Here is a 115,343-nt window from a genome sequence, read left to right as displayed (position 1 = left end):
GAAAAAAGTAGTTTTTGGGAATTTCATCTTTCTTTGCTTGAGTCGATACAAACCGTACTTTCCCAAAGCCTTCGAAAGTAGTTTGAAAAGACTGCGACTCTTCAATTTCATATTGGTCGGTATTCAACTTTTCACCGCCAACTGTGGAAACAGACTGATCCTCAACGGAACTTAACTCACTCCATAGTTCCTCATTTTGCTTAATATTATCTGGAATCTGTGCAAGACGAATTTCATATTCCGCATGGTCCCCTACTGCATGAGCCAAAGGGATACTAATACCTAATGAATCACTTGTGAGGTAACTAAACGATTCCATTTCTGCTTCCGCAGGCGAACCTTTGGTTAAATCCGCGTTTGCTAACAGTTGAATCAAATCATCTTTTGTGAAATCACTGATTAATCCTTGTTGCTCCGGCTGAACAGCTGTAATCTTCCCGCTTTTTATAAGCTCAATAAAAGATTTCTCGACCTTTACCAGATCCCTCAATTTTATTCTTGAAGCCTGCTTCATATCCAGGTTCGTCGTATAAAACATATGACTAGGATAGGCTGCGTCCTTCACATAACGAACACCCGTATATTGAACGCTCAAGAATCGTTCACTTTGTCGTTTGATCTCATAATCAATTTCAACATGGACCCCAGAATTGGAATCCGCATAGTTTTGTAATCCTTCTAAAGCATCAGTCTTAAGAATTTGGTTTAAATATTTTTGCTTTGCAATATCCTTGAGTTTTGTAATTTGAGGGTATTTAATCACGATCCCATGTTCTGAATATTTCTCTTGAATGAGTTCATAGCTTTGCTGTTCACTAGTATTCGGGGCGGTGCTATACTCAAAATCAATACGGACTTCTCCACTGGTGGAAAACTCAATGATAATGTTCTGTTCAGAATCATCACTGTTTATTAAGAAACCATTGCCGTGGTCTAATACTTCGATACTCATGCTATCATGTTGTCGATTTTCTAAAATAAGCTCATCCACATCCTTGTTTAATTCCCACGAATCCGGGAGCTTCATCTTACCTACATCTATGCTTTTCTGCGTCCATTTTTGTCTAGATAAATGCCACAAATTAACAAATGACGGGTATGGATGATATATGGAGACATGCCCCCCTAACCACAACTGTATACCGTGCTCTGAATCTCGAACCACAAAATCTGTAGTTAATTCTGGCCCGCCATCCTCAAGCATCTGAGCGTGTACAAGCTGCTTCGTACTCCACCACTGAATAAATGTGTATTTATCTCCGATTGTGCCTGTCAGCGTCGTAGGTGCTCTGTAATTTACAACTCTAACGTTTAGCCGTCCACTTTTTAACTGGAACGATTGTGTTATCACAGTAAGTTTGTTATCAAACTTTTCTGCAAATTCTCCGTCCTTCATCTCTACACTTTCTGGTTCATTTAGCAACAAATTAAGATCCTGTGTGAAGTCCTGTAGCTTGTTTTGTCTGACATCAGAATTCATATTCTCATCGTTAATTATATGAAGTGTCTCTAGCAACGTATCCAACTTTTTAGAATAGGAAATCGTTTTGGCTTCATTTTGGAGAGAACGCGTATGATTTGTTGCTGCTTTTGAAGAATCATTTCCCTTCGTACATCCGTTCATTACTAAATAGGAAATTAGTAATAACAGCACGTAACAAATTCGCCCATGCCTCAAGAGACTCACGCTGGATATCACACTCTCTACAATTTATCGTTCATCTCTATACTCATAATCTTCCACTTGTCTGACTGCTTTTCTAACGTAAATACAAGTCCTTGGTTTGATTCCTCTTCTTCTGAGTTACTCTTTACCAAAAACGCCCGCTGATTAGCCTTATTAGCAATCTCTTTTATATTTAGATCTAATCCCGTATAGTCCATAGCGGAAAAATCTATAATATCTTCAAAATTATTTTTTAGACTTGCTGACAAAGCAGTGAATTCCTCCATTTCGGGCAAGTGTATCAAGAAGCGATTCATAAGATAATGATCTTCCAAATAATTTTGAATAATATCTTTAGGAACCATGGGGTATGCAAATTTTTTAGTTTCATTCTCATATAGTACTTTTGTTTTTTCTGGTCCGGTATTGTCGAATTTTTGATAAGTCATTATCGTATGTTGTTGAGTATCCTGAAAACGGTAGTAACTCACATCCTCAAAAACACCATCTTTATTAATGTCCTCTAGCTTCCTGCTCCCTTGCCCTGTTGCTTCTGGATAACTGTAATTAAGGTTATTAATTTGGTTATGGTCCAAAGCAAATATAGAGAAGCCTTCTGCCTCATTCACTTCGCTAGTTGAATATACTACGATAAATTTTTGTTCTGTTTGATCTAATTCCATAATTTTTATGTCTGTATTAAGATGCGCAACCATAACTGGGTCCTCTAATTTACCAATGATATGATAGCCAGCATCCTCACGGACTACAAATATGTTGTCATTTTCCTCTTTTTCTAATCCAAATGCGAGTACGTATTCCATCTTTCCATCAAGGTCCAAATCTGCTTTCAATATTTTCTGAAGGTGCTCATCCTTGGGTTGAATTTTCTTTATAAACTGATCTAATGTGTCAGAATCTGTAGCGCGAGCACTACTTATTTTATTTATTGGAGCAACAATATTGCTATTTTGATCTAGTTCTTGAGCAGCAGGCTCTGGTTCAGTCACAGCTTTTTGCTCTACCACTTGAGAGCTGGGTTTGATGGGATCAACTGCCTGCTGCTTCTCATTCGTAGATTTTTCCGAACATCCATTCAATAGCAGGCTAAATAACAATATTAAAGATAATATTCTATTTTGTTTTATAAAGTTGATTTCAAAAAACTCCTCTCTCACATTGTTCATTGCACGTTTATACGTTGTTTGCTTACGTATTGAATGATATTTTGAAGTGTTCGATTGTGACCTGTTTGATTGATATTCTTATCCAATTCAGATAGGGTAGTGTACGTATTGTCCTTTTTCTGAAAGAAAATCCCCGCGATAGGGCGCGTTTCTATTCCGTGCGCATTTACCCCTGTGATATAATCTGCAATTATGACAATGTCCGTACGCCCGTCATGATTTAAATCCTTAAAGCTTACTGCTTTAATCCTGTCAATCATCCTACCGTTGTTACCATAAAATTCGGGGAATTCGTATAAAATCTTATTATCCCCATACTTTTGGCTGTTAACTTCCAAAAAAAACTTTGCTTGTATCAGATCATTCGTACCCTCATCTTTCAATGTGGATATAAACTTTACTTCCCCCCATCCATTAAGAGTGGTGGTAAACGATTGTTCTTTTTGGATAGTATATGGTTCCAGATCAGGATCGGGCTGAGCATCTTCTTCTACATAATCAGCACTACGTTGCTGTTTTATGGATTTCTCCATGTTATAATCAATGGTAATATTGTATACTTTCTCTGTTTTAGTATCCCACAGAATCCTCAAATGTAAGCCGTTTTTGGAGTAGAGCAGACTCCCATTTGTTACAATACTCGGTTGGCCGTAGAGCTGTAGTACTTTGCTAAGGTTATCACCGATCTTCAATCCTCTTTTTGTTTTAAACTTGGGACTTTCCAAGCTCACAGCTACTAGATAACTTTCACCATCCACCAATTGCTCACCCTCAAGCTCAATCTTAGATAAGACTACAAATCTTATTTCTGGGTCCATGTAGTTAGGATAAGACAAGTTCCACCTTCTGTAAGCCCCATTTCCACTAATAAATCCTCGATTGGAACTATCATATCCCTCACCATAACCCAACTCATGAATAAGTTCTTTAATGTCTGTTATTTTATCAATCTTGTGTGATCGATATGAAATATCAAAGTCCTCTTCCTGAAGAAACTTTGGATCGGCAGATACAACATTTTTAGCTTTGTCTGTTCTTTTCTCTGGATAGTAGCCAGTGCTTTCTTGCTTAACTTTAGCAGTAGCTGTTTTCTCATTGTTATAAGTACTGCTGTCTGAAAGACTACATGCAGTTACTCCTAAAGCCAAAAAAATCAATATAATAAAATAACCGTAACTTGGCTTGCACAATTCTTTTCCTCTTTTCGAATTTCAGTTTATCGTTCGCCCGTTACCGTCCACTTTCCATTTTCATGACCATTACTATCTTGGGCATTTCGGAGTGCCTTGAAGGTAATAGCAGGAAGTTTTATACCTTCTGCGCTAGCAATATTTTGAGCTGTGCTTTTACTAATACTTGATAGATATAAGTCATAATTATCGGACTCTTTATTACTTAGTTTGTCATAAATGGATTTTACATCTTCACCCCATGTACCATGACCTGCATACGGCCCATAATCTACTCTTTTCGAATTCATTCTTACAATCGGAGTTATCCAATTGCAGTATTGATATATATCACCTTTACCTTTAATCCCCTCCAAATTGTTGTTTTTAACTACAACTTGTCTAAATTCCTCACCATAGTAAATATATCCCAACATTTTACCAAATATTAAATTATGTGCCTTGACCAAATCCTTTGCATAATTAGTCTCGACACCATGCTGACCATCGGCTGCACGATTTGTACTGCTCGTATTAAAGCTTCCCGTCCCTTCCTGAATAATAATAGCTAACAAAAGACGTGGATCAATCTGAATATGATATGTTTCTTGTATGCTTTTTGTAGCTTCCCACAAACTGTGCAGCTTTTCCTGATTCCATTTCTGTTTAATAAATTTTTTCGAACGCTTTTTGAAATATTTTTCAGCTTCAGAACTACCGTTATATTGGAATTCAGCAGGTATCCATTTTCCAGCCGGAGTCTTTACGTTCGTTTTTGTAGGTTCATTCTTCGATTCGGTGGTAACGGGTACTTCTGGTGGTGCTTTAGTACTCGTATCGATCAAACCTAGCTTCTCGCGAATAGCTCGTCCCGCCTCCTCAGCAGCTAACTTTTCCATGATATCTCCACTTGCCTCCGCAGTCATCCAACGAACGGTTTCTTTTTGCATTTGCTCTTGAGCCCATTTGGGGAATGTAGCCATTTCGCGGAGCTTGCTACGAAGTCCTTCTGCCAGCTTTTGCGCTTTACGCATACCAACCTCGTCGCCATTTGCTTGAGCAATATACCAATCTTCTTTGTATTTACGCATCCAGGTCTGGGCCCAGTCGGGGTAATTTAGTTTTTGTTTTTTCTGTTCTGCTGCAAGATCAAATGCCTGTGCTTTCCTGTGTGCATTAGCAGTTGTTAAAGCTTTCAACATAGGTGTTGCACCAAACGTTGGCTCTTTCCATTTCATATGTCTTCTCCTTTTTTACGAATACTAAAAGAATCGTATCTCTGACATACAGGTATCGTGATGTTTGGTTCCTCGCTCTACGGCCTCAATCGTTATTTTCACGAAAGAGGTATGAATGGGGTTATCAAGAAATTCGTTTCTTATAAAATCATTATCTATCACCCTGGTCTGCCCGTTTGAAAACTCCAGTTTCATTCGTTTAACTCTATTATTTGCTTGGAAAGCTTTGGATGACTTGGCTAAACCATTAAAAAGTTCAAACCCCTTCAGTTCTTGCATAGAGCCGAAATCAATTTTGATCCACTCCCCGATCCCGTCTCCTTTAACTCCTTCACACCAGGCTGTACTCGCATCTCCGTCCATGATGTTTTGGGCAGCATAGGAATTTCCTGCTTGGTCTGGAAGTGTAGAAGAAGCAACGATATTCTGTGCAGGGATGCTTTTTTTATATTTCATCAAGTCTGTTGTAGTCTGTATCCATTGCACAGGAGCCACAGAATACCCTATCCTCTGCATTACATCAAAGTATTTTACACTTTGGCCAGTGTTGATATGGTGTTGTTCTATCTCTTTTTGAGAGTTCAAATAGACCATTCGTTTGCCGTCCATAGTTAAAGTAAGGCTTCCAGTCACATCTGCCAGTACTCTTTTATTTCCATTCTTCAAATCCAATAGATATGTTTTATTATTACTGGAAGAAGAGTACAGCAGTAGATCATTATAAAGCCATTGTTCAATCCAAATCCCCTCTGTCCCCATGCTGACTTGTTTAACTTTTTTATTATTCACCAAATCATAAAAGACTAGATAACTATTACTCTGAAGACATAGCTTCATACTATCAGGAGAAAACTTTGGGTTTTTAAGATTAGCAAAGCCTGTTACATGATTGTACAAATCAGCGAGTTTTTTAGTAGACTTCTCCTTTATAATATATTGATATAAAACCCCATTTTCTGCGTAGACACATCTTTTTAAGTCAGGAGAAATCAAAAAATAATCAGTAGTTACTGGTATATTAAATTCGCTTGTCTTCTGGAGTGTCGATAAATTAAAAATTTTAACCATTAAATAATTCGAATCGTGTGATTCTCTGCATAAGATAATATGGCTACCATTATACGAAATACCATATATATATAGCTCATCTTTTGGATAATCTCCTTTTTCACTCACATACAGCTTATCGATAATACTATCTGTGTTAATGATATCATCACCATTTAAATCGTCCATGTTTTCCAAGTATTCTATAGGTTCGTTATCATTTTCACCCCGGAATAGTATCCAGTTTGTTGGCATTACATTTTTATTATCATTTGTTGTCTGAACTACTTCACTTTTATGTGCCGTACTTTGTATTTGACTACTTTCATCAGAGTGATAACACGCGGATAAAATCAACAATGCAACAATGCATATTAATATTCCTTTCAATAGTCAAACTCCTCATTATCTTTTTTTCGTTATGCTTTTTTTCGTTCTATCTTTTCTGTCAATGATAGCAAGTCCGTAAATTTCTTCGTTGATGTACTTGTCTTCTAATGAGTGTTTTACCACTCCTACAGCGATAAGAAATTGAGTGAACTCATATTTATGAATTGTTATACAACCAGTTGAAGACTCGTGCTTAGGCTTAGAACTGTCTTTATTGAAACCCTTATGGATGTTGATACCAGTAGCTGTGTGCTTTTTATTTTGCATAATTGAAGGAACGCCCCCTCCGTTCCTAATGCGTAATGCTGGATATGTTCCACGGTGACGGCCACTTTTAAATTCATATACCCCCTCGTTTACCGTGGCAGCCTCATTTTCATAATCTGGAAGTGTACTTGCATTATTGCTTGTATATTTAATTTCGCCATCTACCACCACAATAACCGTCGCTCCATACCGTCCTTCCTGATGATCGTCCTGTGCATAACTATACGAACCATCTCCTTCAAAGAAAAACACAAGGGGTGCCTTACGGTTCGATGACAGTTTCTTTTGAACAATGCTGTTATTCGTGTAATCGTTTATTCTGTACAGAGCTCGAGCCTGATTACCTTTTATGCCCTTACTGCTTATATATTTCTCAATCTTTTTCACCGCCACCAATCCATCTTTATAATCCTCAGGATCTAATGGCTTCGTTTCCTCCTTCGTCGGCTTTTCAGGAGTAGTCGACGGCTTCTTGCCCGGTTCCGTTTTCGTTGTTGTCGTCGTTGTTGGAACAGTCGGCGTTGTAGCCTTGCTAACCTTAGGCCATGGAAGAATGCCATTGGCTACTTGATGCAGGTACACCGCGAGCACATCACGACCATAGCCCTTATTCTCCAGGCCGTATTTTTTCGCAAAATCATGCAGTGCGGCGTTAAGCTCCTTATCCCAATCGCCTGTAGTTGGTAGCTTGTACGAGAAGCTGTCTGGATACTTCTTGGCAAGCTTGTTCAAATTCTCCCTGGCAAGCTGGCTGTTCACGCCATACTTACTCCGCAGAGCAGCTGCTTCCTTGGCTAGAGCCTTTTGATCAGCAACGGTCAGCTTATGGGCTGCATCTGCATATTGTCCGGACAGCTCCTCCAGCCGATTCGCATCCAGATAGGATTTGGCTGAATGCCCACGAATCAGCTCGTTGATTAGCACATTGTCACGCAGCTGGTTCGCGAGAAGATGCATCTGCTTTTGCTTGGCCTTGTCGTTTGCGCTGTGCGCTTCCCACCACTGGGACGTGTATTCATGCATTTGCGCTCTGGCCCAGGCAGGCATACGATCTATTTCTGCCACCTGCTGACGCAATCGCTTGGCCTTGGCTGCTGCTTCCTTGGCCCCTTTTTTGTCCCCGGCTGCCACGGCCTTGTAGTAGTCCGTTTTATATTGAAGCAGCAAGTCCTGTACCCATTGCGGATATCCCTTCCCTTTCAATTCTTGAACTAGGGATTTATAGGCTTTCAGCTCTGCATCAGGCACCTGATTTTTCATGAGCTTACTAGCCTTGATATGAAGCGTTCCATCGGTTCGGATATAGCTGCTTTTGCACGTCAGAGATATTTCGCGAGTAGCGGTCATTTGTACCTTTTTGCCATGCAGCACCAGGTCTGTATCGGCGTGAAATGTAAGATCGTGATGACTATAGACGTGAATACCGGAAGCTGGATTCAAGCGCACAAGTATCTTTTCTTTTTGGGTGGAAAGTGCCACTTCTTTGTCGTCGAATCTCGCCACTTTTTGAGTTTTGGTATGAAATAGCTTTCTTGACGGCTTGCTGATTTCATCTCCTTTGTAGTCTCTCTTACGCAGAGATTGAACCACACGAGCTTCCTTTTCTTTGTTAGATGGAAAATACAAATGGACATGATCCCCTAGCTCAGGCATGCAATGCCAACCAATTCCATCTCCGGTATACATGGTGGGGTATGAAAACCAGCAACCCTCAACTTTGGACTGCATAGAATCCACGGACAAGTGAAGTTTAACGGATTCGTTTTCACTATTTAAATCAATAACTTTCCCTTCAATAGAGGTACCTTTGATTAACGGGTTATGTATAACCTCCCTCGGAATGCCTGCTCCCGGAACGAGAACGTAGCCATATGTCATAATGCCTTGCTTCATCTCTGCATGAATCTGATCAATAACCCAATGCTTTCGTTGAAACATGACGACATCTCCAAGTTCAAAACGCTTCGTATCCTCCACTTCAGCATATGTATACTGGGGACCTGACTTTGTTTTTTGGAGGGAAAAGTTAATGCTACGCAATTCACCTTTCACCTGTTCTTTTGAGGTACCTAACCATAGTCTCGGGAACACGGATGTAATCTCGGCAATGAGTCCAGTCTGCAGATGAGAGGCCATTCTTTTTAGAAACTCCCAATCACTCTCCTCATACTGAATAGTAAAGCCGCCCAGCTTTTGATCGCTGTCCGCCAGGTCAATAAAATCCCCATGTGGATAGGCATCTATAAGTTCGCGGAACAGTTGATAATACGTCAAGTTGCTGTTTTGAAACGAACGGTTTTTCCGTTGTTGATCCAATAAATATGTAAAAGACGCAGCCTCAAGGTACATGTGATATACGCCATTTTTGAATGCAATTCTAATATTGGTGACCATTCCTTTAAAGATGCTAACTGTCCCTCGGTCTTCATCCGTCTCATATACCTCTAGCACATCTTCATCGTAAGCTAATCCATCATACTTTGCATGATCCTCATCCGGTATGAGAGCAGTGATGTACACCTTGCCGTGATCATTTATCTTCTGTGTCAATTCAAAATCAAGTAGCCGGATAATTTCATACGGTGCATTCACTCTAATATTTCCATAAGTCAGCATAGTTCCTGCCAGTCCCATCTTACTCCCCCCGTTTGCTTTTCATATGATGCAAATCCTACAATCTGTTAGCTATTCCTGCCCATCTGTCGTGAATGAAATTTTGCCGCACCACATGCATAAGTTCGTGGAGCAGCTCATAAGAGCCGGAGATTGATCTACGTATACATCCTTTTTTCCATTCAACCAAGGCATAGAAATGCTCGGTTTGCAGGGCTGCGGAATGATTCCCCCGGAATTTCCTTTGTTAGCAGAAGAGACTGCAGGATTATGCATACTACGGCACTTTCCGAAAGAAGGGATATGCGTCTGCGGGTGAAAATCCTGAATATTCCCTTGCAGTTTGTCGCCAATACTAATCCCCCTGTTAGCTGAAACACTAAATCTTCCCGTATGACTTCCATAGCTACAATGTATCTGTGCCCCATCCACTACATAGCTCTCACTCATTCTTGGACTCTCCTTTGTATAGATGGCCCCTCTGTATCGACCTTTTGTAATTTCAAGCCTGCCAGATTGAACTTCAAAATACATTCAGCCACATCAAGATCTACAATGATATGATGATTGGCATCCTGAACCCTGAATATTTTATGATTCTCCACTGCATATTCATCTAGAATGATTTTCTTCAGTGTACCGTCCCTATGATATTCACTACGTGGTGATAAACATATCAGGCTAGGCGGATTTGCCAGCCAATACCTTGTTTGCTGCATTCGCTGCATATCGGCAAAAACAACCAACTTCCAGCTTAATCCGGATTGATATATATCAAAGATTTCCTTTAGTTGTTCCGAAACGATGGATACCGGATGCTCTATAAAATCAATATAGTCCGCATCACCTGATACATAAAATTGTAAAATAGATTCTTCATCGGCACATGATGAGCCTTCTGCCCATTCCAACAACTGCCTGCGATTTGTCTCTACTGGATACATATACTCTGTAATACGATTATCCTGTTGAATCATGTAGTACTCCATAAGCTGTTGAATACACCACCTCACTGATTCCTTTATACTCCCCTATTCTTACTTCCAAATCGTCCTCACATTTCAAGGCCTTGAATTCAGGTAAATGTACAGCTTGCTGAATAGCATCCTTCGCTAATTTCAGAATATATTGATGGAATTCCCCTGTAGCCTGAAGTACAAATCGCTCCACATCAGGCTGAAAAATCTTGTTCATATAGGGTTTTCGAAGCTGATTCAATTCATCCTCCAATTCTGCTAAAAAGCTGAATGCCCAGCCTGCATCATAGGTTCCATAACAAGGTTGAGGATCAAAGAACCAATTTTTATCATAGGCTTCGACGACATAGTTATAGTTACGATCCATCAGATACGTGCGCCTCATAGAATAAGTAATGTATCCGATCCTCGTCTTGGCCACTTCTGCAGAATGGGCTTCCAGGCAGATCGATTGAAAGGATTGAATAAAAGAAGAGATGAGCTCATCTTTTCTTTGTTCATATAAAGACGCTGCTTGATGTAATTTCTGATGCAATACAACTTCTGCATAGGTCTTATGGAAGTGCTCTAGGGCTTCCTGTCTATTCATAATTCCACCTCTGAACCTATTATATAGAATATTTACATGATATTACTGGTTCTATCCTCCTATTTTATTACACAATTTTCATATCATGAGATTACATATGAATTTATGAAAACAGAATGAAAATAATCATATTTTTTCGTGAATGTGTAATAATATATGCAAAAATTCTCCAAGAAAGGCCAGCATTAGACCTAAGAAATGAAGGTTTGTGCAAGCGAATAGGTAAATCGAAGTAGAAGACTCAGGTTTATAACGAAATAATCATGTATAATTAATAATACGCTCCAGCAATACTTTCAGAGGACTAGGAATGGGATACACAAACCATTAGAGTTTTGTTAACCACCACTTTGCATCAAGATTGGAGACATATGACTACTTCACCTACAGGTTTTTATAATAGTATTCAAGAGGCTACCGCGCATGTCATTGATGTGTTGAGTGATATTTTACATGTTAATACCATTTTTATTGCCGCTAATGATGGGATTACGAATGTAATCGTTGATTCATTTAACCGGGAAGAGATACTCGTTAAGAAAGGGGATGTGCTCCCTTTTGAGCTTAGCTATTGCAGTCTGGTGTTGGACCATCCTGCGGATCACCTCACGATTTCAGAAACGACTATTCACCCGCACACATGCGATTTAGATGTGACTAAAACCATGGGAAACCACTCATTTACAGGAGTCCCTATTCGCATGAAAAATGGTCAGGCTTACGGAACCATTTGTATCTTGGACGCGCCATCTGTACATTTGACAGAATCAGAACTGAAGGCACTACAGGCTATGGCCGTATTTCTGGGGTATGTAGTTGAACTGGAGAAAGGCAAGATCGATGCTGAAATCTCTTCCATGAGCAAGCTGGATTTGATCTCTTCCCTGAGTAATAAAATTCGGTTTTCGCTAACCGAAATATGGGGAGCCACCGACCTCATGCTGACGACGGAGTTAACAGAGGAACAACAGCAATATATGAGCATCATGGAGTCGAGCAGTCGCTCGCTTATGACGTTGTTGAGTAATATTTTGGATTACAGCAATATAGAGTCCAGACAGATCGATGATATTGAAGATCCGTTTGATCTGAGAACGATGATGGAAAATGTATTGAGTCTGTATACAGAGGTAGCAGCGCGACGGAATCTAGAGTTGAAGCTCGACTGGAATCTCACCAGCTCGCCTATTTTTATCGGGGATGAAGCTAAAATTCGCCGTATGCTGATTAATTTGGTAGATAATGCAGTAAAGTTTACAAGCACAGGAGCTGTCATCTTATCTGCAACCGCCCAATCCGTGACCGATGCACCTGAGGTTGAACTGGAATTAAAGGTGAAGGATACTGGGATCGGTATATCTCCTAACAAACTGAAATTGTGGCTTGAGCATGACCGTGGAAACTCCCCCTCATATGGCAATCCAGGATTGGGTTGGCAGATTACCAAACATCTATTAAAACGAATGAATGGTAAAATGACTGGGATCAGTGAACCTGGTAGCGGGACAGAAATAACGCTCCAGTTCACTCTGAAAACATACCAGGAGTCAGCATGAAATAGAAACTAGCTTGTGATAATTATAGGACACATCATGTAATAGAAGCCCGTGACGCATAACGTCACGGGCTTTATGTTATGGATACGTGTCATTAGGCAGTATTATCACCCTATGCCGCACGTTTGTGCATAGTCAGACTTAGTAACGTTTGGGAGCAGCCAGCTTGGCCAAATCCGCCATATACGTAAAAAAGGCTTCTGGATCTGTATCGTATACCAGGTTCACAGGACGTCCCTCTGCCTGTTCCACCGTTCTGCCCTGACTTGGGCCTTCTGCGATAACGCTGCAATGCACCGTCTTTTTCTTGACAATGTCCGGGCGTCCTACGGATGCAGTGGTCAGTACATCCCACAAGTAGTAGGTTGAGTTCGTTTCGCTATAGACGAGCGGCGGACATCCTGCATAGCAATTACCCAAGAAATCCACGCCTTCATATCGGCGCTCAGCTGCCCAACGATTGCGTACTGCTGGAGTTAATGGCACTTTGCTTGTGCTTTCCAGCGCTACCAGATCAATCGTGATGCCGCTTTGCCACACCCGATATGCCGCTTCTGGGTCCCAGAACACATTCCACTCTGCTGTGCCGTCATGCTCTGGCTCCTCCACATTCCCTTTTTCAAAGGTGCCGCCCATCCATACCAGCTTTTCAATCTTTGCTTCAATATCCGGTGCTTCATCCAGCGCTCGCGCCAGATCGGTTAGCGGTCCAGTGAATAGCAACAGCGTCTTACCTTCAGCTCCGCGTACCTTTTCGATCAGATGCTGATGAGCTGGCAGGGATGAAAGCGGCGCTTCCATTCGTCCCGATTCATTCAGCACAGGTAATGCATCTACATAGAAGGAATGTAAACGCCAAGCGGCAGGAAACGGATTTTTACCGCGTGAATTAGACTTGGCGACTTCAACAGGCCCTTTATTTTTTCCAAAACGATCAATAATTTTACGGCTGGCATCCGTCGCCGGCTCCAGGTAACCATCTGCTGGAATCACCGATACTCCGGTCAAATGAACCTGCTCCATCTGAAGCAACATAAACAGGGATACTAAATCATCCACTCCACCATCATGATTAAAATAAACGTTTGTCTGACTCATCTGTCTCTTCCTTCCTTTATCCCCGTAAAACAGGCTTGTTCTTATCGGCAACCACCCTTCATTATGCCTGATCGCTTCACAGGAGTAAATGTGCGATAGTGTGTGGATCAGGGATTTTTTGCTTACTCCATGCTTAAGATAGGTAGAAATGTGTGTAATAACAGGGTAGAAGCACGGGTCCTAATCGGAAGCGTAGGAAGGAGAGTTTCATATGACAGTCCATACAATAGAAGAGTTGGAGCAGATCCGTAGAGAGTGTAAATCCATGGTGACGAAAAGGGCTGCGGCTTCTGGTGGAGCGGTATTAGTTCCAGTTCCAGGGGCTGACGTTCTTGCTGATGTCGGCATTTTGATGCAGCTACTGCCAGCCATTAATGGAAAATTCGGATTATCTGAGAAGCAGCTGGAAGGTCTGGACGCAGAAACAAAATCCATGGTGTATGGTTTTATCACCTCAATTGGCAGCAAGCTGATCGGGCGGCTCATCACCCGTGAAGCCATCGTGCAGATTTTGCAAAAAATGGGCATTCGTATCGCTACCAAGCAGGTTAGCAAGTTTGTCCCCCTTCTGGGGCAAGGGCTAGCCGCGGCAATTGGCTTTACTGCCATGCGAACCATTGGTAATCGGCATGTCGATCAATGTTATGAAGTAGCCAAACGCTTGCTGGAGCAGCGAACTGCCGCAGATACCGCGCGCAACTGGACGGTTCCACAGCAGCCTCTAGAGCCTGTGGGAGTGGATCATTTGCCAAACCGGGACCCGGGAGCAGCGATTCCACTACTGCCGGCACCCCCTAAAGATTAAGTTCTTCACATTCGAGTCAACCATCCATTTCACCCGCACGGGGTACTGCAGATCGAGACGGGTCCTGTATCCCGTGCTTTTTAGCCTTCCACCTTGGCTCCATAGGAGCGGGCCACCGCTACTGCCTGCTCGATATCCAACTTGGCTCCGGTGATGTCCAGATCTTTAAAATTCACGCCATCCATCTTCGCACCGCGCAGGTCTGTTCCTTGAAGATGGGCTTTGTGCAGTCTTACCCGGGTAAGATCCGCCTCCCGCAAATCTGCTTTTTCCAAATTGCATTCGGATAAGTCGGCTTCCTTGAATCGTATTTTTCGCAAATCTTGTTTTCTTAAATCTGCATGACGCAAATTCGTATAAGACCAGTCTCCGCCCGTAATTGTGATACCATCCATATTCGCCCCCGCAAAATCTGAACCTACCAGCTTGCAGTTTTCAAACCGGACTACAAACAAATTGGCGCTGGTGAACAAACAATTGGTAAAAGCCGACTCCTTGTAGTGAGATGCATTCAGGATGGCTCCGGTAAAATCACAGTCCACAAAAGTACAGCCTTCCACGAGGGACTCATTCATCTCCACACCCCGAAAGCGACATCGGGTAAACTCGCAATTTCTCCACTCGCCTTCTCTGGCATCCATTGAGCCAAAATCACGGGCTTCATAGACCTCATCTGTATAAAAGAACATGTTCTCTCTCCTATTCCTTATTCCCTATGTTAGGAACTCAGCATTTCGGCAAGGACCGCTCAAAACCGCCCTTCATTTTTCCCAGTAAACCCTTCATCATCTTATGGTCCTGCGGCGTAAACTCAGACATACACGACCGAATCAACTTCGTATAATAAGGGACTATCTTACTTAACAGCTCTCGTCCTGCCTCTTTTAATCCGACAGTCACCATCCGTCCATCACTCTCATGAGCCACACGTTCAATCATGCCATCTCGCTCTAATCCGTCGATCAGCCCCGTCATGGTTCCACGCGTCACATCAGCTTTTTCCGCCAACTCTGATGGTGTCATGCGATGCGGCGAGTGGCAATGCAACAGGCTTAGAACAATAATCCGACCCTGAGAAGCCCCCAACTTGCTAAGATCCGTATCCATTTCTCTGAAAATACCATTAGCCAAGCGCGCAAATGTCACAAAAGTCTCTATATTATCCACTTCGGCATCTTCATGTCCAAAGCTACGCAGCACCCCGCGTATGGAGTCATTATGAAAATTAAAGTTCATAGTCTATCCATTCCTTCCTTAATCCCGCTTGTTCCGTCAGACGGTAGCTTTTCCATTCGTCAGGCAGCAAAGAAGCATATGGTTCCTTGGCAAAACGATCATCTACCAGAACCAGCAATCCTTCGTCGTGCTCTGTGCGAATCAGTCTGCCACCTGCCTGAAGAACCTTGTTCATTCCCGGATATACATACGCATAGTTGAAACCATTCCGTCCCTGTTCCGAAAAATAATCCCGCAGCACATCCCGCTCTGCTCCAATTTGCGGCAAGCCGACGCCGACGACCACTACCCCATTTAAGCGATCCCCAGGTAAATCGACACCTTCAGCAAACACACCACCCAATACGGCAAAGCCAAGCAAGGTGTGCTCTTGCCCAGGCTGGAAGGCCTCTAGGAATTGATCCCGCTCCGGTTCGGTCATCCCCGGACTTTGTACCAACGTATTTGCGGACACGTCACGAAGCATGAATTCCTCATACACCTCACGCAGATATGGATAGGACGGGAAAAACACAAGGATATTTCCTTTCCGTTCCACAACCAATGCAGCCAGCATATCCGCAATCGCCCCTTTGGAACGCTCACGATCCCGATAACGGATGGAGAGCGGCAGCAGACGTACATCCCACTGCTCCTGATGGAAGGGCGAAGGAACCTGTAACGTATAATCTTCCTCGTTTGCTCCGAGCATGTCCCGGTAATAAGCAAGCGGTGTCAACGTCGCGGAAAAATAAATGGCTGAGCGGTAGCCCTTAATAGCTTGTCCCAACAAGTGAGAAGGATCGAGGCAGAACAGCTTGACCCTCACTTCACTGCGCCCTGCTTCCACATAAGTAACGTACCGTTCATCATATAAAGCTGCAATTCGCAGCATATTCTGAGCGGTAAAATACGTATCTAGAAGCAATGCATAAGCCGTACCCTCACCACTTGCGTGGCTTGTACTGCCCCCCGTCACCAGTTCACGTTCAGCTGCTTCCACAAAAGGCACCAACAGCTCCAGCACCTCTTGTGGTGCTGCTGTCTCCACTGCTTTTCCTGTATCTGCATATTGCTTACGTAGCGTAATCATATGTGCGTTCACTGCACTCGCAGCCGCAGCAATCTCCGGGCTTAGCAACTTAAATTCCCGTTTCAGTTCCAAAAAAGAAGATTTCAAAATTTCCGCCGAAAACATGTCCCGGCCGCGTTCTACCAGATTATGCGCCTCATCTACCAGTACAACACCTTTTCGCTTGTGCTCCTCCAGCAATCTTTTCAAAGAAATCCGTGGATCGAAAACATAATTATAATCACTGATTATACCATCCGAGGCATACGCCACATCCAGCGAAAATTCAAAGGGACATACCTTATGCTTGCGCGCATAATGCTCAATCACTGCCCGGGTCATTAACGTCTCATTCGCCAAAATATCGGAAACCGCACCGTTGATCCGGTCGTAATAGCCCTCGCACATGCTGCATGATCCAGCATCACAATCATTTTCATCCTTGAAGCAAATTTTATCCTTCGCAGTCAAAGTCACCACATGCATGTGCAGCCCTTGAGCCTGCATCTTGGCGTAAGCTTCTTCGGCTGCTGCCCGAGTGGTGGTACGAGCCGTTACATAATATACTCGTCTCACCAATCCTTCGCCGATCGCCTTGATCGCAGGAAACAAGGTGGATACCGTTTTACCAATACCTGTAGGTGCTTTGGCAAACAGGTTAACCCCTTCGGCAATCGTCTTGAACACCGAACCCGCGAGCGTTCGCTGACCCGAACGATACGTGTCAAAGGGAAAGTTCAACATAGCAATGCTGGCATCCCGCTTTTCCGCATGTGCTCTCAGCAGGAATGCATACGGTGCATAACCAGCAATCATCTCCTGTGCGAAAGCTTCTAGCTCAGTAAAGGATAGTTCCCGTCTGAATCGGCGAATGTCTTCACTGTGTGCCTGTACATAAGTAAGCTGGACCTGCATGGAATGATGTTGTTCCTCACAAGCAATCATATAGGCATACAGAAATGCTTGTGCCCAGTGTACAGGTTGGCCGTCACCCTGAATATCTTCGAGTGGCAAAGAGATCGATTTAATTTCATCGACCGTCCATACGCCATCCAGCTCAATCAGTCCGTCACAGCGGCCTTCAATGATAAACAATTCGTCCTTATACGGAATTTCTGTACGTAAATGTACCTCTTTGCGGTCATGCTCCTTGTAACCTTTCTGGATAACCTGATGCACGCGAGTTCCTTCGAGCATACTGCTATTCGATCGAAAGCCGCTATGAATGCTGCCGCTCCGATGCACATATTCCACAAGTGGACGCACCGATATGTGAATTGGTTCCTTCATACGATCACCCGTTCCGGTCATAGTCCTTTCACTGTACCACGTAGATAAACGAAACGTAAGGGACATAAGAATCGTTTGTATTCAATTGGTATTCACTCATGCCTACTTTTTACCGAAATATAGAAACGGGGCCTTTTGCTTTATTCCCCACGATACTACAACTCTCATTACAGCATAAAGGATAGGGATATGTTAAAAGAATTAATTAACAATTTTGCGTTATTAACAAGCTTCTTATTCTTTGGAAATTTATTTTTCCGGAAATATGAACGTTACCTAAAAAAACATATATTCATTTATCGGGTAATGAACGGTTTAATGCTGGGTCTGTTTGGCATTCTGTTAATGATGACCGGTTTATGGGTCCGTGGGCACTTTGTGGTCGATCTGCGCCAATTGGCGATTATCATATCTGTTTATATGGGAGGATCGGTATCCGGTCTGCTGACCACCTTGATCATAAGCCTGTACCGTATTTACATCACAGGTGGTTGGACAGATGTTTCTCTGACTGCTGCCGTCAATTGTTTCATGACACTGGGCATTTCACTTATCTTTATTCGAGAAAAAAGCCTAACACTCCGCAAGTGGATGTCGGCCGTACTTGGAGCTGCTGTAGTGTCGCTGTTATCTACTTTCTTTGTAGTTAACCCTCCTGATAATGAATCTATTATAATAATCACAACTGTTAAGTTGCTTGGCGGCCTGTTCACTTATTTTATGATGTCCTATATCAAAAAAACAGAACGGGCTGTTCATCTACTGGAAGAAGCTGCAAATCGGGATCATTTAACCGGACTCTACAGTCCACGTGCTTTCGATGCGCTATTTGAAGAGGTCTTTCATACTTCCAAGACTACAAAACAACCCTTTGGACTCGTGATGCTGGATATTGACCACTTTAAAAATATTAATGATACGTATGGTCATTTGAACGGAGATACCGTCTTAAGCCAATTGGGAATGCTGTTAACCCGGGAATCTACAACGAGGGCGTACCCCTCCCGTAAGGGTGGAGAGGAATTTGCCATTCTGATTGGAAATTGTGATAGTCAGAAAGCAGCAAGCTTTGCCGAAAAAATTCGGAAAGCTGTGGAAAATGAACGTTTCCTTTTGAATGACGGAACCTCGATCTCTCTAACCGTATCCATCGGAGCAGGCAGTTCACCTGTCATTGCATCGAGGTACTTACTAGAAAAGTCAGATGAGGCATTATATGAAGCTAAGCGTTCAGGACGCAATCAGGTGAAACTGGCAAAACCATAGATATTAGTCGCTAAATGTCAGGAAAGCTGGATTATTGTTAATAAAAAGTGGTAAAATGGAAATAACATCGTTATCAAAAAAAACTTCTGCCGCTAGTGGAGACATGCCTTACAATCGACATGGGGGGTGGGCTTTGTGAACCTCGAACAATTGGAAAAACTCATGGAAAAAGAACGCCGTGAACTGAATCGCATGGCTGACTTACACGGATTAAAAGATGAACGTGTATTGGACAAATCCTCCAGACTTGACCGTATTATGGACAAGTACCTTCACACCAAGCGTGCAATAAACCAAACACACTCATAGAAGCAAGCTACATCGCTGCCCCTCAGGGCAGCTTTTTTATGATGTAAACAGTATTCGTCCTCCTTCGGTACACATCTGCATCGTACTCACCTTCTCGCGGACTGACTACTTCCCGCCATATTCCGTCCGCAACAATTGCTGTGTGAACGATATCCATTCTCTGGCGGCAAAGGACAGATAACGATCGTTCCGCCAGATCATCCCCAAATGCCAAGGAATGACAGGGTCCACCAATGGAAGAACACGCAAGCGCTCAGAATCCAGATCTCGGCATATAGCCTCCGGCAACAGAGCTACCCCCAGATTTGCAGCAACCATTTCGCTAATCAGATCCCATTGTGAGCTTTCGTAGACTACACGCGGCTGAAAGCCAGCACGGACACATTCGGCAATGATACGGTCATGCAGCGTAAAATCCTCACGGAACAGTACAAACGCCTCCTCCGCCAGCGCAGATAACGGTACCTCCTTGCACTCTGCCAATGCATGCGTAGGATGAACGAGCAAATTCAGCTTTTCCTCCACAAACAGAAATGTCTCAAACATATCTCCAACCGCAGGCAGCACAATCACCCCGATATCCAATGCCCCGGCTTCTACGTCCTGTTCCACTTTCTTCGCCCCGTCCTCAAATAATTGAATGGTCACATCAGGATATGCCTTATGAAATTCTCCAATGACACGCGGAAAAAAGCTCGATCCGACCATAGGGGGCAGGCCAATACGGATATGTCCTTTTTTCAGGTTCATCAAATCACTCAGCTCCGAGGACAGGCTCTGAAAGGACTTTACAATCGCTTGTGCTTGAAGCTCAATTACCTTTCCCGCGTCCGTCAGTTCGATTCTTTTGCCAATTCGGTCGAACAAAGCGACCCCCAGTTCATCTTCCAGACTTTTAATCGTCTTACTGATCGTCGGCTGGGTAATAAACATGCTCTGGGCTGCCTTTGTAAAGCTACGCAACCGCGCGACTTCCAAAAAATATTGTAAATGTCGGATATCCAAAGCTACACCTTCTCCCATAGACAAACGGAATAGATTACATTCTTTATATGCATTTTACTCATGAAAGCTTGTGATGTAAAATTTCATTACAGTTTGAAAATAACCGATCTCAAAGATAGGAGCCATTATATATGAAAAGCTTCATACGCGGTGTCCTCCAGATCGCCGTCCTGATGGCCTTTTCGCTCATCCTGAACGCGGTAGTCTCCTGGCTCCACCTGCCTGTACCCGGTAGTATCATTGGTATGCTGATCCTTTTTATTCTGCTGCAAACCGGCTTGGTCCGGCTAAGCTGGATTGAAGTTGGCGCAAACTGGTTGCTGGCCGAGCTGCTATTATTCTTTATTCCCTCCGCTGTCGGCGTTATGAATTATTGGCCGATGCTGGAACACGATGGTATGAGCATTATGCTGGTCGTGTTGCTCGGCACCTTTCTGGTGATGGCCTGCACAGGTATGGTCGCCAGTCTGCTTGGTAAACGAAAGGAGCATAAATCATCATGACCGGTCTTCTATGTATTGTATTGACACTCGCTATTTACTGGATGGCCAAACGCATGTACCGCACACTGCCCAAGGTGTATTTGTCTCCATTGCTCATTACACCTATTGTTATCATTTTGATTTTGACGCTGACGGGTGTGAACTACCGTTCTTATAATTCGGGCGCCCACTTGCTGTCCATGCTGCTACAGCCAGCTACGATTGCATTTGCTGTCCCTTTGTACCGATATTTCCCTGTGTTAAAAAAACATGCGACCCAAATCGTGCTTAGCGTGCTGTCTGGGTCCGTTGTAGCCGTGTTGTCCTCCATGGCGCTTGCCAAGTGGATGCATCTGAATTCTTCGCTGCTGAGCAGCCTGATTCCTCGCTCCATTACGACACCCATTGCGATGAATGTATCGCAAACGATTGGCGGCAATCCGACGGTCACGGCTGTATTCGTTATTCTGACCGGATTGAGCGGTCTTATTATCGGTCCGATGATTGTAAAACTGTTCCGTATTGAAAATGAAGTCTCACGTGGGGTGCTGCTCGGTACCGGTGCTCATGGTACTGGCACTTCCAAAGCCTTCGAGTTCAGTTCGCTGACGGGGACGATATCCAGCATCTCGATGGTGCTCGCCGCTCTCTTTACCTTGGCAGCCGCCCCGTTCCTGTTCCACTTGATGCTGTAAGCAATATGTATACAAAGAAGCAGCGATTCTCCTGTTATTGAAGAATCGCTGCTTCTTTGCTTTCAGTCCAAGCAGGCTTGCTTGAGCAACGCCCTCTTGTTACGCGGATTTCTACCACTAAGGGGACGCTCAAGGATATACATCCCTCGCTGCCTCAAATAGCTTTAACGTCGCCGGGTTTCACCTCTGCCTCTACAGGCGTTACAGCTTCATACAGGTAAGCATCCAGCTCAGCCGTATATTGTCGTTCTTGCGCGGCGCTCCAGCCTGCATGTTCGGACATTAATGCAATGGCGGGCTGTTTCCAGCGCTTCACCTCGTCAATTTGGAAGAACAGCGCCCCGGTTCGGCGTATGAAAAAATCAGACGGTGTCACCGTCATTTCCTGTTCCATCGCATACAGGAGCGGGACACGCACTTCCACAGGCAGCGCTGCTTCCTTCTCGGTAGCCTCCTTCATGCTCCGTGCCGCTATGGCAAACAGCCGCTCTGTGTTGGAGCCATAGCGAGTAGCCCATGCTCTAGCTATATCCGACGACAAACCGAGCGCAACACCCGCTACGGCTTGCTTGCTCACGAAGGCGTCCCAGCCCGCCGAGCCGCCTACGCTGCCGCCCGAAATCGGGATATGTCTGGTGCGGCATGCCCGGAAGCTTTGCCCGTGCAAGCGTCCCAGCTCCCGTACCGCACGATCCACGACGAGTTCGGACATTTTCCGGTAGCCCGTCAGCTTGCCGCCTGCAATCGTGATCAGACCTGAACGGGATTCCCAAATTTCGTCCTTGCGTGAAATTTCCGAAGGGCTTTTACCGTCTTCATAAATGAGCGGCCGTACCCCTGCCCAACTGGATTCTACATCCGTAACAGTCAGTTTCACATCCGGGAACATTCCGTTGATCGCTTGAAGCACATAGGCCCGATCTTCGGCGGTCATCCGGGGATGCGCCGTATCCCCTTCATACACCGTGTCGGTCGTACCTGCATAGGTTTTTCCATCACGTGGGATGGCAAATACCATGCGCCCATCCGGTGTATCGAAGTACACTGCCTGTTGGAGTGGAAAGCGCTCAGCATCGAACACCAGGTGAATACCTTTCGTCAGGCGTAGCACCTTGCCCTCTTTGGAGCGATCCATTTCCCGCAACGTATCTACCCATGGTCCGGCCGCATTAATAACCAGTGAAGCTCGAATTTCGTATGGCTTTCCCGTTACCCGATCCGTTACGCTTGCACCGCTTATTCGTCCTTCGTCATACAGCAGCTTGTCAGCCTTGGCATAGTTCACCGCCAGCGCTCCTCGTGTAACAGCTTCCTTCATGACCTCAATCGTCAGGCGAGCATCATCTGTGCGGTACTCCACGTAGCTGCCGCTCCCCTTCAGTCCATCACGCTTCAGCAAAGGCTCGCGCTCTAGCGTAGCCTGGATGTCCAGCATACGACGGCGCTCACTACGCTTAACACCAGCAAGGAAATCATATACTAGCAACCCGACAGAGGTGGTGAATGCGTTAAACGTGCCGCCCTTGTGAAAAGGAAGCAGCATACGCTCCGGTATGGTCACATGTGGGCCATTTTCGAATACGATGGCCCGCTCCTTCCCGACCTCGGCTACCATCTTAACTTCAAACTGCTTCAAATAACGAAGACCACCATGCACTAGCTTAGTCGAGCGGCTGGACGTACCTGCTGCAAAATCCTGCATCTCCACCAGTGCTGTCTTCAAACCACGATCCGCCGCATCCAGCGCAATCCCCGCCCCTGTAATGCCGCCGCCAATAATTAAAATATCAAAATGCTCATCTCCCATACGTTCCAAAACAGCGGTTCTCTCCTGCGCAGCAAATCCCTGTTCTCCCATCATGTATCCCTCCAGCTTTGTATATATTCACGATGCAATCTGCCAACCGAATCATCATAAGGTACAAAAAAAGACCACGAACATCGCTACGGCGGATGCCGAGCGGTTCATGGTCTCTCCAAGTCTCCTGACGAGTATTAACTTATCTATATCGTAGCACACACGATACGCTATGAAAAGGGAAATCTGCCTGTTGCCAGATGGTTGCCTTCTATCGTAAAACCATCCCTACTTGAACGCCATTGCGGCATGAACTGCCTTTTTCCAGCCACCATAAAGGTCAGCTCGCACGTCCTCACTCATGGACGGAGTAAAGGTATGATCACTTTGCGCATATCCCCGGACTTCATCCAGACTGCTCCAAAACCCGACTGCCAGTCCCGCTAAATACGCCGCACCGAGTGCAGTTGTCTCGTTCACAGCAGGTCGTTCTACAGGCAGATCGAGAATATCGCTCTGGAACTGCATCAGGAACTCGTTCATCACTGCACCCCCATCTACACGCAATGAACGCACAGGTACACCCGAGTCGCTCGCCATGGCAGTTAGTACATCTTTAGTCTGATAGGCCAGCGATTCCAGTACCGCTCGGATAAAATGCTCCTTGGTCGTTCCCCGCGTCAAACCAAATGTCGCGCCGCGCACGTCACTGTCCCAATACGGGCTGCCCAGACCCACAAAGGCTGGGACAAAATATACCCCTTCCGTCGAGGTCACACGCGCCGCATACGCTTCACTATCTTTGGCTTCGCGGAACATACGCAACCCATCACGCAGCCACTGGATAGCAGATCCGGCTACAAAAATGCTGCCCTCCAGCGCATACTTTACCTGACCATTCAGCCCCCATGCAATGGTTGTAATCAGTCCATGCTCCGAGTCACAGGGTTCATCTCCGGTGTTCATCAGCATAAAGCATCCCGTACCGTATGTATTTTTAATCATGCCCTTGTCAAAGCACCCCTGACCGAACAGAGCTGCTTGCTGATCACCCGCCGCTCCGGCAATAGGAATTTCCTGCCCAAAAAAGTGATAATCCACCGTATGCGCATATATCTCAGAAGATGATTTCACCTCTGGTAGCATAGACGCAGGAACGCCGAGAATATCCAGCAGCTCCTCATCCCATTTTAGCTCATAAATGTTGTACATGAGTGTGCGGGCCGCATTGGAGTAGTCTGTTACATGTGCTTTACCACCGGACAATCTCCAGATTAGCCAGGTATCAATCGTACCCAACAGCAAATCCCCGCGCTCTGCTTGAGCTCGTGCCCCTTCGACGTTGTCGAGTATCCATTTGACCTTGGTGCCAGAAAAGTAGGGATCAATGAGTAGTCCCGTTTTGCTATGAAAAATATGATCAAATCCACGGCTTTTCAATTCCTCGCAGATCCCAGCTGTTTGCCGTGACTGCCATACCAGCGCATGATATACAGGCAGACCCGTATGTTTATCCCACACCACTACGGTTTCCCGTTGATTCGTAATACCAATCCCGGCAATTTGGCTGGCTTTTACACCTGATTCCGACAAGCAGGAGGCGATGACGGCCAAAATAGAGCTCCATATCTCATTTGCGTTTTGCTCTACCCACCCCGGCTGGGGAAAATACTGTGGGAACTCCCGTTGTGCCTTGTATACCACTTTTCCCTGCCGATCAAACAAGATGGCCCGCGAACTGGTTGTGCCCTGATCCAAGGCAAGAATGTATTGCTCCATCGTTTCCCAGCCTCCTTGCATATTTATGTATTGTTGCCCACTTGATTCAAATAAAAGCTATTGCCTATAATGCTCGAACAGCCGCTTATTGGAGGTTGTAACTGCTGTAGCTCCCGCAGCCAACGCCGCTTCCACATCCTCTGGGGTGCGAATAAGCCCGCCCGCCAAAATGGGAATGCCCGTGCGTTCGCTGACCTCCTTAATCATCGGTGGAACAACACCGGGCAGCACCTCAATATAATCGGGGCGTGTTTTTTCCACCAGCGCGTAGCTTTTTTCCAGCGCAATCGTATCGAGCAGGAACACCCGCTGTACAGCAAGAATCCCCTTCTTTTTAGCGGTTGCGATCACCCCGGACCGGGTCGAAATGATCCCAAATGGCTTAATTTCCTGACACAAATATTCAGCCGCATACTCGTCATTCTTCAAGCCTTGCACCAGGTCGGCATGCAGGAGCATTTGCTTGCTGCGACTCCTAGCCATCTGGTACAGGTTGCGCAGCTGCGCTACATGCGTATCCAGAAAAACAGCATACTCATAAGAACTGTCCAAAATACCCTCCAGCTGCTTCATATGCTTAGCTGCAGGTAAAATGCGTTGTCCCTGAAATGGCATGGATATCCCCCTTAGGCTGAATGTCGGTCAAACTCGTTCAAATTTTATATTATCACTCTGTTCGACGAACGTGAAGCGGTTTCATTGCAGATATGTATAAAGGCTGCCTTCCCTGCAATAGATGTCAGCAGGAAGAAGACAGCCTAATCGTTCAAAGGAACTGGATCAAATCACACGACGGCACCCTTAAAACTCTCTATAGTGTACTAGCCCTCAAACCCTTGGCACAGCCATGAGGTAGCAAGCGTGATCGCACCGCGCTTGGCCGCGGTTTCCGACAATGGGTTCAACATCACAAAGTCGTGGATGATGCCCTGAAAGCGTGCAGCGGTCACATCTACCCCCGCTTCACGCAGCTTGTTCGCATAGGCCTCACCTTCATCGCGCAGCACATCGGCCTCGCCTGTAATGACCAGCGCACGCGGTAGCCCGTTGAGCTGTTCTGTGGTGGCACGTAACGGGGACGCCGTAATCTGCGCTCGTTCATTGGGATCTGTCGTATATTGATCCCAAAACCATTGCATTCCTTCGCGGCTCAGGAAATATCCTGTGGCGAACTCCTGGTAGGATTCCGTGTCAAAGGAAGCGTCCGTCACCGGATAAAATAACAACTGCTGCCGGATGGAAGGACCACTGCGTTCTTTGGCCAGCAGCGTTACGGCCGCGGTCATGTTACCGCCGACACTGTCTCCGGCTATCGTCAGCGTATCGGGCTTCAGTCCATGCTCTCGCCCATGCTGTGCCACCCATTGAACGACCGCGTAAATTTCCTCAATCGCCGTCGGATATTTAGCTTCAGGTGCCAAGCTGTATTCCGGGAATACAACGGCTGCCTGGGAGCCGACTGCCAATTCACGAATCAGACGATCATGCGTGTGGGCATTACCGAATACCCAGCCTGCTCCGTGAATATATACAATGACCGGCAGATCGCTTGTCACTTGTTGTGGACGAACAATTCTGACCTTTACCTCACCGCCAGGCCCACCTGGAATAGTTAGATCTTCTACATCTGCGGCAGGTTTGTCTGCTGGACCGGATTGAACCTCATTGACCGTTTCACGTCCTTTTTCAGGACCCAAATCATATAGAAACGGAGGTTTGGCATTATCGTCTGCAAATTTCTGTGCTGCGGGTTCAAGCTGTACTTTTTTACTCATATCGATTCACTCTTCCCTTCTTATCTGTGGTCTACATATATCCAATATGGCTTAAGTTTGCTCATTCAGTTTCACCTTATATATTTAAACGAGTTCCTCTCTTTCCAATCGGAGGACTTTAGTTTGCCCAACAGAAGAGCTTGACTTTTATTTTGTATTGTAACTATAATAGTTACATATTAAAGTTCGTAAATGCACTGGGTACACTTACGATCAAACGAATGAATCATCCATCATTCACATCATATTTATAGGAGGCTATCTATTATGAAAATTGCAGTTATTGGTGCAACCGGTAAAGCAGGAAGTAATATCGTAAAAGAAGCATTAGACAGAGGGCATGAAGTAACCGCCATCGTCCGTGACTCGGCTAAAGTAACAGAAAGTCGTGCTACTGTAGTACAAAAAGACGTTTTTGATCTGAAAACAGATGATCTGAAAGGCTTTGACGTAGTCGTTAATGCATTTGCCGCTCCACTCGGACAAGAGCATCTGCATGTCGATGCAGGTAACGTACTAATTGAAAGCCTGCGTAATGTATCCGGTACTCGCCTGATTGTCGTAGGTGGTGCAGGCAGCTTGTTCACTGACGAATCCCAAACACTTTTGGTAAAAGATGCTCCCGGCTTCCCTGATTTCGTATATCCAACAGCAAATAACCAAGGAAAAAACCTGGAAATTTTGCGTGGTACCAGCGACCTGAACTGGACTTTCATTAGTCCTTCTGCGGAATTTGCTCTGGGTAAACGCACAGGCTCTTACCAAGTGGGAAAAGACACGCTGTTGGTTAATTCCAAAGGTGCAAGCTATGTCAGCTACGAAGATTATGCGGTTGCCGTAGTGGACGAAATCGAAAAACCACAACATCTAAACCAACGTTTCACTGTTGTATCCGAGTCCTAATTACTGTGTTCTCGCAGCACATTTAGCATAAAAAAGACCCTTCGCCCATTCTCTCATGCTGCACGCTATGAGAAATTGAACCCGAAGGGTCTTTTTGTTATGACCTGTTGATACTCTCGTTATGAATTGTCCGTGCTGACCTTCTTTTCTGTATCGTGAGCGGAAGTCTCCCTCTTATCGCTAAAACACAGCTTGAGAATCGGAGGCGAAGCCAAGGTCGTCAGAATGATGGCAATGATCACCGATGTAAAATATTGCTGTGCCAACAGACCCGACTGTAGACCGGTAGCTGCGATAATAAGTGCAACCTCGCCGCGAGATATCATCCCGGAGCCGATCGCAAGGGCAGAACGGTTATCGAAGCCCGTCAGCCGCGCCCCGAGTCCTCCCCCGATTAGCTTTGTCACCAGCGCAATCAGTGTCAAAACAACAACAAATCCGAGCTGCTGCCCTACTCCCTCAAAGGAAACATTTAATCCGATGCTGACAAAAAATACAGGAACAAAGATGGAATAAGCGATGGGTTCCACCTTTTCTTCTACGACGTGCTTAAAGCTGGTTTGTGCAATGGCAATCCCGGCCGCAAAGGCTCCGATAATCCCTGCCATCCCCAACATATCCGCAAAATACGCAAACCCAAAGCAAATAATCAACGCAGTCGTGATGACTGCTTCAGTCACCTTGAGTGGAGCAAGTATTTTCATAACCCATGGAACAACGAACCAGCCCCCCAGAATAGCTACGACAAAGAAAACTAGCTTTTTGCCAACAAGAAGTCCCAACGAAGTTTCTCCACCCATACCGAATATACTCATTACTACCGCTAGCAGCACCACGACAAGCACATCATCCAGCACTGCCGCACCCAAAATGGTCGAGCCTTCCCGGGTATTCAGCTTATTCATATCCTTGAGTACCTGTACCGTAATGCTTACCGAGGTAGCACTTAGAATAATTCCTAGAAACCAGCCTTCATGCACCGAGAATCCAAAGGCTTCCCCTACACCAAAACCGCAAATTAGCGGTAAAATAATACCTCCAACCGCCACAGCTACCGCAGGCTTCCAGTTACGCCGAAGTTGATCCAGGTCCGTCTCCAGTCCAGCAATGAACATCAGCAGCAGCACGCCGATTTCAGACATATTATGAATCAGCGAATCATTCTGAACCCATCCTAATACGGCTGGGCCCAGGACAATTCCTGCGATCAGCTTTCCCAACACCGCTGGTTGACCGAGCTTGACGGACAAATGACCCGCGACTTTTGTGAACAGTAGAATCAGCAGAAGATATAGTATAAATTGCATAGGCTGATAACCTCCTTTTATTTAATCCTTGAACTCATCTGCGCATAACCCACAATATTGAAGATACTGATAATCATAAAATGCTAAACAAACGTGCAAAATATGTGTCTGACCTGAAACAACCAGCTCGCAAAATAAAAAGGGAAACCTGAAATACAGCACAGGTTCCCTTAAAAAAGACATAAAGGAGCCTTGGTGACAGGCTCCTCCGGTAAATTCATATATTCATTTGATGTTGTCGGTCATACTTGCGCAAACGAGCAATTTTATCTTTTAATTATATCTCTTCTGCAAACCCGTGTAAACGTGTTGAATCAATTTTCTGCTTTTTTCACATAGCGGTCGCGGTATTCGTGGTCCAGCATACTCATCAGAATCGAATCATGGTATTCATAATTGTAGAATAAAGCATCCCGCTGCACACCTTCGCGCTGAAAGCCTACTTTTTCATAGCAACGAATGGCACGTTCATTAAAATCAAATACGTTCAGCTCAATCCGATGCAGATTACAGATACCGAATCCGTAACCCAGCATGAGTACAAGCGCTTCGGTACCGTAGCCTTTCCCCTGATTTCCCTGCTCATTGATCGCAATACGGATGTTGGCACTGCGGTTCAGGCTGTCCATATCCTGCAGGGCTATATCCCCAATGACACGATCATCTTCGCGAAGCGCAATCAACAGCAACAGGCTTGAGGTGTCCTGTCCTTTAGCTTCAATATAACGGGCAATTTGATCCTTGGTAAAGCTGCGTTGTGTGCCTGTCAGCCTCCGCACATCCTGATGGAACAATGTATTATAGTATAGCTCGGTGTCCTCTACGTTAACGGGACGCAAGTACACCCGTGATCCTTCAAGTAACCGTGCCACAGGCTCTGAGGCTGAAGTTTGTTGAGTCATCATGATCTCTCCCATGCTAATAATATAAATGACGAAAATCAAAGCAAATTATTGCGCAAGTTTGACTACGCAAGGTCTGCATTTTGCTCCGTAGTCAGGCTAGAATCAGCGAGGGACTCGCGCCAAATTACGGATTGAAGCAGCAGGCCTGCCAAACCCAAGATTCCAACAGTCATCCCGATCCAGACAAAAGCCGTTCCCGCCCCTGCTATTCGGATTAATACTCCCCCTGCAAGCGGGCAAACGACCATGATTGCTCCAATCACGGTACTTTGGATACCAAAGACGCGCCCCACCATATCAGCAGGGGTTTTGGCTTGTAATATATAATTCTGGGTGATAATGTACAGGCCGTTGCCCACGCCCAGCACGGCCCCGATCATAAGCAGTACGGGCAATCCTGTTCCGGGTTGTGCCCAGCCTAAAGCAGCAATAGCTCCGCCAACCAGCACATATCCACCACCGAGCCCCCAGCCTGCGCTTATGCGATTCAAGCGATTAAGCACAAGCATGCAGCCGACAGCACCAGCACCAATGGCTGAAACCAGCCAGCCAAGCAGTGATTCATTACCCGGAGCGAGCACTCGCAGCAATGTAGGGAACTGGTAGTCGATCATGAGAATGGCGATCAAGCCGAAAAGTCCGAATATAAGCGTATGCAAAAGCATTCGACTGCGCCATAAGAACGCCCAGCCCTCGCGCCATTGGTTGAAAAAACGAGATGCGCGGACATGCTCCTCCCGCATTTTGGCTTCATCGGCCTTAGGCGCTGTATGCGCAGCCGACTTTCCTTGCTGCCCGGCTGCAACAGCTTGTTGGTCTGCGCTGACCAGCGCCGGACCGATTCCCCGCAACGGCCACAGCAGCAGGCCGGAACAGAGACGCAGCAATGCATTGAGAATAATGCATGCCTGAGGGGACAACACAGTCAAGGTCATAGCGCCCAGTAATGGCCCCGCCACTTTGGAAGCCTGATTGACCAGCCCATTCAGCGAGGTCGCCCGAAACAGGTCGTCGCTGGCGACTACCGTGCGGGTTAAGCCTTGCTGTGAAGGCATTTGGAATACGCCAGCCGCCGCACGCAGACCGAGCAAAGGCAGCAGCCACGCCGGGCCCGGGACGGCGAGGATCGCCAGCGTCAATAAGGCAATAGCTGCATCGCAGACGATCATCAGCCGGGCCTTGTGTACCCGGTCGGCTAACGTGCCCGCGATGGAACCCAGCAGCAGACCCGGTAGGGCCATCACTACCGGAATCAGCGCAATCATCATAGGGTCGGCTTCCCAGCGATAGGCAACAAGCACCTGAATGGCGATAGCATCAAACCAATCGCCAAAGGAGGCAGCCGTGTGCGCCGCAAACATCCGCCGAAAACGGCCATTGCGCCAAATGCTAGGCGTGGATTGCAGTTCTTTCTTTTCCTTCATTATCTACTCACCCTGCTCTCATTTTCAGCTTCTTTTAGCTATAAGAACATTCTAGCGGGTCTATATCAGAGGAAAATCAGACAGCTAAAAACATCAGACGACAGAAAGTGTTTGCTCCAACCAGTGCCTTAGCGCCTGACGATGCAGTGTTAAACTGTTATCCCTGTCAAGCCGATCATATTGAGCCGCATATTTCTCTTCCAGCGCGGGATAAGAACCGCAGAGCTTCAAAAAACCGCGGATTTGGCAGACGGCCTTGATTTTTAGCAAATTCTGTTTAGCCATATCAAGGGTATCCAACCCTTCATCCATAAGCCGCTCGGCATTGTTCACATCTCCAGTACGCAAAAGCATAAGTCCGCGCATCATGCGATAACGGCCCAGTTCACGCAAATACGGAGCCTCCGACAGCATGCCTTCCAGACGATCAGACAGTTCCGCAGCCTTTTCCATTTGATTGGAAACCAGATGCATGTACATCTCCATCAGTGCAACAGGCATCACAAATTTATCGAGATCATCCCGCTCCATGACCCTCCAGGTAAGTGGTAGACCTGCCTGTGCGCGTTCAGGTTCTCCATTTTCCACATAAGCCTCCAAAATGTTGAGAATGCGTAATTCCCGTTCCTGTTCACTGGACAGCAGCCTGCTGGAAAGCGCACACTCACATAGAGCAATCTCCTCATTCGTTACCCCTGCTGTGCCCGTAAATAGCAGCAACATCCAATACAATCGGTCTACAAGGGCAAAATCCTCCCGCTTCAAGAACCAGGACACATCCGCCTGTACAAAACGGGTATACATTTGATAAAAGGCGGACATTTGAAAACCCATCTGCTCCTGCTGGGCAGCCAGCGCTACGATGGAATTTCCCTGCCCCAACAGCTGGTATTTCCGGAAAAGTCCATGTACGGCGTCCTGCACCTCCTGATCGAGCAAGGACGGATGATTCTGTGGCTGCACGTCAGTCAAGGTCAAGCTGTAGCCATACCCTCTAACCGTATGAATACGGAGCCCATCCCATGACTTCAGTTTTTTGCGTAATCTGTAGATATGATCATCCACCGTACGCTCCACCGGATACTCCAGCGGCCACACACGATCCAGCAGTTGTTCCCGGGTGAACACCTGATTCCGGTTATCGTACAGAAAGCGCAACAGCGCAAATTCTTTAGCCAACAACATAACACGATCTGCATTACAGACCACGCTGTAGCCATCTGCATCAAATTGTAGCCTGATCATCCACCTCGCCTCCGACATATCGTTTCTTAGCTGCACCTAGCCCTATAAACATAAGCAACACACTCAGACACAAGAGCAGCAGCAGCGGGATTGTCCAGCCTTGCGTCGCATCATGCAAATAACCGAACAGCGTCGGTCCTGTTGCTGCTAGCAAATAACCAAAGGATTGTGCCATACCAGACAGCTCTGCTGCCTGCTGCGGTGTCCGCGTCCGCAAATTAAAGAACATCATCACTAACGGGAAAGCAAAACCACCCGCTATACCGATACAAATGACCCAAATCACACTCCACTGTGTAGCCCCAAGCAGAAATCCACCCAAACCGATAAAATACAGCGCAGCCATAATCAGAACCAATACCCGCTGATCCTTCACCCGCGCTGCCCAAATAGGCACAATAAAAGTAAATGGCATTTGTGAAAACTGCAGCACGGACAGCATCCATCCCGCAGTCTCTGAATCCATCCCCTGTCCGCTCATCATTTCGGGAAACCAAGCGGCAGGAACATAGAACAGGGCAGATTGCAGCCCCATAAACAGCGTCACCTTCCAAGCCAAAGACGATGTATACACATTCACGGTTCGCGCGGACACTGCCGCTTTATTGGCTGTTTTGCGCGCCTTAAGGAGCTGGGGCACCCAGAGTAAAATACCTACGACACCCACAATCGCCCATATTCCCAAAGCACCTCGCCAGCCCATACCTCCGTTCAGAGCCAGCGGTATACTCAGCCCGGATGCTGTTGCAGCAACCACATTCATGGATACTGAGTATACGCCGGTCATCAGTCCGCTGTTGCGAGGAAACTCCTCTTTGATCAGACTGGGCAGCAACACATTACACACGGCAATAGCCAGTCCCAGCATGGCGGTCCCGACAAATAATGCGGTCACCCCCAGCGTTGAGCGCACCACAATACCTGCGGTCAACAGCAGCAAGGCTGCAAAAATAATAAGAGATGACCCGAAGCGGCGCGACAGTTTGGCTACAAAAGGCGACAACAGAGCAAAAGCCAGCAACGGCAATGTCGTTAATAGGCCACTCAGTGTATTCGAAATATGCAAAGAATCCTTAATCAAACCGATAAGAGGTCCTACCGAGGTAATCGAGGCGCGCAGATTGGCACCTACCAGAATGATCCCTATGGCAAGCACCCAAGGACCGGCATGCCACAAAGATTTGTATACCAAAGCTCGTTGGTGTTGCTGTGAACTCATCTCTCCATTCTCCTATCTATCTGTGTTATGCTCAAAGGCTCCAACCAAGTGTACGGCTGGAGCCTAGCAATTTTTATCTCATTAAATTATAAAGGCATTCGTGCCATATGCATAGGACGGATCGAAACAGCGCTCCAAGTCTTCAAGTTCAGCATATAGCTTCATTAAAAAATAAAAGCTGCCTGAAAGGATAGTTTCCTTTTGAGGCAGCTTTCAGTTCATAAACTTCGATGCGACCAGCGCTGCTTAACGTACCAGCCAGCCGCCGTCCACCGCCAAGATATGACCGTTCATATAGTCGGAACCCTGACTAGCGAGGAAAACCACAACTCCCATCAAATCAGACGGATCGCCCCAACGACCCGCAGGAATACGCGACAAGATTTCTTGATTGCGACTTTCATCCGCACGGATTGGAGCTGTATTTGCCGTAGCAATATAACCCGGTGCAATCGCATTAATCTGAACGTTATGAACCGCCAGCTCATTCGCAAATGCCTTGGTCAAACCAGCTACCGCATGCTTGCTCGCTGTATACGGCGGAACGAATTTGCCACCCTGAAAAGCAAGCATAGAAGCGACATTGATAATCTTCCCGCTTTTTTGCTCTACCATCACCTTTGCCACTTCCTGGCTCAGGTGATATACGGCATTCAGGTTAATCTCCATAACAGCGTCCCAATCCTCATCTTTATACTCCAGCAGAGGGGCGCGACGAATCGTACCTGCATTGTTTACAAGGATATCAATTTTACCGAATTCATTGACGCATTCTTCTACAATTTTTTTAATGGATTCTTTCTCTGTCAGATCAGCCTGATAAAAGGCAACCTTCACACCCGTTGGCTCCAGCAAACGTCTTGTTTCTTCATATTCATCATTGTTAGCTACAATGAACAGATTTGCACCTGCTTTGGCCAAAGCTACGGAATATCCTTGACCCAAACCAGTGTTGCCTCCTGTTACAATCGCCGTTTTACCTTTTAGACTGAAAAAATCCAATGAAAAATTGTCCAGACCCATGCCTACGCCTCCATCACAAATTAGTTTAAAACCTATAATTCCTGAAGCCTACAGCGCTGCGCGTACTTCCTTATATTTAGCTACATAACGTGCTGCATTTTCTGTGATCAAGTCGTAGCGACCTTCCTTGGCTGGAGCCGTCAAATTACCCCCAATTCCCACGGCTACACATCCGTTACGCAGCCAGGTTTCCATATTGTCCAGATCAACGCCACCAGTTGGCATAATCTGTACATGAGGCATTGGACCTCTGACAGCCTTCACAAAGTCCGCCCCCATTGCACTGCCTGGGAACAACTTCACGACATCGCTACCCAATTTCATGGCTTCCTTGATCTCATTCAGCGTCATACAGCCGGGCATATAAGGAATCGCGTACAAATTGCATAGCTTCGCTGTTTCTTCTTCAAAAGAAGGACTCACGACAAACTCAGCTCCGGCTAGAATAGCAATTCTTGCCGTCAGTGACTCCAGTACCGTTCCTGCACCAATCACTGCCCGATCCTTAAATTCGTCTCTCAATCTTCGAATGACCTGATCCGCATCCGGCGTCGTAAACGTAAGCTCAATATTATCCAAGCCGCCTTCAATGCAGGCTTTAGACATTAGATATGCTTCCTCCGCCGTGTTTCCCCGAATGACTGCGACGACACCTACTGAAGTGATATGTTCCAAAACTTTCTTTTTCGTCATGTTCCTGATCCTTTCCACGAATGGGATGACCATGTACCCTCAGCCACTTGCAGGTTCACGCTCCAATACACTGATTGGATTAACGCAACTCGCTCATGGCAACCTGATCCATGTCTTTATATGTTTTATTTTCACCGGCCATGCCCCAAATGAAGGTATAGCTGCCCGTAGCCGCACCGCAGTGGATAGACCAAGGTGGAGAAATAACGGCTTCATCATTTTTCATCACCAGATGGCGCGTTTCGTTCGGTTCACCCATCAGGTGGAACATTCTCGCATTCTCATCCAGTTCAAAGTAGAAATACACTTCCATACGACGGTCATGAACATGTGTCGGCATGGAGTTCCACACACTGCCGTTCTCCAACGTCGTCATCCCCATAACCAATTGGCAACTTTGAATGCCTTCATCATGGATAAAGCGACGCAACGTACGGTTGTTAGCTGTTTCCTGTGAACCCAGACTTTCAGACGGTACATCGGCAAAAGACTGCTTCGTCGTCGGATACGTAGTATGAGCCAGGGCCGAAACGATATAAAATTTCGCAGGCTTTTCACTGGAATCGCTTTCAAAGATCAACTCCTTGGCCCCTCTGCCTACATAGAGACAGTCTTTTGTGGCCAGCTCGTAAGTTTCACCGTCCACCTTGACCGTACCGCTGCCGCCGACATTAAAAATGCCCAGTTCGCGGCGCTCCAGGAAAGTTTCTGCTTTGATTTGATCGTTACCTTCCAGTGCAACAGATTTATTCACGGGATAAATGCCCCCGATAATGACACGATCTTCATGCGTATAGACCAGCTTTACCTCCTCAGGTACAAACAGTTCCTGGATCAAATAGTGCTGACGCAACTCTTCAGTCGTAAAATGCTTGGCATGTTCGGGATGAGTTGAATAACGCATTTCCATAAAAACATTCCTCCTGTTTAGATAAACTTTTTTATCAACGGAATTGTTATAAAAGCGGTTTCTAACTCTACTTCTTAGCTAGAATTGTAATAATTATCTAAGAGGGTGTCAACCCAAAACTTCACTATTCCTAGAAAAACCCTTAGTACATACGAAGTTTTACACACTTTTTACCTTTTGATAAACAAAACCACATTTTTTTATCTGTATTACCTAAAAAGTTTTTAGCCAATATATCAACTTCATCATTGTGAAAAACCGATTTATGTGATAATTTCAATTTATTCAGTTGGTGCATGCGCTTACAGATTAAGTTTACTAAACATAAGGAGGAATACAAATGACCGCAACATTGGATGCTGTTACCTTCGGAGAACCGATGGCCATGTTTTATGCCAATGAAGCAGGCTCTCTGGATGAGGTGCGTTCATTCACCAAAGCGTTGGCCGGGGCAGAGACGAATGTTTCAGCCGGTTTGGCGCGTTTGGGTCTACGGGCGGGACTCGTGACCAAACTCGGCGAGGATACGTTCGGCAAGTTCATTGCCAGTGCGCTACGTCAGGAAGGGATCGACACACAGAACGTCATGTTTACCAAAGACCACTCTACCGGCATGCTGATTAAATCCAAAGTTACAAGTGGGGACCCCGAGGTGGAATATTTCCGCAAACATTCCGCCGCTTCTACATTAAGCATCGCAGATTTTAACGAGGCTTACTTTTCCGGAGCTCGCCATCTGCATTTTACAGGTATTTCTGTCGCCCTCTCCCCTGAGTGCCGTGATTTCGCACGTCATGCGCGGCAATTTATGAAAAAGGCTGGCAAAACCGTATCCTTTGATCCGAACCTTAGACCTAAGTTATGGCCTGACACGAAAACGATGGTGGAGGCGATTAATGAGGCATCTGAGGGGTGCGACTGGCTTCTACCCGGCATTCATGAAGGTAAAATATTAACAGGCTACACCTCACCGGAGGATATCGCTTCGTTCTACCTCGATCGCGGCACCTCGCTGGTCATTATCAAGCTGGGAACCGAAGGCGCCTATTACAAATCCGCAGATGCGGAGGGATATGTCAAACGTTTCCGCGTAGATCATGTCGTGGATACCGTCGGTGCCGGTGACGGATTTGCCGCAGGCGTTATCAGCGCGCTGCTGGAGGGCTTGCCCCTGGCAGAAGCAGTCAAACGCGGGAATGCCCTCGGCGCACTGGCCGTCATGTCAGCCGGAGATATGGACGGCTATCCGACACGAGCCGAGCTGGAATCCTTTTTGCTCAGCGCCAGCACAAATTAGTCGGGGTTTATTCCCCGCATAACCTTCACCGCTATAAGCGCAAGCTCAACAAGGCCGAATCCAAAGTCAGCCTTAACTTCCAATAGCCCGTATTCGCGTTTGTACGATCTGAGCAGCATACGCATACTCAGATCGTACAAAGGAATACGGGCTATTTTTATAATATATGACACATTGCTCGTCTACAGTGTTTTGACGGATTCTCCCCGATTGATATCCGGCACAAATCGGTAAATAATCGGGACTGATTCTCCGCCTTCCTCAATGCTGGACAGCAGTGTTTTTGCCGCCTGCTTCCCCATATCCGCAATGGGTTGTGTAATGGTCGTAATCGGCGGATTGTAAATATGGGCAAACTCCGCATCGTCAATCCCGATAATGGACAGCTCTGCCGGAATACGTATACGACGGGCATTCACATACTTCAACACCTCAGCCAACACGATATCATTCCCGGCCAACAGCGCAGTCGGCGGCTCCGGCAGTTGGAACAACTCCTTCAGCGTCTGCTGGATTTCTTCTCTCGGCACACTGTGCATATATTCTTCACGAGATGGCAAGCCATGCTCCTCCAGCGCCTTTTTGTATCCGCTTAGCCGCTCCACTCGTGGAGTAATCCGATTCAGGCCAAGGGGCAAGGTAATCAGCGCAATTCGCTCATGCTTGTGAGCCACAAGTTCCTGAATCGCCAGCTTAATCGCCATTTCGTTATCCAGTAGCAGGCTGCGCGTATTTACCCCATCTACCAAACGGTCCAAAAACACTAACGGATACTTTTCACGAATGAGCTGGTTGTAAATATCTGCATGCTTGCCTGTCGGGAAGATGATCAGGCCATCTACCTGCCGAGCCTTGAGCATCTCAATATACTGACCCTCCTTGTCTGGATTTTCATCGGCGTTGCAAATAATCACCTGAATGCCAAAACGCTGCAATTCCTCCTCAATCGCACGGATAGACTGGATCGAAAGGGTATAGTCAATGTTGGCTACAATGACCCCCACCATAAACGTCCGGTTTTGCTTCAAGCTGCGGGCCAGCCCGTTAGGCTGATAGTTCAGCTCTTGAATAACCTCGGCAATCCGGTCTCTGGTCTGGTCGCTCATATATTTATATCGTTTGTTCAGAAATTGCGAGACAGTGCTTTTAGACACTCCTGCCTTCTGGGCAACATCTTCAATCGTCGGCTTCTTCATCGGTACACTCCTTGTCTTTCATGTACTGCGTTAGTGCAACAAAAGTATATCTTTTTTTTAGTAAATTTACCATACTTCTATTTATGGATGCCATTATGATATAAGTCGAACTTCAAAGTTGCCTATCGTGCCCCCGTGTAGAAGTATGGTTCTCCAGCAGCAAAAAGAGGCAGTTCAAGATGTTCTCTTGAACTGCCTCCGCGTACACAACTTTATCGAAAAGCTAGGTTCCAGCTGGCCCTAAATGCTGCTCGACATCAATGTGCCGGAACGGGCGTTGCAGACTGATCTGGTGTATCGTGCTCGACCAGCGCATGCTTTTCCCATAAACGGCTTTTCCAGCGGGCATACATGATGACAGCACGAGTCCATTCATCAGCAGCAATGGCCAGCCACACACCGGCGAGCCCCATGTCCAGCTTGAACACAAGCAGATAACCAAGCGGCAAGCTCATACAGACCATGGAGATCAGACCCATAAAGACCGGGAACTTCGCATCTCCAGCAGCACGTAACGAGTTAATAATGACGATATTCGTGGTCCGGCCAGTTTCTAGCAGAATGCTAAGTAAAATGACCTGTGCTCCCAAACGAATAATTTCAGGGTTTTCCGTGAACAAACCAAGCAAGGGAACACGGAAAAAGATGACCACCGCATCAATAATCACGGTCACGAGCAACGCCCATTTCACACTGGTCAGTACACGTTTATAGGCAGTATCCTTCTGTCTGGCTCCCACGAGCCTTCCTACCACAATAGCCGTACCCATACCGACTGCCATACTGAACAAGTAAATATAGCTTGAAATATTATTCGCATATTGACGTGTCGCCATTGCTTCTGCGCCCAGATAAGTCACGTACAGTGTGAAGATGAGCTGACACGACTGATACATAATGGACTCCAGCGCGGATGGTACACCAATGCGCAATATTTTAGAGATGAACTTTTTGGACAATTGGACGTAATATTTCCACTCGACACGAACCTCAGTGACCCGGTACATCAGCCAGAAGAAGATCAGGAGACAAATAAAGCGGCTACCTACTGTAGAAATAGCAGCACCTTCTACTCCAAGTGCAGGCATTCCCCAATGCCCAAAAATCAAAACATAGTTGCCGACCACGTGGATCACGTTCATAAAAACCGATACATACATTGTTTCTTTGGTAAAACCATGTGTACGAATAGTCGCCGCCAGCGCATTAATCAATGCTTGAAGAAAAATGGCACCTCCGACGATGCTCATATAAGACTCCGCGTAAGCCAGAATCTCACCCTGGACATTCAGCCATTGCAACATGTGCGTACCAAATACGAGAAAAATTACGCTAAGCAAAAGACCTACCATCAAATTCAACGTAATGGCCGTACCTGTAACCTGGGCCGCTTCGACTAGTTTCTTAGAACCGATATATTGAGCTACGACGATAGCAGCGCCGTTGCCGATAACCTCCAGTACAAGGATAGCAATTGAAATAATTTGATTGGACGCGCCCACACCCGACACCGCATTATCAGATACAGAACTGATCATGAATGTGTCGACGCTCCCCATTAGCATAAACAGAAACAATTCAAGGAAAATAGGCCATGTTAAACGGAACAAATTCAGTTCCTTAGCTTCGGACAATACCGAACCTTTTTTTAGTGCTCTGGTTGTCATTCATTCACCTTTCTTCATAGATTTATTTAACGATCAAAAGGTATGTTAGCACAGTCATTCTGAAAATACATCCCGTTTACGTAAAATGATTTGCAAAATGCGTAAGAATTCATTTATCACCCTCTTTATAATTGATTATCGAACTTTATTGAAACAGGATATTGCAAGAATATATCAGTAGTCTGGTCTTTTCGACGCAATTATGAGCTAAAGAGTATAATAGAATACGAGCCTGTGAGCATTGCCGCTGACAGGTTGTGAAGATTGTTGTATGCTTCCTAAGCATAATTTGTGAATTAAAGATGGAATATATAGGATATCCATAGGGTTAAAAGGTAATAAAGGAGGCTTTTACAGATGACTCAATCATTTCAAGCTCTTGTCGTCGATCAGACACAGGACGGTGAAGTTCAAGCAGAGGTACGTTCTCTGGAAGCTAGCAGTTTACCTGCTGGAGAAGTATTGATTCGTGTCGCTTATTCCAGCATCAATTATAAAGATGGGCTTGCTGCCCTCAAGGATGGCAATATTGTCAAATCCTATCCGTTCGTACCAGGCATAGATTGCTCGGGAACCGTCGTCTCTTCGGAGGATAGCCGCTTTAGCGAAGGACAAGCGGTGCTCGTTACCGGATATGGGCTGGGTGTGTCTCAATTCGGAGGATTCAGCCAATATGCACGCGTGCCTGCGGACTGGGTGGTTCCACTTCCAAACGGACTCACGCCGAGAGAGGCAATGATTTTCGGGACAGCCGGATTCACCGCAGCCCTGTCGTTATATCGACTGGAACAAAACGGCGTTACTCCCGAGCAGGGCAAGGTACTCGTCACCGGAGCGACGGGCGGCGTAGGCGGGGCAGCCATTGCCTTGCTGAACAAGAGAGGCTACCATGTCGTAGCCAGCAGTGGCAAGGCCGATGCGCTCGATTACCTCAAGGCGCTCGGAGCAGCCGAGGTTATTTCCCGCGAGGAGGTCTACGACGGTGCGGAGAGCATCCGCCCGCTGGGCAAGCAGCTTTGGCAAGCAGCTGTTGATCCTGTAGGCGGAAAGCCGCTCGCTTCGCTGCTCAGCCAGATCGCCTACAACGGCTCCGTTGCCGTGAGCGGCCTGACGGCAGGCACCAAGCTGCCTACGACGGTGCTGCCGTTTATTTTGCGCGGCGTAAGTCTGCTGGGCATAGACTCTGTCTTCTGCCCATACGACACTCGCGTAGCAATCTGGAAGCGGCTCGGCAGCGAATGGAAGCCGGAACAGCTGGAGCAGCTCGTTGAGCGCGAAGTCGGATTGGCCGACCTGCCAAGCGCGCTCGAAGACATACTTGCAGCCCGCTCGCAAGGAAGAACGCTAGTACGGCTGGTTGACTAAGCGGAGTAGTCCGCAAGCTATCCATTGACGTGTTTTCGCGTGAAGAAGTGTCATCCCTTAGGGTCTAGCTTAGGAACATGTAAGAAGCCTGTAAATCTGCAATTTTGAGATTTACAGGCTTCTTTTTTCGTGTGGTACATTTGAAGCAGACGGTTTACTTTTCGCAACCAAATGAACCTTTTGAGAACCTCAGTTGTTATATAGATAAACTGCACGAGAAAGGAGAGCACATCATTGGAGAGCAATCGAGAGTTGTTTGATTTGTATCAACGAGATGTATACCGAACCTGCTACTACATGGTACATAATGCATCGGATGCAGAGGATTTAACGCAGGAAGTGTTTATCATCCTGTTTCGCAGCAATCGTGAACAGATCGAACAACTAAAAGCCTGGATTATGAAGATTACGGTCAATCATTGTCTGAATCACCTTAAACGCCAGAAAAGCCTGCATTTGAAGGTATCGGCTAATCCCTATCTATTTAGCGGGGCGGAAGGTAAACCTGTAGACAGGCTGGTGGAAGAACGCGAATCGGCAGAGGAATGGGCCGTTTATATGAATCGCCTTCCGGCCAAAATCCGCGCTGTGCTGACACTCCGCTATATGCATGATTTCACGCTGGCGGAAATATCCAAACTGCTAGAAATTCCGCTGGGAACCGTCAAATCGAGGACTCACAAAGGACTAAAGTTATTGGAGCAAATATTGCGGGATGCAGGGGTACAAATTCCCGAGATGGAAGGAGAGAACTATGAACAACATAGAAAAGGCATTGAAGCGCAAGTTAAATGATGATTCGGAAATGGCCTATCCTGACTTCGGTGAGATGTGGAACCGGATGGAACAGACAGGGCATACTGCCCCTACGCTAACCGACACTTCCGATTCATTCACTCCCCACCGACACAGAAACTGGCGCAAAATAGCTATTGCCGCCTCTCTAAGCGCACTTCTGGTTGCAGTTCCTGTCTATGCCGCCATCCACTACAACTGGGACAATCTGCTACGCGGAAGAAGTGGCATCCAGACAGCATTAAAGCAAAACCTCGGGCAACCGTTGGAGCAGTCCGTGACCAGAGACGGAGTGAAGCTGACGCTGCATACCGCTATTGTTGATGAAAACCGGACCGTGATTCTGTACAGCTTGGAGGTCGGAAAACGAGCAGACAACGAGTTTTGGAATGTCAAAGGCGTATCGCTAAAAAGTGCCGCGGGGGAAAGCAGTGCAGGGGAATATAACTTTCAGCAATGGGACCCGAAAAATCAACGGTACAACGGGTACTTTGAAAGTGACTGGACACCGCAGCAAGAAACAGAGAACGTGCAGCTGACCATAGATCATATAGAGCTCACCAGCGTTCAGGAACTGGATTTGCCGCTCGATATTCGGTCGCCTCAAATACAGACGTTCAAGCTGGATCGTAGCGGCTTACAAGATATGAAGGTACAGGTATTCGAACAAGGTAAGGACAAACTGATGCTGTCCTCAGCGATTACCTTCGATTCGTCCATACCAAAGAGATGGGACAATCCACAAATTATTGCCTACAAAGGCGACGAGCCTGTGATGTCGCAGCCTGGAGGGGCTTTTGGCAAACCCGGTGATAACGGGGAGTATACCGCACAACAATATTTTACTAAAGCAGATATACCGGAAGGACAGACTGCTTTCAAACTGCAATATGCACAAACTGAGAAAAGTATACATGAACCCATAAACTTTGATCTGCAGCTAAGCAAGAAGAAAATGGAAAGCGGGACGATTAAAAGTGCGCTGAATATCCCACTGGAGAAAGGCAATCCAAATGTTTTGCTAGAACAAATGATTGTCACACCTACGCAAATCCGTGTCACGATCAGAAGCAAGGAGAAATTCGCCATGTTACCTTATCAAAAGTACTTTCTTTCTGTGAACGGCACAACATTAGAAGGTAGTCGTTGGTCTTCACCTGATCAGGAACACGATCTGAACACGATCCGTTTTGAACGACCTTCCAATCTTGTGATTACCAAGGACACTCCTATTACTTTTACAGGCAAATACAAGGTTACGACCCATTCGGATGACAAAACGCCACAGCGTTTAACTGATATTTCTGAGCAAAAACAGACACTAACGACGCAAGTCGGTGGCTATCCTGTGAAGTGGACCTACTACAAACAAGGATCAGACTTATTCGTAGAAACCGAAAGCGAGGATGCTCACTTTGGAGGGATTAACCAGACGCATATTGGCCTGGGTAAAGAACGGATTATCGGCAAGCCGATCACAGCCAATTTTGCCGGAGACGGCAATAACAAGGCAGTGGATGTCTACAAGAACTTCAAAAAGAAGGAAGCTTCTATCTATATGTTCTACTATACAACGGACGACCCGGAAGCAGAGACAACCGTACCCTTGCAGCCTCTGACAAGCAACAGCAAAGCATCCAAATAGCAATGCTATAAAAAGAGGGTCCTCTATACCTGTGTGAACCGTGGTATAGGGAACCCCTTTTTATTTTCCTATGAAGGCACAGTCTGCCTGGAACGATTGACTCCCGTCCTACTTTACAGAACCTTGCGTAACGCCATTGATAATCCATTTTTGTGCAATCAGATAGACAATAATCATCGGCAGCAAGGCCATCAGGTACGAGGCAAAGGCCAGATTAAAGTCGGTATTGAACTGCCCCTGAAATACATACTGGACGAGCGGTAGCGTATATTGCTCCGCATCGCTGATAATAATGAGCGGCAGCAGGAAGTCGTTATATGTGGACAGGCAGGTGAGAATCCCCACGGTAGCACTGATCGGTGCCATCAACGGAAAAATAATTCGCCAGAACGTGCCCCATGTCGTCGCCCCGTCTACCGTAGCCGCCTCTTCCAGCGCCACCGGAATGGAACGGATATAGCCGACATAGACGAAAACATTAAACGCCAAACCATACACCGTATGCAGCATAATCAGGCCAAACAGATTGGTCATATGAAGTCCCGAGGCCAATTTAACAATCGGCAACATAATGATCGGGAACGGAATGAACATGGCGCTCACAAAGTAAAAATATAATCCCTTAAACAAGCGTCGCTGCATATTACGGGCAATCGCATAAGCGACCATCGAATTGGTTAGCAAAGTCAATATGACCGTCGATGTCGTGACCATCACACTGTTCTGAAAAGCGCTGAAGAAGTTGGTCATTTCTACTGCACGACTAAAATTTTCCCAATGCAGCTCGGTCGGAAAGGCAAAGGCGGAGTGCGCCATCTGTTCGGGATTTTTAAGTGCTATCGTTACCGTCATATAGAGGGGAAACAGGATAAATATTGTCCCCAACGCTACCAGAAGCAGCACAGGCCAGTTGGTACGTCTGCTTGTTTTCATCAGTTATCCATCTCCCTTCTCTGGAGGAATCGCAGCTGTAAGATGGAAATGATCGCGATCACAATAAAGTAAATAACAGAGTTAGCCGACTGATAAGCAAATTCTCCGCCTTTAAATCCCCCGGTGTATATCAGGTGGGAAATCGACTGGGTGGCTCGTCCCGGCCCGCCATTCGTCAAAGCCACGATCTGATCGAACACCATCAGGGAATTTTTCATCGCCAATACCATATTAATCGTGAAAAACGGAGCAATTAACGGAAAGGTAATGCTCCAGAATTCGCGCCATTTACCCGCACCGTCCAGGTTGGACGCCTCATACAGACTTGTCGGAATGGTTTGCAGCCCGGCCAGATAGAGAATCGTATTAAAGGCAATCCCCTGCCATACAGCTACGATGACAACCCCCACCCAAGCCAGTTGTTCACTGCCCAAAATGTTCGTCGACAATGAGGTAATACCTAAATTTTGCCCCCAAATCGTAAACACGTTCGAGAACAAGTAATTGAATATGTAACCCACGATTAGCACGCTCAAAATATTAGGCAGAAAATAAATACCGCGGAAAAAGTTACGAAACCGTATTTTAGCATTCAGCCCTAGCGCAATCAGCAAACTAAGGATATTAGTCGCAATGGTAACCACAATCGCAAATTTGAAAGTAAACCAGTATGCGTTCCCCACATTGTCGTCCTGAAACAAATTAATATAGTTCTTAAACCCGACAAAGTGATACTGATGACCAAAGCCGTTCCAGTTTGTAAGCGAATAATAAAAGCCCTGCAAGGCAGGCAAGGTCAAAAATACAAAAAACAATAGCACTGCCGGCACCGTCATCCAGTAAAAAGTCGTTAGTCGCTTATTCATGTCTCCTCCTCCTCTCCTATCGGCGGTTAGCTACCTTATTCCATTCACGGTCGAGCTTAGCTAGATAGGCGTCGATGTCTCTGTTTTGCAGGAAGGCCTGCACAATCGAATTCAATTGGACCGCTTTGGGAATATAGTGATCGGCAAAATCAACGACGCGGCCCGATTTAAAATACGGCAACAGCTCTGCCACACTCGGATCATCCTGCGTGACTCCCTTCACCGCCGAAAACAGCGTTTGCTCTGTAATGTATTGCTTGCTGTTCTCCGGCTTCAACAAGAAGGCAATGAACTCCTCGGCTTCCTTTTTATGCGGAGTGCTCTCCGATACGGCTAATAGCGTATCTATACCGGACACCAGCTTGACTGCCTTTTCGTCATTCCCTGTTGGTAATGGGAAAAATCCAAGCTCCACTTTCGGATTGGCTTTGCGAATTTCAGATATGGCCCACGAGCCCTGAATGTACATCAATCCCTGCCCGTTAGCGAAGGCACGATTACCGTCAGCATAGTTTTTGCCAAAATTATCACCATGTCCGTATTTCAATAGCTCCAGCTGCTTTTCCGCAACCTCGCGGTACTTGTCCTGAAAAGTGACCTGATTTTCACGCCGTTGCAGGAAAAAATCAATGCCCACCAGATTCGGGCCCAGCGCATTAAAGGGGAGGTTCGTTTGCCAATCATCTTTATATGTAAAATAGAACGGGATTTTTCCAGCTGCCTTGATCTTTTGCGCCGTTGCAATCAGCTCATCCCACGTTTTGGGTACCCGTAATCCCATTTCCTTGAAAAGCGTTTTGTTATACATCACACCATTCGCATTCGCAGCATAAGGAATTCCATACACGGGATCGACCCCGGTTACATCCTTAAGCATTTTGAGGTAAATCGGGTCAATCGTACGTGGCAATTCTGTATTCGCCAGGTCCGTAAAAATACCACTTTGTGCCAAAATGGAGTAGGTATCGGTGGCCCCAAGCCCTACAATGTCAGGTACATCGTTTTTGACAACCCGGGTCAATAACACAGTCTCTGCCTCTGGCGGGTTGACCTGTGTCACTTCAATACCGGGATGTTCCTGATTGAATTGAGAGATTAGCTTATCGAATGAACCCTTTGCCTCCGGCTTGTTTTGAAAAAACTCAATTTTCACCTTACCCGAAGCATCGTCCTCGTTGCATGCGCTTACAAAAAAAGCCAATAAAAGGATCGCCGCCAGTGTAGACAGCTTTTTGACCCAACACCACATACTCATACCTCCTCTTCCCCTATGTCAATCTATGCGGAACTAGACAATTAATACCCGTCCCTTATGGAAAAGAAACGATACTGCTACAACAATCTGATAACAGGAGGAACCAATGTTAAAAAAGATCCAATTGACCCTCAAACGGTCGGTTGGATCTTTCTTTTACTTTTATGATGTTCAGGTTACAAGTCTTATTTCTAAACAATCTTTTTTTCCCATCGTGTAAAACTAATAATGATACTTACCAGAATCAATCCACCTGCACACATCCAAAAATTAAAAGAACTGTCTACTCTTAAAGCAAGCATTATTTGCTGAAATGGGTCCATTAACATAATGAGGGGCCTAAACAACTCAAAGAGAAATACGGATAAGATAAGAATCACTATATAAGCAAATAGTGGCCGTGACACGAACAAACATACAGTGCTACTCAACATGAGCTTTACCAAGCAAACCAGCGTTAATACCAAATAAAACGAAAGTATGTAGGGTACGGCATCTGATGGGGAAGAGGCGACGGATGAACCATATTTAAAAAAAGTAGAGCTGTGTGGGAAAAACAACCATCCAGCGAATACACCTATAAGCAAGCTTGTCCCCATAAAAATGGCCGTTGAGACTGATAGTGCGAGCAACTTGGCAAACCAAAAATGAAAACGTCGATACGGTCGTAGCATATATAGCCTATATGCTCCAGAATAGAGATCGCCGCTTAACTGATCCACGTACAGAATGGGCAGGATTGCTGTAACTAGAAATAAGGCAACCTCACTCATCATCAGCCACGGCAGGTTCAGATTATTTACGACCACAGTTCCTTCACCAAAACGTAAGACCTTCGTACCCGTTACTTTATGGCTCCATATAATTGCAACCACGATGAATATATAGGCTATATATAATAAAAGAGTGGATTTGCGATTCCAAATTCGTTCCATTTCACTTCGCCAGATTGCCAGCATGAGGAAATCCCCCCCTAATACAGATAATCATCAGTCACAAAACGGCGGTATGCGCCCCAAGTAAACAAGATCAGATATAGACTAACAACAGTGATAATCGCCCCATTCACAGACGAATTGCCCATTAAGGACCTATCTAATCCTGTATGCTGCATATATGGAATAATCATAAATGCGATCACATTGTATAGGTATGGGATATGGGAAACAAAAGAGGCCAATTTTAAATATAATGAATCAAACAATAGAGAACCCAGATTGTATACCATACAAACACCGATGGCATACGTTACACTTTTGCTATACATAGCGACGAAACAATAGAAGGAGCATATTGCTAATAATGAGGCAAGCGCCCAACCATAGTATTTAAGCATCTGCAGTCCTTGAGATTCGGACAACCCCGCATCACTTACATCATATGAAAGAGTCCATACTTCAACGATCACCTGCGATGATACTGCAAATACAATGAGAAGAAACAAAATAGTAGCATTTAAAACCAGCAGTTTACTCCAGAAAATCTGTCCGCGGGTAAATCGGCGCATAAATAACAACCGCAGTTGCCCGCTTCGAAATTCCTCTGTATATACAGCAGCAGCTAAAGCAGCTACAGCTATGTTGCATACTAAAAACAAATTCTCACGCAGACCAGTAACGACAAAGTTTAAAGATAATACCTCAACAGGAACCTTCATCGTGCGCAAAAAATATACTCCTGTCGAACAAGCAAGCAGCGGCGTACATAACACCATGAGCCAGAACCACTTTCGTCTCCATAATCGCTCGAACTCACTGTATATTAATGATTTCATAGTCCCATCAATCCCATGAAAGCATCCTCTAGCCGTTGGCCGTCCTCTACTAGTTGATCAGCAGGTCCCTGCCAAACTAGCCTGCCCTCTTTGATAACAATGAGTTCGTCACACATCTGTTGCAGTTCATCCAACAGATGACTGGAGATAAAAAAGGCATAATTCGCTGAATCACGTAGCTGAAGCACGATATCTCTCAGCTCCCGCATTCCCATAGGATCAAGCCCATTAGACGGTTCATCCAGCAATAAAAGCTCAGGAGCACCCAGCATGGACTGCGCAATACCTAGCCTTTGCTTCATTCCCAGCGAATAGGTCTTCACCTTGTCATCTCCCCGTGTTTCCAGTCTCACCTTTGTAAGCAACTCTTCAATATGTATCTCCCGATCTGAGGGCACAATCTCAGAGTGTAACCGTGACAAATTGCGCAAAACCTGTCTGCCTGTCATATAATCAAAAAAGACCGGAGATTCAATGATAGCCCCCACCTTGGACAGCGCCTTTTCCCGATCCGTCTGTACATCATATGAAGCTATCTTTACAGAGCCGCTGGTTGGCTGCATTAATCCGGTCATGATTCGCATCATTGTAGTTTTACCAGCTCCATTAGGTCCGATGAATCCATATATCTTCCCTTTCTGAAGCTTAAAGGAAACACGGTCTAACAAATGCCTTTTCCCCATTCTTTTCGTTACCTGACTGACCTCCAGCAAGGAGTCTGACATACTATTCCCTCCATCCATAACAAATCACAACATAGCCAACGCGTGCATTTGATATGTAAGATCATGATGGACAACACAGACTTCGCTTAACAATGAAACAAATTATTTATTCAATTTAAAAAATATCACATGTTGCGAAATGCAAACAACTCACTTTATATGTAAAATATAATGATAATGACACATCAATACCATTTATCTTAATTAATGGTCATTAATTTTCGTGATGATCTCTTTGTCTTTACGCTGCAAAAAAGGTAGCCCCTCAGTAAACGCTCTACCTCAGGGCTACCCTCTATATAAAATAAACTGTTTTCTATCCAGTAACTACTAACCTGTCACCTACTCCAGTTCAACCCACTCGCCGAGCAACGTGTCCAGCTCCGCTTGCAGTCGCTCACGCGCGTCCCACAGCTCCGCCATGTGTATCGTGTCGTCGCTTGTGCCGAGCAGCTCCAGCTCGGCATCCGCCGCCACCAATTCTGCTTCTTTGGCGGCGATGGCCTGCTCCAACCGCTCGCTGGATGCAGCGGGCGTGCGTGATGGCTTCGCGGCGGCCTTCGCTTCGCGTGCTCCAGACCCGGTAGCGGGCGAGCCCAAGCGACCTGAGCGTGCACGGCTCGCATCGTCTTCCGTAGTCGCTCCCGTATGCACAGCCGCCCCCATGCCATTGCTCGCTGCACTGGAATGTACAGCTGAGCCCGAGCCCGAGCCGCCACCCGATGCGGCTCTGCTTGCAGATGTCGGGCGTGTCCCGGTATCCCCCTCGCTCTGTAGACGAGCGTTCTCCAGCTCACGCTTCTTCGCTCGGTACTCATCAAAGCTGCCTAGATAAAAGGTCAGCTTTCCAGCCTCCAGCTCCCACACGCGCCCTGCCAGCTTGTTCACAAAGTAGCGGTCATGTGAAATCGCCAGCACCGTTCCCGTGTAGGTGTCCAGCGCTTCCTCCAGTGCCTCGCGTGAGTCAATGTCCAGATGGTTCGTCGGCTCATCCAGCACCAACAAATTTGGCTTTTTCATGACCAGCAACGCCAGCCGCAAGCGGGACCATTCGCCACCGGACAGCATGCTCACGGGCTTAAACACATCGGCACCGTAAAATAAATACTTCGCTAGCAACCCGCGTGCCTCGCCTTCTTCCACCCCTGCTTCCTCCTTGAAGTAGGCAAGCACAGTCGCCCGGCTATTCCGTTCTCTTTCTTGCTGCGCCAAATATCCGTACTCCACGCGCGCACCCCACTGGACCGTGCCTGCATCTGCGCTTTCCTGACCAAGCAGAAGCTTGAGCAACGTCGTTTTACCTGACCCATTATCACCCAGCAAGGCCACCTTTTCGCCAAATTCCAGACTACCCGTTGCCCCGTTTAATATCTGTCGCTCTCCATAGGCTTTAACAATTTCTTCAAACTGCAGTACTCGGCGACCGGAACGATCCTCCAGCTTTAAGTGAAATTCCGCCCCCTGCGGGTCCAATACAGGCCGCTTCACCAGTTCCATGCGCTCCAACGCCTTACGAATGGAGGCTGCTTTTTTGAAAAACTTTTCGTTATCGCCATTGCGACCCCACTCTTCAAAACGCCGAATGGCCTCTTTCATCTTTTTGATCCGCTTTTGCTGTTCCTTATAATCTTCAAATTGTAGTAGCAATCGTTCTTCCTTTTCCTTCACATAGCCGCTGTAGTTCGTATAATACGTAAACGCCTCGCCATCCTCAAGCTCAATCATTTTAACGGCGACCCGATCCAGAAAATAACGATCATGAGATACAACCACACACGCACCTGTATAGCCCTGCAAAAATTGCTCCAGCCACTCCAGCCCTTTCAAATCCAGATGGTTGGTCGGCTCATCCAGCAGCAGCAAATCCGGTCGTCCGATGAGCTGTGATGCCAGCGCTATTTTTGTTTTCTCTCCACCCGACAGCGAGCCGAAGCTGCGCGTATACATGCCTTTGGGAATACGCAGCCCATCCGCTACCTGGTCAATGTTTGCATCCATTTCATAGCCACCATTGCGTTCAAACCGTTCCTGCAAGGCAGCATACGATTGCAGTAGCTTCTCCAGAAGGCTCGCATCCGCTGCCACAACCGGATCTGACATTTCCCGTTCCAGTGTGGTCATCTGATTACGGCAATCCTTCAGCTCACGATAGGCGTAAGCAAGCGTTTCGTACACAGTGAAGCTCTCAAACTCCGCCGGAATTTGCGGTAAATAGCCAATTTTTGTATCCTTGGCGATGACGAGCTGCCCTTCATCCGGGCGGGACAAACGTGCGATTAGGCGTAATAGGGTGGTTTTACCGCTTCCGTTGCGGCCGATGAGCCCCACCTTTTCTCCCGTATGGATATCAAACGATGCACCATCCAAAATCAGATTAGCAGCGTGGTATTTTTTCAATTGTTGACCGTTTACTATATACATGTTCAGGCTCTCCTTTATTTAGGAAGACCCTTACCCGGGTAACACAAAAAGAGCCGCAGGAGCAACCCCGCGACTCTTCGGAAGATACAGCAATCCGTTCGAGTTAAGGTAGGCGTCTTCTCGCGATGTTTACAACCGTATGATTAAAATTGGACAGACTTCTCCCGTTGTATGGAAAAGCATGAACAATGCCAGCCATAGCAATCGGCAGCTGGCTAATACGGTTGTTCAGCATCTCGTGATTCACCTACCTCACCTCCTTCTTCATAATTGTGTGTAGTATAACATGTTTGCTCGTATTATGAAAGAGGACGATGGTCCATCGAACTATGAAACAGAGTGGTGTCCTCTGACAGCCTGCGAAGTCCCGGCTCTGGTAATCGAAAATACGCCGCAGACAAAAGCAACAATCACAAATGCCCCACCTACCCAAGCGTTCGTGGCAACAGATTCACTATTCTCAATCACTACTCCTCCCAAGGCAGAGCCGAGAGCGATCCCGACCTGGAGCGCGGAGAAATTAAAGCTTTGCTGAATACTACCCGATTCGGGTGCATTTTCAATAAGATAACTTTGCATCGGGGGCGACAAGGCCCAACTCAGTATGCCCCAGATAATCAGTAGTGGCGCAAATACATAAATCGAGTGAATTGAGAATGGCAGCAAGAACATCACGGCGATAAACACGCCTACGACGACTAGAATACTTTTCGCTGTGCCGAACCGATCTGCCAAAGAGCCGCCAATAAAACCACCGCTCACTGCCGCCAGCCCAAAGACAAAATAGGCCACACTAACCCACGAAGCGTTCAAGCCCATCATATTTTCTAAAAACGGAGTGAAATACGCATATAACGTGTAATGGCCCGCCAGTGTCAGCGTGGTCACCAAATGAGCACTGATGACTTTAACATTTTTTAAGGATTTCAACTGATCACGCATAGGTACAACATGTTCTGTCGGAATCCGCTCCATAAACAAGTTGATAACGATCATAGCAACGACCGTCAACAAAGCAATGATCAGGAAAAGCACCCGCCAGCCAAATGCATTTCCAATCAGCACCCCGGCTGGAATACCTAGAACGATGGAGGAGCTAACCCCCATGGAGATGACACCGAGGACACGGGCTTGATAAGCCTTGGACACCACTTTGACTGCAATGGTCAGTGACAATGTAACGATCAGCGACCCGCTTGCAGCGGTAATGATACGGGATACAAACAAGACTGCATAATTCGGACTCCAGAAGGCCAGCAGACTTCCCAGAATAAAGATAAACATCGACCACAGGTACAGTCGTTTTCGTTCAATTTTGGCTGTCAACGCCAACAGAGTTGGCCCAGCAATAGCATACACGAGCGCATAGATCATGATAAGCTGTCCTGCCGTGCTTACGGAGACATTCAAATCCTGTGCAATTTGGGGTAGCACGCCACCGATAATCAGCTCCACCAGCCCCACCGTAAAGGTCGCAATCGTTAAAATAACTACTTTGAAGTTCATTACATTAGCTCCTTTGCTGTCATGTAAATTCCCTCGTATTACGCAAAAAAATCCTGACCACAAGAAATGTACAAGACGTACACTTTTTGTAATCAGGATTTATCGGTTCCTGGTAGAGACCCTCAAACCATATTATTGAGGTTATACAAATGGGGCATTCATTTATTACGCATTCACGAAGGTTATAGCTATTACTATAAAGGAGCCTGCGGCTAAGTTCAACCCCCTACAGCCGCAAAAATTCGCTCATAGCACGATCTGACAGATAAGGTAGGTACTCATGACCGTATTCGTGATACAGGAGTATTTCCTTGTCTGATACGATTTTATTGTACACCGCAAACTGCGTGGAAGGCGGACAGATGATGTCCGACAGCCCTGTCACAAACAACACACGACCACAAATACGATCTGCCAAATGTTGAATATCGATGTAGCCTAGTCGGTGAAAGAGCTCCTCCTCGCGCAGATGGTTCGGATCAAACCAACGAAAATAATAAACCAGTTCTTCATATGCAGATGTAGTGGCATCCAGCGCCCAGGCTCTTTTATAGTCCGACAGAAACGGATATACCGGAACTGCCATACGGACACGCGGCTCCAATGCAGCACAGGCAACCGTTAAGGCCCCTCCCTGGGAGCAGCCAAATGCGCCGATCCGTTCAGGGTCGACCTGCTCCATAGACATCAGAATGCGCACTGTCTGCACGGTATCCAAAAATACATTGCGGTAATACAACCGATCCGGGTCCGGGTCGTCAATCCCTCGGATGATATGGCCGCGTACCGTCGTTCCCTGAACCTGCAAATTGTCCTCGGACAGCCCACCTTGCCCCCGGCAATCCATGGCCAGCACGGTGAATCCGTGTGCCGCATAGCTTACCTTGTCGAACCAGTCGCCACTGTCGCAGGAATATCCATGAAACATGGCCAAAGCTGGCCCTTGTTCCGCAAGGTGCTTGGGACGAGCCAGCTTCCCATGAACCTTTGCTCCGCCCACTCCAGTAAAATATAGATGGTAACACTCCACCATCGGAGAGATAAAATCAGCAGGCTCCAGTGTATAATCAAGCGGCTGCCGCTCCAGCTCCTGTAATGCCCGTTCCCAGTATGCGTCAAAATCCGGTGGCTTCGGGTTACTCCCCATATATGACTGCAATTGCTGTAAAGACATATCCTCCGGCATTCAAGTTCCACCTACATCCGGCCTGACTCACGGTCGTCTGCGACCACTTCATCCGTTGCGATGACATACTTCATAATGTCGGACACTGTCGTGTATGCAATACCTACATACGTGTCAGCGGCTCCATAATAAATCGCAATCCGCCCGGTGTCCGCATCATGCAGCGTAGCACACGGGAACACCACATTCGGCACAAACCCCCGTTCTTCGTACCATTCCTCCGGGGTCAACACGAAATTCGAGGAACGATATTTAACTTTAGACGGATCATCCAGGTCAAGAACGGCTACGCCCATACTGTAAACCAGCCCATTGCACGTGCCCGTCACCCCGTGGTAGAACATCAGCCAGCCCTCTGTCGTCTCAATCGGAGCCGGTCCGCCGCCAATCTTTACCGATTGCCACCAGCCCTGTCCGCCCTTGCTCATGACATGACGGTGCTTGCCCCAATAGACCAAGTCAGGACTTTCACTCAGAAAAATGTCGCCAAACGGTGTATGTCCGCTGTCGCTCGGACGAGATAGCAACATAAAGTTTCCATTTAGCTTGCGGGGCAACAGCACACCATTACGATTAAACGGCAGGAACGGATTTTCCAATCGTACAAAGCTTTTAAAATCCTTCGTTTGTGCTATCCCCAATGCTGCACCGTAAAAATCTGTACACCAGATGATATAATACGTGTCCTCCACGCGAACCAGACGCGGATCGTAAGCATAATTTGGCTGATAATCGTTCCCTTCCTCATCAACCAAATGCAAACGTTCTGTCTCAATGTCCCAAGCCAACCCGTCGTCACTCCAGCCTAGGTGCAAATGCGGACGTCCATTAATCGTTTCAGCCCGGAATACTCCTACAAACCGTCCCTCATACGGAGCTACTGCACTGTTGAAAATACGGGCAATGCCCGGTACCGGATTCCGTCCAATGACCGGATTCTCACTATGTCTCCATACCGGAGCCTCACTGCCTTCAGGCTTATCCTGCCACGGCATTTCCGGCAGACTACCTCCCACAATTCGTACGCTATCTACTCCCAAATCCACATTCAATTTATTCATACGTGTATTCCCCTCTCACCGAGATATTTGATTCGCCAGATTTTCGATTTCGCCATTATTCTATTTCACCGAACCCTGCGCGAAACCGTTATAGATATATTTTTGTAATGATAAAAACGCAATCAGCGTCGGAATAATGGCAATGATTATGCCCGCGCTAATGACTTCCCATTGCGAGCCATATGGCCCTTTAAACTTGAACAGCGCCGTCGATATGACCTGAAGGCTTGTTTTGGGCATATACAGGAACGGGGTGTAAAAGTCGTTGTAAATATTAACGCCCTTGATAATGATCACCGTCACAATGGCAGGCTTCAGCAGGGGCAAGATAATGCGCCAGTAGATCGTCAGATAGGAGGCCCCATCCAGCATGGCCGATTCATCCAGCGCCACCGCGATGGAATCCAGAAATTGCAGAAAAATATACACCGCAATAATATCCGTTCCCAAATACAGCAAGATCGCCGCCCAAGGCGTGTTAAACAGTTCCAGCTTGTTGATAATTTGGAATGTCGACACCTGTGTCGTCACCCCCGGAATGAGCGTGGCGAGCAAGAACGCACCCAGCATGAGACTTTTGCCCTTAAATTTAAAACGGTTCAAAATATACGCAATCATGGAACCGGTCAACGTAGCTCCGATGATTGAAATCAACAGGATAAAAGCTGTGTTCACAAATCCGGTTAGCATATTTCCGTTAATAAAGGCTTTGGTATAGTTAGCCCAATTCAGCCAGTTTACGGGGGGAGTCAGAGGACTGGTTGCCGCATATTCAGCCTTCGTCTTCAAAGATGCAAACAAAATTACGACAATCGGCAGCAGTGCAATGAACGCACCTAGTAGTAGCGCGGCATACTTGATGCTGCTACCCAGTATTCTTTTCAGCTTATACATGATTAGTCCTCCTCTCCCCGAATTAGCAACCGTTGAAGCAGCGTAACAGCAATCACGATCAGCAGCAGAACGACCGCCATCGCTGAGGCCAAACCGACCTTGCTGTATTTGAATGCCACATCAAGCGTCTGAATGACGAATGTTTCACTGCCGTTGGAGCCACCGGTCATAATATACGGGATATCGAACGCACTGATCGCCCCGCTAATCGCCAAGATGAGATTCAACTGCAAAATCCGCTTGATACTCGGCAAAATAATAGAGCGGAATTGATGCCAGCGGTTAGCCCCGTCTATATCAGACGCTTCATACAGATCACTGGATATGGAGGAAATCGCACCGAGAAACACGATAAAGTTAAAGCCCATGTATCTCCAGATCGACGTGCCAGCCAGCGAAATATTGATAATCTCCGGGTTGCCCAGCCACAGCTTGACATACGAACCCAGCCCCATCGCCTGAAGCAGTGTATCAAGGGTACCGTCTGGCTTAAAAAAGAATAGAAAAATAAAACCAATAGCTACCCCGTTCATCAGGGAAGGAAAAAACAAAACGCCTTTAAAGAAATTTTTAAACCAGGTTTGAAAGCTGAGAATGGTTGCAAAATAAAGGGCCAGCCCCATCTGTACAAACGTGGCTACAAAGTAATACAGACTGACTTTAAACACCGAGAAATACTCGGGGTCGGTAAAGATTTTGATATAGTTTTCAAAGCCCACATATTCCAGACGCTTACTATAGCCGTTCCAGTCCGAAAAGCTGTACTTAAACATATTGATCACTGGCAAGTACGCAAAAGTGATCAGCAGCGCTAGCGGAATAATTGAAAAGGCAACAATAATCGCCAATCTTTGTTTGGAGTAGCTGAGATTCGAAAATTTTAACATGCCGCACCTCCTGGCTATCCGTCCATCGACTGCTACGTCGATCCTTTCTTTCGTCAGTTCAGATGGCTATTTTGCTTCCTTTGCAGCCACTTCAGCACGCGCCTTCACCCATGCGTCGTTCAGATCCTTCATAATGGTGTCATACGATTCCGGGCGGTTACCGACCGCTGCCTCAATAATGCGTTTTTTGAAGTCAGGCTGCCACAAGCCGATTTCCCCCTTTTTGTCGATTTTATCGACAATCCCTTCCTGTCCTTTTGCAGACGGAGTGAGCGTTTCAAAAACGACTCCCTGATCTTCGTATTGCTTCAAAATGCTAGGCATTGGGGCACCCTTCAGCGGACTAATGCTACCTGCCTGCTCTACGGCATAGTTGGACTTTTCGGTAAACCAATCCACCCAGGCACGGGCCGCTGGTTTATTTTCACTGTTTACGTTAATACCGAGGTTAAAATCACCAGCCAGAGGCACAAGTACCTTGGAGGCATTCGTCGGGAAAGGCATAAAACCGATATCATCCTTGTTAGAAGCTGTGCTTTTGATCTGGTCAATCGCCCAAGAGCCAAGCACCATCGTACCGATTTTGCCTTGAGCGAGATCCGCCTTGGAGGTCTCCCAATCTGTAGTCGTTGGATCTTTTTCAATCAGGCCTTTTTTAGCCGCATCGTACAGGACCTTATACAGTTCATAGTGGGGCTGGCCCTTCGTGAAATTGTCATCTGTATTCGGTTGTGTGACATTCACATATTCCTTCGTACCCGCCAATGTTGCCAGACTAGACTCCCACTGGGTCAGTGCCCAACCAGAGGCATAGTTCGTAAACAGCGGCACTGCCTTGGTTTTGTCCTTAATCTGCTGTAACGCTGTCAGGAATTGGTCCGGTGTTTTGGGAAGCTGCGTGATTCCTGCGTCCTTGAACACCTTTTTGTTATAAATCACACCAGAGTAAACCATCGCAATCGGAATACCGTAGCTGTTATGATCCACCGTACGTTCTTCAAGGCCGGTATACTTGTTTTTCATCTCCTCATAAGTACCCAGCGGCTCGAAAAAGTTGGGCAGCTCTTCAACTGGAATACTGCCAGGAATCAGCAAAACATCTCCATAATCCCTGGTCCCCATACGGATTTTAATTTGACCCTCATAATCGGCCAATGCCTGAAAATTGACCTTCACGTTCGGATAAAGTTTGTTAAATTCCTTGGCGTAATCCTGAAATACGGTATCCACAATATCAGTCCGCTGTGTGATAACCGTAATTTCACCTTCCACACCCTTCGGATCAGAGCTGGCAGCTGGCTCATCCTTCTTTGAGGTACAGCCAGTAAACAGCCCCGCTAACAAAACCACGGATAGTAATGACATCAAAACCTTGGACAACTTCATGAGACGACTCCTCCTGTTGTTTTCGAATAAGGTTATCGTTAAAGTAACAAAATCATTTTATTATGTTAGCGCTTACTATGTCAATTGCAATATTCTTTTTGTAAAGTAGAATGGGTCACATCTTATGAAAAAACACCAATCTAGCATGGTTGACAGTTTACAAACAGCTAGATATGATAATCCTGTAAAGTTAACGATAACCTAATAATTCATTTTCCGAAGGAGGCTTTGTCTCTTGGAAACATTACTGGACGAAATTAGACAGGAATGGAAGGAACACATACTCCCATTCTGGCTCGGACTGAAGGATGAGACACACGGTGGGTTTTACGGCGAGGTGGACATGGATCTGCACATTCATAACCAAGCCAATAAAGGCGGGATTGCCACTGAACGGCTACTCTGGTCATTCTCGGCGGCTGCCCGTGTAACAGGGGAAGATACCTATGCAGAAGCCGCACGACATGCATTCACATTCCTGCGGGATCACCTGCTTGATCCATTACATGGAGGAATGTACTGGATGGTGGACTACACCGGGCAACCCGTGGACACGTGCAAGCATGTATACGCGCAGGCATTCGCGATCTATGCGATAGCAGAGTATGCACGTGCCACAGACGACCCGAATGCATTACCACTAGCTATGGAGCTGTTCCACCTACTGGAGCAAAAAGGATATGATCCCACCCGGCAGGCATACGGCGAACAATATGACCGCTCGTGGAACATGCAGCCTAATGAGTTACTCAGCGAAAATGGCGTCACCGCGCATATCACCATGAATACGCATATTCATGTTTTGGAGGCGTATACCCAATTGCTGCGCGTCTGGCCAAATGAAGAGGTTCGAGATGCACTGACGAACGTATTGGACATTTTATATCATCGTGTTTACGATGCTTCTGCCCGACGACTGGGGGTATTTTTCGACCGTGAATGGCGCTCTCTGCTTGACCTGACCTCATATGGTCACGACATCGAAGCCAGCTGGTTGATTGAGGACGCTATGAATGTGCTGGGTTATTACCCGTCAGAATACGTGGATATGGTGATAGATATTGCCAATGCGGTAGCAGAGCGCGCTGTTCAGCCAGACGGATCGCTCATCAATGAGCGGGAAGGAGAGCGGGTAGACACCTCACGTATCTGGTGGGTACAGGCCGAGGGAATGGTTGGTTTTTATAATGCGTTTCAACGTACAAAAGACGAACGTTTTTTGCAAATTGTGAAAAATCTATGGTCCTATACCCGGCAACATATCATCGATCCGCGCCCCGGAGGCGAATGGTTCTGGTCTGTTCAAGCGGATGGTAAGCCTGATGCGAGAGAGATTGCAGGACCTTGGAAGTGCCCTTATCACAACAGCCGATTTTGCATAGAAATGCTAGAAAGGATGGAAAACCAATGATCCATAGCAAATATAATGAGCTGCGGTTGCAGCAAGAGGAACTGATTACACGCCCCAATGAGGTTAAAACTACCTTTTATAATGGTATCTACGAACGCTACATCTACCCAGTGCTCACACGCCATCATGTTCCACTTCACTGGCGGTTCGATCTGGATGCGCAAACTAATCCGTTTTTCATGGAGCGGCTGGGTGTAAATGCAGCATTGAATCCAGGGGCGATCTATCATGAAGGAAAATACATTCTTGTTTCGCGCACAGAGGGACTGGATCGAAAGTCATTTTTTGCTTTGGCAGAGAGCGATAACGGCATTGATCAATTTCGATTCATTGACGCTCCCCTAGTATGGGAGGATATCGACCCGGAAGAAACAAATATGTACGATATGCGATTGGTAAAGCATGAGGACGGCTGGATTTACGGTATTTATTGCTCGGAAAAAAAGGACCCTGACGCACCACCCCACGATACCTCCAGTGCTGTCGCTCAGGCCGGACTGGTCCGCACTCGTGATCTTCGTACATGGACCCGGCTTCCCAACATCACTACCCAGTCCCCACAGCAGCGCAACGTTGTCCTGCACCCTGAATTTGTGGACGGTCAATATGCCTTCTATACTCGTCCCCAGGACGGGTTTATTTCCACCGGTTCAGGCGGAGGCATCGCCTTCGGCCTGTGCAAAGATATTACACAACCCGTGATTGAACACGAAACCGTCATTGATGAGCGCTGTTATCATACGGTGTACGAAGCCAAGAACGGGCAGGGCCCTGCCCCGATCAAGACCAGTCGCGGCTGGATTCATATCGCTCACGGGGTACGCAATACAGCCGCCGGGCTACGGTATGTGCTATATACCTTTGCCACCAGTCTGGAAGACCCTACGCGCGTCATTGCTAAGCCTGGCGGGCACTTTCTGGCTCCTTATGATGAGGAACGCGTGGGCGACGTCTCGAATGTTATTTTTTGCAATGGAGCAGTCGTTAACGAACAAGATGAAGTCTTTATTTACTACGCGTCCAGCGATACCCGTATTCACGTAGCGACGACCACCATCGCTCGACTGGAAGACTACACCTTCAATACACCATCCGATCCCTTGCGCTCTCTCGGCAGCGCCGCTGTTCGCCGCGAGCTAATTCATCACAATGAAGCGCTATTGCAAGCACACTCCCGTCCTTCCCAGCGGACATAAGCCGCAGGCTTTATCCTGCTTGCGGAACCATGTATACTATCCATAGAACAACTGTTACCCGCAGGCTAATAGTTATTCTATGGGCAGCTACGCTGCTAGGTTTTTTTGGATTTCACAGGCGGCTAAGCTACGGATATATTCCCCAGCATTTTGCATCCATTCTCTGGATTAGGCAAAATGCTTATCTTTTTAAAATTGGAAGGCGGAACAGGAATGAAGAGCAACGTAACGATGCGGGATATTGCAGATAAGCTGGGAGTAAGCAGCGTGACCGTGTCGAAGGCGCTCAATGACAAGGATGGGGTTAGCGAGGAGCTAAAAGAGCGTATTAAGACGCTCGCGGGCGAAATGGGTTATCGTTTCAATACCGTTGCCAAGTCCATGAAGGAGGGCCTCACCTATAACATAGGTGTTGTCATTCCTGAACGATTTACTGGCCCCGGCCAATCGTTTTATCTGCACATCTACAAGCAAATTTCACGGGCACTGGAGCCATACGGCTACTATGGCATCCTTCACATCCTTCATCGCGAAGACGAAGAACAGCTTAATCTGCCACGTATCTATTACGACCGCAAGGTGGACGGCTTCATTCTCCTGGGTCAAGTGAGCAAGCCATATATCGAGCTGGTACAAACCATGGATCTACCCAAAATGTTTCTCGATTTTTATGATGAACATGCCGATATCGACTCCGTGGTGACGGATAATTTCTACGGAGCATATGAGCTGACCAACTATTTGATCGCCCAGGGGCATCGTGATATTGCATATGTAGGCAATATCTATTCCACCAGTAGTATTCAGGATCGTTTCCTCGGCTACTATAAATCCTTGCTGGAGCACAGACTGCCCCTCCGTAACGAGTGGGTGCTCAGTGACCGGGACGACGAAGGTGCTTTTGTTGAAATGGAGCTGCCTCAGCCGCTACCGACTGCCTTTGTATGTAACTGCGATCAGGTCGCTCACAATCTGGTACACAAGCTCATTGGTCTAGGATACCGCGTGCCTGAGGACTGCTCTGTGGTCGGATTTGACAACGATGTATACGCCACTCTTATTGTTCCGCAACTGACCACGGTCGGCGTAGACATCGAGCAGATGGCACGTACCGCGATTGATTCGATGATGAAAAAAATAAGCCATCCCGGCGGCCGCTTTGGTCGAGTCCTCGTGCAGGGTCATATTGTATATCGTGATTCCGTACAGCCCATCCAGAGACCATAATCAACACACACCTTACTTGGGGACAGGTCACCCCTACCCCAATTTCCACAACCAAAAGCCGCTCAGCATGTCGCTGGAGCGGCTTTTGGCGTTCATAAATTCTGCAGTGTGATCATCGTACTCACTTTCAATGGTGGATTTTGCAAAATCCTGGATTAGGAGCGCTGGGCGACAAAGGAATTGCCCGCCCGATTGAGAATCGGCAGCATCCGCATTTCTTGCCCCATTGAGGCTTGGCAAAATGGACAAGCTGGCTCGTTCAAAAAGGTGAAATCCGTTCGCATCCAACCGTTGCAACCCTCGTTTGTACACGACCAAATAGCCGTATTTTCCTCTGGAATGATTTCCGGGGCCTGGCGTCTGTACATCTATATCCCCCCTCGGTTTTTATAGGGTAATATCCCCTGTCGGCTTACTGTTAATTTCTATCCATGCCAGTATTTTGCAAAATTCGATTCCAGTCGCTCCGAAGTGCAAGATATAGACGAACTAAACCATTTCGATCTATATCTTGTTCATTGGAATTCGCTTATTGAATTTTTGCAAAATCCTCACCTGTGCGGGTATTAATATGCTCCAACCTCCAAAAAATATGCGCAATTTACCAAAATGTTTATTTACGGATAGCCTTAGTCCAGAAGCCGCCATGAAATTGCTTCGGCTCTACCGTAATGACAAAAGCCTTAGGGTCCAGCTCCAGAATGGACTGATACAGCTTATTCTGGTTTTTTCGTTTAGCCAAAATTTCCATTACCAGGCGCTCTCCATCACGTCCACTGCCCAGCCAGGCTGTAACGCCATATCCTTTGTCCCGCAGCGCATTGGCAATTCCTCCATTGATCTCATTACTGATCACCTTAACGGTGACATAACCAAGCGCTATTTTTTCCTCAATCCATGCTCCAATAAGAATGCCCAATGCATAGCCAATGGCGTATACTGCAAGACTTGCCACTTGATCCAGGTACTTAAGCACAACATTCAAGCCCAACACATAGACCGTAACTTCCACGGTGCTAATGAGCGCAGCAATGTACTTCTGTCCTTTCAACGTCAGAATCATGCGTAGTGTATACGCCGATACGTAAATAATTTGAATAACAAGAATAAACAATAAAATTTTGAGCATGCGCTCACTCCCCACTTCACGTTCTGATTTAATCCGTATCCAACATTATACCCCCGTCTGTGATATACAGCCTCTGGTTTCGTATTACCCTCGCTCGGGTAATGACTAACTACAGCATGCTGAATGAAAGTTCGATCACATAAGGAGGGCTATAACATGAAGGATAACGGAACTAGCGATAAAATCAAAGGTAATGTGAACAAAGCCAAAGGTGAAATCAAGGACCAAATCGGGAACGCTACCGATAATAAGTCCCTTCAAGCCGAAGGCAAACTGGATAAGGCCAAAGGCCATCTTCAGGAAACAGCAGGCAAACTGAAGGACGGCAAATAATCCTGAATGGATAACCTCGACGCACTGTTTTACCAACAAGTCACGCTGTCTTGTGCAGCGGGCTTGTTTTGTGTTGTTCGGATACTTTTGGAAAAACTTTTGCGCAAACAGGGCAACTTTTACGGTTGCTGTTGCGTCTAACCAATATAAGCACAACCCATAATGACTCTCCAAGCTGTTGGATTTTGTAGGCATTAATGTTACTCTAGTCTATGAACCAGGCTATAATTCTTAAATAAAGGGGTAGACCAACGAATGAAATCACTGAAATCTATCAAAAAACCTGTCATCATCACTGCCGTATCCGCCTTGGCCATATCCGGGGCTCTTTTCAGCCAATCCACATATGCCGCACAAGTGACTAAGCCGATCCAAGCAGTATATAACAATATTAAAATTATCTACAACGGAACCGAGGTTCCTGCTGATGCTAAAACAGAACCATTTCTGCTGGATGGCGTGACGTATATCCCGTTGAAACTGGCAGGTACAGCGCTGGATAAAAAAGTAACATGGGATGGCACCAACAAACGCGTAGTCATTGCTGATAACGGCGTTCCGATTGATCAATCCACAGTTACAGCACTGAACAATCAGATTACCACGCTGACTCAAGAGCTCAACACAGCGAAAGCAGCGAACACGACGAAAGACGCTACCATCGCTCAATTGCAAAAAGACAACCAGACGCTAAAAGATGAAGCAAGCAAAAATAGCTCTAGCTCCTTGAAGGATCTTCAAAAGAAGCTGAACGATGATCACAGCGATGCCTATAGCACCAACTCTGATATCACGTTGGATGGTAACAAAAGCGATATTACGGTGACCATCGAAATGACGAAATCCAGATGGACTGACCTCACCGACAGCAGAAAGGAAAGCTACCTGGAAGACATCGGTGAAGATATTTTGAAAGAGTATAAAGATGCCGATATAGAGGGTACGGTTAAAAACTCCAGTAATAGGGATAAAATGGCAACTTTTACAATCAACAGCAGAGGCAAGGTTTCTTTGAGGGATGTAGCTTCTTCTCTGGATGCAAGTACGATCCAACGTAACTTGTCCGATAGATATGGCACCTATAATGGGGTCGGCTTTGATTTCACAGTAAGAGGCGACAGCAGTGAAGCTATCGTCGAAGTTTATGTAAATTCGGATGACTGGAATAAATTGTCAAACAATCAAAAAAACAACCTGACAGACGGCGTTACTGATTATCTTAAAGATAAACAGTCTGTATCCAAAGTCGTTGGATATGTACGTAATAAAGGAAACAATAGTCAAATCATTACCTTCTAAGATTAATCTTTCAAAAAAAGCGACAAAGGCCCTTAAGCCTTTGTCGCTTTTTTATGATGTACAAGCAACATACATTCCACTACTTAATTAATCTGCCAACAGAAGTAATATATATTATATAGTCTTTATCCGCATCGATTGTATCGATATTTCTCGTATAAACCAGATTACCGGGACTGGTTATTTTAACTTTGTAAAACATACTGGGTTTAGAATAAGGATTTACACTATAGGTCCCTTTGCTATACACAATCAGAGGATTAAAGTCGATTTGCCTGGAAGCAGGTGATAAGCTGCTCTCGTACATAGCATGAATATTCAATACACCTTGCCTTTGATCCCAGCCAAAGGAAATAAGATCAAAGGCATTCGCATCAATGACTTGGGCCAAGTCTTGTCCCTTAAACCTCATAAGAACTGGACTTTCCGTAAAGCTGTCATGCCTTAGCTTCAATAAGCCACGCTTGGTATCCCACTCCATCTTCGCATCTGTATCCTTCAACAAAATGGATACTGGTAAAAACATCGCATTACTTTTCATGATGGGGACTGTATCCATTGTCACTGGCTCACCATTAACCGATATTTCAGGTGATCCGATCGTAGCCGCTACATTACGGCCCAACAGATCAACCGAAGCAATTTTGTTCGCTGCATTATAAGTTACTTTGCCGCCCAGTATATCCTCAGCCGCTTGGAGCGGTATAAGCAGTCTCCCCTTCTTATCCACAAAGGGTGATGCAGGGTAGGTGTATAAAACGTAATGATCATTGACCTTCAGGTGTATGGGGGTTTGAGCTTGAGCTGATGTCGAATTCGAGTGTGCACCAGCAAAACTTAGTAGAATCATAAGGCAGACCAACAGTCTGATTTTCATTTATAATGCTCTCCTTTGTTAGCGTTTAGGCTAAAATAAAAATTTGTTTAAGCAACCTTCTTATAGTTACTTTTTCTTAATTAGATTACCCTCACAAAATCACAACGTCAACCATAATTTATAATTTTTACCTAATAGACAAGTGATTCATAAATACATTAATAATACTTATAAATATAAAGGTATTTAGCGATGAAAGCAGAATATATCACTGTATTCCAATTCAGAAAGGGGCAAATATGTATGATGAGAAGTTTTGTTAAACGTAAGGTCAGGAAAAGTATTGCAATAACACTAACATTATTATTAGCAATCGCAAGCGCACCAGTAGGTGCAATAGACGCGGCGGCAACGGTGCCAGACCAGAACAATAAGCAGGATGCGCCAACCTTCTCTAATGTATCGGTTCATGACCCTTCCATTGTCAAAGACGGTGACACTTATTATGCATTTGGGTCACACATCTCTGCGGCGAAGTCAAAAGATCTTACAAACTGGACTTCTTTTGCAAACGATTACACTACGCCTGGGAACACACTTTACGGGGACTTATCGAAGAATCTGGCTGGATCTTTCGCTTGGGCGGGTGAGAATGATGCGGACAGTAAGGGCGGATTCTCGGTATGGGCGCCCGATGTATTTTGGAATGAGCATTATGTCAATGAGGATGGGACAAAAGGGGCATATATGATTTATTATAGCGCATCTTCCACCTACATTCGTTCCGCGATCGGCATTGCAGTTGCACCCAAAATCGAGGGTCCATATCAATATGTGGATACCATTATCCACACTGGTTTTACGAAGAAGACTGCATTCGATAAAGATAGCAAGGTAGATAAAAAATGGACAAATACGCCGATTCAACAACTCATCAAGGAAGGCAAGCTTGAGGGTCTCAGACCGGGATGGTTTAATACCGATGGTTCTTATGCGAACCGGATGTTCCCAAATGCAATCGATGCAAGCGTTTTTTACGATGCAAACGGGCGCTTGTGGATGACGTATGGATCATGGTCCGGGGGAATATTTTTACTGGAGCTGGATAAGGCAACTGGCAAACCCATGTATCCAGGTCAAGATGGAACTACGGAGGACGGCCGTTTGATTGATCGTTATTTTGGCACCAAGATTGCAGGTGGATACGGTGAGTCCGGGGAAGGTCCGTATATTGAATACAACCCAAAAACGGGTTATTACTATTTGTATGTAACCTACGGCGGTCTTGCAGCCGACGGAGGGTATAACATGAGGTTATTCCGTTCTAAGAAACCGACAGGACCTTATAAAGATGCCAAAGGACAGAATGCTGTTTTGCCGGCAAACACCAAAAATACAACTTATGGCAACAAGTTGATAGGTAATTTCTTGTTCGATAGTAAAATAGGCGATCCCGGTACAGGCACTGGCTACGGCTATGTTTCCCCTGGACACAATTCTGTATACACCAATCCTACTACTGGACAAATGTTTGTCGTCTTTCATACCCGATTCCCTCAGCAGGGGGAGACACATGAGCTGCGTGTACACCAAATGTTTATGAATCAGGATGACTGGCCTGTCGTAGCTCCTTACCGTTACGGTGGCGAGACGCTAACAAAGCTGGATGAGAAACAATTCATTGGCGATTATCAATATATTAATCATGGTAGTGATTCTTCGGCTACGATCAAGAGTACACAATTCATTCAGCTTAGAGCAGATCATACCATCGAAGGCGATGTGCAAGGAACATGGCGCAAGTCGGGGGATGCGAATATCCAATTAACACTGGATGGTGCTGTGTTGGATGGGGTGTTTTTAAGACAATGGGATCAGGTTACGAATCAATACATCCTGGCTTTTACAGTTTTATCGAATAAAGGTGAGATGGCTTGGGGCAGTAAGCTCCCTGATATGACCGATACGACAGTAGTGGATAGTGTGTATCGTGAGTTAGATCTTGGCGATACAAGTCGAGTGACGGCTAGCCTGAATCTTCCGAAGGAAGGCAGTCGGCAAACCCGGATTACCTGGAAAACTTCAGACCAAAGCGTCATTACGGATACAGGTGAAATCAAGCGTGCAGGAATCGGAGAAAAGGCTGCATCTGCCACTTTGACGGCTACCATTACCAAAGGAGAACGTAGTCGGGACAAAGTTTTTAACATCACGGTATCCCCTTATGAGAAAGCAACATTGACTGCGTCATACACATTTGAAAATAATCTGGAGGATCAGCAGGATGCTTTTGCTAATGGCAAAGTTATCGGTGACCGAATCGATCGCCAGGGAGGAAATGTATCCTACTCTCAAGGCGTAAAGGGCCAAGCTATAGTCCTTGATGGAAAGTCAGGCATTGCTCTACCTGAAGGACTCATATCCAGCTCAGCATATTCCGTGTCACTGTGGGTAAAACCAAGCGATTTAACTCTGCATACACCAACTTTCTTTGGAGCTATGGATAGTAACCACTGGATTAGCCTTCTACCCAGAGGACCCGAGAAGGATAATACAATGGTCTGGTCCGGCAGCTCACTTTGGTATACCGGCAGTACTGGCCTAAAGATCAAAACAAATGAATGGACCCATCTCGCCTTCACTGTAGATCGTGGGGTGTTAGCCGTGTATGTGAATGGCGAGCTTCAATTTACCGGCTCAGGATTCCCAGATGTCTTTACCTCCAAATCTGGAACATTCAGCTTAGGTGTCAACTGGTGGGACCCTGCGTTCAAAGGATGTATTGATGAGCTGAGTATATTTGAAGGTGCGCTCCCCCCTGTACAAGTGGCAGAGTTAGCGAAGATGAAGTGAATTAAGACTAATGAATCGTAAGCAACTCTAGTGTCGTAAAGAAAAGCTACAAAAAAAGAGAGCGCTGAATAGCGCTCTCTTCCAAAGAAACATATAAAATATAAAGAATATTAATAGGCCAATGCAAAAAGTCCTTTGATGTGGGACAAGTAACGGATGTTACTGCCTTCCTTCATCAAAGTAGCTACAGCGCCTTTCAGTTGGGTGCCATTCGCGCCTACAGTACCGATCGCGTCTGTTCTGCCCAAGCTGCCCAGTGTACCGGAGAATACTGGTGTAAAGCGTTCCATTTTCGCTCCGTTGAAATAAGCGAAGATGTTGTAACCAACTAATTCGCCCATTTGCCAAGCCAACTGTGCAGTTGGAGGGTATGGACGCTCGCCTTCACCCGGGAACACCACTGCGCTGTCGCCAGCGAGGAAGATGTCTTCGTGAGAAGTCGATTGCAGTGCACCATTCACAGTTGCGCGACCACGGTTTACTTCGATACCAGATGCGCCAACCAGTGCATTACCTTGTACGCCGCCTGTCCAGATCAGTGTGTTCGTTTTGATCGAACGTCCGTCTTTCAAGAGAACTTCGTCAGCTTTCATTTCTGTAATCGGAACACCCGCTACGATTTGAACGCCACGTTTTTCAAGGCTTGTTACTGCACGATCAACCAGTGGTTGAGGGAAGCCTGCCAAAATAGATGGTCCAGCTTCTACGCAATACAAGTTGATATCTTCGTAGTTAATACCTTTTTCGCGACAAATTACAGGCAATTTGTCAGCATATTCACCCACCAGCTCAACGCCTGTCAGACCGCCACCACCGATAACGATTGTAGCGTCTGCTTGGTTACCGGATTGCTTGTAAGCATCCAGACGAGCTTCCACATGTGCGCGAATGCGATTGGCTTCTGCCACTGATTTCAGCGTGAAGCTATGCTCTTGCAGTCCTGGAATACCGAAGTAAGCCGTTTCGCTGCCCAGGGAAATAACGAGAGCGTCATAGCTCAACGTAGCGCCACTGGCCAAGGTTACTTTTTTATCGTCAGGCTTGATTTCGGAAACAGTATCCACTTTCAGGATAATTTCTTTGTTACGCAGCAGCTTTTCCAAAGGAAGCGCAACAGCTTTTTCGGCAATTGTACCTGCCGCCAAACGGTGCAGTTCTGTAATAATTTGGTGCGACGCAAAGCGGTTAACCACTGTAATGGTTGCTTGGCTAGCGTCCATATGCTGGCGTGCTGTAAGAGCGGCTAGTAATCCGCCGTACCCGCCGCCCAAGATCAAAATTTGCTTCGACATGTCCATCCTCCGTTCTCGATCAGGTAATTATTTGCTTTCGCGTTGGCGCTCATTCAGAATATCCAGGAAAGCCTGGCTGAAACGCAGCGTTTTTTGTACATTCGGATCTTTAAGCATTTTGAGCAGGCCAAACAGACCTACACTGCCGTCCGTAGTTTGTACACGGTCATTTGCTTCAATTGCAGCAGAAGCCAATCCTTTAGCCGAATCTGTAACAGGCTTCACAAACTCTCCCATGGAGCTTTTCATATCTCCGATAAAGACAGGGTCAGTCGCCAGACTGCGAGCTACATCATAAGCGTCGGTCATCAAAGTAACCATCTCAGTCAACTTGGGCAGATTTTCTACCAGCACGGTCAGCGATTGCTGAACCTCCGGTTTCATCAATTGGTCCAATACATCCCGAGACTCTTTGGTAGCTTCCTGTGTTACTGCCACCTCTTGTTGGTTTTCAGACATGCGTGAACGTCCTCCTTTACTGTGAAAATAGAAGTCCATTCCTTTCTCGTAACCTGTATCCATAAACTCTAGCAATAAAACGTTCATCGAATTCACGCCCTTAAACATGCAAGAAGCACAGCTAAAACCGGCCTATACCCTACAGGGCAAGACTGATTTATCGCAGATGCCAATTGTATATTGCTCAGACGTTATTCTGTTGTTACTGCTGCGGAATATCCCACGAAGCGCTCCTTCGTGACTACAACAGGCCGAAACGGAACCCTATACCTCTATATTACACCTTTCACGACACAATCGTCGAAGAAATTTTAAATTTGCACAAATTTCTGCAAAATTTTTATTGTTATTTTAGATAAAAATTAGAATAAGCTCGATTTTTGTCCAAGTTTCCCTTAAAAAAAGGGTCATCTTATGCTAGAGGAGGGTAATAAAGAGAGTGCGTTTTAGTTCGATAATATGAAAATAACACAAAATATATTCATACGGAGGTTTTAAATGATGGCTAAAACATTTGGAGATATGGTTCAAGAAGCGAGGCAGCACGTTCAGGGCATTGATTCACAGGAGGCACGTCAGCGAATGGAGGCAAATCCAGATACATTCGTTATCGATGTACAGGACTCCCATGATGCAGGCGCTTGCGGTCTGATTCGCGGAAGCGCCAATATTTCATTGGGCATGCTGCCCATCCGCGCTGACTTGGAGGTTCCACAGGATTTGCGTGACGAACGTCTACGTGACCGTAACCGCCCGATTATCACCACTTGTGGGGCAGGTGGACAAGCTGCATTGGCAGCTTATACACTCCAGCAGATGGGCTTTACCAATGTAGCTTTTATCGAAGGCGGAACAACAGCCTGGAAGGAATCCGGCTTTGAAGTAGAACTGTACTAAGGGATCTACGCTGCAAGAGTCGCCCTACGTATGTAGGGTGCCTTCAGAAGCGTCAGGATTATCAGGTGCCTCGAAATCATCAGGAGACGGCTGCGGTACACCAGACTCAATGAACTCATCTACATCGCGGGCAGCCTTAACTTGATTGCATTCATTGCAAGCACATACACAATTGACCGGCGTCGTGTGCCCCCCTTTTGCCCGAGGCAGTAAATGATCAATCGTGTCACCGTAGCCCCCGCAAAAAAAACAAGTATAACGGTCACGCTTAAGCACATATTGACGAAATTCCTTGTTGCTATACAGTCTACGCACGGTGTATGGATTAACAATCACCGCCATACGCTCTCTGACCAGGGTCATGGCCAGATCAAGCTCAATCTCTTGATGCCAGCGTCTCCCCTGGTCGGTTTTGCCTCTTAGCCGAATCATGCCATTGCGATTGAGCCGCAACGCCCGGGTATCCGCAGGCTTCAGCCTGCTAAGCAGATGCCGAACCCGTTGCCGATGGCGCTCACGCGCTTTGTCCGTGACCGGCTTCCTGCGGGGGCGTTGTGCCTCCATAGGTAGCGACGCCTCTAGGCTGTGCGCAGCCGTATTTGCTTCAAGGCTATGCTGCATCACGGGAGCAGCCGAGGGATTTGTTTCCTCGCCGGAGGGAGCGGACGTAGCCGCACGTTCTTGTGGGGCCAATCCTCGGCAGGAACGGCAAGGACCACGCCGGGAATAAGGACCAGCCCGGCGACCCGTTCTGCGCTGAAAGTCCGTTAAAGGTTTCATCTCCTGACAATACGTACATTTTTTAATCAGCGGTTTGCTCGCTTCATCCTTGTTCTGCTGCGGTTCTGTCACGTCCACTCCTCCTTTCCTCTGTTGCTCGCGCTTCACAGTTTGCCCAAAACCCGAACTATTGTTAAGTTAGATTCATTTTACCGTTTTCACGTTCTCTTTTCTAGCTACCCGAGTCGTTGTGAACACTCAGGTATAACAAATTTTAATGATTCAGCATACGTTATACAGCGATCCTTGTTCTTCATTCAGCATCATATTGACCGTCTGACGTTTAGCCCCCCTCACTTGGTGGGTAACTTGTTATATATGAAGGAGGGACGTACATGAAAAGGAACCATACGATGATGCAATTTTTCGAGTGGAATGTCGAAGCTGACGGTTCTCACTGGAAAAAGCTTACCCGCCTGGCGCCGGAACTGAAGGCCAAAGGAATTGACGCGATATGGATTCCACCTGTCACCAAAGGCCAATCGCCCGAGGATACGGGATACGGCGTCTATGACCTTTATGATCTGGGCGAATTTGACCAAAAAGGTGCGGTGCGCACCAAATACGGAACCAGGGAAGACCTGCTGGAGGCTGTTGCCGCCTGTGTTCGCCACGGCGTGGCCGTCTATGTCGATCTGGTCATGAATCATAAGGCCGGCGCGGATGAAACTGAAGTATTCAAGGTCGTCGAGGTTAACCCGGATAACCGCAATGAAGTCATTTCCGAGCCCTTTGATATCGAAGGCTGGACTAAATTTACGTTCCCCGGCCGTCAAGGTCAGTATTCCACATTTCAATGGAACTTTGAACATTTTAACGGAACCGATTACGATGCAAGCCAGGACCGGACAGGAATCTATCGTATTTTAGGTAAAAACAAAAGCTGGAGCGAAAATGTAGATGATGAATTCGGCAATTATGATTATTTAATGTTCGCCAATATTGACTATAATCATCAGGATGTGCGCAAAGAGATGATCCGTTGGGGGAAATGGCTGATAGATACTCTGCAATGCAACGGATTCCGTCTGGATGCAATCAAGCATATTAATCATGAATTTGTACGAGAGTTTGCTACAGAAATGATTAAAAAACGCGGGCAGGACTTTTATATGGTAGGCGAGTTTTGGAAACCGGATCTGGAATCGTGTCAAAAGTTCCTGGATACCATTGATTATAAAATCGACCTGTTTGACGTATCCCTCCACTACAAACTACATAGCGCTTCCTTGGGTGGCAAGGATTTCGATTTAAGCACCATTTTCGAGGATACGCTTGTTCATACCCATCCCCTGAACTCGGTTACTTTTGTCGATAATCATGATTCCCAGCCGCATGAAGCGCTCGAATCCTGGGTGGAGGACTGGTTTAAGCCTAGCGCCTATGCACTCATCTTGCTGCGCAAGGACGGTTATCCCTGTGTGTTCTACGGCGATTACTACGGTATCCAGGGGCAAACGCCCGTGAAAGGCAAGCAGGCTGAGCTAGACCCGCTTCTATATGCCCGGTACCATAAAGCTTATGGTGAGCAAAAAGATTATTTCGATGATCCCCATACGATTGGATGGGTTCGTCAAGGCGTGCCTGAGCTGGAAGGCTCCGGATGTGCTGTGGTGATCACCAACGCAAATGACGGAGAAAAGCGCATGTTCGTAGGCAAACAACGTGCAGGGGAAGAATGGATGGATTTGACCGGACATCACGATCATACCGTAAAAATTGAGCAGGATGGCTACGGCATATTTCCCGTTCGTGCCGGCAGTGTATCGGTGTGGGCACTTCCCGCAGAGGAAGACAGCCAGGAAACAGAAGAAGAGGAAGCGAACGCTTAATCTATACCCAACACAAAGAGGACAGGATGCGAGGAAGCGCCCTGTCCTCTTCGTGTATGGAAAGTCACTCCGTTACCTTGCTTTGGTTGGCCACGGCCTGCTTCTTAGCCTCTACATGACTCGGATCACCGAGATAAAAACGCCGGATAGGATCTATATGCTCATCCAGCTCGTACACCAGTGGAATGCCTGTCGGAATATTCAAATCCAGCAAGGCGGTTTCGTCCAGATTCTCCATATACTTGATTAAGGCCCGCAAAGTATTACCATGTGCAGAAATGATAACTCGATCCTTTTTGAGAATCAAAGGGACAATCCGCTGCTTCCAAAACTCACCGACCCGATGCACGGTGTCCTCCAGGCTTTCCCCAAGCGGCAGCTCTTCTGGCTTAATATTGCGATAACGCTCTTCCCGATGCGGACTCCGCTCGTCCTGCTCATCCAGCATGGGGGGCCGCACCGTCAGACTACGCCGCCAGATATGAACCTGTTCCTCGCCGTATTGCACGGCGGAATCCAGCTTGCTAAGCCCCTGAAGAGCACCGTAATGGCGTTCATTCAGCTTCCATGATTTCTGCACAGGTATCCAGAGATGATCCAGCTCATCCAAGATGTGATACAGCGTGCGGATAGATCGTTTTAGCACAGAGGCGAATGCCAAATCAAACGTATAACCAGCCTCCTTGAGAATACGTCCCGCCTCAATGGCCTCATGAATCCCTTGTTCAGTCAGGTCCACGTCCGTCCAGCCCGTAAACAGGTTTTGTCGGTTATACACGCTCTGTCCATGCCTAACCAGCACCACTTGATACATGCACTCACTCCTCTCCTGTCTGTCTTTATGTTTTACCCAACTTCTATGTATTTAACGTAAAATGCAATTTTTAAACCGTCTATTTAATACAAAAAAGGACGGCATTCAGCCATCCTTTTCTTCTCACCCTGCACTTAGTCCCTCTTACTGAATTTGGCCAACAGATCCAAAATCCGTACATACAGCCATACTAGAGTCACCAGCAATGCAAAAGCACCATACCATTCCATATATTTGGGTGCGCCTTGATCTGCTTGCTCTTCAATAAAATTGAAATCAACCAGCAGATTCAAAGCCGCAATGATCACGATAAATAAGCTAATGCCAATACCCAGCCAACCTGTTTCATGGATATAGGGAACATTCATACCGAAAAAGTTCAAAATAAAATCAACCAGCGTCACCAGAAAAATCGCCATCGTACACAGGACAACGAATGAGATAAAGCCGCGTGTCACCTTGATGATTCGCTGTGTGTACATAAAGAGCATCAAGAACAAGATACCCACGGTCAGCAAAATGGCATTGGCTACAATTCCAGGGTACTCATACTCCATAAAAGCTGAAACGCCACCCAAAGCAAAACCACTCAGAATCCCATATACAGGAGAGAGTAATGGAGCCGTTTTGGGAAAAAAGGATATCGCAAGTGCTACGCCTGCCATACCAATAAAGCCTGCCGTCAGCAAGGATAGCACCTCTACGGTTCCTTCGTAGGTCATGTACCAGGTAATACTTCCAGAGACGATGAGCAGAACCAGCAGAAGCAACGTTTTGTTCACCGTTCCTCCGATGGTCATGCGTTGTTCACTAGCTTCTCTTTCATCTTCGCGCAAAAAGATGTCATCACGTAAAACCGGATTGCTAAAGCTCATACAGGGTACTCCTTTTCGATGTTGTTGTTTGCTATGCTATATGTATATATCGGCACAATATGAAAAAAGTTTCAGAAAATTTCAAACAAAAAAACTCTAACCTTGCCATACGGCAAAGCTAGAGTTAGAGGATCAGGTCGTTACAGGTTAAAAATCAGCTGTCGCAATCTGGATCGTACCCGTAGCTGCTCCAGCTGCGGTAGTCTGCAGAGCAGCTACCAGCAGTAAAGCAACCTCTAACGTGAGGCTGTTAGTTGGGGGGATAACATAAGTGATCACAGGTGCATTGACACGAGTTACGACAAGATCGATCGGTGCCGGACCGTTATTATTAACGGTAATTGTAGCATTCGTGCCACCGTTCAAGTTTTCAAAGTATGATTTACCAATATTAGCTGCGAGAGAATAGAATTGCTGAGGTAAAAGAATCGCCATAGTTTTCACCTCCCTTGCGCTTGATAGTGTATTCTATGCTTCCAATCTACGAGCGTAACGTTAAGTGACTCAGTAATAAGACACAATTTGAAAGACTTATAGATTAACGTACCCTAACCTATGCTAAAAAGGAGTTGCCCTCTCAGATTCTTTGCAGAATCTGCGGACAACTCCTTATTAAATAATAGAAGTATCAGACAGTATAAAAGCAGTTAGCAGGATTGTATGTTGCCTTTGCTTCCTTATTGCACGTCAATGCTCAATTCCTGCAAACCGAAACGAGAAGGCGCTGAAACCTTCACGCGGATATTGCCAGCCTCACCCTTTGTACGAATCCAGAATGCAATACGTCCACCAATTAGGGATAAGCTTGAAGGACCGATCAATTCACCCACTCCCTCGACCTCCACCGAAACAGGATCTGCATAGAACGGCAGGGCATTGCCGTATTCATCCAGAGCATCCACTACTACTCGGGTTACGTCCCAATCGCCAGCTTCCAGTACCATATCATCTGCAGCTACCCGTAGCTCTGTCAGCACCGGATTACGTGAATAGTATTTGCGGATCACTTCTTGCCCGTCTACGTACCCAATGAATACAGCGTCTTCCCACTTCATGCCCCAGTGGCCTGTCAGCTCGTCGATCACGACAGGGGGGTTAGGAAGCGCCGGGTACTTCTCTCGATTCGGACGATAAATACCTTTGCGCTCATGACCGTAGATGAACTCCACCTCATCGCAATTGGTGAACACGACCAGCGGCACGATACCCCCGATATTCCGCTCGCCACGAGACCAGTAAGTGACCGGCTCCATAACGATTTCCTGTTCGACGTTCTTCTGGCTTCGATACACACTGGCTGCAAATTTAGGCAGGCGGAACATATCCATGACACCGTGGTAGCAGATTTTATCACCGGAACCAAAATCAGCATGCGTGTTATAGTCAAAAGCACACCAGCCAATCGCTCCGGCAATGCCCTCATCGGCATAGGAAGCGTTTTGAACCCGCGTATGGCGCAGTGCATGCTCCATTACCCGTTCCTCCTGGTCAAAACGTTTCGTCGGGTACATATGCCCGTTATATTCCGTTACCAGATAAGGGACCGGATGATCCAGCTTTGTAACGAGAGACGGCTGGCGCAAGCCTGTCGTTTCGCCATCTACGCCTTCTGTATCGTCATACGTATCAAAATTGCGGATTTCCTTCGCCAAATATTTTTTGTGCCCACCATCATGAACAAAATCATTTATCGTATATACATCTTCCAGCAGCTCACTGCCTACAATATAACGCACACCACCCGTAGCACGGGTCGGATCTAGCTTTCGTGCCAGCTCATTGGTACGCGTGTACAGATCATGGTCATCCTGCGACTCATTAATTCGTACGCCCCAGATTACAATGGAGGGATGATTTCTATCACGGATAATCATGTCCTCTACGTCCCTCACCGCCTGCTCCTTCCACGCTTCACCGCCAATATGCTGCCAACCCGGAATCTCTTCGAAAACGAGCAATCCGATTTCATCACAGCGGTCTAGAAAATGACGGGACTGAGGGTAGTGGGATGTCCGTACCATATTCAGCCCCAGCTCCTCCTTGAGCACATCTGCATCACGACGCTGCGCTCTTTTGGGCATAGCATAGCCAACGTACGGATAGGACTGGTGACGGTTCAAGCCGAGCAGCTTGATCTTCCGCCCGTTCAAGTAAAAGCCGTCCGTCTGAAATTCAGCCTCGCGGAAGCCAAAGCGCACGGTCACCTGATCCAACTCCTCTCCGCCTCGTAGCAGCGTCAACTTCGCTTCATACAGCTTGGGATCATCTATATCCCAAAGCCGCAGGCCGCCCAGCTCTTTCAGCTCCAGCGTTACTTCCGTCGCCGTCACCGCTGCCAGCTCGGTCTCCGCCTTTACGCTCGCTCCGTCCAGCAATTGCAGCACGACCGTCAAGTCGTCCTGCTGATCGCCGATGCCCTCCAGCTCCACGACCACACGCACCGCCTTATTTGCCGCAAGCGGCTCCGGTGTCTGAATGAATATCGTTCCAAGGTGTACAGGCTCCACTATTCGCAGCTGCACTTCGCGGTAAATACCGCCATAGGTCAGATAGTCAATGACTGCCCCAAAGGGAGGGATGTCGTCCCGTTCCGTGGAATCGACAATGACTGTGAGCACATTGGAGCCGCCATACTCGGCAAGTTCGGTCAATTCAACGCTGAACGGTGTATATCCACCTTTATGCTCCCCCGCTTTTACCCCGTTTAGATATACCTGGGCATAGGTCATGACTCCTTCAAAATCAACATACACTCGCTTACCTTTGGCATCTGCCGGAATGTTCAGCTCTCTTTTATACGTAGAAATAAACTGAAATGCCTTGTCGTCAAAATAATTATACGGAAGCTCTACATTGGTGTGCGGCAGCTGAATTGGCTCATACCGACCTGCATCAATGCCTGCGCTTATTTCGCTCTCGACATATTCAGGAAGGTAAAACCATTGGTCATTCAACGGCAAAATAGTACGCATGGGCAGTCACCTCAACCTTTTATTTTCCATTCTTATACCATAGTAAAACATTTGAGTAAAAATAACGAGTAAAACTTAGTAAAATAAATATAGGTTCAATGTAAGCATTTACAAGACAATTGTCAATCCATTTTTGTATCTTTTCATACCAAAAACAGCCCCAGAAGGCGGGGCTGTCCAAATCCATAGCGTCAATTTTATTTGGCATCGGTATGCAGCGGCGCACTGCTGTTGCGAATCATTAGCTCGGTCGGAATGATGACCTTGCGCCCCACCTCGTTTGCACCGTTGCGTACCGTATGCAGCAAGAGCTGAACGCCCGTTTCTCCCATCAGTTCGGTATGCGTTTTGACTGTTGACAGAGATGGGGTCAAATATTCCGCTGTCGGAATATCATTGAAGCCAACAATGGAGATACGTTCCGGCACCGCAAGGTGATGCTGCTCCAGCGCCTTCAACACCCCAATAGCCACCGAATCGCTCGCGACAAAGAAGGCTGTAGGCAGGTTTTCTGGTCCTGCCAGAATAGCCGCTTCCATCGCACGGAAGCCGTCTGCCGCTGTTCCTCCGCACACATGAATATCATCCGACGTGCATAGCCTATGCTGTTCCTGATACCGCAAAAACGTCTCATAGCGGGCATCTAGCTCGACTTGTTCGGAATCATGGGACTGCTCATCCTTACCCATACCTACATATCCGATGTGACGATGGCCCGCGCCCATCAAATAATCCAGTGCATCAGCCGCAGCGTGAGCAAGGTCAATGACCACATAGTCTGCCCCTGTACGCTCTACCGGATGATCCAGAAAGACGCAAGGAATGGGCAGTTCCAGCATACGTTTTACCTCTTCACTGCTAAAATGCCCCAGCACGATCAGTCCATGTAGCCCTTCGGATAATGCCCTCAGTGTAGTTAGGTCCTCTCTTCTGAAAATACGCTCCAGCTGCGCCCCACTTTGGCGGCACTCTTTTTCCACGCCAAACCGAATAGATAGATAATAAGGGTCTTCCAGTTCCTCGTACGCACTAAACCAGTGCACCATACCTAACTGGATGGGTCCCTCTGCCTTCTTGCGGGGCTGACGACCAATACCGCCATTTTTACGTTTAACCGTCGTATATTTCATGCGCTCGGCAACCTCAAAAATTTTACGCCGCGTTTCCTCTGATACAGACAATGTTTCATCATAATTCAGCACTCGGGAGACCGTGGATATCGAAACCTCTGCCTCCTGGGCGATATCTTTTAACGTAGGCATTGCAGACTCCTTTAATCGTTTTACTCTATTTTTACTTTTATTTTACTATTATCTTACTCGTCTCCCCTGTGCAACACAACCCGTCATTCCTAAAAGGGTCAACCATTTTTTTCATATTATAAGCCTAATCATGATAAAATACGTACCATAATAGAAATGACACTAAGGAGGATACACACATGAAACAGGAACTGATTGACCGCCTGACTACATATGTTCAGGTAGATACCCAATCTGATGAAAGCAGCCACACTTGCCCCACTACACCCGGACAGCTCACATTGGGCAACCTCTTGGTGGGCGAATTGAAAGCCATTGGTATGACAGACGTAACTATTGATGATAATGGTTATGTGATGGCGACCCTTCCTTCCAATACGGATAAAGAGGTTCCCATCATCGGTTTTCTCGCTCACCTCGATACGGCTACCGAACTGACTGGCGCAGGGGTAAAGCCGCAATTGACGGAGAACTATGATGGGGGCGATATCACGCTGAATGCTTCGCTTGGTGTGGTTCTTTCTCCACGTGAGTTTCCCGAACTAACTCAATATAAAGGCCACACCCTGATCACAACAGATGGTACCACCCTGCTCGGTGCAGACAACAAAGCCGGGATCGCAGAAATCATGACAGCTATCCACTACCTGATTGACCATCCAGAAATTCAACATGGCAAAATTCGCGTTGCCTTTACACCGGACGAAGAGATTGGAAGAGGACCGGAACGCTTTGATGTATCCGCTTTTGGCGCTGAATATGCCTATACGGTAGACGGCGGACCGCTCGGAGAACTGGAGTATGAGAGCTTTAACGCCGCAGCTGCCCATATTACCATTCACGGTGTGAATGTGCATCCCGGTACGGCTAAAAACAAAATGATCCACGCTGCCAAAATCGCTATGGAGCTGCACAGTCGGTTACCTGCAAACGAAGCCCCAGAATATACAGACGGATATGATGGCTTCTATCATCTCTTGGAGTCTACAGGCACGGCAGAACAAGCTAAGCTATACTATATTATCCGTGATTTTGACCGCGAGAGCTTTGAAAACCGGAAAGCTTATTTAACAAATGTAGTCAAAGAGCTGCAGGCCGCATATGGAGAAAACCGTATTGCGCTGGAATTGAGAGATCAGTATTACAACATGAAAGAGAAAATAGAGCCAGTCAAGCATATCGTCGATGTCGCTTATGAAGCAATGACAAAGCTGAATATCGAACCTATTATCAAGCCGATTCGTGGCGGTACAGACGGTTCACAGCTATCCTACATGGGACTGCCAACCCCGAATATTTTTACAGGTGGGGAGAACTACCACGGTAAGTTTGAATATGTGTCGGTGGACAACATGGTACTTGCTACCAAGGTCATTGTGGAAATCGCACAACTGTTCGAGCAACGCGGCAAGTGAACTACCTATACACAGCACTGACACGTTAAGATTAAATAGAAGGCATATCGTTCCGTAATGGAAACGGTATGCCTTTTTTTCTGAAGCTTTCATTTCCCTTTAAATTTTCATCTTTATAACTTTTATCCGTCTTTAGACCGACAACTATATACGAGACTATAAAAAATATATCTAGTAAAGAAAGGTAGGTTATCTATTTGAATACAATAGATGCATTAATTGCAGCCATTCCCTACATACAACAGATTATGCGTGAGAAAGTGACTCTTGCTCTCTTCGACCGCACTCATGTCCTTATGTATACCCAATCGGAGGGTATGGACCTCGGCTTTGAAACGGGCTCGGAGCTGCTCGAAGACTATAAAGATTTTGCCATGCTTAAAAATGGACGTGAGCCCAGCCTGACCCACATCCCTGCTGAAATTCTAGGGCTTCCTCTTGATATGATCAGTATTCCTGTATTTGACGAGAAAGGTGAAGTCATCGCAGCATTTGCGGCCTCTTATAATTTGACTAACAAAAATCAACTGGATCAAATCGTATCCGAGAACCTTTCCATCACTGAGCAGCTCATTGATATGGTACAGCATGTGGCGGCTCATTCCGAGGAGCTTCAGGCAACCAGTGAACAGATTTTGAAAAACACCCAAATCGCCGTACAAAACTCGGGTAAAATCAATCAGGTAGCTGTGTTCATCAAGGAAATTTCCGATCAAACCAACCTGCTTGGATTGAATGCAGCGATCGAGGCCGCGCGTGTCGGAGAAGCAGGGGCAGGCTTTGGTATCGTCGCTCAAGAGGTGCGCAAGCTATCCGTAGAATCCAAAAAGGCGACGGTCGATATTGAAGGAGCCCTTAAGGATGTACAGAACTCCATGCGTCAAATGGAGCAGGAAATTGAGCAAATTGTTTCTTCTTCTCAGGAGCAGGCGACTCTGGTAGGCTCTTTCACTGAAGTGATGGAGCGTATGCAAAAGGCGAGTGAAACGATGCAACATCTGGCCAGTCACCTGACTTCGTATGTCGTAAAATAAATCTTGGCATAAAAGAGGGGAGCACACTGATCGCAAATGCGTAAAAGTGTGCTCCTTTTATGTACAAAAGCCCTATCGGGCTTGAAGGTCTAATTCTGACTCAAGCAGTATAAGAAAAAACACCATGATTTGAAGGAATTACAGGGTCTAACCCTCCCAAAATATTTCCCACCGGAAGAGCAATACTAAGAAACGCCAAGACCATAGTTACCGAGATTAATGCCTTTTTCATTATGAAGCCCCCTTAATAAAATGGTTTGGTATTGCTCTCGCTGTGATGGTGTTGCCAAATCTCGATAAGTCTCAAACAGAGCAACCAGTGTCCTGAAATCGGCATCCGCTTCTACACTGGCAGAGAATTGCAGAGAATCAAGGACATAATTTAAGGCAACAGAGTACTGCTTCTTCTTGAAATGGTAAATGGCCAATTGGTTGACCAGTTTTAAATAATATACGCGGTTTGCTCTATCTTCATAACCTTCAAATATCTTAATATCATCGGCAAAATCGTTCAGCAGGTCGTCTATATTCCAATTATTCAGGTTAGCTGCTTCGGCAATACCAACCAATCCTGGAAGTAGCTCCTCGTCATTGTCGTGAAGAAATTGAACGTACTCAGGCAAAAGTTCCCTTCTCCCCGAAAGTAATTCAATCGTAAATAAATTGGCCTTGGCGAGGAAACGGAATCTCTCTACTTCTTCGTGACCGCTCTGATCCAGCCCTATAAACCAACCCATTTCGCTATACTTCATAATATAGTTTCTGGCTTCCTCATACTTGCCCATATTCTGATAGTAAATAGATTTCGCCAAATAACTGTAAGCATAATAAAACACTAGCGGGTGTTTGGTGTCCAATGTCTCATACTTGCCGTCTGCAGCATTTCTCAGTTGGGTGTGATACAGGTTTTCAGCCAACGTATGCAGATAGTCTGCTACTTTGTTCGCTTCATCCCAATCATTATGTGTGTAGCTGATTCTAAACAACTCACAAGCTTTATCGAGTTCGTGGCTGTCCGACAACAAATAAATGGCTTCCCTTTGGTTCAGGACCTCTTCCACTAAAACCCGCCTCCCTATCCTGAAAATTGCGATTACCCCTTAGCACAGCGGCTACTCTTCAGGGTAGTTATACTCTTAGCCTCCATTTTTTGTATACCATTATATTACAAATATAGTCAAAACCTAACTTGAAGTCAATTCAATCATCACTACCTTCTTTTTTTGCAACCTTACATTGCTGTGTACGGTTATCGGTTATGAATAGTCGACTCCCCTTATAGAAATAATGCTAAAAGAAAACAAAATGTAGGCTCTCTCATGGATGGTTTTTATGATGCTATAGTATCGTGGGGGTAACTACGTTACGAATTAGTGCGTACTTTTCAACCGGGTAGCTGGGCCTTACAATCAAACCTGTGCATGAAACTAAAGTATAGATTGATACTCAACAGAGCATGTACCTGTTCATCAAAATATAAATTCACTTAAGGAGTGAAGTTAATAACATGGAACTTCAATTGGCTTTAGACTTAGTAGATATCCCGCAAGGGATTGCATTGGTAAAAGAAGTAGAGTCGTATATTGATATCGTAGAAATCGGTACGCCGATTGTCATCAATGAAGGACTTCATGCGGTAAAAGCAATGAAAGAAGCATTCCCGAATCTGAAAGTGCTGGCTGACCTGAAGGTTATGGATGCAGGGGGCTATGAAGTGCTAAAAGCTTCCGAGGCTGGGGCAGATATCGTTACGATTTTGGCTGTAGCTGAAGATGCAACAATCAAAGGCGCAGTAGAAGAAGCGAAAAAACAAGGTGGCAAAAAAATCTTGGTGGATATGATCGGTGTTAAAAACCTGGAGCAACGTGCGAAAGAAATCGACGCTCTGGGCGTTGACTACATCTGTGTGCATACAGGCTACGATCTGCAAGCTGAAGGACAAAGCCCGTTCGAAGCACTGCAAACCGTCAAAAAAGTCGTGAAAAACTCCAAAACTGCTGTGGCTGGCGGTATTAAGCTGAGTACATTGGCTGAAGTCGTAAAGGCTCAACCGGATCTGGTTATCGTCGGCGGTGGTATCACTGGCGAGGACGACAAAAAGGCTGTAGCTTCCCAAATGCAACAGCTCATCAAACAAGGTTAACCCCAATGGAAACCTCTCAATATTTATCTGAGGTACTCAAGGAGCTACAATTGGTTCCACAATTGATCAGTGATACGGAATCGGAACAGCTGATCCATTCCATCGCCGTTGCCAATAAGGTATTCGTGGCAGGTGCGGGCCGCTCAGGGTTCATGATTCGCTCGCTGGCAATGCGGCTGATGCATATGGGAATTCAAGCTTACGTAGTCGGGGAAACCGTAACTCCCGGTTTGGGCGAGGGCGACCTGCTCATTATCGGTTCAGGCTCTGGTGAAACCAAAAGCCTGATCTCCATGGCAGAAAAAGCAAAGAAACTCGGAGCCTCTCTGGCGCTACTAACCACTTCTCCCGGTTCCACCATTGGCAAACTGGCCGATATCATCGTCAAGCTGCCTGGTGCGGCCAAGGACCGGTCCAACAAGGACTACCAGACGATCCAGCCCATGGGCTCATTGTTTGAGCAAACCCTGCTGTTGTACGGTGACGCATTGGTACTCAGAACGATGGATCTGCGCAAGCTGACCTCCAAATCTATGTTTGGTCAACACGCCAATTTGGAATAAAAGTGCACTCCTTTACGATAGCAAAGCAGGCTGTTCTTTACATGTCACATGTGAAGAACAGCCTGCTTTTATGCTTGTATAAGGCGACGTTCGATACAGCATAGAATAAGGCAAAACAAGCCCGGCATGTATTCAAACCATTTATTCGTTGTTCCCTGCTGGCAACGACGGGACTTTGGACGGATCAGCAAGTGCCCAATAGGCATATTTGGCCTTTAACCGTTCGTCGAATAGTAGCGGTTTATCCAACCGGGCTATCGGAAACGTGCTGAGCCACGTATTTCCATCATCCGTACCCCAAATCGTCACATTGCTGATATGTTCCTGCTGTCTTGAAAACATATCGAACAGCGCCCGATAGCGGTGAGCCTGCCGGATGAGCATAGATTCTGGAATCGTTTCATAGCGATCTGTGTCATTGGAATAAAGACCCATATCCAGCTCGGTAATTTGATTATCCAGACCAAGCGAAGCAAACTTCTCTATGGACTGCTCAATCTCGCTAATAGCGGGAAACTCCAGGCGGATATGCGATTGGTGACCTACCCCGTCAATCGGTACACCTTTAGCGAGCAGATCACGTACCAAATTGTACAGAAAATCCCGTTTCTTCGGCTCATGCGTGTTGTAATCGTTAATGAATAGCCGTGCGTTCGGACCCGTCGCTTCCCTCGTGACACGGAATGCTTTTTCAATATAATCAGTACCGGTAATCTGATACCATTTGCTGCGGCGCATGCCGTCCGGTTGATCGGGATCAATGACCTCATTCACCACATCCCAATCGGTGATGACATTTTTATATCGGGCTGCAACAGCGCGTATATGCGTCTCCAGCCGATCCAGCAAAAGCTTTTTATTCTCAACAGTCGGCGTCATCGGCTGTCCATTCTTATCCTTGAACATCCAATCCCCAGTTTGGTTATGCCACACCAAAGTATGGAAGCGAATTTCCAGTCCATGCTGTCTAGCAAACTGCACAATTTGGTCTGCTTCCTCCCAATGGAACTGTCCCTCGGACGGTTGTAAGGAGATCGGCTTCATCGCATTCCCTGCAACGACGCTGTTAAAATGCTTCTGTACCAACTCTCCGTAAGCCCCTTCGGTCTGGAAAGCTTCAATCGCCGTGCCAATGCTAAACTGTCCCCCATATAATCCATGCAAAGAAGGAATGTCCTTTTCAATAGCCAGCGGTGGTACAAGTGACAGCTCGAAATCATCCATATAAAAGGAAGACGTTCCTTCTGCCGTTTCCAAATACATGGAAACGGTGTCTGCATCATGCGCGAGCGTATACATACCAGACAAATGCATCCATCCCCCTGTCGTAGTAGCCGTGTCGCCTACAACAGTTTCATACGCACTATCCCCTTGGTGATCACGCTGTACGCTGAGCCTCACCTTGGCAGGCTGCTCACCCGGCGCCAGCTTCACCCAGGCACTGACCGTATATCGGCTGCCCTTTTGCATCGTAGCAGTCACATCCAGCTTGGGTCCGGCATATGCCTTTTGTCTGCCTGTTGTCAGCAGACTGTATGAGCCGCTTCGTGCATCGGCGTCCGAAACCTGCACGGTCTCATCTCCCATACGGGACACCCATCCTTGAGCCGTACCATCTTCAAACCCGGATACGATACCATTGGCCGGCTCCGGTGGCGTCTTCGATACCTGTGTTATTTCTATCTCATCCACATAGTAGGCCTGTGCGGGATTCGAGCTTTCCACATACAGCTTCAATGCATCCATCCCCCCGGTAAAAGTATATTTCCCCTGAAGTTTGATCCACGATGTATCCGCCGTCTCTGTCTGCGCTACCGTCTTCCATGTCGTAGTCCCGCCTGTCGGCTGCTGCTCCACTGTAAGTTTAACCATGCTCGGAATCGCAGAATGACCATCCAGCTTCACATAGCCACTAATTTCATACTCCACATCCGGCTGCAACAGCGACTTCACATCCAGCTCCGCCCCGTTCCAAGCCGCTGTACGAGCGGTTGCCTTCAGACTGTGCGTGCCGCCATATGCTGCTTCCGTGACGGATGCAATTTGGGTATAAGTTCCTCGGGGCTTCCAGCCATCGCTGTTTCCTTGCTCAAATCCATACGTTCCAATGGTCTTATGGATACTACCCGCCGATAGCACCATATCGGAAACGGGCGGGGAATGTTCTATAGACGGAGCTGCCTTCGCCACAGACGCTCCCCACCAACCGACAGGCGATAACAACAGCGCTCCCGCCAGTACCAGACAAAAAGGCTTAACCCAACATGACCGCAAAGCAATCCCTCCCGTACTCCAATTTTTTGGAATTGGTATTTGGCACCATTGGTTTTCATTTACTATCCTTTGACACCGCCCAAGGTCATACCCTTCACAAAGTATTTTTGCAAAAAGGGATACACTAAAATAATAGGCACTGAAGCGACAATCGTCATCGTGGCCCGAATCGAGGTAGGCGTGACCGACTTCGCCAGATTTTCCGAACCAGCGAATTGGCTCGCATAGTCCTGAGCGTTAACAGACGTGTTAGAATTTTGCAGTATTTTCATCAGCTCATATTGAAGAGTGCTCCATTGCTCATATGATGAATTGTACAAAAACACATCGAACCAGGAATTCCATTGTGCCACCGCTGTAAACAGCGACACCGTCGCCAGTACGGGAACACACAGCGGCAAAACGATGCGCATAAAAGTGGCAAACTCCCCAGCCCCGTCAATACGCGCCGACTCCAAAATCCCTTCCGGCAATCCCTCAATAAAGGAGCGAATGACAATCACATTAAACACCCCAATCAATCCCGGCACGACATACACCCAGAAAGTCCCCAGCATCCCAAGCTCACGAATCAGGAGAAAGTTCGGAATCAATCCACCGCTAAAATACATCGTTAAAATAAAAGCAATCGAAACAAATTTGCGCAGCACATATTCCGGCCGGCTGATCGTATACGCCACCATCGCGCAGCAAAACACCGAAGTCACTGTACCCACAACTGTACGTAATACAGAAATCAGCGTAGCATGGAAAATCGTTGCTTCCTTGAACACAAATTCATAATTACTCCACGTAAATTCACGCGGCCACAAATAGATCCCGCCCCGAATCGAATCATTCGCTTCATTTAACGAAACCGCCAGCGTATTTAAAAACGGATACAGCGTGAACACCATCAGGCAGAGCATAAACACGATATTGCACGCATCAAAAATTCGATCTGAGGGGGCCCGAAATCGCCCGTGTACGGCCTTCCCTTTGCCCATGACTTCCGCTCCTTTCTAAAAAATAGTTTAGGCATTTGGATCGCGCACCCTAATTCAACTAATTGTTATTGGAGCTTGTTGGTGCTGTTACTTGGAACTGTTATTTTGAGTGGTTATATTAGTGGCGATTGGAGTTAACCTTGGTGAAATATTATTGGTACTATAAGAAGTCATGTTTTAGTTCGTTTGATAAGGTTTTGATGAGGTCAGCGAAGCGGCCTGCTAAAAATCCACTGACTTGCACCTGTAGTATGCATGAGCATGCGCCTTCTGTTACCACCACCACTAGCACAATCCTAAAAACAAGCGATAGCGAAGCTGAGCCAGCTACCATGACGCATTTACCCAAGGAAGCGCGAGTCACGCGCCTTCCTTAAGCTCTCCCCTGCCCCTACCCTCAGTTCTTAAAAAAGTGACTTTACGGCGGGTAGCAGCGGAGCGGGCGGAATTGTTCTGAAGAAGCGGAGCGTTCGCCTTTATCCCCGGATTTTAACCTATGATCTTTATTCCAATAAGAAAATACGGGGATAACAGCGATCGGAAGAACAATCCGCACGCGAAGCGGCTGTCCCCCCACCATAACTCACTCTTCTTTCAGAACAATCTCTCCTCCCCTAACCGCTTCGCAATATGATTGGCGCTAAACAGTAAGATGAAGCTGACCACCGTTTTGAACATCCCAGCAGCAATGGAAAGTGAGAAATTACCCATCTGAATACCATATTTCAGCACGAAAATATCCAGATTCTCCGAGTAATCCACGTTCATGCCGTTGCCCAGTAAGTATTGCGGCTCAAAGCCGGATTCCAGTAAATTGCCAATGTTCATAATGAGCAGGATGATAAATACAGGCTTCAATCCCGGTAATGTCACATGCCAAATCCGCTGAAAACGCCCTGCTCCGTCCATCTCGGCTGCCTCATACTGCGAGGGATCAATCATCGTCATCGCAGCCAAATAAATGATGGTGTTCCAGCCGACATTTTTCCATACCTCCGATGCACCGAGAATGCCCCAAAAATAGCTTCCCTCGCCCAGCCACAGAATAGGCTCCTTAATCAACCCCAGCCACATCAGCACCTCATTGACGATGCCGCCATCCGCAGACAGCGCCGTACTAATGATGCTAGCCGCGACCACCCACGAAATAAAATGTGGCAGATAGCTGACCGTCTGCACGACCCGCTTGAACATGATCTGACGAAGCTCATTCAGCAAAATCGCTAATGTTATAGCAGTGACAAAGCCCAGCACCAGATTAATAAAGCTCATCGCCAGCGTATTGCGCATGACCCGCAGAAAGTGTTCATCCTGAAATAGAAAATGGAAATGTTTTAATCCGACCCATTGCTGATCGAGCAACTTGCGGGCAGGCTTAAAATCCTGAAAGGCAATCGTCCAACCCCAGATGGGCAAATACTTGAAGATGAACAGCCAGATTAAAAAAGGGACGGACATCCATACCAGTGCCCGTTGCTGATTCAGCTTGTGCATAAATCCCCTAAAGCCGGTTCGCCGCGAGGGCGGCAAATGATCCGAGGAGATCGTGACAGGTGGCGGTGACGAGTGGCCCATAGCTGCTTCCTCCTTTATTTTTTACCGGGATTTTCGATTTTTTTGGCAACCTCCTTCGTGATCAGCTCCTCATACGCCTTTACATCCAGCTTGTTGAATTCAGTGGTGTATTCATTCCAAATCGCATCAAACTGCTCCGGTGCAGACAGCACCAAACGCGGGAAATATTTGCGCTGTAGGTCTCCCTTCTTTTGCTGGAAGAGCTGCGCAGTTGAGCCTTGAGCAATCGGAATACTCCAGGCCGGATACCATGGGCGCTCGTCAGGTGCGGAAAACATTTGCGAGAAGGACTCTACACCATAGACTTTTAGTAGCTTTTTATCTCCCTCGGTGTAGGACATACGCGCAACCTCAGGCTGCCGTCCGGGGCCAACCGAGTTGCCGTCAGGCAGGGTAGAACCGCTACCGTATCGCGGCCAACTGTATTCAAAATATTTGAACCCAAATGATTCGCGGAACGCGTCCTGACCAGTCTGCTTAATTTGCTCCTCAGTCCGGTAAAAGCGTCCTTTTTTATCTACATCATAGGTTTCTCCCTTGATTCCCCAGTTGGATAATATCTGGTTTTCGTCCGTCAGCAGGTTGTCAAAAAATTTGATGATACGCACCGGGTCCTTGGCACTGACCGTAATTCCTATGCCTCGGTTATTAACGAATGATGAAGGATCAATGTACTGATCCTTTATATTCTGGTCGTATACAACAGGCAGCCCTATATACTCCATATCATCATTGCCCGATTGCTTGGAAGCCTCTTGCAGATTATTCAGGGCCTGCCCCGCCTGCCAGCGGTAGTCGAAAAAGCCCAGCACCTTACCCGAGGTCAGCTTTGCCAAATATTGATCGTAATTGTCCACAAAGGACGATTTATCAAATAGGCCCTCTACATTGAGCTGATTTAGCTCTTTCAGATACCGCTTTGTGATTTCCATATCTCCATAATCCGTGGCCCGGTGTGTTTTCATATCAATAATCGTGCCGCCATCATTCGGATAGCCTGCCAGATGCATCGGCGCGTTCGTAAGAGCATAAAACCTATCCTGCGTGGTTAACGCTAGGTACCCAGTCAAGCCCTCATCTGCATGCTTTTTCGCATAGTTACGAATCAGAGCTAAGTACTCGTCAAGTGTTTTGATTTTTGGATATCCCGCTTCTTTTAATACCCTGCGTTGCACCCAAAAGGCTCCTTGCTCTAAGTTAGGCGCAGGTAAATAATCGCCTACCACCGCACTTAGCGGCAGAAAGTAAATGTTCCCATCCTCCGCCCTCATCAAGTTGTAGTACGGTCCATATACACGCTTAATATTTGGTCCATATTTGTCGATCAAATCATTCAGGGGAATAAAAGCCCCGGCATCCAGCAGCTTATCGATCGTGCCATCCGGTACTATCACATCCGGATAATCGTTACTGGCAATAAATGTACCGATCTTCGTATTGGAATCACCCACCAAATGCTCCAGCTTCCAGTTTACCCCCGTCTGATCCTCCAGGATTTTGCCGATCCGCGTTTCATTGGTATTAGTGTCCCTCCCCGCAGTGGCATTAAAATACGTGAATGTGACCTTCTCCTTGCTATCTCCTGACGCCGGCTCCTTGCCCGAGCTCCCTGAGCAAGCAGCGATCATAGACGCCATCATAACCATTACCAGAGTGATGATTCCGAACCTTTTGCTTGTCATGCCAGACCCTCCCCTTTCGCCCTCTTTTGTCGATTGTGTGTGAATATCGTGCGCACGTACCTCAAGCACTGAGAATCCCGCACACCCTAAATTGTAAGCACTTTCATTTTATAAAATGCTGTTCATTTCGTTCACCTGTCAATCTAAAGGTGTTACTTAGAAAACTATAGGTAAAGGTCCTTCAAAGCAAAATAGGTACTGCTCTCCACCTCACTCCCGATCCGCAGGAATCCTAATTCGAATCTCCGTACCCTCGCCGGGTGCACTGCGAATGGCAAGCTCAAAGCGGCTCCCGTAGTAAAGTTTAAGACGATATATGACATTTTGTAGACCTATACGCTCACCCATTTCTTCCTGCCTTTGCATGTAACCATACAAGCGTTGTACCTGTTCCTCAGACATGCCCACCCCATCATCCCGAACCGTTAGAATCAGTTGTCCTTCCTCATGCTCAAAATGAATCTCAATGCGTCCTCCATGCTTTAGCGGCTCAATGCCGTGGATACTTGCATTTTCAACCAGTGTCAGCGCGACCATTTTGGGAAGCATATTGTCCAAGTCTTCAGAGCGCGCCTGCACTTCGTACTGTATTCGCTCACCAAAGCGATATTGCTGAATTTCCAGAAAACAACGGATCAGCTCCAGCTCCTCCCGCAAAGTAACCCGATCCTTGTTCCACACCAGCGAATTGCGGAAAATCCGTGCCATGTTATGAATAATGCGCGCTGTCTCATCCTCATGCTTCATCAAGCTCCGCATGCGAATCGTCTCCAGTGCATTGAACAGAAAATGTGGGTTGATCTGGCTGTGGAGTGCATTCAACTGGGCATGTCTGCGCTGAATTTCCAGATTTTTTCGCTGTATATCGGCCATATAGACATCGTTAATCAGTCGCTTTATTTTCAGCGTCATCCGATTAAACTCCCCTGTTAATTGCCCGATCTCATCTCTCGACTCTGTGCCGCGAATCAGCTCAAAATGCTGGTTTTTCACCTTCTTCATGTGCTTTAAAATACGATGAATCCTCACGTTCAACGAACGTGTAATCCAAATAATGATTAATGTAGGCAGCAGCATATTTACACAGGTTAACAAGAGCACAAAATTGCGGGATTCCTGCATTTCATACAGCACTGCATCTCTCGATACCGCAGCCACAATGCTCCAGCCATTCAGATTGCTCGTAAGCACATAATTCGTCTTGAACTCCATGGTGTCCTCGGGCAGCTTGAGAGTGTTATAGGCTACATGTTTGTGGTTTATATCCACTTTGGGGTCCGTTGTATATTCGATTTCCCCTCGTTCGTTCAGCAGAAAGAGACTTCCCTGCAAATTCAGGTTATTGAAAATCTCTCGAATGGACGACATTCGCAGTTCTATTTTCAGTATTTTTTCACGACCATTTTGGGAATAAAAGTAGTTCATCCGCCGAATCAGGCTAAAAGGGTACACCTGTTCACCTGTACTGTCATCGGTACGTACAAATATAGGCTTGGACTGGCGTCCAGGCGAGATTTTGGTATACCAGGGCAAACTTCTGACTCCCTCATCTATAAAGCTGATTCCCCCGGAATTCAGCAGCGTTGAATTATTGGTGTAGATCGTAATTCCACCTACGGAATGGTATGCAGGACTGTAAGTGTTGTTCAAGATATGACGTAAATAAGAGTCATAAGCGGCGATATAGTCAGCAGGGTGGGGATATGTTTTTTCCAATACCTCATTGAGCTGATGATCCGTATAAAAGATAGACGAGATTTCCATCGCATCTTCAAATTCACGGTAAAATTCAATTTTAATCTGTTCCAGTGCGCGCGAAATATCCTGCATACGCTGTTCCTTCACGTTTTGCGAGGTGACATGGTAAAAAATCAGATTGGTCAGCACTACAGGAGTGAAAACACAGAGAAAATAAAGCAGCAGCATTTTATCTCGCAGTCGTACATGATCAAGAGTCATTCTCAGCATCTTCATTCGCCGGCCCTCTCTGACTCGTTGCCAACAATCAGGCTGTTGCGGTATTCGCTTGGTGTGGCATGCGCCATCTTTTCAAACTGGGTAACAAAATAGTCTGAACTGCCGAAGCCCACGCGCTCAGCAATTTCATAAATTCGCAGATCCGTCTGCCGCAATAAGCGTTTCGCCTCCTGAACGCGCAATTTCAGCAGAAATTCGTTAAAGTACACACCATACGTTTTTCTGAACAATTGACCGAGGTATACCGGGTTCATGTAAAAGCGAGCCGCAATACTTTTCAGGCTTATATTCTCGGCGGCATGCTGCTCAATGTAAGCACGGATGTGCTGGATGCCTCCCTGCTGACAATCCTTGCGCAGAACCCCAATATACCTTCCACTTTCCTCTGCAAAAGCTGTAAACAATCGCTGTAGTTCACCCAGGGACAGGTTCATGTCCTGCCAGTTCATCATCGGTTCTAGTGACTGAAGTGAGCGCTCATCTCCCTGCATGTTTTGAATGACCCGAACGATACTAAGTACGCACTGATGCAGACTCATTTTCATAGCTTCAGGAGCATAACACTCCTCCCGAAAGCTGCTAAATAAATAATCCACGGCCACACGCAGCTCATCCAACCGCAGTTCCTCAACTTGTTCCGTCAAGCGATCCAGTACGTCCTGAGGGATGGTCTTATAGTGAAGTGGTGGCATTTCCTTCTGTAGATATACAACAATACCGCCATGGTCATAAATGTATTTATGGAGCACTGCCTCCTTCGCACAGGCATAGGACTGCTGGATATCCTGCAACCGATTCACAGGCTTTCCTGCATAAATGAAAACTCGACTTCCCAGCTGATCTTTTAGTGTCTTCATCCCCTCTATCTCGCGTTGTAGCGCTTTCATAAAAACTTCGACCTTGCCTTCAAAACACTCCAAAAGGAAGTCCGGTACGATAAGACCAATCCGGTTACGATGCTCATGAACATAGAGAGGGTACTTGCCATCCATTAAACGATGAAGCGCTTGCTCTATAAGCTCCCTGAATTGGAAAAGCGATAGCATGATATTATTGTCACCGGAGCGCCAGGGATGTTGGTCATTCAGCTCGACGAGTACATAGTACATATAAGTGGCTTCCCCAAGCCGTAGCTGCTGCTCCCACTGTGTCACCACTACATCATCCACTGGGTTCATCATCACAGTCTCTAACAGCCCACCTGCATGGTGATTCTGATATCGTTGCACATTCTGCTGTTCACGATGCAGTCTTTCACTCAGCTTGCGCAATGTAGCCGAAAAGTCACCCTCATCAATCGGCTTAAGCATAAAATCATGAACCCCATAGCGGATTGCCTGCTGCGCATAAGCAAAATCACTATAGCCGCTTAAGATAATAAACGCGGGATGTTCTGTACTCTGTTCGAGCACAGACCGAATCAGCTCTAATCCGTCCAGCACAGGCATACGAATATCGGTAATGACCAGGTCCGGGTGAATACGGCTGATTAGCTCCAGCGCATCCTCACCGTTATCAGCTTCTCCTACGACTTCAAAACCACAGGCTTGCCAATCCATGAGTTGAAGCAGCCCTTTACGAGTAAAGGTTTCATCATCCACCACAATGGCTCGATGCAGCTTCATAACACGCTTCCTCCTTTTGAAGTATGCCTATTTTATTATTTTGGTTAACTATTCCAATGATCTCAGTCACTATGGTAATGTAAAACATCAGGAATTGGAAATTTTCGTTACGCCTATTATATGACGAATAGAGGGGTGCAAAGCATGTGCACGCCAGCGGCCAAGCCAAAGCAGCAAATATACAAAAAGGAGACGAATCCCTGAATAGGGGTTCGTCTCCTCAGAGTGTCGAGAAAGTCCAGAGGACTTTTCGACACTTCTATTTTTATATGGGGAGACGCATCTTTTAAAACAAAAATCGATTTAAAACGATCTGAGGACCCTAGTTTTTAGACCACTAAGACAGTTTTAAACCCCCTGCAAAAAAACAGGGGGTTTCTCGACAGCCTGAGGAGACGAATCCCTGAATAGGGGTTCGTCTCCTTTTTTGCTATTGCGTAAAAAGCTTTATTCTCTTATTCGTGAATTCAGGCTATCGCTCAGCGATGATACTGACCGCTTGCAGATGGTCGGCGTACTTTACAAACTGTTTGCGCATACCCATAACCCTTGTCCGGGCAGCATGGTTACGCATAAGGTTAAAGACAATTTTCCCAAATCTCAACCAGCCCTCATCCTGAATGATACGTGGCAAATGCAATAAGTGCATGGGAACCGTATAGATTTTAACGACCTTAAAGCCTTCCTCTTTCAGCAGCTGTTCCCACTCTGACACCGTCAACGGTGTCGCATTAACTCTCATGGCTACAGCCAAATCCTTGTAAATTTGTTTTCTGAGCGCAGGCTCAATATGGTTAGAAGCAAGGCACATCTCATGAATAGCATACTTCCCACCTGCTTTCAAAAGCCGCCTGGCTTCCGAAATAATCTGCGCTTTCTTGGCCCTTGTATGCATCGTCAGCATGGCTTCTCCATATACCACCGTCGCAGAGGCATCCGGCAACGGAACCTGTTCAGCATCGGCAATAATGACTTCCCGATTTGCTCCGCTTGCATACGTTTTTACGATAGAAGCCGCCTTCTCATTCTGTTCAATTGCAATATAACGACGGGGATTAAGCCGCAGTGTGATTTGGGCAGTTATACCCAATCCGGGGGCAAACTCAATAACCTCATCCTGTCCGGTTACGTCAAGTCCCTCTATCATCCAACGTGTCGTTTTTAACCCTCCGGGCCTAAGCACGCGCTTACCGAGACTTGCTAATATCCAGTGCCCTGGCACCTGTTTGTAATCTACTGTCTGCATTGGCTATTAACACCTCTCCTTAAAATTTGATAATGATATTCATTATCAATACGAGTGTAAAAAAAATAACCTTTTTCTTTTTTTTGATATGAGCATGTTGCATTATGCAATATCTATATATTGCCAATTGGAGACCCACTCTTACGATTTATGCCAATGCTCCATTTATACAATGATGGTGCTGTGTCCTCTTTTATATGTTCTGCGCATAGCTTTCACTTGGCGTTTTGGTCAACACCACATGCAGGCTGGAATTCACCTCTGCACCACCACGATAGGAAAAGTGCTCATCTCCCGTAACATGAATGATATCCCCTTGGATAACTTCCGTTGCTTCGCCGTTCACAGTTACAGTCCCGCTGCCTTCAAGAACAAGCAAATATACATTCGCTCCTGGGTGATTATGTGTTGGTAGCTCGGCATTAGGAGTAAAGTTGAGAATAAAAATTACATTGTCGGCTTCCTTATGCACAATTCGTTTTGTAAACGCAGCTTCTTTATATTCCTGAAATTGAATGAGGTTTGATTTTTTCATATTAGTTCACGCTCCTGTTTGAAATTAAATTTGCTTAAGATGGATGAATACCTTTATTGTATTGGATTATTTCGCTCGCCTTGTGATTGCAATCACAAAACTAAATTTAAGTAAAAATACTTTTAAAATATTTAAAAATTTGATTTCAATCATCTTTTTCACCGACACATCCAACTAGAATCGGATTATGCAAGATGCTAAAACAATAACAAGCAGGAGGTTATTCCTATGAAGCCCGGATTCAAGCTGGCAAAGGATATTTATTGGGTAGGAAAAATTGATAATCGTGAGGTTCCCTTTCATCGTCTTCTACTATCAAAGGGTACAACTTATAATGCATATCTATTAAAAACCGGAAAGCCAACCATTGTGGATACCGTGGATATGGCGTTCGGTAGAGAATTTGCCGAAGCTGTAACCGAATTGATCGATCCATTGGACATTCAATATATCATCGTCAATCACACGGAACCAGATCACTCAGGCGGATTGGCGGCACTTGCTTCCAAGGCAACGAACGCTACGATTGTCTGCACGGAGATTGCCGTTCCGGAAATTCAACAAATGTACAAGCTTCAGCATCGCAACTTCCTCGTAATCAAGGATGGGGATCAACTGGACATTGGAGGCAAAACGCTGCTGTTCAAAGAAACTCCTTATCTGCATACAGAAGAAACCATGATTACGTATTGTATAGAAGATAAAATCTTGTTCCCTTGCGATATTTTCAGTACACACGTGGCTGTAGAGCATCTATTTGCCGATGAGGCTGGTTTTGATATCACCGAGGACTTTATCGGATACTATCAGGCTATTATTCATCCACATCGCAGATATGTGCGCACATTAATCGAAGCTGTTGCCGATCTGGATATTGAGATGATTGCGCCTTCCCACGGCTTCGCGATCCGGCATGATATTGCCAAGTTTATTGACTTGTACGCCTCTATGAGTACCGAAACCAAGGAAGATAAAAAAGTAGCGATTGTCTATGCCACCCTGAAAAATAATACTAAAAAAATGGCAAACATCCTGAAGGACTGCTTTTTGGAGAACCAAATCAAGGTGGAGCTATGGGACGTGGATAAAGCGGATGAAACGGAAATATTGAATAGTATTGCCTCAGCAGATGCTGTGTTCGTTGGTAGCTCTACTAAATATGCCGATATGACGGGCAAATTGGAAGACCTATTGCAACAAATGCAAAAGATGAATCTGGAAGGCAAGCTGGCTGCTGCCTTTGGTTCCTACGGTTGGAGCGGGGAAGCCATTGAAGTTGTACAGGATTACTTGAACGGTACTAATATGAAGGTGCAAAGCACTTCAGATGTAATCAAATCAACGGGTATGACCCATGTGGAATTCCCGGTACGTATTCGTTTCTCTCCTACAGAAGTTGAAAAAGTGAAAAAAATTAAAAATGCCGCTGAATTTGTCTCAGATCTACTGCTTAGTGTTATTTAAAACACAGTAGCGTATAGCGAATAGGAGAGATACTGAATGGGTAACCAACACTACGTTATTATCGGAGGCAGTGTCGCCGCCGTCAACGCGGCAAAAGCGATTAGAGATCATGATGAGCTGGCCGAAATTTCTATTTACGGGGAGGAAGCATCCTTTCCGTATAACAGAGTCAAACTTTCCAAGGGACTATTCACTGATTTGCACAGTGACAAAATCCTGATCAAAAAGGAAAAATGGTTTGCCAATCAACGAATTCATGTGTATTCCGGCATCAAGATAACCGAGATACATCCAGAGGATTGTATTATCAAAACAATAGATGGACAAACCGTTGCTTATGACAAGCTGCTGCTGTGTACAGGAGCTCACAACCGTAAGCTTGTGCTGGATGGGGCTTCCCTAAGGAACGTTCACAATATCCGTTTTCGACAAGATGCAGATAGCCTTAAAGCAGAATTGCGACAGGGAGACCGGATATGTATCATCGGGGGCGGTATTCAAGGCGTGGAAACCGCCTGGTCCTTCCAGCAAGCCGGGTATGCTGTAACCATACTGGAAGCTTCGCATCGGCTTATGCCCCGCCAGCTAGATGAAAAGGCCTCCGCTATTTTGACCGATCAAATGACCGAACGGGGTACTCAGATCCACCTTGGGCAAGGCGTAAAACGTATTAAAGGCACAGATCACGTAGAAGGTGTGGAACTACAGGACGGCTCTGTTATCCCTTGCGAGCATGTCGTGTACTCTATCGGAATTGTACCGAATACGGAGCTTGCTCGCCAAATCGGCCTTGATATTGGACAAGGCATTCTGGTGAATGCGCAGATGGAGACCAGCTCCGCCAATATCTATGCAGCAGGTGATGCAGCCGAATTTCAGAGTAGAGTAGATGGGTTATGGGAAAGCGCAATGGAGCAGGGAAAAATAGCAGGCGCTAATATGGCGGGCGCATCCGTCAGCTATCAGCGTCCCCTCCCTGTAACCCTTTCGAACTGCTATGAATCTCCTCTCTTTTCCATCGGTCTGGTAGATGAACAAGTCTGCGACACCAGCCTGATTATTAAAAATCGAGCTTCTTATACACGTATGTTCATACAAAACGGCTCTATCTGCGGCGTGATTGGCTTTGGAGATGCCCTTGCTTCACTACCATACAAAACAGCCATCATGCAGGGACTCAAACCGGACGCACCAGAGCTTACAAAAATTTTGAATGACAAGGAGAACTAGAGATGAAAAAATATGTTTGTCAGCCCTGTGGATACATTTATGATCCTGCTACCGGTGACCCCGATGAAGACGTTATGCCTGGTACAGCGTTTGAGGATCTTCCAGAAGACTGGGTTTGTCCAGTCTGCGGTGAGGATCAAAGTCATTTTGCCCCAATAGATGATACAGAATAACAACCATGCGCTATAACCTGTAGTTTCCGGTTTATGAATGGAGTGAATGAATGTGAATGCGATGTCCTGTCCCTGCCAGTGCGAAAAGGAGCCCTGTGCCCGCAAAGTGCCTATCTTTTCCTCTTTGTCCTGCGAAGATTTGTGTAAGGTCAGCTCTATGATCCGACACCGAAAATATCAGAAGGGTGAAGCCCTGATTATCGAGGAACAAGCATCCGATACGCTGTACATTATTAAAAGCGGGCATGTCAAGCTACTGAAGATGACGCCTCAGGGCAAGGAGCAAATTCTGCACATTCTGACAACTGGCGATTTTTTTGGCGAGTTGAACATATTTAACAGCGATGAGCTGAGTAACTTTAGTGCGTATGCCTTAAAAGATACTGATATTTGTATGCTCACCAAGGATGATATGGAGCAGTTGATCCGCAACAATCCCGATATCTCTTTGAAGCTGCTCAAAACCATTACTAAACGCTTGGCACATACCGAAAACCTGGCTCAAAGCCTAGCTACCAAAGACCCGGAAATCCGCATCGCCTATATGATTCTTGAGCTTGGACATAAATACGGCAAGCCGGATGGTTCCTACATTAAAATAAACCTCCCCCTTTCACGCGAGGAAATGGCTAATTATGTGGGTGTCACCCGCGAAACCATCAGTCGCAAATTCGGAAAATTTGAACAGCTGGGGATTATTCATAGCAGGGGTACAAGAGAGATTACCATCTGCGATGTACAGAAACTGAACGAATATATGGATTGAGACACATAGATACAATGTTACTCTAACATGAGGACAACAAAAAACCGCTTCTTTAACTTATGGATTGCAGTTGATCTATCAACCACTTCCATTTCGTTAAAAGGCGGTTTTTTAGCATATTTTATACTCCACTAACTATCAATTGTCGTGTTTACACCTTGGGAAGACGCTCCCCATGCAGGCCGCGCTGAAGGAAGTTCTGGCGAAACTCTGTCTGTGGAAGGAGCAGCCTCAATCGTGGTCGATTTGGAGCAATCCCACACTACTTTGATCAAATACCCAAACAACAACACATTCAACAATGATGTCACACACAAAATAATACCGTATTGATCCCGAGAGTTGGAGCTATAGAAAATATCAAAGGTGTTCAGGAAAATCGTAAGACTGAATCCACCCGCAAGCCACAAAAATCTGCGGTCTCGTAAATACAGATACGCCAGTACAGCTAACGCGGCCGCAGGGAACAAGTACCGTTCATGCATGCTGGAAGCGAAGGTAAATACACCTGCAATGAGCACCAGCGCAGCTGCTGCTGCAAATTGTGGTTTGCGACTGCGGATATACATCCACCATGTAAATAGAGTCACCAGCACAATGCAGATCATACCCCATGTATGGTAACTGAACAGGAACAATGTTGTAGTGTCCTGCGTATAATTGCCACCGATCAATGCAAAAAAGTTATACGCGTTCACCGAAGCATACGGATACTCGCCGACCGTTCCCTTGTATAGGTCAAGTAGCCATAACGGCTCTTGCCCCCACGAAAATGGCAATATGACCAGAATGGTCGTCACAACAGCACCGCCAATGGACAACAGCCAAGGCTGTATTTTACGTTGTCTCAGCAGCTCAAAGAACAGAACAGGCCCATAAATAATTCCCTGCGGCTTCATCAATACGGCTACCGTAAACAATACGGCGGACCAGCCGACCCGGTTTTCCACAAGCAGCACAATCATGCCCACAATCAGCATAGTAAAGAAAGAATCTACCTGCCCCCAGAAGGTCGAATTGATAAACACCGCCGGGTTAAACACGTAGAATATAGCCAATCCAAGGCTTATTCCATAGCCGACCCGTTTGCTCGCCAACCGGTACAGCATGTACGCTGTCACGATATCGGCTAATATATTGGGAAGCCGCAGCAGCACGGACATATAGGGACTGAAAGCATCCGTAGAGCCGATTTGACCGATCATATATAAAATATAAATATAGAACGGCGGATAATCACTTGATCCGTTCGTGTAAAAGCCCGATAAGCTATCCGCTGCTGTCGTAGCCCAGTTCCGGAATAGCATTAAATCCATGTGACCCGAAATCCATGGGGCGATCGCCATTCTTAAAAAGAAACCCACACCCAGCACAGTCCACAGCATCAGTCCTCGATTACATTCCCCGAGCTTCCATTCACGAGCCCGAAACCGGTACGCAATAAACACGAACGCACCGAAGAACAAAGCGGCGAAAATCGCCAGCGGAGTAGCATAAGCAGATGAGGAGTTCCCACTTCTTCCACCACCCATACCACCGCCAGGGCCGCCCATGCCAGATCCGTTACCAGACATGCCACCGGGGCCTCTGTGCTGTCCGTCTCTGGCAACACCACTGCCGCCCGATACAGACGTATCATTCCCGGTCGTTGTACCTTTGTCACCCGATGTCGATGTCCCCTCAGTGGAGGAGTTGGTAGTTTGGTCTGTCGTCCCCTGATTCTTGCTGTCAGCGCTATTCGCCGAATCCGTCCCCCTCATACCTCCGCCAGGTCCGCCTCCTCCCCCAAACCCGCCGGATGGTCCCTGCCTAACAGCCGTAGACTGGGACGCAGAACTACCTGAATAACTCCATAACGAAACGACACTAGCGACAGCACACAATATGAGACTACATAGAAGTATATATTTCAGACCGTTCGCTTTCCAAACGTTCAAATCCGATGCACCTCTCTCTGTTTCTATTTTCCCATATTGTATCTGCCTTAGCTTAGGACTTTGTGAGTTCTGGCTGAATGTTGGCTGAATACCGAATCATCACACTGAAGATTGTCGTTCCATCTCCATAATCGCCCTTTCCAGCTGAGATTGTGGATGCTTCAGCATGTTACCGTGACCGACAGCTAATAAAGATGGATCGAAACTCGCCAGCTTCTTGGCGCTTTTCAGCGAAATTCCCTTGTTCCAGGTAGCCAGTGCCGGAAAAGGAAACAGCGGCTTAAGCCTTCCCGATACCGCTATACCACCTCGGGTCTGAAAGGCGTCGCCTGCAATTAGCGCTCGGGTGCGAGTATCCAAAAATGCCATCGAGCCCGGCGTATGTCCTGGTGCACTGATCGCCAACAGCGAACCTACATGATCCCCATCCTCCAGTAAAACGTCAGGCTGGGTAAGGATATGCTTCGGTACATCGCCTCGAATAGGAATATCCGGTTCTCCTGTCTCCAACGATACATCGCCCTGTAGCAGCGGTGCGTCCCGCCTGGAAATGAACACTTGCGCGTCAGGATACCTTGCCTTGAGCTTATCCAACGCACCCACATGATCCCCATGGGCATGGGTAAGTACAATTCGAATAATCGGCTGCCCGATCTGCGCCGCAGCCTGCTCTATACCACGGGTACTGTATGGCAATCCGGCATCTACCAAGGTGAGCCCCTCTTTCTCCTCCACCAAATAACAGTTCACCGGGAACAGCCGGGGCATAAACGTCAATTGATACACATGCTGCACCTGAACAATACGCATTCATCTCATCTCCTTGACTTAATTATAAACTAATTATATTAGTATTATAAATAATATAATTAGTTTTAAGCAAATACTTTTGCTGCTATTCAGCTGGAGTTGGAGCTTGGAACTGCTACGGGGACGGTCGTACTGAGAAAACAGCAAAAAGCATCCCCGGGACTCTGCCCCCGGGGATGCCTCTCAAAACAAGAATTCATCTTTTCCTCCTGTTATTAATAACGAAGCCTTCTTGGCTATTTCCTCTTTATCAAACGGAGTAATTCCAGATGCCCATAAATAACCAGCCTCATGTATGATGTTGGCATGAATAGGTAGGACATCCAGATATCATTGCAGAAACTTGGTACAACTTATACGAGAAAAAACACAGCTTTGAAGAAACATTCCCAAAAGAAATGGATCCAACCAAGCTGTAAAATTATTAAAGCGAGAAGATGACCATTGTGGCCGTCTTCTCGCTTTTTTGTCATTTATAAGCGTCCTTTGGGCAACAACTTCATCCGTAATTACAGCCGGATTGCCTCAGCAATAGGCGTACTGCCAGAAACCAGATTAATTGCACGATGATACGTCCGCTGTTCCTCCAGCGCTGCTACCACCGCTGCCGCCACATCTTCACGAGAAATGGTGTGGCTGGTGAGCTCCTCACCGGTAGCAACTTTTCCGGTGCCCACATCATCCGTCAGGCCACCCGGACGAAGAATCGTGTAGTCCAGGTTGCTCGCTTCCAACAGGCGGTCAGCGTAATGCTTCGCCACATAATACGGTTTAATGGATGCAGGCCACTGCTCCCGATTCTCCGCATGTAGGGCGCTGACCATAACGAAGCGCTGGATACCCGCTTGTTCGGCGGCTTCCATCGCCTTGACCGCTCCATCCAGGTCGATAAGCAGCGTTTTATCCGCTCCTGTTTTTCCACCGGAGCCTGCTGTGAACACGACAGCATCGCTGCCTTTTATAGCTGTGGCAATATCACCAACCGTCCCTTCGAGGTCAGCTACCACCGTTTCTGCTCCCAAACGTTCAAGCGCTTCGGCCTGATCCGAATTGCGGATCAACGCCTTTACGCGATGCGATTTATTCTGCCCCAGTAGACGGACAAGATGTCTGCCTACTTTTCCATTTGCACCAATCACCAGTACGTTCACTCATACCCCTCCTGTATTCGCAGTCTCTCATCTACATTATACAGATGTATTTTACCCTTCGGGTCTGCGACGCAATCATGTTAGCTGCATCAGGTTGAAATCAGACTTCTTTGGTAAGCTCGGCATCTCGCTTTTGCCGCACACGCAGACCTGCCAAAAAGGTAGCCATCATCACCTCAATGCTCCGATCCACTTCCACAGGTAAACCAAAGCCGCCCTTTTGTTCAAGCGAGGCGAATCCATGAAGCAGACTACGGAATCCCCTCGCTGCATGAATGCAATCTTCTTCCTTAAAGCCATAACCACTGGATAGGACGGTAATGACCAGCTCGGCCACGCGATCCGCAGCCTGCCTCATTTCGGTATCATTTCGATCAGTTGCATACTGCATCGCTTCATACAAACCTGGTCGCTCGCGAGCATACCGCATATACGCGTTCCCCATAGCGGTCAGCGCATCTTCGCCCGCTCTACCAACCGCTGCGCTCATCAAAGCTTCCTCCAACTGTTCGAGGCTGTGCAATGCCAGTACTTGGCGCAGTCCATTCAATCCGTTCACGTGGTTATACAAGGACGGAGGGCGAATGTGCAGCTTTTGCGCCAGCGTGGTGAGCGTGACATCCCCCATCCCTTGTTCATTGGCAATGTCCTCGGCAGCCCGCAGGATATCTTGCAGTTTTACTCCGTTTCTAGGCGACACCATCCCGCCTCCTTCCATCGAATTTCTATGTAATCCGGTACCTTATACATATACTGAGTCGATCCAGATTCTATTTTAACTAATCCTGTTAGTTTATACAAAGAAAATGCCGTTTACAACAGCCGACCTGCATCGAACCTTTATAGAAGAGCATGGCGGTCATTACTGATATAATAAAAAAATAAGATCATAAACGGAACGGATCTGATCCCTTACAAAGGAGCTAGCTATATCTATGGAACCCAAGCCACTTCCAGCTATTGAATTCAATCACATTATCAAATATTTCACCGGGTCTGGACAGCAACGTGCTGTTCTGAACGGGATTACAGCAAAAGTCTCCCCCGGCAAAATCACCACGTTGGTCGGTCCATCGGGGTCTGGTAAAAGCACGTTGCTTTCACTGTGCAACCTCCTAATGACACCGGATGAAGGGGATATCCGTGTCCTCGGCAAACCTATATCGGAGTGGGAGATCCCTGAACTGAGACGGAAAGTAGCATTGGTTTTTCAGGATGCCCCCATGCTTCAGGGAACGGTCCTATACAATCTCCAAACCGTAGAACGGCTGCACGGTACGGTGCTGGAAGATCCTGCCGGCCTGTTGGAACGCGTAGGACTTACTCGCGACCTGTTGGAACAGAAGGCGCAGGAACTGTCCGGCGGACAAAGACAGCGCTTGGCCTTGGCGCGGACACTCGCGAACCGTCCGGATATTTTACTGCTGGATGAGATTACTTCTGCACTGGACCCTGCCTCGGTCAAAGAGGTTGAGGAATTGCTGCTGCAAATGAACAAAGAAGAAGGAACAACGATGATCTGGATTACGCATCATATGGAACAAGCCCGCAGGGTAGGCCACGAAACATGGCTGATGATCGACGGAAGACTGATAGAACAAGAGGATACGGAGACGTTTTTTAATGCTCCACAGCATAGTGAGACCCGCAGGTTTGTAGCAGGAGAATGGGTATGACGATTGTTGCCTTGATTCTCTCTCTCGGTTTTGTATTTATCGCCATCGTCATGTCCAAATCCTTCAAACTCGGTCTGGACCGAGACATGATCATCGCCACAATCAGAGCGTCGGTTCAACTGCTGGCGATTGGATATGTATTGCATTTGATTTTTGGGATGCAAAGCTACGGATTTATCGTATTATTCATTCTGCTCATGATTACCGTAGCCTCACAAAATGTTGCGCGCAAAGGACGATTTATCCCCGGTCTCATGTGGAAATCATTCCTGACGCTGCTGTGTGTGGAAATCGTTACACAGACATTCCTCATTGGCCTGCATATCATTCCTGCGACAGCCCGGTATATGATTCCGATTAGCGGCATGATCATTGGCAGTTCTATGATTTTGTCCAGCCTGCTGGTGTCCCGGCTCAAGTCGGAAGTCCTGCTGCGCAAGCCTGAAATCATGCTCATTCTGGCGTTAGGCGGCACGCCTAGACAAGCCATCTTCCCTATACTCAAGGATTGCATACGTTCCAGTATGATTCCAACCATTGAGGGGCAGAAAACGCTGGGGCTTGTCCAGCTGCCCGGCATGATGACCGGACAAATCATCGCAGGTGCCAATCCGATTGCCGCCGTGCGTTTGCAATTGCTCATCGTATTTACCACCATGACCTCTGCTATTTTGACCAGCGTGCTGCTCAGCCTGTTCATTTATCCGGCATTATTTAACCGCCAGCAACAACTGCACACAGAAGCATGGGAACGCTAATCAGGTGAATATCCCCAGTTATCTGTGATTTCACAAAATAAAAGAGACATGTTTAATTCCTGACACAAAGGTTAATAGATACACGTACCCGCTTTACTAAAATTCGATGAGGAGTGATTGAACATGGCTAACAACAACCAAAATGGCAAAATGAGTCGCGAAGAGGCAGGACGTTTAGGTGGAGAAGCTACTGCTAAAAATCACGACAAAGAATTTTATCAAGAGATTGGCGAAAAAGGTGGCGAAGCCACTTCCAAAAGTCATGGCAAGGACTTCTACCAGGAAATTGGTGAAAAAGGCGGCGAAGCCACTTCCAAAAACCATGACAAGGAATTCTATCAAGAAATCGGACGCAAGGGCGGCGAAGCCCGTGGCAACTCAGACCAAAGTGATAGCGACGGGAAAATGAGCAGGGAAGAAGCTGGCCGTAAAGGCGGCGAAGCCCGCGCACGTCAGCGTAGAGATAACTGACAATAGGGAGTATGTGGTCGGTGCAATTGCAATGTAGAGGCACAGACTGCATATAAACATGAAGTATAGTGGACGTTTATGTTATAAAAGCCTATCTGCCCGAACAACGGCAGATAGGCTTTTTGTGTGAAAGTTACTTTCGTCAACCGATCATACGCCTTACAATATACATAAACAGGTTAAATAACCAATCATACATATTTTATTACAAATGAAAGAATGGATTATAGGAGGTTTGCGCGAATGTTGATTACAAAGAATAAAACGGCTGCAACTATTCTAAGAATTATATTTTTTTTACTGATTTTCAGCTGGATTTATTATTATTCAGGTCATCACTCGGCAGAAACCGCTAAATTAGTTAAAACTACAGATGATTACTTGGTCATACAGAGAGATGCTTCTAGCGGAGGTGAATATAAAGAATTATATATTTCCCCAAAGTCTGTGATCCCTCCTCTGGTTATAGGCAAACAATATTATTTCGTGTCTGATCAAAGGTACTTTCAACACCCATATATCCGTTATGTAGAGGAGTAAACAGAACAAGACAACAAGGACTAACACAGCCCTTGGTTAAAGCTTCATGGATACAAAAGAGTGCATGCAACTCAAATCAAATATTCCTGCATTCCGACTGTTAAGATGGAGTCGAAAGGAGGGAACCCTCGTGTACGAATGGAACGAAATGGTGCAGCTCATGATCGATTGGATTGATAATAATCTTACTTCAGCACCTTCGTTGCTGAGAATGTCCAGTCAGTTAGGCTACTCCCCTTACTACTGTACAAAACAGTTTCATTCTCTTACAGGAATGACGTTAAGGGATTATGTGTGGATGCGCCGGATTAGCCGTGCTGCACTGGAACTCCGGGATAGCAATGTCCGCATCCTCGATGTTGCCATAAAGTATGGGTTTTCTTCACAAGAGGCTTTTACACGGGCATTTGTAAAAGCGTTTGAGGTAACTCCGGCTGTATACCAAAAGGAGCCCCGACCTATTCCGCTGACCATTCGCGTTGAGGTGTTCTCTCCTTATCATTACCATTTGAAGGAGCGGGATAAGATGGTTAAGGATCATTTGCAAGAAGCTGAAGTCAAAATCGAGCATATACCAGCACACAAATTTATTGGAATCTGGGATACTTCTTCTCGAAACTACGGTGATTTCTGGAGAAACGGTCACAATTGTGATGAAATTTGCGGAACATTGGAAAGCATGTCTCATCTCAAGCTTCCCGAACAATTGGGCCAAACTGCGGGCTGGTTCTATCAAGATGGTCAGAAAGGCTACCTCTATGGAATACCGGTCGCCGCTGACTACAATGGAGAGATTCCCGCAGGAATGAAGTGTCGGGACATCCCCGAATCAGATTACCTGGTGTTTTTTCACCCACCCTTCAATTATTTAAAAAACAACGGAGACGTTATGAGAATGGTGGAGGAGAAGGCTTGGAACTTTGACCCTAGCAGCCTAGGGTATGAATGGGATGAGGAAACAAAGCAAGATTATCAGCGGCATTTCCCAGAAAGATACGGATACGCAGTGTTACGTCCAGTGAAAAAAGTGTAGAGAAAAAGAATCCCAAGAAGCCGCTACGATCAGGATGCTGTTCATCGTCTTGCTAAAGTCTGTTGAAAAATAATAACAGTTTATTACTAACGGGTTCCATCTTGAGATGCAATACACATCGAATTGACATTGTGGTCATAATACGATGTAAATACAGAATAAACCGATCCCTGAATCATACAGTTGTCGGTTTATTCTTGATCAGTATTTTTATTTTGCAAGTAACTATCAATGATTTTAACCCAATCCGGTAACAAGGCCACATGATGTTTTATCGTTTCACTATCTGATTCCAATACAATCACGCCATCTGAGCTGCTGTTGTCAATGACAATTAAATGATCGATAAGTTTAAGATGTAAGAGCAGATTGTCTAGTGAGGTCTGATGCCGTCTTATAATATCAGCGGTTTCAATGTGGTGGCCCCCATTTCGAACTCGTGCAGCAACTCGCTCGATATTAAGACGATAATCACCAAGGCCCACATAAAACATGATAACTTCAAAGCCATTTTCTTTTGCCACTCGCATTTGTCGAATCACATTGCCACCAGCAAGTGTCGTCTCTACGGTAAAATCTCGTTTATTTCTTATACAATCCCGTGCTAGCTTAATCGCTTCCTTTCCTGCCGATACTTTGTATCGATCAGGGTTTTTACGATCAATCCCTCGCGCTAACGCATCTGGATCGATATTAACACTTACACCAAGTTTATCAACGATTAGATTACGAATTGTACTCTTACCACTTCCATTGTTTCCTGCGAATACAAACATAGTAGCAAACGGCTCACTCATGATAAAATATCCTGCTCTTTAATTCGTTCGACTTGACCATTACTGTACTCTTTAACAAATTGACCATCCGACGTTTTGTAGACAATATATGTGCCATTTGCTTTAGCGTCCAGTTTTGCTCTATCTCCAGTTAGTTTGATTAACTTGCCTAGGTCGTGTGTACGATTCATTTAGCCATCACCATCCCATCCAAATCATATATCGAGAGTATATCATAAATCGAAAAGTCTGAAAGAATCCAGCGTCACTCAAATCCATACGAATACCGCACGGCTAAAAATCGTGACAAGTAAATAGGATCGAAATATTGTCTTTTTAATATATTTTAATAAATAAATTTGGAATAAATGCTACCTTCAGTTTTTTTTATTCGTCTATAACAACAAATACAATTGCGGAGGTACAGGCAATGAAATCTTTTCGTTTTTGGCTAGTCCTAATCTCATGTCTAGTTATTACTGTTAATATTACGGGGTACGACGACTATAATATACTATTGGCTATCATTAGCCCGCTAGTTTGGATGTATGAATCATTTCGATTTGTGCGAGAGGCAAACATCCCCATAACCATTGTTTACTTTACTACACTAGTTTTCTGGTATCTCATTGGATACGCTTTGGACTGTTTGATTAGAAAATTAAAAAATTAAAATCACTTGAAATTACCTTCTAAATTGTCGTCTACTTTGTCAAGCTCGTACTCGACCGTTCTGTAGTCAGGTGATGAAGGAATCATATTGATCACAACATTTCTCATTTGTAGCTTGTACTTTCCTTCCTCAAAAGCAAGAATATGCTTAATGGAAGGTAACTCCATATCCTCATACTTCGTTATCGACGAAACAACAATCTTGGAAGGGTTAGAATCATCCACAGACACGATACGATAATCAATCGGTGTTCCCTGGGCTTTTAGAAAATCAAGCCGTGCCCGTTCTGTTTTAAAGCGATAATCATCAGACAGTGAAAGCATCTTATCGTAATCGCGACTCATAGAAGCGTTCATATATTCTGAAAATGTCGAGACAGCAGCCTCTTTGGGCTTATCGGGAAGTTTATAAGATTCCTTACCTCCTCCAAAACCTGTAGCAATTACGGTCAAAATCCCTCCTAAGACAACCAAGCAAGCCAACTTATTACGCGATACAATCCTCAATAAATAAAACCCCCTTTGTTGTAAATTTTACCACCTTTTTTCAACGTATCTCAACTTAAAAAGGCACTGTAAAACGCAGCATAACTTCTTGTAAAACCCCACTCATTTAAATCCAAGGCCATTCTTTCCATATAATTTTATTTTAACGTAAATACTCGCTGAATACCTTTGTTACCTTATGTAATGTCGTCTTCCCATCCTGTAAACTAAGTTCCATCAAGCGGTAACCGCTGGATCATAGAGAGGATGAGATATTTATGGGTTTGGATAATAGAGTTTTTGCGATACAAGCTGGTCTGGACGGACGTGTAAATGCAGTTATAGATCAAACCCTTGCCGAAAAGCGCCTGGTCGGCGCAGTCGTCATGATATATATGGACGGTTCACCCGTGTATGTCCGAGCGGCGGGGCTGGCTGATCGAGAAGAACAACGTCCTATGCATGAGGAGGCTTTATTTCGGCTTTCTTCTGTATCCAAACCGATTGTATCTACTGCGGCTTTGGTTTTGGCAGCCCAAGGATTGATTAAACTCGATGAATCTATTGAACGCTGGTTGCCCGACTTTCGCCCCCGATTAATCAGTGGTGAGCAGCCCTCCATTACAATACGCCAATTGCTGACACATACTGCCGGGTTGACCTATGGCTTTTTAGAGGAAGAAGGCGGCGGTCCCTATCATCGTGCAGGCGTATCAGATGGCATGGATTTCTCAAATCTTACACTGGAAGAGAACTTGCAACGTTTGGCTTCTGTGCCTCTGTTATATACACCGGGTAAAGCGTGGGGATATTCGATTGCTACTGATGTGCTCGGCGCTATCATTAGCCGTGTATGTGGCACAACCCTTGATGCTGCTGTTAAAAAGCTCGTTACAGAACCTCTCGGTATGCACGACACCAGTTTCGCGGTCGCGGATGCTGGACGGCTTGCGGCTCCTTATGTCAACGATATATCAGAACCCCGGCGGATGCGTGAGCTTGAGGTTGCGCAGGTTTTTGAAGGCACCGCAGGACTTCGTTTTCAGCCTGCACGAGCCTTTGATCCCACGGCTTTCCACTCTGGTGGCTCTGGTATGATTGGCAGCGCAAAAGATTTCATGCAGCTGCTGGAAACACTGCGAAACGGCGGCAATCCGTTACTTTCAGAAGAATGGGTTCGTGAAATGGGCACCATCCAGACCGGGAACCTCCCCTTGGCAGGCTGGCCGGGGCGGGGCTTTGGACTAGGATTCACCGTACTCCAAAATCCCGACGAAAGTGGAACAGCAGAATCACCCGGAACGTGGCGTCTCGGAGGAGCTTACGGTCATTCGTGGTTCGTTGATCCCGCACTAAGACTTAGTGTTGTCGCCTTTACCAATACAGCATTCGAAGGGATGTCAGGTCCGTTTACAACCGAGCTTTGCCAAGCCATTTACGGTAGCTCAAATAGGGTCTAATAAAGTGGGGGTTACATGTTTATGGTCTACAGGCGAGGACAGGACAATTAACGTGGTAGAGTGCCCGTGCTTTCCACACTCATCCCCGAACCGCTCCAGCTTGAGCATAGACTCAACCATGACTTTCAGTAAGTAATTTTGCTCGCCGCTGATTCTATGGCACTCAATGACTTCAGGTGCAGATTGGCAAAACTCAACAAATGAATTGCATTGATTCGTGTGCACGAGCACGTGAGCCATGATCGGCTTCCCGACTTTCTCATGTGAAACTATGGCGCGATACCCGGTGATAATACCTTTATCCTCCATGCGCCGCACTCTTTCCGTTACGGCAGGCTGGGAAAGCCCAACCTCCTTACCCAGCTCGGTCATGGAGATACGCGCCTGGTTTTGTAGACACAACAAAATTTTATGATCCACTTGATCCATCAAACCATCCTCCTTAAGTTCAAGGTAATATTACAAAAACACAATTATTATTATGTATTATTTCGAATATCGCCTTATTATTTTATGATTTAATGAAATATTAGCATGCAAAATCAAGGACGTAAAGCAGGAAGACGTGGAGAGGGAATGAAACCAATGAAATATAGTAAGCCCCTGCTTTTCATTGCGCTTGGCCTATTTGGTGTATACACGATTGAGTTCGGTGTGGTTGGCATTTTGCCGGTCATCATTGAACGTTTTCATATTACGGCAGCTCAGGCCGGGTTTCTTGTCAGTTCATTTGCATTGATCATCGCGCTGTTCGGTCCCTTCATGGTGCTATTGATGTCCAGGTTTAACCGCAAGCGAATCATGGCAATGTCGTTGTTTGTTTTTGCCATAACAAGCTTGCTGTCAGCCTATACATCCAACTTTTATCTACTAGTGATTTTACGTATCATTCCGGCTCTGTTTCACCCGGTGTATTTCTCGCTTGCCTTTGTCGCTGCCACTGCGTTGTATCCCCCGGAAAAAGCAACGCAAGCTTCCGCCAAGGCCTTTCTCGGCACGAGCATGGGAATGGTACTCGGTATTCCAATTACGGCCTATATCGCCAATCAATTTTCATACGAGGCCTCCTTCTGGTTTACTGCGGTAGCGAATGGGCTTGCAGGGATCGGTATTTTATTTATGCTGCCGGATACACCGCAAGCCGAAATGTTCTCCTATCGGAAGCAGCTTGGCATTTTGCGTAAAGTATCGCTGTGGCTCAATATCGGGGCGGCTACTTTTATTTTTGCAGCCATGTTCTCGGTGTATAGCTATTCTGCCGAATATTTGGGGCAAAATACAGGGATGAGCAGCAAGGTTATCAGTTTTCTGCTTATTATTTTCGGCATCGGCGGAATGCTCGGCAATCTGTTGGCTGGCAAGCTCATGGGCTTGCATAAGGTACGGACTGCTCTTTTTCATCCAGTAGTCTTGGGGGGCACCTATTTGCTGTTGTACGGGATCAGTCCTTCATTTATCCCTACGCTCTTCATCATTATCGTGTGGGGGGCCGTTCATACCAGTGGACTGATTGTCGCCCAGATTTGGGTGATTGATGAGGCCAAAGAAGCTCCCGCGTTTGCCAACAGTCTGTATATCTCGTTTATTAACCTAGGAGTGTCACTGGGCTCGCTGGCAGGGGGGTGGTTTATTGCCAGAGCGGGAATCCATGGGACGCTGTG

At 46.4% G+C, this 115,343-nt stretch carries 105 protein-coding genes and 1 riboswitch (2 of these 106 only partly in view); of the genes, 34 read left to right on the top strand and 71 right to left on the bottom strand.

Features of this window, described 5'->3' with window-relative positions; translation table 11 throughout:
* From ACL9RM_RS01825 to ACL9RM_RS01785, 9 genes are all read right to left on the bottom strand, one after another.
* Nucleotides 1-1,624, bottom strand: the 5' portion of a protein-coding gene (locus ACL9RM_RS01825) for a DUF4163 domain-containing protein (RefSeq protein WP_250266879.1). Its footprint begins 329 nt before the window's first position; 1,624 of the gene's 1,953 nt are visible here — the first part of the coding sequence; it begins with the start codon at nt 1,622-1,624; the stop codon falls past the left edge of the window.
* Between the two features lie 80 nt (nt 1,625-1,704).
* Nucleotides 1,705-2,844, bottom strand: a complete 1,140-nt coding sequence (locus ACL9RM_RS01820; protein ID WP_414126141.1) for a hypothetical protein — start codon at nt 2,842-2,844, stop codon at nt 1,705-1,707.
* 5 nt (nt 2,845-2,849) lie between these two features.
* Nucleotides 2,850-4,043 carry a hypothetical protein gene (locus tag ACL9RM_RS01815; RefSeq protein WP_250266881.1) on the bottom strand — a complete coding sequence of 398 codons (1,194 nt, stop codon included), beginning with the start codon at nt 4,041-4,043 and terminating at the stop codon, nt 2,850-2,852.
* Nucleotides 4,044-4,069: 26 nt separating this feature from the next.
* On the bottom strand, nt 4,070-5,260 hold the full coding sequence (locus ACL9RM_RS01810) for a hypothetical protein (protein WP_250266882.1): 1,191 nt from the start codon (nt 5,258-5,260) through the stop codon (nt 4,070-4,072).
* 24 nt (nt 5,261-5,284) lie between these two features.
* Nucleotides 5,285-6,697, bottom strand: a complete 1,413-nt coding sequence (locus tag ACL9RM_RS01805) for an NADase-type glycan-binding domain-containing protein (protein WP_250266883.1) — start codon at nt 6,695-6,697, stop codon at nt 5,285-5,287.
* A 15-nt stretch (nt 6,698-6,712) separates the two neighbouring features.
* The gene (locus ACL9RM_RS01800; protein ID WP_414126138.1) at nt 6,713-9,598 is read right to left on the bottom strand and encodes a phage baseplate assembly protein V; all 2,886 of its coding nucleotides are present in this window, start codon (nt 9,596-9,598) and stop codon (nt 6,713-6,715) included.
* Nucleotides 9,599-9,649: 51 nt separating this feature from the next.
* A complete protein-coding gene (locus tag ACL9RM_RS01795; protein ID WP_414126136.1) occupies nt 9,650-10,027 on the bottom strand; it encodes a DUF4280 domain-containing protein in 378 nt (125 codons plus the stop codon).
* Nucleotides 10,024-10,554, bottom strand: a complete 531-nt coding sequence (locus ACL9RM_RS01790) for a hypothetical protein (protein ID WP_414126134.1) — start codon at nt 10,552-10,554, stop codon at nt 10,024-10,026. The genes ACL9RM_RS01795 and ACL9RM_RS01790 overlap by 4 nt, the downstream gene beginning before the upstream one ends.
* Entirely contained in the window at nt 10,538-11,143 is a 606-nt protein-coding gene (locus tag ACL9RM_RS01785) for a hypothetical protein (protein WP_414126133.1), read from the bottom strand. Before ACL9RM_RS01785 ends, ACL9RM_RS01790 begins: the two co-directional genes overlap by 17 nt.
* A gap of 371 nt (nt 11,144-11,514) precedes the next feature.
* Here ACL9RM_RS01785 and ACL9RM_RS01780 point away from each other — a divergent pair, with 371 nt between their 5' ends.
* Nucleotides 11,515-12,699, top strand: coding sequence for a GAF domain-containing sensor histidine kinase (locus tag ACL9RM_RS01780; protein WP_414126131.1), 1,185 nt, complete (start codon nt 11,515-11,517; stop codon nt 12,697-12,699).
* A gap of 141 nt (nt 12,700-12,840) precedes the next feature.
* On the opposite strand, the gene ACL9RM_RS01775 is transcribed toward ACL9RM_RS01780, so the two are convergent.
* On the bottom strand, nt 12,841-13,797 hold the full coding sequence (locus ACL9RM_RS01775) for a nucleoside hydrolase (RefSeq protein ID WP_322158912.1): 957 nt from the start codon (nt 13,795-13,797) through the stop codon (nt 12,841-12,843).
* Between the two features lie 211 nt (nt 13,798-14,008).
* On the opposite strand from ACL9RM_RS01775, the gene ACL9RM_RS01770 reads away from it, so the two are divergent.
* On the top strand, nt 14,009-14,602 hold the full coding sequence (locus ACL9RM_RS01770) for a hypothetical protein (protein ID WP_414126129.1): 594 nt from the start codon (nt 14,009-14,011) through the stop codon (nt 14,600-14,602).
* A gap of 80 nt (nt 14,603-14,682) precedes the next feature.
* Here ACL9RM_RS01770 and ACL9RM_RS01765 read toward each other — a convergent pair whose 3' ends face one another.
* From ACL9RM_RS01765 to ACL9RM_RS01755, 3 genes are read right to left on the bottom strand one after another with little or no spacing between them, the layout of a single operon-like run.
* Nucleotides 14,683-15,291, bottom strand: coding sequence for a pentapeptide repeat-containing protein (locus ACL9RM_RS01765; RefSeq protein ID WP_250260168.1), 609 nt, complete (start codon nt 15,289-15,291; stop codon nt 14,683-14,685).
* 37 nt (nt 15,292-15,328) lie between these two features.
* Nucleotides 15,329-15,838 carry a MarR family winged helix-turn-helix transcriptional regulator gene (locus tag ACL9RM_RS01760; protein WP_039271748.1) on the bottom strand — a complete coding sequence of 170 codons (510 nt, stop codon included), beginning with the start codon at nt 15,836-15,838 and terminating at the stop codon, nt 15,329-15,331.
* Entirely contained in the window at nt 15,828-18,200 is a 2,373-nt protein-coding gene (locus ACL9RM_RS01755) for an ATP-dependent DNA helicase (RefSeq protein ID WP_414126127.1), read from the bottom strand. The genes ACL9RM_RS01760 and ACL9RM_RS01755 overlap by 11 nt, the downstream gene beginning before the upstream one ends.
* A gap of 168 nt (nt 18,201-18,368) precedes the next feature.
* Here ACL9RM_RS01755 and ACL9RM_RS01750 point away from each other — a divergent pair, with 168 nt between their 5' ends.
* The gene (locus ACL9RM_RS01750) at nt 18,369-19,445 is read left to right on the top strand and encodes a GGDEF domain-containing protein (protein ID WP_414126125.1); all 1,077 of its coding nucleotides are present in this window, start codon (nt 18,369-18,371) and stop codon (nt 19,443-19,445) included.
* 135 nt (nt 19,446-19,580) lie between these two features.
* Complete coding sequence (locus ACL9RM_RS01745) at nt 19,581-19,754, top strand: aspartyl-phosphate phosphatase Spo0E family protein (RefSeq protein WP_013312483.1); 174 nt, start codon at nt 19,581-19,583, stop codon at nt 19,752-19,754.
* Nucleotides 19,755-19,859: 105 nt separating this feature from the next.
* On the opposite strand, the gene cidR is transcribed toward ACL9RM_RS01745, so the two are convergent.
* The gene (gene cidR / locus ACL9RM_RS01740; RefSeq protein ID WP_023990853.1) at nt 19,860-20,759 is read right to left on the bottom strand and encodes a cidABC operon transcriptional activator CidR; all 900 of its coding nucleotides are present in this window, start codon (nt 20,757-20,759) and stop codon (nt 19,860-19,862) included.
* A gap of 131 nt (nt 20,760-20,890) precedes the next feature.
* On the opposite strand from cidR, the gene ACL9RM_RS01735 reads away from it, so the two are divergent.
* Nucleotides 20,891-21,262, top strand: coding sequence for a CidA/LrgA family protein (locus tag ACL9RM_RS01735; protein WP_013312485.1), 372 nt, complete (start codon nt 20,891-20,893; stop codon nt 21,260-21,262).
* On the top strand, nt 21,259-21,936 hold the full coding sequence (locus tag ACL9RM_RS01730; protein WP_013312486.1) for a CidB/LrgB family autolysis modulator: 678 nt from the start codon (nt 21,259-21,261) through the stop codon (nt 21,934-21,936). Before ACL9RM_RS01735 ends, ACL9RM_RS01730 begins: the two co-directional genes overlap by 4 nt.
* A 154-nt stretch (nt 21,937-22,090) precedes the next feature.
* Here the strand turns inward: ACL9RM_RS01730 and ACL9RM_RS01725 are convergent, their stop codons facing one another.
* The 4 genes from ACL9RM_RS01725 to ACL9RM_RS01710 form a co-directional block, all read right to left on the bottom strand.
* A complete protein-coding gene (locus ACL9RM_RS01725; RefSeq protein WP_414126195.1) occupies nt 22,091-23,794 on the bottom strand; it encodes a glycerol-3-phosphate dehydrogenase/oxidase in 1,704 nt (567 codons plus the stop codon).
* A 228-nt stretch (nt 23,795-24,022) separates the two neighbouring features.
* Complete coding sequence (gene glpK / locus ACL9RM_RS01720; RefSeq protein WP_250266896.1) at nt 24,023-25,513, bottom strand: glycerol kinase GlpK; 1,491 nt, start codon at nt 25,511-25,513, stop codon at nt 24,023-24,025.
* Between the two features lie 57 nt (nt 25,514-25,570).
* Nucleotides 25,571-26,128, bottom strand: a complete 558-nt coding sequence (locus tag ACL9RM_RS01715) for a glycerol-3-phosphate responsive antiterminator (protein ID WP_250266897.1) — start codon at nt 26,126-26,128, stop codon at nt 25,571-25,573.
* Between the two features lie 206 nt (nt 26,129-26,334).
* The gene (locus ACL9RM_RS01710) at nt 26,335-27,288 is read right to left on the bottom strand and encodes an alpha/beta hydrolase (RefSeq protein WP_250266898.1); all 954 of its coding nucleotides are present in this window, start codon (nt 27,286-27,288) and stop codon (nt 26,335-26,337) included.
* A gap of 267 nt (nt 27,289-27,555) precedes the next feature.
* Between ACL9RM_RS01710 and ACL9RM_RS01705 the strand changes: the two genes are divergently transcribed.
* Entirely contained in the window at nt 27,556-28,191 is a 636-nt protein-coding gene (locus tag ACL9RM_RS01705; protein ID WP_061830551.1) for an NAD(P)-dependent oxidoreductase, read from the top strand.
* A gap of 119 nt (nt 28,192-28,310) precedes the next feature.
* Here ACL9RM_RS01705 and ACL9RM_RS01700 read toward each other — a convergent pair whose 3' ends face one another.
* The 8 genes from ACL9RM_RS01700 to kduI all read right to left on the bottom strand — a co-directional run bounded on the left by ACL9RM_RS01700 (nt 28,311) and on the right by kduI (nt 36,917).
* Nucleotides 28,311-29,498: a cation:proton antiporter gene (locus ACL9RM_RS01700; protein WP_250266899.1), complete on the bottom strand. Its 1,188-nt coding sequence runs from the start codon at nt 29,496-29,498 to the stop codon at nt 28,311-28,313.
* 314 nt (nt 29,499-29,812) lie between these two features.
* Entirely contained in the window at nt 29,813-30,403 is a 591-nt protein-coding gene (locus tag ACL9RM_RS01695; RefSeq protein WP_414126120.1) for a GNAT family N-acetyltransferase, read from the bottom strand.
* Between the two features lie 62 nt (nt 30,404-30,465).
* Nucleotides 30,466-31,827: an MFS transporter gene (locus ACL9RM_RS01690; protein WP_250266900.1), complete on the bottom strand. Its 1,362-nt coding sequence runs from the start codon at nt 31,825-31,827 to the stop codon at nt 30,466-30,468.
* Nucleotides 31,828-31,920: 93 nt separating this feature from the next.
* Nucleotides 31,921-33,072, bottom strand: a complete 1,152-nt coding sequence (locus ACL9RM_RS01685) for a winged helix-turn-helix domain-containing protein (RefSeq protein ID WP_250266901.1) — start codon at nt 33,070-33,072, stop codon at nt 31,921-31,923.
* Nucleotides 33,053-34,291 (bottom strand): CynX/NimT family MFS transporter, encoded by a 1,239-nt coding sequence (locus ACL9RM_RS01680; RefSeq protein ID WP_165177966.1) that lies wholly within the window; start codon nt 34,289-34,291, stop codon nt 33,053-33,055. The genes ACL9RM_RS01685 and ACL9RM_RS01680 overlap by 20 nt, the downstream gene beginning before the upstream one ends.
* 246 nt (nt 34,292-34,537) lie before the next feature.
* Nucleotides 34,538-35,314, bottom strand: a complete 777-nt coding sequence (kduD, locus tag ACL9RM_RS01675) for a 2-dehydro-3-deoxy-D-gluconate 5-dehydrogenase KduD (protein ID WP_061831955.1) — start codon at nt 35,312-35,314, stop codon at nt 34,538-34,540.
* A gap of 48 nt (nt 35,315-35,362) precedes the next feature.
* Nucleotides 35,363-36,007: a bifunctional 2-keto-4-hydroxyglutarate aldolase/2-keto-3-deoxy-6-phosphogluconate aldolase gene (locus ACL9RM_RS01670; protein ID WP_025683172.1), complete on the bottom strand. Its 645-nt coding sequence runs from the start codon at nt 36,005-36,007 to the stop codon at nt 35,363-35,365.
* Between the two features lie 79 nt (nt 36,008-36,086).
* A complete protein-coding gene (gene kduI, locus ACL9RM_RS01665; protein WP_250266902.1) occupies nt 36,087-36,917 on the bottom strand; it encodes a 5-dehydro-4-deoxy-D-glucuronate isomerase in 831 nt (276 codons plus the stop codon).
* A gap of 340 nt (nt 36,918-37,257) precedes the next feature.
* Here kduI and ACL9RM_RS01660 point away from each other — a divergent pair, with 340 nt between their 5' ends.
* Entirely contained in the window at nt 37,258-38,214 is a 957-nt protein-coding gene (locus ACL9RM_RS01660) for a sugar kinase (protein ID WP_250266903.1), read from the top strand.
* Here the strand turns inward: ACL9RM_RS01660 and ACL9RM_RS01655 are convergent.
* The 3 genes from ACL9RM_RS01655 to ACL9RM_RS01645 form a co-directional block, all read right to left on the bottom strand.
* On the bottom strand, nt 38,211-38,387 hold the full coding sequence (locus tag ACL9RM_RS01655; RefSeq protein WP_155765236.1) for a hypothetical protein: 177 nt from the start codon (nt 38,385-38,387) through the stop codon (nt 38,211-38,213). The genes ACL9RM_RS01660 and ACL9RM_RS01655 overlap by 4 nt on opposite strands.
* A gap of 9 nt (nt 38,388-38,396) precedes the next feature.
* Nucleotides 38,397-39,410: a LacI family DNA-binding transcriptional regulator gene (locus ACL9RM_RS01650; protein WP_061831958.1), complete on the bottom strand. Its 1,014-nt coding sequence runs from the start codon at nt 39,408-39,410 to the stop codon at nt 38,397-38,399.
* A gap of 257 nt (nt 39,411-39,667) precedes the next feature.
* Nucleotides 39,668-41,077: an MATE family efflux transporter gene (locus tag ACL9RM_RS01645; RefSeq protein ID WP_023990870.1), complete on the bottom strand. Its 1,410-nt coding sequence runs from the start codon at nt 41,075-41,077 to the stop codon at nt 39,668-39,670.
* Between the two features lie 357 nt (nt 41,078-41,434).
* Here ACL9RM_RS01645 and ACL9RM_RS01640 point away from each other — a divergent pair, with 357 nt between their 5' ends.
* The 3 genes from ACL9RM_RS01640 to ACL9RM_RS01630 all read left to right on the top strand — a co-directional run bounded on the left by ACL9RM_RS01640 (nt 41,435) and on the right by ACL9RM_RS01630 (nt 44,882).
* Nucleotides 41,435-42,442, top strand: coding sequence for an acryloyl-CoA reductase (locus tag ACL9RM_RS01640; RefSeq protein WP_250260157.1), 1,008 nt, complete (start codon nt 41,435-41,437; stop codon nt 42,440-42,442).
* 234 nt (nt 42,443-42,676) lie between these two features.
* Nucleotides 42,677-43,237 carry an RNA polymerase sigma factor gene (locus ACL9RM_RS01635; RefSeq protein ID WP_250266904.1) on the top strand — a complete coding sequence of 187 codons (561 nt, stop codon included), beginning with the start codon at nt 42,677-42,679 and terminating at the stop codon, nt 43,235-43,237.
* On the top strand, nt 43,197-44,882 hold the full coding sequence (locus ACL9RM_RS01630; protein WP_250266905.1) for a DUF4179 domain-containing protein: 1,686 nt from the start codon (nt 43,197-43,199) through the stop codon (nt 44,880-44,882). Before ACL9RM_RS01635 ends, ACL9RM_RS01630 begins: the two co-directional genes overlap by 41 nt.
* A 108-nt stretch (nt 44,883-44,990) precedes the next feature.
* Here ACL9RM_RS01630 and ACL9RM_RS01625 read toward each other — a convergent pair whose 3' ends face one another.
* The 14 genes from ACL9RM_RS01625 to ACL9RM_RS01560 form a co-directional block, all read right to left on the bottom strand.
* Entirely contained in the window at nt 44,991-45,815 is an 825-nt protein-coding gene (locus ACL9RM_RS01625; protein WP_250266906.1) for a carbohydrate ABC transporter permease, read from the bottom strand.
* Complete coding sequence (locus tag ACL9RM_RS01620) at nt 45,815-46,681, bottom strand: carbohydrate ABC transporter permease (RefSeq protein ID WP_069290633.1); 867 nt, start codon at nt 46,679-46,681, stop codon at nt 45,815-45,817. Before ACL9RM_RS01620 ends, ACL9RM_RS01625 begins: the two co-directional genes overlap by 1 nt.
* Nucleotides 46,682-46,697: 16 nt before the next feature.
* Nucleotides 46,698-47,930 (bottom strand): ABC transporter substrate-binding protein, encoded by a 1,233-nt coding sequence (locus ACL9RM_RS01615; RefSeq protein ID WP_250268975.1) that lies wholly within the window; start codon nt 47,928-47,930, stop codon nt 46,698-46,700.
* Between the two features lie 197 nt (nt 47,931-48,127).
* The gene (locus ACL9RM_RS01610) at nt 48,128-48,895 is read right to left on the bottom strand and encodes an ABC transporter permease (protein WP_250266907.1); all 768 of its coding nucleotides are present in this window, start codon (nt 48,893-48,895) and stop codon (nt 48,128-48,130) included.
* A 14-nt stretch (nt 48,896-48,909) separates the two neighbouring features.
* Nucleotides 48,910-49,710, bottom strand: a complete 801-nt coding sequence (locus ACL9RM_RS01605) for an ABC transporter permease (protein ID WP_250266908.1) — start codon at nt 49,708-49,710, stop codon at nt 48,910-48,912.
* Nucleotides 49,707-50,435, bottom strand: coding sequence for an ABC transporter ATP-binding protein (locus ACL9RM_RS01600; protein ID WP_250266909.1), 729 nt, complete (start codon nt 50,433-50,435; stop codon nt 49,707-49,709). The genes ACL9RM_RS01605 and ACL9RM_RS01600 overlap by 4 nt, the downstream gene beginning before the upstream one ends.
* 342 nt (nt 50,436-50,777) lie before the next feature.
* Nucleotides 50,778-52,856, bottom strand: coding sequence for a ribosomal protection-like ABC-F family protein (gene abc-f / locus ACL9RM_RS01595; protein ID WP_250266910.1), 2,079 nt, complete (start codon nt 52,854-52,856; stop codon nt 50,778-50,780).
* A 103-nt stretch (nt 52,857-52,959) separates the two neighbouring features.
* A complete protein-coding gene (locus tag ACL9RM_RS01590; RefSeq protein ID WP_016822706.1) occupies nt 52,960-53,103 on the bottom strand; it encodes an RAxF-45 family protein in 144 nt (47 codons plus the stop codon).
* An 80-nt stretch (nt 53,104-53,183) separates the two neighbouring features.
* Entirely contained in the window at nt 53,184-54,362 is a 1,179-nt protein-coding gene (locus ACL9RM_RS01585) for an MFS transporter (protein ID WP_235306641.1), read from the bottom strand.
* A 69-nt stretch (nt 54,363-54,431) separates the two neighbouring features.
* Nucleotides 54,432-54,531, bottom strand: a riboswitch (purine riboswitch).
* A 57-nt stretch (nt 54,532-54,588) separates the two neighbouring features.
* A complete protein-coding gene (locus ACL9RM_RS01580; protein ID WP_250266911.1) occupies nt 54,589-55,548 on the bottom strand; it encodes an acetylxylan esterase in 960 nt (319 codons plus the stop codon).
* 11 nt (nt 55,549-55,559) lie between these two features.
* Nucleotides 55,560-56,609, bottom strand: a complete 1,050-nt coding sequence (locus ACL9RM_RS01575) for a glycoside hydrolase family 130 protein (RefSeq protein ID WP_250260146.1) — start codon at nt 56,607-56,609, stop codon at nt 55,560-55,562.
* A 60-nt stretch (nt 56,610-56,669) separates the two neighbouring features.
* Entirely contained in the window at nt 56,670-57,503 is an 834-nt protein-coding gene (locus tag ACL9RM_RS01570; RefSeq protein WP_025721962.1) for a carbohydrate ABC transporter permease, read from the bottom strand.
* Nucleotides 57,504-57,505: 2 nt separating this feature from the next.
* Nucleotides 57,506-58,390 (bottom strand): carbohydrate ABC transporter permease, encoded by an 885-nt coding sequence (locus tag ACL9RM_RS01565; RefSeq protein ID WP_061829466.1) that lies wholly within the window; start codon nt 58,388-58,390, stop codon nt 57,506-57,508.
* 66 nt (nt 58,391-58,456) lie between these two features.
* A complete protein-coding gene (locus tag ACL9RM_RS01560) occupies nt 58,457-59,776 on the bottom strand; it encodes an ABC transporter substrate-binding protein (RefSeq protein WP_250266912.1) in 1,320 nt (439 codons plus the stop codon).
* A 235-nt stretch (nt 59,777-60,011) separates the two neighbouring features.
* Between ACL9RM_RS01560 and ACL9RM_RS01555 the strand changes: the two genes are divergently transcribed.
* From ACL9RM_RS01555 to ACL9RM_RS01545, 3 genes are all read left to right on the top strand, one after another.
* Entirely contained in the window at nt 60,012-61,187 is a 1,176-nt protein-coding gene (locus tag ACL9RM_RS01555) for an AGE family epimerase/isomerase (RefSeq protein WP_250266913.1), read from the top strand.
* Nucleotides 61,184-62,383, top strand: coding sequence for a glycosidase (locus ACL9RM_RS01550; protein WP_250260144.1), 1,200 nt, complete (start codon nt 61,184-61,186; stop codon nt 62,381-62,383). The genes ACL9RM_RS01555 and ACL9RM_RS01550 overlap by 4 nt, the downstream gene beginning before the upstream one ends.
* A 213-nt stretch (nt 62,384-62,596) precedes the next feature.
* Nucleotides 62,597-63,610: a substrate-binding domain-containing protein gene (locus ACL9RM_RS01545; RefSeq protein WP_250266914.1), complete on the top strand. Its 1,014-nt coding sequence runs from the start codon at nt 62,597-62,599 to the stop codon at nt 63,608-63,610.
* Between the two features lie 155 nt (nt 63,611-63,765).
* On the opposite strand, the gene ACL9RM_RS01540 is transcribed toward ACL9RM_RS01545, so the two are convergent.
* Both ACL9RM_RS01540 and ACL9RM_RS01535 read right to left on the bottom strand, forming a co-directional pair.
* Nucleotides 63,766-63,978 (bottom strand): cold-shock protein, encoded by a 213-nt coding sequence (locus ACL9RM_RS01540; protein WP_025721956.1) that lies wholly within the window; start codon nt 63,976-63,978, stop codon nt 63,766-63,768.
* 245 nt (nt 63,979-64,223) lie between these two features.
* Complete coding sequence (locus tag ACL9RM_RS01535) at nt 64,224-64,739, bottom strand: DUF2179 domain-containing protein (protein WP_023990890.1); 516 nt, start codon at nt 64,737-64,739, stop codon at nt 64,224-64,226.
* 156 nt (nt 64,740-64,895) lie between these two features.
* On the opposite strand from ACL9RM_RS01535, the gene ACL9RM_RS01530 reads away from it, so the two are divergent.
* Together ACL9RM_RS01530 and ACL9RM_RS01525 are read left to right on the top strand one after the other, a co-directional pair.
* Nucleotides 64,896-65,072 carry a CsbD family protein gene (locus ACL9RM_RS01530; protein ID WP_013312524.1) on the top strand — a complete coding sequence of 59 codons (177 nt, stop codon included), beginning with the start codon at nt 64,896-64,898 and terminating at the stop codon, nt 65,070-65,072.
* Nucleotides 65,073-65,327: 255 nt separating this feature from the next.
* A complete protein-coding gene (locus tag ACL9RM_RS01525) occupies nt 65,328-66,371 on the top strand; it encodes a stalk domain-containing protein (protein ID WP_061829471.1) in 1,044 nt (347 codons plus the stop codon).
* Between the two features lie 79 nt (nt 66,372-66,450).
* On the opposite strand, the gene ACL9RM_RS01520 is transcribed toward ACL9RM_RS01525, so the two are convergent.
* Nucleotides 66,451-67,248, bottom strand: a complete 798-nt coding sequence (locus ACL9RM_RS01520; protein WP_250266915.1) for a copper amine oxidase N-terminal domain-containing protein — start codon at nt 67,246-67,248, stop codon at nt 66,451-66,453.
* Between the two features lie 243 nt (nt 67,249-67,491).
* Here ACL9RM_RS01520 and ACL9RM_RS01515 point away from each other — a divergent pair, with 243 nt between their 5' ends.
* On the top strand, nt 67,492-70,041 hold the full coding sequence (locus ACL9RM_RS01515; protein WP_250266916.1) for a LamG-like jellyroll fold domain-containing protein: 2,550 nt from the start codon (nt 67,492-67,494) through the stop codon (nt 70,039-70,041).
* A 110-nt stretch (nt 70,042-70,151) separates the two neighbouring features.
* On the opposite strand, the gene ACL9RM_RS01510 is transcribed toward ACL9RM_RS01515, so the two are convergent.
* Complete coding sequence (locus ACL9RM_RS01510; protein ID WP_061829474.1) at nt 70,152-71,333, bottom strand: NAD(P)/FAD-dependent oxidoreductase; 1,182 nt, start codon at nt 71,331-71,333, stop codon at nt 70,152-70,154.
* Nucleotides 71,334-71,360: 27 nt separating this feature from the next.
* On the bottom strand, nt 71,361-71,792 hold the full coding sequence (locus ACL9RM_RS01505) for a DUF1641 domain-containing protein (protein ID WP_013312528.1): 432 nt from the start codon (nt 71,790-71,792) through the stop codon (nt 71,361-71,363).
* Nucleotides 71,793-72,293: 501 nt separating this feature from the next.
* On the opposite strand from ACL9RM_RS01505, the gene ACL9RM_RS01500 reads away from it, so the two are divergent.
* Nucleotides 72,294-72,689, top strand: a complete 396-nt coding sequence (locus tag ACL9RM_RS01500) for a rhodanese-like domain-containing protein (RefSeq protein ID WP_023990896.1) — start codon at nt 72,294-72,296, stop codon at nt 72,687-72,689.
* A 24-nt stretch (nt 72,690-72,713) separates the two neighbouring features.
* On the opposite strand, the gene ACL9RM_RS01495 is transcribed toward ACL9RM_RS01500, so the two are convergent.
* Nucleotides 72,714-73,541, bottom strand: a complete 828-nt coding sequence (locus ACL9RM_RS01495) for an HNH endonuclease (protein ID WP_061829475.1) — start codon at nt 73,539-73,541, stop codon at nt 72,714-72,716.
* Nucleotides 73,542-73,804: 263 nt separating this feature from the next.
* Between ACL9RM_RS01495 and ACL9RM_RS01490 the strand changes: the two genes are divergently transcribed.
* On the top strand, nt 73,805-75,301 hold the full coding sequence (locus ACL9RM_RS01490; protein WP_250266917.1) for an alpha-amylase: 1,497 nt from the start codon (nt 73,805-73,807) through the stop codon (nt 75,299-75,301).
* Nucleotides 75,302-75,365: 64 nt separating this feature from the next.
* Here the strand turns inward: ACL9RM_RS01490 and gpmA are convergent, their stop codons facing one another.
* The 5 genes from gpmA to ACL9RM_RS01465 form a co-directional block, all read right to left on the bottom strand.
* Nucleotides 75,366-76,115 (bottom strand): 2,3-diphosphoglycerate-dependent phosphoglycerate mutase, encoded by a 750-nt coding sequence (gpmA, locus tag ACL9RM_RS01485; RefSeq protein ID WP_250266918.1) that lies wholly within the window; start codon nt 76,113-76,115, stop codon nt 75,366-75,368.
* Nucleotides 76,116-76,249: 134 nt separating this feature from the next.
* Nucleotides 76,250-76,990 (bottom strand): Bax inhibitor-1/YccA family protein, encoded by a 741-nt coding sequence (locus ACL9RM_RS01480; RefSeq protein WP_250266919.1) that lies wholly within the window; start codon nt 76,988-76,990, stop codon nt 76,250-76,252.
* 147 nt (nt 76,991-77,137) lie between these two features.
* On the bottom strand, nt 77,138-77,425 hold the full coding sequence (locus tag ACL9RM_RS01475) for a hypothetical protein (RefSeq protein WP_414126104.1): 288 nt from the start codon (nt 77,423-77,425) through the stop codon (nt 77,138-77,140).
* Nucleotides 77,426-77,667: 242 nt separating this feature from the next.
* The gene (locus tag ACL9RM_RS01470; protein WP_250266920.1) at nt 77,668-79,962 is read right to left on the bottom strand and encodes a glycoside hydrolase family 2 protein; all 2,295 of its coding nucleotides are present in this window, start codon (nt 79,960-79,962) and stop codon (nt 77,668-77,670) included.
* Nucleotides 79,963-80,159: 197 nt separating this feature from the next.
* On the bottom strand, nt 80,160-81,224 hold the full coding sequence (locus ACL9RM_RS01465; protein ID WP_250266921.1) for a LacI family DNA-binding transcriptional regulator: 1,065 nt from the start codon (nt 81,222-81,224) through the stop codon (nt 80,160-80,162).
* Nucleotides 81,225-81,403: 179 nt separating this feature from the next.
* Between ACL9RM_RS01465 and pepT the strand changes: the two genes are divergently transcribed.
* Both pepT and ACL9RM_RS01455 read left to right on the top strand, forming a co-directional pair.
* Nucleotides 81,404-82,639: a peptidase T gene (pepT, locus tag ACL9RM_RS01460; RefSeq protein WP_250266922.1), complete on the top strand. Its 1,236-nt coding sequence runs from the start codon at nt 81,404-81,406 to the stop codon at nt 82,637-82,639.
* Nucleotides 82,640-82,836: 197 nt separating this feature from the next.
* Complete coding sequence (locus ACL9RM_RS01455) at nt 82,837-83,673, top strand: methyl-accepting chemotaxis protein (protein WP_069290645.1); 837 nt, start codon at nt 82,837-82,839, stop codon at nt 83,671-83,673.
* 185 nt (nt 83,674-83,858) lie between these two features.
* On the opposite strand, the gene ACL9RM_RS01450 is transcribed toward ACL9RM_RS01455, so the two are convergent.
* Nucleotides 83,859-84,734 (bottom strand): DNA-binding protein, encoded by an 876-nt coding sequence (locus ACL9RM_RS01450; RefSeq protein ID WP_250266923.1) that lies wholly within the window; start codon nt 84,732-84,734, stop codon nt 83,859-83,861.
* Nucleotides 84,735-85,180: 446 nt separating this feature from the next.
* Here ACL9RM_RS01450 and hxlA point away from each other — a divergent pair, with 446 nt between their 5' ends.
* Both hxlA and hxlB read left to right on the top strand, forming a co-directional pair.
* Nucleotides 85,181-85,816 (top strand): 3-hexulose-6-phosphate synthase, encoded by a 636-nt coding sequence (hxlA, locus tag ACL9RM_RS01445; RefSeq protein WP_013312540.1) that lies wholly within the window; start codon nt 85,181-85,183, stop codon nt 85,814-85,816.
* Nucleotides 85,817-85,821: 5 nt separating this feature from the next.
* Complete coding sequence (gene hxlB / locus ACL9RM_RS01440) at nt 85,822-86,379, top strand: 6-phospho-3-hexuloisomerase (protein WP_250260134.1); 558 nt, start codon at nt 85,822-85,824, stop codon at nt 86,377-86,379.
* A gap of 141 nt (nt 86,380-86,520) precedes the next feature.
* On the opposite strand, the gene ACL9RM_RS01435 is transcribed toward hxlB, so the two are convergent.
* From ACL9RM_RS01435 to ACL9RM_RS01400, 8 genes are all read right to left on the bottom strand, one after another.
* Entirely contained in the window at nt 86,521-88,653 is a 2,133-nt protein-coding gene (locus ACL9RM_RS01435; protein WP_250266924.1) for an endo-1,4-beta-xylanase, read from the bottom strand.
* A 62-nt stretch (nt 88,654-88,715) separates the two neighbouring features.
* Nucleotides 88,716-89,639, bottom strand: a complete 924-nt coding sequence (locus ACL9RM_RS01430) for a carbohydrate ABC transporter permease (protein ID WP_103047237.1) — start codon at nt 89,637-89,639, stop codon at nt 88,716-88,718.
* A 594-nt stretch (nt 89,640-90,233) separates the two neighbouring features.
* Entirely contained in the window at nt 90,234-91,214 is a 981-nt protein-coding gene (locus ACL9RM_RS01425) for an ABC transporter permease (protein ID WP_250266925.1), read from the bottom strand.
* A 14-nt stretch (nt 91,215-91,228) separates the two neighbouring features.
* Complete coding sequence (locus tag ACL9RM_RS01420; protein ID WP_250266926.1) at nt 91,229-92,896, bottom strand: ABC transporter substrate-binding protein; 1,668 nt, start codon at nt 92,894-92,896, stop codon at nt 91,229-91,231.
* Between the two features lie 210 nt (nt 92,897-93,106).
* Nucleotides 93,107-94,870 carry a sensor histidine kinase gene (locus tag ACL9RM_RS01415; RefSeq protein ID WP_250266927.1) on the bottom strand — a complete coding sequence of 588 codons (1,764 nt, stop codon included), beginning with the start codon at nt 94,868-94,870 and terminating at the stop codon, nt 93,107-93,109.
* Nucleotides 94,867-96,498, bottom strand: a complete 1,632-nt coding sequence (locus tag ACL9RM_RS01410) for a response regulator transcription factor (RefSeq protein ID WP_250266928.1) — start codon at nt 96,496-96,498, stop codon at nt 94,867-94,869. Before ACL9RM_RS01410 ends, ACL9RM_RS01415 begins: the two co-directional genes overlap by 4 nt.
* A gap of 472 nt (nt 96,499-96,970) precedes the next feature.
* Nucleotides 96,971-97,744, bottom strand: a complete 774-nt coding sequence (locus ACL9RM_RS01405) for a class I SAM-dependent methyltransferase (RefSeq protein WP_250266929.1) — start codon at nt 97,742-97,744, stop codon at nt 96,971-96,973.
* Nucleotides 97,745-97,937: 193 nt separating this feature from the next.
* Nucleotides 97,938-98,279 (bottom strand): cupin domain-containing protein, encoded by a 342-nt coding sequence (locus ACL9RM_RS01400; RefSeq protein WP_250266930.1) that lies wholly within the window; start codon nt 98,277-98,279, stop codon nt 97,938-97,940.
* Nucleotides 98,280-98,507: 228 nt separating this feature from the next.
* Here ACL9RM_RS01400 and ACL9RM_RS01395 point away from each other — a divergent pair, with 228 nt between their 5' ends.
* The 4 genes from ACL9RM_RS01395 to ACL9RM_RS01380 all read left to right on the top strand — a co-directional run bounded on the left by ACL9RM_RS01395 (nt 98,508) and on the right by ACL9RM_RS01380 (nt 101,912).
* Nucleotides 98,508-99,743 carry an FprA family A-type flavoprotein gene (locus ACL9RM_RS01395; protein ID WP_190298233.1) on the top strand — a complete coding sequence of 412 codons (1,236 nt, stop codon included), beginning with the start codon at nt 98,508-98,510 and terminating at the stop codon, nt 99,741-99,743.
* A 36-nt stretch (nt 99,744-99,779) separates the two neighbouring features.
* The gene (locus ACL9RM_RS01390) at nt 99,780-100,973 is read left to right on the top strand and encodes an NAD(P)/FAD-dependent oxidoreductase (protein ID WP_250266931.1); all 1,194 of its coding nucleotides are present in this window, start codon (nt 99,780-99,782) and stop codon (nt 100,971-100,973) included.
* Between the two features lie 2 nt (nt 100,974-100,975).
* Nucleotides 100,976-101,146 carry a rubredoxin gene (rd, locus tag ACL9RM_RS01385; protein ID WP_071643830.1) on the top strand — a complete coding sequence of 57 codons (171 nt, stop codon included), beginning with the start codon at nt 100,976-100,978 and terminating at the stop codon, nt 101,144-101,146.
* A 61-nt stretch (nt 101,147-101,207) separates the two neighbouring features.
* Nucleotides 101,208-101,912 (top strand): Crp/Fnr family transcriptional regulator, encoded by a 705-nt coding sequence (locus ACL9RM_RS01380; protein WP_254326386.1) that lies wholly within the window; start codon nt 101,208-101,210, stop codon nt 101,910-101,912.
* 131 nt (nt 101,913-102,043) lie between these two features.
* On the opposite strand, the gene ACL9RM_RS01375 is transcribed toward ACL9RM_RS01380, so the two are convergent.
* The 4 genes from ACL9RM_RS01375 to ACL9RM_RS01360 form a co-directional block, all read right to left on the bottom strand.
* Nucleotides 102,044-103,849: a glycosyltransferase 87 family protein gene (locus tag ACL9RM_RS01375; RefSeq protein WP_414126097.1), complete on the bottom strand. Its 1,806-nt coding sequence runs from the start codon at nt 103,847-103,849 to the stop codon at nt 102,044-102,046.
* A gap of 99 nt (nt 103,850-103,948) precedes the next feature.
* Nucleotides 103,949-104,659 (bottom strand): MBL fold metallo-hydrolase, encoded by a 711-nt coding sequence (locus ACL9RM_RS01370; protein WP_414126095.1) that lies wholly within the window; start codon nt 104,657-104,659, stop codon nt 103,949-103,951.
* 509 nt (nt 104,660-105,168) lie between these two features.
* Nucleotides 105,169-105,810, bottom strand: coding sequence for an SDR family oxidoreductase (locus tag ACL9RM_RS01365; RefSeq protein WP_414126093.1), 642 nt, complete (start codon nt 105,808-105,810; stop codon nt 105,169-105,171).
* Between the two features lie 100 nt (nt 105,811-105,910).
* Entirely contained in the window at nt 105,911-106,510 is a 600-nt protein-coding gene (locus ACL9RM_RS01360) for a TetR/AcrR family transcriptional regulator (RefSeq protein WP_235306671.1), read from the bottom strand.
* Nucleotides 106,511-106,745: 235 nt separating this feature from the next.
* On the opposite strand from ACL9RM_RS01360, the gene ACL9RM_RS01355 reads away from it, so the two are divergent.
* The 5 genes from ACL9RM_RS01355 to ACL9RM_RS01335 all read left to right on the top strand — a co-directional run bounded on the left by ACL9RM_RS01355 (nt 106,746) and on the right by ACL9RM_RS01335 (nt 110,288).
* Entirely contained in the window at nt 106,746-107,486 is a 741-nt protein-coding gene (locus ACL9RM_RS01355) for an ABC transporter ATP-binding protein (protein ID WP_414126091.1), read from the top strand.
* A complete protein-coding gene (locus ACL9RM_RS01350; protein ID WP_029518725.1) occupies nt 107,483-108,244 on the top strand; it encodes an ABC transporter permease in 762 nt (253 codons plus the stop codon). The genes ACL9RM_RS01355 and ACL9RM_RS01350 overlap by 4 nt, the downstream gene beginning before the upstream one ends.
* A gap of 123 nt (nt 108,245-108,367) precedes the next feature.
* Nucleotides 108,368-108,715 carry a KGG domain-containing protein gene (locus ACL9RM_RS01345; RefSeq protein WP_061829502.1) on the top strand — a complete coding sequence of 116 codons (348 nt, stop codon included), beginning with the start codon at nt 108,368-108,370 and terminating at the stop codon, nt 108,713-108,715.
* Between the two features lie 243 nt (nt 108,716-108,958).
* Nucleotides 108,959-109,255 carry a hypothetical protein gene (locus ACL9RM_RS01340; protein WP_250260121.1) on the top strand — a complete coding sequence of 99 codons (297 nt, stop codon included), beginning with the start codon at nt 108,959-108,961 and terminating at the stop codon, nt 109,253-109,255.
* 130 nt (nt 109,256-109,385) lie between these two features.
* On the top strand, nt 109,386-110,288 hold the full coding sequence (locus ACL9RM_RS01335; RefSeq protein WP_235306675.1) for an AraC family transcriptional regulator: 903 nt from the start codon (nt 109,386-109,388) through the stop codon (nt 110,286-110,288).
* A 191-nt stretch (nt 110,289-110,479) separates the two neighbouring features.
* Here ACL9RM_RS01335 and ACL9RM_RS01330 read toward each other — a convergent pair whose 3' ends face one another.
* From ACL9RM_RS01330 to ACL9RM_RS01320, 3 genes are all read right to left on the bottom strand, one after another.
* The gene (locus ACL9RM_RS01330) at nt 110,480-111,085 is read right to left on the bottom strand and encodes a zeta toxin family protein (protein ID WP_414126088.1); all 606 of its coding nucleotides are present in this window, start codon (nt 111,083-111,085) and stop codon (nt 110,480-110,482) included.
* Nucleotides 111,082-111,255, bottom strand: coding sequence for a hypothetical protein (locus tag ACL9RM_RS01325; protein WP_172828283.1), 174 nt, complete (start codon nt 111,253-111,255; stop codon nt 111,082-111,084). The genes ACL9RM_RS01330 and ACL9RM_RS01325 overlap by 4 nt, the downstream gene beginning before the upstream one ends.
* Before the next feature lie 484 nt (nt 111,256-111,739).
* Entirely contained in the window at nt 111,740-112,243 is a 504-nt protein-coding gene (locus ACL9RM_RS01320) for a hypothetical protein (protein WP_414126086.1), read from the bottom strand.
* A 257-nt stretch (nt 112,244-112,500) separates the two neighbouring features.
* Between ACL9RM_RS01320 and ACL9RM_RS01315 the strand changes: the two genes are divergently transcribed.
* Nucleotides 112,501-113,682: a serine hydrolase domain-containing protein gene (locus ACL9RM_RS01315; protein ID WP_414126084.1), complete on the top strand. Its 1,182-nt coding sequence runs from the start codon at nt 112,501-112,503 to the stop codon at nt 113,680-113,682.
* Here the strand turns inward: ACL9RM_RS01315 and ACL9RM_RS01310 are convergent.
* Nucleotides 113,668-114,111 (bottom strand): Lrp/AsnC family transcriptional regulator, encoded by a 444-nt coding sequence (locus tag ACL9RM_RS01310; protein ID WP_414126082.1) that lies wholly within the window; start codon nt 114,109-114,111, stop codon nt 113,668-113,670. The two genes, ACL9RM_RS01315 and ACL9RM_RS01310, sit on opposite strands and share 15 nt — an antisense overlap.
* Nucleotides 114,112-114,267: 156 nt before the next feature.
* Between ACL9RM_RS01310 and ACL9RM_RS01305 the strand changes: the two genes are divergently transcribed.
* Nucleotides 114,268-115,343, top strand: the 5' portion of a protein-coding gene (locus ACL9RM_RS01305; RefSeq protein ID WP_250268977.1) for an MFS transporter. Its footprint extends 103 nt past the window's final position; 1,076 of the gene's 1,179 nt are visible here — the first part of the coding sequence; it begins with the start codon at nt 114,268-114,270; the stop codon falls past the right edge of the window.

The sequence above is a fragment of the Paenibacillus sp. S29 genome (assembly GCF_049319765.1).
In the GTDB taxonomy this organism is placed as follows: domain Bacteria; phylum Bacillota; class Bacilli; order Paenibacillales; family Paenibacillaceae; genus Paenibacillus; species Paenibacillus polymyxa_B.
The sequence above is the reverse complement of the archived record's forward strand: the minus strand, read 5'-3'. Positions and strand labels throughout refer to the sequence as shown.

Excerpts from the sequence above, each read along its gene's own strand:
- ACL9RM_RS01380 (WP_254326386.1), top strand. The coding sequence starts at position 101,208 with ATGTCCTGTCCCTGCCAGTGCGAAAAGGAGCCCTGTGCCCGCAAAGTG.
- ACL9RM_RS01395 (WP_190298233.1), top strand. The coding sequence starts at position 98,508 with ATGAAGCCCGGATTCAAGCTGGCAAAGGATATTTATTGGGTAGGAAAA.
- ACL9RM_RS01480 (WP_250266919.1), bottom strand. The coding sequence starts at position 76,990 with ATGAGCTTTAGCAATCCGGTTTTACGTGATGACATCTTTTTGCGCGAA.
- ACL9RM_RS01425 (WP_250266925.1), bottom strand. The coding sequence starts at position 91,214 with ATGGGCCACTCGTCACCGCCACCTGTCACGATCTCCTCGGATCATTTG.
- kduD (WP_061831955.1), bottom strand. The coding sequence starts at position 35,314 with ATGGGTCTGGACAATTTTTCATTGGATTTTTTCAGTCTAAAAGGTAAA.
- ACL9RM_RS01340 (WP_250260121.1), top strand. The coding sequence starts at position 108,959 with ATGTTGATTACAAAGAATAAAACGGCTGCAACTATTCTAAGAATTATA.
- ACL9RM_RS01705 (WP_061830551.1), top strand. The coding sequence starts at position 27,556 with ATGAAAATTGCAGTTATTGGTGCAACCGGTAAAGCAGGAAGTAATATC.
- gpmA (WP_250266918.1), bottom strand. The coding sequence starts at position 76,115 with ATGTATCAAGTGGTGCTGGTTAGGCATGGACAGAGCGTGTATAACCGA.
- ACL9RM_RS01355 (WP_414126091.1), top strand. The coding sequence starts at position 106,746 with ATGGAACCCAAGCCACTTCCAGCTATTGAATTCAATCACATTATCAAA.
- ACL9RM_RS01680 (WP_165177966.1), bottom strand. The coding sequence starts at position 34,291 with ATGAGTTCACAGCAACACCAACGAGCTTTGGTATACAAATCTTTGTGG.
- ACL9RM_RS01370 (WP_414126095.1), bottom strand. The coding sequence starts at position 104,659 with ATGCGTATTGTTCAGGTGCAGCATGTGTATCAATTGACGTTTATGCCC.
- ACL9RM_RS01575 (WP_250260146.1), bottom strand. The coding sequence starts at position 56,609 with ATGAATAAATTGAATGTGGATTTGGGAGTAGATAGCGTACGAATTGTG.
- ACL9RM_RS01695 (WP_414126120.1), bottom strand. The coding sequence starts at position 30,403 with ATGATGACTCAACAAACTTCAGCCTCAGAGCCTGTGGCACGGTTACTT.
- ACL9RM_RS01585 (WP_235306641.1), bottom strand. The coding sequence starts at position 54,362 with ATGAACTTCAAAGTAGTTATTTTAACGATTGCGACCTTTACGGTGGGG.
- ACL9RM_RS01540 (WP_025721956.1), bottom strand. The coding sequence starts at position 63,978 with ATGTACAGACGCCAGGCCCCGGAAATCATTCCAGAGGAAAATACGGCT.
- ACL9RM_RS01420 (WP_250266926.1), bottom strand. The coding sequence starts at position 92,896 with ATGACAAGCAAAAGGTTCGGAATCATCACTCTGGTAATGGTTATGATG.
- ACL9RM_RS01700 (WP_250266899.1), bottom strand. The coding sequence starts at position 29,498 with ATGCAATTTATACTATATCTTCTGCTGATTCTACTGTTCACAAAAGTC.
- ACL9RM_RS01510 (WP_061829474.1), bottom strand. The coding sequence starts at position 71,333 with ATGTCGAAGCAAATTTTGATCTTGGGCGGCGGGTACGGCGGATTACTA.
- ACL9RM_RS01735 (WP_013312485.1), top strand. The coding sequence starts at position 20,891 with ATGAAAAGCTTCATACGCGGTGTCCTCCAGATCGCCGTCCTGATGGCC.
- ACL9RM_RS01505 (WP_013312528.1), bottom strand. The coding sequence starts at position 71,792 with ATGTCTGAAAACCAACAAGAGGTGGCAGTAACACAGGAAGCTACCAAA.
- ACL9RM_RS01625 (WP_250266906.1), bottom strand. The coding sequence starts at position 45,815 with ATGAAAACAAGCAGACGTACCAACTGGCCTGTGCTGCTTCTGGTAGCG.
- ACL9RM_RS01640 (WP_250260157.1), top strand. The coding sequence starts at position 41,435 with ATGACTCAATCATTTCAAGCTCTTGTCGTCGATCAGACACAGGACGGT.
- ACL9RM_RS01650 (WP_061831958.1), bottom strand. The coding sequence starts at position 39,410 with ATGAAGAAGCCGACGATTGAAGATGTTGCCCAGAAGGCAGGAGTGTCT.
- ACL9RM_RS01465 (WP_250266921.1), bottom strand. The coding sequence starts at position 81,224 with ATGCCTACGTTAAAAGATATCGCCCAGGAGGCAGAGGTTTCGATATCC.
- ACL9RM_RS01405 (WP_250266929.1), bottom strand. The coding sequence starts at position 97,744 with ATGCAGACAGTAGATTACAAACAGGTGCCAGGGCACTGGATATTAGCA.
- ACL9RM_RS01750 (WP_414126125.1), top strand. The coding sequence starts at position 18,369 with ATGTTAAAAGAATTAATTAACAATTTTGCGTTATTAACAAGCTTCTTA.
- ACL9RM_RS01580 (WP_250266911.1), bottom strand. The coding sequence starts at position 55,548 with ATGCCGGAGGATATGTCTTTACAGCAATTGCAGTCATATATGGGGAGT.
- hxlA (WP_013312540.1), top strand. The coding sequence starts at position 85,181 with ATGGAACTTCAATTGGCTTTAGACTTAGTAGATATCCCGCAAGGGATT.
- ACL9RM_RS01780 (WP_414126131.1), top strand. The coding sequence starts at position 11,515 with ATGACTACTTCACCTACAGGTTTTTATAATAGTATTCAAGAGGCTACC.
- ACL9RM_RS01600 (WP_250266909.1), bottom strand. The coding sequence starts at position 50,435 with ATGTCAGACTCCTTGCTGGAGGTCAGTCAGGTAACGAAAAGAATGGGG.
- ACL9RM_RS01530 (WP_013312524.1), top strand. The coding sequence starts at position 64,896 with ATGAAGGATAACGGAACTAGCGATAAAATCAAAGGTAATGTGAACAAA.
- ACL9RM_RS01310 (WP_414126082.1), bottom strand. The coding sequence starts at position 114,111 with ATGGATCAAGTGGATCATAAAATTTTGTTGTGTCTACAAAACCAGGCG.
- ACL9RM_RS01515 (WP_250266916.1), top strand. The coding sequence starts at position 67,492 with ATGATGAGAAGTTTTGTTAAACGTAAGGTCAGGAAAAGTATTGCAATA.
- pepT (WP_250266922.1), top strand. The coding sequence starts at position 81,404 with ATGAAACAGGAACTGATTGACCGCCTGACTACATATGTTCAGGTAGAT.
- ACL9RM_RS01685 (WP_250266901.1), bottom strand. The coding sequence starts at position 33,072 with ATGATCAGGCTACAATTTGATGCAGATGGCTACAGCGTGGTCTGTAAT.
- ACL9RM_RS01785 (WP_414126133.1), bottom strand. The coding sequence starts at position 11,143 with ATGAATAGACAGGAAGCCCTAGAGCACTTCCATAAGACCTATGCAGAA.
- ACL9RM_RS01615 (WP_250268975.1), bottom strand. The coding sequence starts at position 47,930 with ATGTGGTGTTGGGTCAAAAAGCTGTCTACACTGGCGGCGATCCTTTTA.
- ACL9RM_RS01500 (WP_023990896.1), top strand. The coding sequence starts at position 72,294 with ATGGCTAAAACATTTGGAGATATGGTTCAAGAAGCGAGGCAGCACGTT.
- ACL9RM_RS01800 (WP_414126138.1), bottom strand. The coding sequence starts at position 9,598 with ATGGGACTGGCAGGAACTATGCTGACTTATGGAAATATTAGAGTGAAT.
- ACL9RM_RS01545 (WP_250266914.1), top strand. The coding sequence starts at position 62,597 with ATGAAGAGCAACGTAACGATGCGGGATATTGCAGATAAGCTGGGAGTA.
- ACL9RM_RS01475 (WP_414126104.1), bottom strand. The coding sequence starts at position 77,425 with ATGGCGATTCTTTTACCTCAGCAATTCTATTCTCTCGCAGCTAATATT.
- glpK (WP_250266896.1), bottom strand. The coding sequence starts at position 25,513 with ATGGAGCAATACATTCTTGCCTTGGATCAGGGCACAACCAGTTCGCGG.
- ACL9RM_RS01775 (WP_322158912.1), bottom strand. The coding sequence starts at position 13,797 with ATGAGTCAGACAAACGTTTATTTTAATCATGATGGTGGAGTGGATGAT.
- ACL9RM_RS01620 (WP_069290633.1), bottom strand. The coding sequence starts at position 46,681 with ATGAATAAGCGACTAACGACTTTTTACTGGATGACGGTGCCGGCAGTG.
- ACL9RM_RS01790 (WP_414126134.1), bottom strand. The coding sequence starts at position 10,554 with ATGATTCAACAGGATAATCGTATTACAGAGTATATGTATCCAGTAGAG.
- ACL9RM_RS01325 (WP_172828283.1), bottom strand. The coding sequence starts at position 111,255 with ATGAATCGTACACACGACCTAGGCAAGTTAATCAAACTAACTGGAGAT.
- ACL9RM_RS01630 (WP_250266905.1), top strand. The coding sequence starts at position 43,197 with ATGAACAACATAGAAAAGGCATTGAAGCGCAAGTTAAATGATGATTCG.
- abc-f (WP_250266910.1), bottom strand. The coding sequence starts at position 52,856 with ATGTATATAGTAAACGGTCAACAATTGAAAAAATACCACGCTGCTAAT.
- kduI (WP_250266902.1), bottom strand. The coding sequence starts at position 36,917 with ATGGAAATGCGTTATTCAACTCATCCCGAACATGCCAAGCATTTTACG.
- ACL9RM_RS01350 (WP_029518725.1), top strand. The coding sequence starts at position 107,483 with ATGACGATTGTTGCCTTGATTCTCTCTCTCGGTTTTGTATTTATCGCC.
- ACL9RM_RS01400 (WP_250266930.1), bottom strand. The coding sequence starts at position 98,279 with ATGAAAAAATCAAACCTCATTCAATTTCAGGAATATAAAGAAGCTGCG.
- ACL9RM_RS01770 (WP_414126129.1), top strand. The coding sequence starts at position 14,009 with ATGACAGTCCATACAATAGAAGAGTTGGAGCAGATCCGTAGAGAGTGT.
- ACL9RM_RS01520 (WP_250266915.1), bottom strand. The coding sequence starts at position 67,248 with ATGAAAATCAGACTGTTGGTCTGCCTTATGATTCTACTAAGTTTTGCT.
- ACL9RM_RS01315 (WP_414126084.1), top strand. The coding sequence starts at position 112,501 with ATGGGTTTGGATAATAGAGTTTTTGCGATACAAGCTGGTCTGGACGGA.
- ACL9RM_RS01810 (WP_250266882.1), bottom strand. The coding sequence starts at position 5,260 with ATGAAATGGAAAGAGCCAACGTTTGGTGCAACACCTATGTTGAAAGCT.
- ACL9RM_RS01760 (WP_039271748.1), bottom strand. The coding sequence starts at position 15,838 with ATGAACTTTAATTTTCATAATGACTCCATACGCGGGGTGCTGCGTAGC.
- ACL9RM_RS01645 (WP_023990870.1), bottom strand. The coding sequence starts at position 41,077 with ATGACAACCAGAGCACTAAAAAAAGGTTCGGTATTGTCCGAAGCTAAG.
- ACL9RM_RS01550 (WP_250260144.1), top strand. The coding sequence starts at position 61,184 with ATGATCCATAGCAAATATAATGAGCTGCGGTTGCAGCAAGAGGAACTG.
- ACL9RM_RS01670 (WP_025683172.1), bottom strand. The coding sequence starts at position 36,007 with ATGACGAAAAAGAAAGTTTTGGAACATATCACTTCAGTAGGTGTCGTC.
- ACL9RM_RS01660 (WP_250266903.1), top strand. The coding sequence starts at position 37,258 with ATGACCGCAACATTGGATGCTGTTACCTTCGGAGAACCGATGGCCATG.
- ACL9RM_RS01730 (WP_013312486.1), top strand. The coding sequence starts at position 21,259 with ATGACCGGTCTTCTATGTATTGTATTGACACTCGCTATTTACTGGATG.
- rd (WP_071643830.1), top strand. The coding sequence starts at position 100,976 with ATGAAAAAATATGTTTGTCAGCCCTGTGGATACATTTATGATCCTGCT.
- ACL9RM_RS01765 (WP_250260168.1), bottom strand. The coding sequence starts at position 15,291 with ATGTTCTTTTATACAGATGAGGTCTATGAAGCCCGTGATTTTGGCTCA.
- ACL9RM_RS01570 (WP_025721962.1), bottom strand. The coding sequence starts at position 57,503 with ATGTATAAGCTGAAAAGAATACTGGGTAGCAGCATCAAGTATGCCGCG.
- ACL9RM_RS01410 (WP_250266928.1), bottom strand. The coding sequence starts at position 96,498 with ATGAAGCTGCATCGAGCCATTGTGGTGGATGATGAAACCTTTACTCGT.
- ACL9RM_RS01345 (WP_061829502.1), top strand. The coding sequence starts at position 108,368 with ATGGCTAACAACAACCAAAATGGCAAAATGAGTCGCGAAGAGGCAGGA.
- ACL9RM_RS01470 (WP_250266920.1), bottom strand. The coding sequence starts at position 79,962 with ATGCGTACTATTTTGCCGTTGAATGACCAATGGTTTTACCTTCCTGAA.
- ACL9RM_RS01560 (WP_250266912.1), bottom strand. The coding sequence starts at position 59,776 with ATGAAGTTGTCCAAGGTTTTGATGTCATTACTATCCGTGGTTTTGTTA.
- ACL9RM_RS01710 (WP_250266898.1), bottom strand. The coding sequence starts at position 27,288 with ATGAGTAAAAAAGTACAGCTTGAACCCGCAGCACAGAAATTTGCAGAC.
- ACL9RM_RS01490 (WP_250266917.1), top strand. The coding sequence starts at position 73,805 with ATGAAAAGGAACCATACGATGATGCAATTTTTCGAGTGGAATGTCGAA.
- ACL9RM_RS01795 (WP_414126136.1), bottom strand. The coding sequence starts at position 10,027 with ATGAGTGAGAGCTATGTAGTGGATGGGGCACAGATACATTGTAGCTAT.
- ACL9RM_RS01535 (WP_023990890.1), bottom strand. The coding sequence starts at position 64,739 with ATGCTCAAAATTTTATTGTTTATTCTTGTTATTCAAATTATTTACGTA.
- hxlB (WP_250260134.1), top strand. The coding sequence starts at position 85,822 with ATGGAAACCTCTCAATATTTATCTGAGGTACTCAAGGAGCTACAATTG.
- ACL9RM_RS01755 (WP_414126127.1), bottom strand. The coding sequence starts at position 18,200 with ATGACCGGAACGGGTGATCGTATGAAGGAACCAATTCACATATCGGTG.
- ACL9RM_RS01565 (WP_061829466.1), bottom strand. The coding sequence starts at position 58,390 with ATGTTAAAATTTTCGAATCTCAGCTACTCCAAACAAAGATTGGCGATT.
- ACL9RM_RS01525 (WP_061829471.1), top strand. The coding sequence starts at position 65,328 with ATGAAATCACTGAAATCTATCAAAAAACCTGTCATCATCACTGCCGTA.
- ACL9RM_RS01690 (WP_250266900.1), bottom strand. The coding sequence starts at position 31,827 with ATGAAGGAAAAGAAAGAACTGCAATCCACGCCTAGCATTTGGCGCAAT.
- ACL9RM_RS01725 (WP_414126195.1), bottom strand. The coding sequence starts at position 23,794 with ATGGGAGAACAGGGATTTGCTGCGCAGGAGAGAACCGCTGTTTTGGAA.
- ACL9RM_RS01390 (WP_250266931.1), top strand. The coding sequence starts at position 99,780 with ATGGGTAACCAACACTACGTTATTATCGGAGGCAGTGTCGCCGCCGTC.
- ACL9RM_RS01610 (WP_250266907.1), bottom strand. The coding sequence starts at position 48,895 with ATGCTGGCAATCTGGCGAAGTGAAATGGAACGAATTTGGAATCGCAAA.
- ACL9RM_RS01330 (WP_414126088.1), bottom strand. The coding sequence starts at position 111,085 with ATGAGTGAGCCGTTTGCTACTATGTTTGTATTCGCAGGAAACAATGGA.
- ACL9RM_RS01430 (WP_103047237.1), bottom strand. The coding sequence starts at position 89,639 with ATGGGCAAAGGGAAGGCCGTACACGGGCGATTTCGGGCCCCCTCAGAT.
- ACL9RM_RS01415 (WP_250266927.1), bottom strand. The coding sequence starts at position 94,870 with ATGAAGATGCTGAGAATGACTCTTGATCATGTACGACTGCGAGATAAA.
- ACL9RM_RS01715 (WP_250266897.1), bottom strand. The coding sequence starts at position 26,128 with ATGCCATTTCAGGGACAACGCATTTTACCTGCAGCTAAGCATATGAAG.
- ACL9RM_RS01605 (WP_250266908.1), bottom strand. The coding sequence starts at position 49,710 with ATGAAATCATTAATATACAGTGAGTTCGAGCGATTATGGAGACGAAAG.